General features: G+C 42.0%; 79 protein-coding genes (2 of these 79 only partly in view). 34 read left to right on the forward strand and 45 right to left on the reverse strand.

Annotated features, from left to right (window positions below; genetic code table 11):
- Nucleotides 1–657, reverse strand: partial view of an alpha/beta hydrolase gene (locus tag L0657_RS08360; RefSeq protein ID WP_235150129.1) — the 5' portion only. The gene continues 339 nt to the left of window position 1, outside the view; the window shows 657 of its 996 coding nt (coding positions 1–657); its start codon is at nt 655–657; the stop codon falls past the left edge of the window.
- A gap of 550 nt (nt 658–1,207) precedes the next feature.
- On the opposite strand from L0657_RS08360, the gene L0657_RS08365 reads away from it, so the two are divergent.
- From L0657_RS08365 to L0657_RS08375, 3 genes are all read left to right on the forward strand, one after another.
- Nucleotides 1,208–2,068 (forward strand): AraC family transcriptional regulator, encoded by an 861-nt coding sequence (locus tag L0657_RS08365; protein WP_235150130.1) that lies wholly within the window; start codon nt 1,208–1,210, stop codon nt 2,066–2,068.
- Between the two features lie 81 nt (nt 2,069–2,149).
- On the forward strand, nt 2,150–2,944 hold the full coding sequence (locus L0657_RS08370; RefSeq protein WP_235150131.1) for an inositol monophosphatase family protein: 795 nt from the start codon (nt 2,150–2,152) through the stop codon (nt 2,942–2,944).
- Complete coding sequence (locus L0657_RS08375) at nt 2,941–3,573, forward strand: NAD(P)-dependent oxidoreductase (protein ID WP_235150132.1); 633 nt, start codon at nt 2,941–2,943, stop codon at nt 3,571–3,573. The genes L0657_RS08370 and L0657_RS08375 overlap by 4 nt, the downstream gene beginning before the upstream one ends.
- Before the next feature lie 71 nt (nt 3,574–3,644).
- On the opposite strand, the gene L0657_RS28150 is transcribed toward L0657_RS08375, so the two are convergent.
- From L0657_RS28150 to L0657_RS08390, 4 genes are all read right to left on the reverse strand, one after another.
- Nucleotides 3,645–3,887 carry a hypothetical protein gene (locus L0657_RS28150; protein WP_409015018.1) on the reverse strand — a complete coding sequence of 81 codons (243 nt, stop codon included), beginning with the start codon at nt 3,885–3,887 and terminating at the stop codon, nt 3,645–3,647.
- Nucleotides 3,888–4,193: 306 nt separating this feature from the next.
- Nucleotides 4,194–4,826: a hypothetical protein gene (locus L0657_RS08380; RefSeq protein ID WP_235150133.1), complete on the reverse strand. Its 633-nt coding sequence runs from the start codon at nt 4,824–4,826 to the stop codon at nt 4,194–4,196.
- A 401-nt stretch (nt 4,827–5,227) separates the two neighbouring features.
- Nucleotides 5,228–5,668, reverse strand: a complete 441-nt coding sequence (locus L0657_RS08385; RefSeq protein ID WP_235150134.1) for a hypothetical protein — start codon at nt 5,666–5,668, stop codon at nt 5,228–5,230.
- An 812-nt stretch (nt 5,669–6,480) separates the two neighbouring features.
- The gene (locus tag L0657_RS08390; RefSeq protein WP_235150135.1) at nt 6,481–7,806 is read right to left on the reverse strand and encodes a Gfo/Idh/MocA family protein; all 1,326 of its coding nucleotides are present in this window, start codon (nt 7,804–7,806) and stop codon (nt 6,481–6,483) included.
- 269 nt (nt 7,807–8,075) lie between these two features.
- Here L0657_RS08390 and L0657_RS08395 point away from each other — a divergent pair, with 269 nt between their 5' ends.
- Nucleotides 8,076–9,179: a serine hydrolase gene (locus tag L0657_RS08395; RefSeq protein ID WP_235150136.1), complete on the forward strand. Its 1,104-nt coding sequence runs from the start codon at nt 8,076–8,078 to the stop codon at nt 9,177–9,179.
- 76 nt (nt 9,180–9,255) lie between these two features.
- On the opposite strand, the gene L0657_RS08400 is transcribed toward L0657_RS08395, so the two are convergent.
- Nucleotides 9,256–10,182, reverse strand: coding sequence for an AraC family transcriptional regulator (locus L0657_RS08400; protein ID WP_235150137.1), 927 nt, complete (start codon nt 10,180–10,182; stop codon nt 9,256–9,258).
- A 12-nt stretch (nt 10,183–10,194) separates the two neighbouring features.
- The gene (locus tag L0657_RS08405; protein WP_235150138.1) at nt 10,195–11,115 is read right to left on the reverse strand and encodes an SDR family oxidoreductase; all 921 of its coding nucleotides are present in this window, start codon (nt 11,113–11,115) and stop codon (nt 10,195–10,197) included.
- A gap of 422 nt (nt 11,116–11,537) precedes the next feature.
- Between L0657_RS08405 and L0657_RS08410 the strand changes: the two genes are divergently transcribed.
- The gene (locus L0657_RS08410; RefSeq protein ID WP_235150139.1) at nt 11,538–15,740 is read left to right on the forward strand and encodes a two-component regulator propeller domain-containing protein; all 4,203 of its coding nucleotides are present in this window, start codon (nt 11,538–11,540) and stop codon (nt 15,738–15,740) included.
- A 263-nt stretch (nt 15,741–16,003) separates the two neighbouring features.
- On the opposite strand, the gene L0657_RS08415 is transcribed toward L0657_RS08410, so the two are convergent.
- Entirely contained in the window at nt 16,004–16,840 is an 837-nt protein-coding gene (locus L0657_RS08415) for a carboxypeptidase-like regulatory domain-containing protein (protein WP_235150140.1), read from the reverse strand.
- A gap of 176 nt (nt 16,841–17,016) precedes the next feature.
- Complete coding sequence (locus tag L0657_RS08420) at nt 17,017–19,413, reverse strand: ABC transporter permease (RefSeq protein WP_235150141.1); 2,397 nt, start codon at nt 19,411–19,413, stop codon at nt 17,017–17,019.
- A gap of 696 nt (nt 19,414–20,109) precedes the next feature.
- Between L0657_RS08420 and L0657_RS08425 the strand changes: the two genes are divergently transcribed.
- Nucleotides 20,110–21,183: a M14 family metallopeptidase gene (locus L0657_RS08425; protein ID WP_235150142.1), complete on the forward strand. Its 1,074-nt coding sequence runs from the start codon at nt 20,110–20,112 to the stop codon at nt 21,181–21,183.
- A gap of 63 nt (nt 21,184–21,246) precedes the next feature.
- Here the strand turns inward: L0657_RS08425 and L0657_RS08430 are convergent, their stop codons facing one another.
- The 8 genes from L0657_RS08430 to L0657_RS08465 form a co-directional block, all read right to left on the reverse strand.
- A complete protein-coding gene (locus L0657_RS08430; protein ID WP_235150143.1) occupies nt 21,247–22,218 on the reverse strand; it encodes a zinc-binding alcohol dehydrogenase family protein in 972 nt (323 codons plus the stop codon).
- A gap of 144 nt (nt 22,219–22,362) precedes the next feature.
- Nucleotides 22,363–23,058 (reverse strand): hypothetical protein, encoded by a 696-nt coding sequence (locus tag L0657_RS08435; protein ID WP_235150144.1) that lies wholly within the window; start codon nt 23,056–23,058, stop codon nt 22,363–22,365.
- Nucleotides 23,059–23,069: 11 nt separating this feature from the next.
- On the reverse strand, nt 23,070–24,008 hold the full coding sequence (locus L0657_RS08440) for a Na/Pi cotransporter family protein (RefSeq protein WP_235150145.1): 939 nt from the start codon (nt 24,006–24,008) through the stop codon (nt 23,070–23,072).
- A 70-nt stretch (nt 24,009–24,078) separates the two neighbouring features.
- Nucleotides 24,079–25,245 carry a glycosyltransferase family 4 protein gene (locus L0657_RS08445; protein ID WP_235150146.1) on the reverse strand — a complete coding sequence of 389 codons (1,167 nt, stop codon included), beginning with the start codon at nt 25,243–25,245 and terminating at the stop codon, nt 24,079–24,081.
- Nucleotides 25,245–26,234: a lysylphosphatidylglycerol synthase transmembrane domain-containing protein gene (locus tag L0657_RS08450; RefSeq protein ID WP_235150147.1), complete on the reverse strand. Its 990-nt coding sequence runs from the start codon at nt 26,232–26,234 to the stop codon at nt 25,245–25,247. The genes L0657_RS08445 and L0657_RS08450 overlap by 1 nt, the downstream gene beginning before the upstream one ends.
- A 22-nt stretch (nt 26,235–26,256) precedes the next feature.
- On the reverse strand, nt 26,257–27,417 hold the full coding sequence (locus L0657_RS08455) for a glycosyltransferase family 1 protein (RefSeq protein WP_235150148.1): 1,161 nt from the start codon (nt 27,415–27,417) through the stop codon (nt 26,257–26,259).
- Nucleotides 27,418–27,630: 213 nt separating this feature from the next.
- A complete protein-coding gene (locus L0657_RS08460) occupies nt 27,631–29,400 on the reverse strand; it encodes a RagB/SusD family nutrient uptake outer membrane protein (RefSeq protein WP_235150149.1) in 1,770 nt (589 codons plus the stop codon).
- Nucleotides 29,401–29,408: 8 nt separating this feature from the next.
- Nucleotides 29,409–32,702: a TonB-dependent receptor gene (locus L0657_RS08465; protein WP_235150150.1), complete on the reverse strand. Its 3,294-nt coding sequence runs from the start codon at nt 32,700–32,702 to the stop codon at nt 29,409–29,411.
- Nucleotides 32,703–33,161: 459 nt separating this feature from the next.
- Between L0657_RS08465 and L0657_RS08470 the strand changes: the two genes are divergently transcribed.
- The 10 genes from L0657_RS08470 to L0657_RS08515 all read left to right on the forward strand — a co-directional run bounded on the left by L0657_RS08470 (nt 33,162) and on the right by L0657_RS08515 (nt 45,058).
- Complete coding sequence (locus L0657_RS08470) at nt 33,162–33,407, forward strand: hypothetical protein (protein ID WP_235150151.1); 246 nt, start codon at nt 33,162–33,164, stop codon at nt 33,405–33,407.
- 278 nt (nt 33,408–33,685) lie between these two features.
- The gene (locus tag L0657_RS08475; protein ID WP_235150152.1) at nt 33,686–34,354 is read left to right on the forward strand and encodes a response regulator transcription factor; all 669 of its coding nucleotides are present in this window, start codon (nt 33,686–33,688) and stop codon (nt 34,352–34,354) included.
- 11 nt (nt 34,355–34,365) lie between these two features.
- A complete protein-coding gene (locus tag L0657_RS08480; RefSeq protein ID WP_235150153.1) occupies nt 34,366–35,739 on the forward strand; it encodes a HAMP domain-containing sensor histidine kinase in 1,374 nt (457 codons plus the stop codon).
- A gap of 175 nt (nt 35,740–35,914) precedes the next feature.
- Complete coding sequence (locus L0657_RS08485) at nt 35,915–36,355, forward strand: Rieske 2Fe-2S domain-containing protein (RefSeq protein WP_235150154.1); 441 nt, start codon at nt 35,915–35,917, stop codon at nt 36,353–36,355.
- A 12-nt stretch (nt 36,356–36,367) separates the two neighbouring features.
- Nucleotides 36,368–37,282, forward strand: a complete 915-nt coding sequence (locus tag L0657_RS08490; RefSeq protein WP_235150155.1) for a DUF5777 family beta-barrel protein — start codon at nt 36,368–36,370, stop codon at nt 37,280–37,282.
- The gene (locus tag L0657_RS08495) at nt 37,272–37,832 is read left to right on the forward strand and encodes a YceI family protein (protein WP_235150156.1); all 561 of its coding nucleotides are present in this window, start codon (nt 37,272–37,274) and stop codon (nt 37,830–37,832) included. The genes L0657_RS08490 and L0657_RS08495 overlap by 11 nt, the downstream gene beginning before the upstream one ends.
- A 41-nt stretch (nt 37,833–37,873) precedes the next feature.
- Nucleotides 37,874–42,232 (forward strand): CusA/CzcA family heavy metal efflux RND transporter, encoded by a 4,359-nt coding sequence (locus tag L0657_RS08500; RefSeq protein ID WP_235150157.1) that lies wholly within the window; start codon nt 37,874–37,876, stop codon nt 42,230–42,232.
- A 7-nt stretch (nt 42,233–42,239) separates the two neighbouring features.
- Complete coding sequence (locus L0657_RS08505; protein WP_235150158.1) at nt 42,240–43,373, forward strand: efflux RND transporter periplasmic adaptor subunit; 1,134 nt, start codon at nt 42,240–42,242, stop codon at nt 43,371–43,373.
- A 45-nt stretch (nt 43,374–43,418) separates the two neighbouring features.
- On the forward strand, nt 43,419–44,519 hold the full coding sequence (locus L0657_RS08510) for a VIT1/CCC1 transporter family protein (protein ID WP_235150159.1): 1,101 nt from the start codon (nt 43,419–43,421) through the stop codon (nt 44,517–44,519).
- 35 nt (nt 44,520–44,554) lie between these two features.
- Nucleotides 44,555–45,058 carry a heme-binding domain-containing protein gene (locus L0657_RS08515; protein ID WP_235150160.1) on the forward strand — a complete coding sequence of 168 codons (504 nt, stop codon included), beginning with the start codon at nt 44,555–44,557 and terminating at the stop codon, nt 45,056–45,058.
- Between the two features lie 52 nt (nt 45,059–45,110).
- Here L0657_RS08515 and L0657_RS08520 read toward each other — a convergent pair whose 3' ends face one another.
- Together L0657_RS08520 and L0657_RS08525 are read right to left on the reverse strand one after the other, a co-directional pair.
- A complete protein-coding gene (locus L0657_RS08520; protein WP_235150161.1) occupies nt 45,111–45,728 on the reverse strand; it encodes a YdeI family protein in 618 nt (205 codons plus the stop codon).
- Nucleotides 45,729–45,753: 25 nt separating this feature from the next.
- On the reverse strand, nt 45,754–49,872 hold the full coding sequence (locus L0657_RS08525) for a two-component regulator propeller domain-containing protein (protein WP_235150162.1): 4,119 nt from the start codon (nt 49,870–49,872) through the stop codon (nt 45,754–45,756).
- 609 nt (nt 49,873–50,481) lie between these two features.
- On the opposite strand from L0657_RS08525, the gene L0657_RS08530 reads away from it, so the two are divergent.
- The 13 genes from L0657_RS08530 to L0657_RS08590 all read left to right on the forward strand — a co-directional run bounded on the left by L0657_RS08530 (nt 50,482) and on the right by L0657_RS08590 (nt 72,790).
- Complete coding sequence (locus L0657_RS08530) at nt 50,482–53,721, forward strand: TonB-dependent receptor (protein WP_235150163.1); 3,240 nt, start codon at nt 50,482–50,484, stop codon at nt 53,719–53,721.
- Nucleotides 53,722–53,728: 7 nt separating this feature from the next.
- On the forward strand, nt 53,729–55,543 hold the full coding sequence (locus L0657_RS08535; protein ID WP_235150164.1) for a RagB/SusD family nutrient uptake outer membrane protein: 1,815 nt from the start codon (nt 53,729–53,731) through the stop codon (nt 55,541–55,543).
- Nucleotides 55,544–55,694: 151 nt separating this feature from the next.
- Nucleotides 55,695–56,747, forward strand: a complete 1,053-nt coding sequence (locus L0657_RS08540; protein WP_235150434.1) for a glycoside hydrolase family 43 protein — start codon at nt 55,695–55,697, stop codon at nt 56,745–56,747.
- A gap of 39 nt (nt 56,748–56,786) precedes the next feature.
- Entirely contained in the window at nt 56,787–57,875 is a 1,089-nt protein-coding gene (locus L0657_RS08545; RefSeq protein WP_235150165.1) for a Gfo/Idh/MocA family protein, read from the forward strand.
- Nucleotides 57,876–57,966: 91 nt separating this feature from the next.
- On the forward strand, nt 57,967–59,631 hold the full coding sequence (locus L0657_RS08550; RefSeq protein ID WP_235150435.1) for a glycoside hydrolase family 43 protein: 1,665 nt from the start codon (nt 57,967–57,969) through the stop codon (nt 59,629–59,631).
- Between the two features lie 85 nt (nt 59,632–59,716).
- Complete coding sequence (locus L0657_RS08555) at nt 59,717–60,238, forward strand: VOC family protein (protein ID WP_235150166.1); 522 nt, start codon at nt 59,717–59,719, stop codon at nt 60,236–60,238.
- Nucleotides 60,239–60,265: 27 nt separating this feature from the next.
- Nucleotides 60,266–61,831 carry a glycoside hydrolase 43 family protein gene (locus L0657_RS08560; RefSeq protein WP_235150167.1) on the forward strand — a complete coding sequence of 522 codons (1,566 nt, stop codon included), beginning with the start codon at nt 60,266–60,268 and terminating at the stop codon, nt 61,829–61,831.
- A gap of 56 nt (nt 61,832–61,887) precedes the next feature.
- Entirely contained in the window at nt 61,888–63,813 is a 1,926-nt protein-coding gene (locus L0657_RS08565; RefSeq protein ID WP_235150168.1) for an alpha/beta hydrolase-fold protein, read from the forward strand.
- A 158-nt stretch (nt 63,814–63,971) separates the two neighbouring features.
- Nucleotides 63,972–65,063 carry an endo-1,4-beta-xylanase gene (locus L0657_RS08570; protein ID WP_235150169.1) on the forward strand — a complete coding sequence of 364 codons (1,092 nt, stop codon included), beginning with the start codon at nt 63,972–63,974 and terminating at the stop codon, nt 65,061–65,063.
- A gap of 252 nt (nt 65,064–65,315) precedes the next feature.
- A complete protein-coding gene (locus L0657_RS08575) occupies nt 65,316–67,979 on the forward strand; it encodes a sialate O-acetylesterase (protein WP_235150170.1) in 2,664 nt (887 codons plus the stop codon).
- A gap of 80 nt (nt 67,980–68,059) precedes the next feature.
- On the forward strand, nt 68,060–70,192 hold the full coding sequence (locus L0657_RS08580; protein WP_235150171.1) for an alpha-glucuronidase family glycosyl hydrolase: 2,133 nt from the start codon (nt 68,060–68,062) through the stop codon (nt 70,190–70,192).
- A gap of 212 nt (nt 70,193–70,404) precedes the next feature.
- On the forward strand, nt 70,405–71,109 hold the full coding sequence (locus L0657_RS08585; RefSeq protein WP_235150172.1) for a DUF1080 domain-containing protein: 705 nt from the start codon (nt 70,405–70,407) through the stop codon (nt 71,107–71,109).
- 64 nt (nt 71,110–71,173) lie between these two features.
- Nucleotides 71,174–72,790 carry a sodium:solute symporter family transporter gene (locus L0657_RS08590; RefSeq protein WP_235150173.1) on the forward strand — a complete coding sequence of 539 codons (1,617 nt, stop codon included), beginning with the start codon at nt 71,174–71,176 and terminating at the stop codon, nt 72,788–72,790.
- 501 nt (nt 72,791–73,291) lie between these two features.
- On the opposite strand, the gene L0657_RS08595 is transcribed toward L0657_RS08590, so the two are convergent.
- Both L0657_RS08595 and L0657_RS08600 read right to left on the reverse strand, forming a co-directional pair.
- Entirely contained in the window at nt 73,292–76,351 is a 3,060-nt protein-coding gene (locus tag L0657_RS08595) for a T9SS type A sorting domain-containing protein (protein ID WP_235150174.1), read from the reverse strand.
- Nucleotides 76,352–76,804: 453 nt separating this feature from the next.
- Complete coding sequence (locus L0657_RS08600; RefSeq protein ID WP_235150175.1) at nt 76,805–77,692, reverse strand: AraC family transcriptional regulator; 888 nt, start codon at nt 77,690–77,692, stop codon at nt 76,805–76,807.
- Nucleotides 77,693–77,902: 210 nt separating this feature from the next.
- Here L0657_RS08600 and L0657_RS08605 point away from each other — a divergent pair, with 210 nt between their 5' ends.
- On the forward strand, nt 77,903–80,068 hold the full coding sequence (locus L0657_RS08605; RefSeq protein WP_235150176.1) for an alpha-L-fucosidase: 2,166 nt from the start codon (nt 77,903–77,905) through the stop codon (nt 80,066–80,068).
- Nucleotides 80,069–80,160: 92 nt separating this feature from the next.
- Here the strand turns inward: L0657_RS08605 and L0657_RS08610 are convergent, their stop codons facing one another.
- From L0657_RS08610 to L0657_RS08710, 21 genes are all read right to left on the reverse strand, one after another.
- Nucleotides 80,161–80,598, reverse strand: a complete 438-nt coding sequence (locus L0657_RS08610) for a response regulator (RefSeq protein ID WP_235150177.1) — start codon at nt 80,596–80,598, stop codon at nt 80,161–80,163.
- A 222-nt stretch (nt 80,599–80,820) separates the two neighbouring features.
- The gene (locus tag L0657_RS08615; RefSeq protein ID WP_235150178.1) at nt 80,821–81,807 is read right to left on the reverse strand and encodes an alpha/beta fold hydrolase; all 987 of its coding nucleotides are present in this window, start codon (nt 81,805–81,807) and stop codon (nt 80,821–80,823) included.
- Nucleotides 81,808–82,396: 589 nt separating this feature from the next.
- Nucleotides 82,397–82,786, reverse strand: coding sequence for a DUF1398 domain-containing protein (locus tag L0657_RS08620; protein ID WP_235150179.1), 390 nt, complete (start codon nt 82,784–82,786; stop codon nt 82,397–82,399).
- 110 nt (nt 82,787–82,896) lie between these two features.
- Nucleotides 82,897–83,661, reverse strand: coding sequence for a helix-turn-helix domain-containing protein (locus L0657_RS08625; protein WP_235150180.1), 765 nt, complete (start codon nt 83,659–83,661; stop codon nt 82,897–82,899).
- Nucleotides 83,662–83,726: 65 nt separating this feature from the next.
- The gene (locus tag L0657_RS08630) at nt 83,727–84,644 is read right to left on the reverse strand and encodes an AraC family transcriptional regulator (protein ID WP_310588266.1); all 918 of its coding nucleotides are present in this window, start codon (nt 84,642–84,644) and stop codon (nt 83,727–83,729) included.
- A gap of 13 nt (nt 84,645–84,657) precedes the next feature.
- Nucleotides 84,658–85,395: an SDR family oxidoreductase gene (locus L0657_RS08635; protein ID WP_235150181.1), complete on the reverse strand. Its 738-nt coding sequence runs from the start codon at nt 85,393–85,395 to the stop codon at nt 84,658–84,660.
- 11 nt (nt 85,396–85,406) lie between these two features.
- A complete protein-coding gene (locus L0657_RS08640; RefSeq protein ID WP_235150182.1) occupies nt 85,407–86,309 on the reverse strand; it encodes an NAD(P)H-binding protein in 903 nt (300 codons plus the stop codon).
- Nucleotides 86,310–86,432: 123 nt separating this feature from the next.
- Nucleotides 86,433–87,146: a hypothetical protein gene (locus L0657_RS08645; protein ID WP_235150183.1), complete on the reverse strand. Its 714-nt coding sequence runs from the start codon at nt 87,144–87,146 to the stop codon at nt 86,433–86,435.
- A 258-nt stretch (nt 87,147–87,404) separates the two neighbouring features.
- Nucleotides 87,405–88,142 carry an SDR family oxidoreductase gene (locus L0657_RS08650; RefSeq protein ID WP_235150184.1) on the reverse strand — a complete coding sequence of 246 codons (738 nt, stop codon included), beginning with the start codon at nt 88,140–88,142 and terminating at the stop codon, nt 87,405–87,407.
- A gap of 78 nt (nt 88,143–88,220) precedes the next feature.
- Nucleotides 88,221–88,793 (reverse strand): Crp/Fnr family transcriptional regulator, encoded by a 573-nt coding sequence (locus L0657_RS08655; protein ID WP_235150185.1) that lies wholly within the window; start codon nt 88,791–88,793, stop codon nt 88,221–88,223.
- Nucleotides 88,794–89,003: 210 nt separating this feature from the next.
- Nucleotides 89,004–89,873, reverse strand: a complete 870-nt coding sequence (locus L0657_RS08660; RefSeq protein WP_235150186.1) for an SDR family NAD(P)-dependent oxidoreductase — start codon at nt 89,871–89,873, stop codon at nt 89,004–89,006.
- A 73-nt stretch (nt 89,874–89,946) separates the two neighbouring features.
- Complete coding sequence (locus L0657_RS08665; protein ID WP_235150187.1) at nt 89,947–90,414, reverse strand: DUF1905 domain-containing protein; 468 nt, start codon at nt 90,412–90,414, stop codon at nt 89,947–89,949.
- 124 nt (nt 90,415–90,538) lie between these two features.
- Complete coding sequence (locus tag L0657_RS08670) at nt 90,539–91,120, reverse strand: HdeD family acid-resistance protein (RefSeq protein WP_235150188.1); 582 nt, start codon at nt 91,118–91,120, stop codon at nt 90,539–90,541.
- Nucleotides 91,121–91,181: 61 nt separating this feature from the next.
- A complete protein-coding gene (locus L0657_RS08675) occupies nt 91,182–93,569 on the reverse strand; it encodes a phosphoketolase (protein ID WP_235150189.1) in 2,388 nt (795 codons plus the stop codon).
- 3 nt (nt 93,570–93,572) lie between these two features.
- Nucleotides 93,573–94,775 carry an acetate/propionate family kinase gene (locus tag L0657_RS08680; protein ID WP_235150190.1) on the reverse strand — a complete coding sequence of 401 codons (1,203 nt, stop codon included), beginning with the start codon at nt 94,773–94,775 and terminating at the stop codon, nt 93,573–93,575.
- Nucleotides 94,776–94,947: 172 nt separating this feature from the next.
- Nucleotides 94,948–97,608 (reverse strand): cation-transporting P-type ATPase, encoded by a 2,661-nt coding sequence (locus L0657_RS08685; RefSeq protein ID WP_235150191.1) that lies wholly within the window; start codon nt 97,606–97,608, stop codon nt 94,948–94,950.
- 228 nt (nt 97,609–97,836) lie between these two features.
- Nucleotides 97,837–98,850, reverse strand: coding sequence for a chemotaxis protein CheB (locus tag L0657_RS08690; protein WP_235150192.1), 1,014 nt, complete (start codon nt 98,848–98,850; stop codon nt 97,837–97,839).
- Between the two features lies 1 nt (nt 98,851).
- On the reverse strand, nt 98,852–102,028 hold the full coding sequence (locus tag L0657_RS08695; RefSeq protein ID WP_235150193.1) for a chemotaxis protein CheB: 3,177 nt from the start codon (nt 102,026–102,028) through the stop codon (nt 98,852–98,854).
- Nucleotides 102,029–102,448: 420 nt separating this feature from the next.
- Entirely contained in the window at nt 102,449–103,237 is a 789-nt protein-coding gene (locus tag L0657_RS08700) for an AraC family transcriptional regulator (protein WP_235150194.1), read from the reverse strand.
- A gap of 32 nt (nt 103,238–103,269) precedes the next feature.
- Nucleotides 103,270–104,226 carry an aldehyde reductase gene (locus L0657_RS08705; protein ID WP_235150195.1) on the reverse strand — a complete coding sequence of 319 codons (957 nt, stop codon included), beginning with the start codon at nt 104,224–104,226 and terminating at the stop codon, nt 103,270–103,272.
- Nucleotides 104,227–104,722: 496 nt separating this feature from the next.
- On the reverse strand, nt 104,723–105,160 hold the full coding sequence (locus L0657_RS08710) for a helix-turn-helix domain-containing protein (protein ID WP_310588267.1): 438 nt from the start codon (nt 105,158–105,160) through the stop codon (nt 104,723–104,725).
- 24 nt (nt 105,161–105,184) lie between these two features.
- Between L0657_RS08710 and L0657_RS08715 the strand changes: the two genes are divergently transcribed.
- Nucleotides 105,185–105,940, forward strand: coding sequence for an SDR family NAD(P)-dependent oxidoreductase (locus L0657_RS08715; protein ID WP_235150196.1), 756 nt, complete (start codon nt 105,185–105,187; stop codon nt 105,938–105,940).
- Nucleotides 105,941–106,158: 218 nt separating this feature from the next.
- Here L0657_RS08715 and L0657_RS08720 read toward each other — a convergent pair whose 3' ends face one another.
- Nucleotides 106,159–107,910 (reverse strand): alkaline phosphatase, encoded by a 1,752-nt coding sequence (locus L0657_RS08720; RefSeq protein ID WP_235150197.1) that lies wholly within the window; start codon nt 107,908–107,910, stop codon nt 106,159–106,161.
- 309 nt (nt 107,911–108,219) lie between these two features.
- Between L0657_RS08720 and L0657_RS08725 the strand changes: the two genes are divergently transcribed.
- Together L0657_RS08725 and L0657_RS08730 are read left to right on the forward strand one after the other, a co-directional pair.
- Nucleotides 108,220–109,614, forward strand: a complete 1,395-nt coding sequence (locus L0657_RS08725) for a metallophosphoesterase family protein (RefSeq protein WP_235150198.1) — start codon at nt 108,220–108,222, stop codon at nt 109,612–109,614.
- Nucleotides 109,615–109,629: 15 nt separating this feature from the next.
- Nucleotides 109,630–109,983 carry a hypothetical protein gene (locus L0657_RS08730; RefSeq protein ID WP_235150199.1) on the forward strand — a complete coding sequence of 118 codons (354 nt, stop codon included), beginning with the start codon at nt 109,630–109,632 and terminating at the stop codon, nt 109,981–109,983.
- A gap of 62 nt (nt 109,984–110,045) precedes the next feature.
- Here the strand turns inward: L0657_RS08730 and L0657_RS08735 are convergent, their stop codons facing one another.
- Nucleotides 110,046–110,855: an alpha/beta fold hydrolase gene (locus tag L0657_RS08735; RefSeq protein ID WP_235150200.1), complete on the reverse strand. Its 810-nt coding sequence runs from the start codon at nt 110,853–110,855 to the stop codon at nt 110,046–110,048.
- Nucleotides 110,856–111,037: 182 nt separating this feature from the next.
- A complete protein-coding gene (locus L0657_RS08740; RefSeq protein WP_235150201.1) occupies nt 111,038–111,796 on the reverse strand; it encodes an NrtR DNA-binding winged helix domain-containing protein in 759 nt (252 codons plus the stop codon).
- 245 nt (nt 111,797–112,041) lie between these two features.
- Between L0657_RS08740 and L0657_RS08745 the strand changes: the two genes are divergently transcribed.
- A protein-coding gene (locus L0657_RS08745; RefSeq protein WP_409015028.1) for a ThuA domain-containing protein crosses the window boundary here: on the forward strand, nt 112,042–115,343 show its 5' portion. 124 nt of this gene lie beyond the right edge of the window; only the first 3,302 of its 3,426 coding nucleotides appear in the window; the start codon lies at nt 112,042–112,044; its stop codon lies off the right edge, out of view.

Below are 115,343 nucleotides of genomic sequence, written 5' to 3' on the forward strand. Positions count from 1 at the left end.
TTGCGCACCGTAAAGTGCGTAAGACTCGTAATCAAAACCAGCGTCGGTAACAGGCCACATCAGCACTTGCAGACTGATTTTCGGTCCGCCTTTTTCTTTTGCCATCAGGCTGGTTACAGTGCTCATATTCCCGCCCACACTGTTGCCAACAATAGCCAGACGGCTTCCATCTACACCAATCTCGCTTCCGTTTTCAGCCACCCATTTGGTTGCGGCGTAGATCTGGTTGATTGCTACCGGGTAATGCGCTTCCGGTGATGGTGTGTAATTGACAAATACCGCCACTGCACCTGATTCAACCACCAGGTCGCGGACCAGTCTTTTGTGCGTAGGGAAATCGCCCAGTATCCAGCCACCGCCATGCACGAAGATGAAAACCGGCAAAATTCCACTTACGCTGGTGGGACGGACAATGTTCAGGCTCACTTCCAGTCCTTCCGATACAATTGTTTTTTCAGAAACTTCGATACCGGAAAGGTCAACGTCCACAGATGCCTGCGCACCGATCAGCACCTGCCGTGCATCTTCTTTCGACAAGCTTTCCACAGGTGCTCCTCCGGAATTAAGCGATTTCAAAAAGTCTTTTACCTGACGGTCCAAATGCGTGTCTACGGCGTAATCAACAACTGCGTTTTCAAAAATGGTTGGGTTTTCCATGATGTTTTAGATTAGGTATGCTTAGTTATAGTTCTGTTATTTTTGATGTTGTGAAGTTATCACGCGGGGAAGTTTGTTGGTGGCAACATTCGTTGAACAGGCAGATTTGGTCGTTGGAGAGTTGGGCAGCGGTATTGACCGCTTATTCGGATTATGAAAATGGGAGAAATAGGTTTGCTGTTTAAATCCCTGTTTTGTCCTCTTTCAATATGTTTTTCCTTAAAAATAAATGGTGTGGTCAGAATACTATAAAATGGTTTTTAAAGATTTGATCATTTCAAGGATATTCTGATAAATTCTATCTTCTTCTTGTATGCCGGCAACCAGCTAACTGATGTATTGGCGCTTCCGTCAAATGACATTTAATTTCAAATTACCAAAAAATCAGTTTGTCGCAATCTGGTTTTTTGTATGGAAGACGAATAGTATTATTTGGCTTATACCTTTAACTTTGTTTTGCGACCTTCAACGATCCGTTTTATTTGTAAAGCCTTTGAAGTTAGCATCAATGGTATCAAGCTACCCTTAAAACTTAGTTCAAGGATTTCTTTTGAAAAACGAACAAAAAAATATTTCACACTTCAACATTTCACCGCTTGCCAATGCCGGTGTTCATGTTGTGAATATGCAAAATGAAATCAGGGAAGAACACAATATTTCAAAACCGCATAGAGATAACCACTTTTTAATAATGCTGGCTAACGGTGGAAATTTTAAACTCAGCATAGATTTTAAAGAAGTTTCATTTTCTGAATTGACCTTACTTTGTGTATTTCCGGAGCAGATACATCACATTATTGAAGTTCAAAAGCCTAACGGCTGGATTATTAGTTTTGACCCGGCAGTAGTTGACATAGAAGTTAAAGAGCTATTTGAACTCAGATTCCATAGCCCGATGTTCTTAGAGCCACAATCAGATTTTTATCTGCACTTAACCACCTTGCTTAATCTTATTGAAAAATCACAAGCAACGATCGTAAATAAATACAGCTCCAAATCTATTCACTCTTTACTTACAGCATTTTTATATTCGATTGCATGTAATCTTATTTTTACTTCGGCCACGGATAACACGAATCAGAACCGCAGTACAATAATCAAAGATACTTTTAACCAGTTACTGAAACAGCATTATAAAACATGGAAACAACCAGCTCAATATGCTTCTGAACTGGCGATATCGGTTTCACATTTGAACGATACCGTAAAAGCACTAACTGGTAGTTCTGTTTCGATTCATATTCAACAAGCATCTATTCTTGAAGCAAAACGCCAATTATATTATACAAGCAAAAGCGTAAAAGAGATTAGTTACGAAGTAGGCTATGACGAACCCGTTTACTTTGGGAAATTATTCAAAAAAATAACAAATCTTACTCCTCTTGAATTTCGGCAACAATTCCGTGATTAGGACTGTCATTCCCATCTCTGAGCCTATTCAAAGCTACAATTACGCTCTAATTTTGATCCATCAATAATTTAATAAACTAAGATGGAATTAAATAACAGCATCCCCATCATACTCGAAGCTATAAGAAAGGTTGGAACTGGTTTTCTCAAAGATTACAAACAAAAAGCAATTCCAGAAAACATTGAAGAACTCACTGCATCTTTGGCCGCCATCGACACAATTTGTTTGTCATCACTGAAAGCAGATTTAGCCAAAAATTTTCCAAATGCACCCTGGCAAATTGGCGATGAGTTTGATACAGAATCTCAGCGCAATCCGGTCATTGGTAGTGACTACTGGTTGTGTGATGCCATGGATGGAGCGATTCAATATTTGCAGCACATTGCAGGATGGACTATAAACCTGGTGCTGGTACGCGACGGGCAGCCATGTTTTTCTGTGATTTTTGACCCGTTGGCAAACGAAATGTTCTGGGCACAAGCAGGTGTAGGAGCATTTATGAATAACAAACCTTTAATGCCAGCCAAAAAAACAGACCTTTCTGTGATGTTAGCTGTTTTCGAATATGGACATGAGGATAAATCAACCAATAATTTAAATGACATCATTGGCGAATCGGTGACGGAATTAATCAAGACTTTTGGTATTGTCAGGAATTACGGCCCGCATGGCCTGCAACTGGCTTATGTTGGAGCCGGGAGAATTGATTTCTTTATTCAGCACGACTTGGATACTTACAACTGGATAGCGGGAATATTGATTGCGAAGGAAGCAGGTGCTGAAATATTGACCACCGCCGGAAATCCCTGGCAATGGGGAAGCGACAGCCTTCTGGTAACCACAAAGTCAACTGCTATTAAATTTCTAAATAAATGAAAATGAACTTAGCAATTATAGGTGCAGGTGCAGGTGTAGGATTATTGGCCGTAACACAAGCATTGGAAAACGGGCATCAGGTGACAGCTCTTTCAACCAATACGTCCGCAATTCCTCACCATTTCGCACTTATTAAAATAAATGGCAGTGCAACGTCAGTTGATGATGTCAAAAAAGCAATTCAGAACGCTGATGCAGTATTGATTACCATTGGAACTAAGAAAAAGAAAGGAACTACTCTTTTCTCAGACATGGCAAAAGCGGTCATAACAGCTATGACTGAACTGGACAGCAAATCACCTGTATTGGTAATATCAGGTTTTGGTGTGGGAGAAGGTATAAAACACACTGGTTTAATGATGAAAGTCGTGATAAATCTTTTTCTTAAAGACCAGTATAAAGACAAAGGATTAATGGAAAGTCTTTTTGCGAAAAGTAATGTGAGCTGGGAAATGGTACAACCTGGTATGCTTACTGATGGTATACTGACAAAAAATTATGGAGTGTTTCCTGCATTTACAAAAGGCAAAAAAGTCGGAAAAATTTCAAGAGCAGACCTTGCCCATTACCTAATAACCGAAGCGGAAAGTCCACGAAATATAAACCGGTATGTGGCCTTAACCTATTAAAGGCATTTGAAATGAATTCTTTCTCAAAGACTAAAAAAGGATTGTTTGTTTCGTTGGGTTTTAAAGAAATTTTATCGATAACGGAAGCGTATTTTACAAAAAAGCTTTTTTAGTGCTGTGTTGTTGAAAAACAGCATTGTACTACGATAGTTGTTGTTAATGGGAAGTTTTTCGGTTATCAAACAATTTCCAGAAGAAAGTACCGCAAATTGGTCGTCTGTAATTGTCGTTTTGTTATCAGCGTAATACACAACTTTTTTGCCTTGTTCCAAAAATGAAACAAGATTTTGTGGAGGAAAGATTTTGTTTCTCAATGCTTATCAGTCCGAACCGTAATCGGATATGACGAATGGGGCCATTTTTAGATTCTATCCGTGAGTTGATGTTGTGTTCGATCGTTTAATTATTGCACATCACGAACAAGGCTTTCGGCAGGTGGGGCTTTGAAACTCGCGCGTCCCTAAGTAATTTGATGCAAATTGTTGATTTTCAATTTCTTATAAATTATCAAAATGCTGCCGTCCGCCGAAACAACAGCACAATTAGATTTCTAGTGCTCAATTTATCACCTCAGTCCTCACTTGCCACTAACCTATGTTGAGAGCAGTTTTTCTTGTCCGTCAGTATGGGCTTTTCATTGTTTTCGAGTTCGAAGGTAACGTAAAAAATGAATTGTCAAGTTTCATCTCTGTTATACTTGTTGCAGTACTTTCTAATGAAAATTGTGCGTTCTCAATTACTGATTTCAGAGGTAACGAATTTGATTTAGAAACAAAGTCATACCAATTTCCGAATTTATGATTTACAAAAGCTTTGCTGTCTACTGAGAACTTGGAATTGAAATAGTATTTTTGAACTCCATTCTTACAAGTCAACACCAATTCGTCGCACTTGTATCCAAGTATGTCAATGATGCCTTTGTTAAGTTCATATTTTATAACTTCATCTGGGTTTGTCGATCCGTCATTCCACAAAAATGCTTCAGCGTTCGCCATTTTTGTGTAAAGTTTATTTTCGCTGTTTATATAATATTGTGACTGAAATAACGTCCCATTTGCTACTGATTTGTAGTTGCCATTTTTTATAAAATATTCTTGTGTCGCGCCCATCATTGAAGTAAATTGATCGTCTGCAATATTTGGTATTTTACTTTTATAAGAGTTTGTGTAGATTACTTTGCCTTCAAATGTCTGCGCGAATGAAGTAATAGATGTTAAAAATGTTGTAACAAAAATCAATAATGTTTTTTTCATTTTTTTCATTGTTATTTTGTTAATATTCGATTTGAGTTTCTTGGTCCTGTTATATTTCGAAGAATAATGAAGTCTCTTTTTTATTATTAAACGTTTCAATTTTTACTCATCAGTCAGGCGGATAATAGCCGATTACTCATTTTTTTGTTTAAATTATATTGAGCATCTTTTATGTCCGATGTTTTTATTACAAAATTTGTACTGCTTATTTCAGTCAGACTGCCATTTAAAAAATCTACATTTTCAATCTTCTGTAAATAACTGTTTTTAGATAAGAATATGGATTTGTCAATTCGCTTTTAATTGGCGTAGTGGCGGATTACGGACTATAAACCTGTCAATTCAATATAAATGTTGGTGCGTGGTAGAATGTTTAGTTAACCACGAAAACCACCTTTGACCTAAACGCCTGCTGGCGCAAGTGGTTCGATTGATTCGCTTTCGCTGTTAATTTGTTGTATTAAAAAATGTTGTCCAAATGTAAGCTTTTTTGCCAGTGCGCTATTCGGTTCTATTGCTCTCCAAAAAGGTGTAATTTCGTCTAAACTTTTTCCTTGCTGCAATTTTTCATAATTTGCTTCTGCTACGATTCGTAAGAATAATCCTGTTGTTACGGGGCACGTGTAGTCTGCATTATGTTCCAATGCGAGGTCTTTCCGTAAATTTTTTATTTCAATACGTTTTCCAAAACCAATTTCTCGAATATACTGATCGATTAGTTGCGGTGTTGCGATAAACATATTACTTCCTGCCGGTATATCAGCAAAATCATATTCAGTTCGTTTTATTTTTGGATCTTTTTTATCATTCAATTTATCAAGCCAGCTTTTTTTCTTTGCCATTTTATCCTTCTGATTTGGTGTTTAAATTGGTCCTAAAAATATTCATTGTTTTGTCAAGGTCAATGAAAATTAAATTCAAAACCCTCAATATGGATTGTCAATAGTAACTACTTCTTTGAATTCTTGGTGGTGTTAGTTGAAGTCCTTCAAGAGAACTATCTCAAGATTATTCTCAATGAAATATTTTGCTCTTTTCAAACTTTCAAAATATGTCTTTTTCGTTTCCTTCATTTTGTCTGTCGGGTGTGTTTTTTAATCACTACTGCCAACGTTGCATTTACGAAAGATATGGCGAACTTTTTGAATACGTCTGCGTTAAGTATTGATATTATCTGACAGCATTTATGTGAATACAGGCTTTGAAAATGTTTTGTAGCATGGAATTTGCTTAAAGTTATTTTTTACAAACTGCTGATGCAACTCGGTTCTTCTTTATGCTGTCTCTCAAAAAGTCAGTCGGCAGATTTTTTAGATCGTTTTATAGAACACGGAGCGTGAGGATTCGGATGTTGTCTTTGTTCATCAAAGATGTAGTATAAAATTCCTTCGCCGTCCAATTTAATTGTTGCTGATCAGAGTCTGATTTGTTTAAAATAGGATAGATCGGTATTTTCGCCTTCGCAGATAAATTAAACATTACCTTAAATTCACATCTTTTATTTTCGGTTTGACTGCCTGATTTAAACCACACCCCCAAACCAAAAAAATCCCCCACAAGCCAAAGCCCGCAGGAGATTTTCAAAACTTAAAAACCAGAATTGGAAACCAAAAATGAAAAATAGCAACTCAAAATCCTTATTTATTCCAACAGCCTAGAACTTCCGATAAACCCCACCCAAATATTGGTTAGCATCTTCCTCTGCAAACTGCGCCTTTTTAGCATCCCAGTGTAATGTTTTATTTGGGAAACGGCCGGCGATTACGCCCAGCAAAATAGTTTCCGTAAGGCGGGAAGCGTAAGAGAAAGGCGCGCTGCATGTCGCTTTGCCCAAACAAGCATCCACAAATTCATGGTAATGTTTGTGTACCTCCGAGCTATACTCACGGACAGGTTCGCTCAATTTGAATGGCGTGATATCGATTTCCTTATAGGCACCGTCAACGATCAGTTTCGGCATTACCTGGAAATGCGGCAGATACAATCTCCCTTTTTCTCCAATGAACATCGCTCCCTGGTCGTGCAGATCAGCACCGTCCGGAAGCATCAGATCTTCGCGTTGCTTGTCTGCGCCCACGCCATCATACCAGACCCATTTCAGGGTATCCGCAGTATATTTTGTGCCCGGAAATTCATATGTAACCATGTTTTTTTCAGGGTATCCAAATCCGTTCGGTTTTCTGCAATTGTTGGTGATCGTTCTTGGCACATCCAGTTGCAAAGCGTTATACGGTGTGTCAAAAATATGCACACCCATATCACCCAACGTAGCACAGCCATAATCAACAAGCTTGCGCCAGTTGCCAGGATGGTAGAAACCGTCTTTATAAGGTCTTTCTGCGGAAGTACCTTGCCACAAATTCCAGTCCAGGTTGGCTGGTACTGGATCGCTGGTTTCCGGAACGGGGCCATTGTAACCCCAGTTTTTGGGCGACCAGGCTCTTACAGTATGTACTTTCCCGACAATTCCGGATTGGATCAGCAAAGTGGCCAGTTTGTAGTCATAAAAAGAATGCACCTGAATACCCATCTGGGTTACCAGTTTTTTGTCTTTGGCCATTTTATCCATCGCCCTTGCTTCTTTTACGTAATGCGTCAGCGGCTTTTGGCAATAAACAGGTTTATTCATTTCCATGGCCATGATCGATGCCGGCGCGTGGGTGTGATCCGGCGTAGACACAATCACAGCATCGATATCCTTGCTCATTTCTTTAAGCATCACGCGGTAATCCTTGTACGTTTTTGCATTCGGAAATTTGGTTTTTACCTCCGCCAAAACATTGGCATCAACATCACAAAGTGCAACCACATCCACGTTGCTATGAGTAGATATGGACGCCAGATCCGCCTGGCCCATTCCACCTAAACCGATATGCGCAGTTCTCAGACGTTTGTCGGCAGAAAATGCCCATGATTCAGCAGGTATCATGGCAAGGGAAGATAAGGCGGCTGCATTTTTTAGGAACTCTCTTTTATTCATGAATTGAAAGGTTAAATTATTTTGGGGTTAGAAATAAGGTATATAAAGTGCATATAAAAACTTATCGGTTTGATAAATATATAAGTTTAACCAACACAGTTTCGAAAAACCTTAAAATTGAGCTGTTTTTGGGTGAATTCCAAAGACGTAAATAAATATTGTCTGGCTAACCATTAAACATCCTGATCTTACCACTCATGTAAATGGTTATGCAAGGTACTTGGTAATATAAATATCTTCAATAATTCAAAACATTATCCTTATCAAACATGCGTAAAATACATCTTCTCCTTTTATCTCTTACTTTGTTTTTTTGCCAGGTAAACGCTCAAACTTCGGATGCGCTCATAAGCAGACTAGGGGAGGAGTATATCAAATCGCCTGAGGCTATTGGACTTTCTATTGCCGTATATCATCTTGATAAGGCCAATTATTACAATTTTGGAACAACTGAAAAAGGTAAAGACCAACCAGCCACAGCTGCCACGGTATATGAGATCGGTTCAATAACTAAGACCTTTGTCAGCACCTTATTGGCTTTTGCAGTTACAGAGGGCAAAGTAAAGTTGGATGACGATATTCGCAATTATCTTCCGGGGGATTATTTAAATTTAGCCTATCAGGGTGAAGCAGTCAAGCTGGTCCATTTGGCAAACCTGACCTCTGAACTACCCAACTGGCTACCCGATAAACCGGAAGTGTTTCAGGGAATCGCCTCGGATTCAATTCCTTACGTGCTATTAGATTTGCATAAAAATTACACGCAACAAGACTTTTATCGTGACTTGAAGTCTGTTCAATTGAAGTCTGCTCCCGGAAAGAATATTCGGCACTCGAACGTAGCTGCTCAGTTGTTAGGATTCATTCTGGAACACGTGTATCAAAAGCCGCTTGAACTCCTTGTTAAGCAATATATTACGCAACCGCTCGGGATGAATCAAACGAACTTCGTCATTTCTCAAACAAAGCCAATGGCAAAAGGATACGATGCCAAGGGGAACACGATGCCCTACGTCACGATGAAGGATAGTCAGGGGGCAGGCGGCCTGACCTCAACTGCCGAGGACATGATAAAATATATCAGATTTCAACTCAATGAAACCAATAGCGCAGTGATGTTAAGTCATCAAAAAACAGTTGAAGGTCCTAAGAACTTCGTGGGCTTGAACTGGCAATTAGGCAACACGGATACAGGCAACCGGAAAATCTGGCACACGGGTGGCACCTTTGGTTTTAGCAGTTACGTTGTAATTTATCCTGAAAGTAAATTAGGTATCGTGGTATTGGCTAACGAGTCTGACGGAATGACTCAAAATAAACTGGTCAATATTGCCAGCCAGATTGGTGATAGTCTGACAAATGCAACGAAATGATGTTACTTTTGAAAAGTACACATAAGCTGAGACGAGGTTGATCCATGACCGCTATACGAGAGAAATAGCCATCATTCTAGTTAAACGCTTCCCTGAATGCCAATGGCGATTGGTTGGTTTTCGACTTGAACAATTTGCTAAATGATTGGGGATGTTCAAAGCCTAATTTGTATGCGATTTCACTCACAGACAAATTGGTTGTTGAAAGCTGTTGTTTGGCTTTTTCAATCAGCTTTTCATGTATATGCTGTTGGGTTGTAAGGCCGGTAAGGGTTTTAAGTAACCCGCTGAGATAATCAGAGGATACGTGCAGCTGCCCGGCAAGGTAGCTGACGGACGGTAAACCTTTTTCCGTAATATCCACATCATCAAAATAGCTGACCAGTTCCTGATTGAGGCGGTCAAGTATCTGATGATTTGTGATACGCCGTGTCAGGAATTGGCGTTCGTAGAAACGTTCAGAATAGTTGAGCAAAGATTCGAGCTGTGTAATAATGATATCGTGAGTAAACTTATCAAGATTATTATGATACTCCTGGCTGATGTTTCCGATGATTTGCATCAGTGTAGCTTCTTCTTTGTCCGACAGAAACAAGGCTTCATTGACAGAATAATCAAAAAACGGATATTGTTTGATCTTGTTGGTCAAAGCAGTATTCCACATAAAATCGGGATGGATCAGCAGCATCCAGCCTGATTGATCGGGAGAGCTATACTTTTGAGGAGCAAACCCTGTAATCTGGCCTGGCGACATAAAGCTGAGCACGCCTTCATCAAAATCGTATACCTGCTGCCCATATTTAACTTTTACCGGCGATTTAAAGTTTTTTTTCAGTGATATATTATAAAAACCATACAAAACACTTCCCGCAAATCCTGCCGGAATTTCTTCGAACGGTCCAATTTCGATGACACTGATTAATGGATGTTCAGGGCTTGGCAGGCCCAGCAATTTGTGAAACTCGCTGATGGTTTCAATCTGGTGTGGTTGATTCTTTTCCATTATACAAATATGCTATTTTTTCCGATATACCATGAATGCCTGCTCCACAGCCTGATTGTAGGAAATCGGCTGGCGCGGCAGCAGTTTTCTTATTGCAGCAGGATCTCCAATCAAATCTTCTCCCAGGCCATCCAATGCACCTTTTATGGAACCTTTCGGTGCTTTGGAAAGGCGTTCGATCAGCGGTGCTGCGAAACGTAAAGCTGCCAACGGAATGTGAATCTTCCGGGGATGACGATGACCAATTACATCAGCGGCAGCGTCAATGAATTGATCACTAGTCAGGACGTCGTCACTGCCCACCTCGTAGCACTTACGGTATGCGTCCTGTTTATTTAATACGCCGATAAGAATATACACCAGATCATCGATTGCGATGCAGCGAAGCTTGTTGCGCCCGTTGCCAACTACAAACGCTGTATTTTTCTGCGCATTTGCGAGCACCATATTAAATCCCAATCCACCGATACCGACGATCATCCCTGGTTGTATCACCGTAACATCGAGACTAGTGTTCAAAAGATATTGTTGTATTTTCGACCGCCCCTGCGTCCATGCATCTTTGGAATCTTCCGAAATTCCCAATGATGTAACGTAGATCACGCGACGAACGTTTTGCATTTGACAAGCCTTAACAATATTTTGAATACCATTCATTTCAATGTCCATAAAACCCTGATCGGCAGTGCCGGCGTGTTGCGGTGCCAGCGTATGTATGGAAATGTAAACGGCGTCCATGGATTCAAGCGCTCCCTGAATGGATGAAAAATCGGTGATATCACCTTTAACAATCTCACAGCCGCTGTCAGCGAGTTCTTTTACTTTATCAGGGTTGCGAACGAGGCAACGTACCAAATATCCATCTGCCAATAATTGACGAACTAAATAACCACCTACAAAACCCGACGCACCAATAACCAATATCCTTTTCATATCTTATGTTTTTTATTTATACAAAGCTCCTTAAAATGCCATGGAACGGTTGTAGTCAAATCCGGTTTAATTGTAGCCGAAAACAGTATTGCCATTTAAATACTTAGAACGATTTGGCTGGTTTGTAATCAAGGAGTAGGGCCAATGCTGTTTGTTCTGTAACATTTAATCAAATTCCGATCTTCCGAATTCTGTCCACTTTCAAATACTCTTTGCAAATTGATTCAACGTTTATTCTGTCGCGGTGAATACTTAAAGCCTTTGAACACGACAGCGAAGGTGTTGAGAAAAAACCTGTTTCCATTTGAATATTCCAAAGTATATTTGTAATATTTATTCGTAAGGTGATCGAAAATATGTAATATTACATCGACATGTTAAAACATGATTTGTTTGGACAGGTATCGAAATCTCGAAATAATTTGAAAGTTCTCTATAATTTTCTTCTTCCGTTTTTACTACTGCTCTGGCCAGTGTTGTCGGTAGGGCAAGGCCTGGGATTTCGGCAGTTGACTACAAGCCGCGGATTGTCACAAAGCCATGTGGGATCCATTTTAATGGATAAAAAAGGCTTCATGTGGTTCGGTACTGATGACGGGCTAAATCGCTATGACGGATACACTTTCAAACATTACAAGCATGAGCCGAGTGATACCAGCAGCATCGACGATAGCTATATCAATCATATTCTTGAAGATCGTGGCGGCCAGTTGTGGGTGGCAACTTCTGGCGGGCTGAACTTATTTGACCGGGGAGGAGAAAAATTTAAAAATTTCAAAAGTATACTGGGAAGGCGCGCAGTTAACAAAATATTTCAGGATCGCAGCGGCAGGTTGTGGCTGGGAACTGATAATGGCCTTGTTCTATTTGATGCTAACAAAGGTAGCGCAAGGTCATTTTTGCGTAGTAACGGTGCGAACGGAAACTATAAAAAACCACTGAACATATCAGGCATTGCTGAAGACGACGATGGGCAATTGTGGATTGGTTCGGATATTGGTCTCTACAAGTTTGATCCCAAATCATTAAAATACAGGGCTTATTTTTCAGGAAACGATAGTGGCGCGCTCAAATCAAGCTGGATAAAAGTATTATACAAAGATACAGACCATAACATCTGGGTCGGCACACGTGGCGGCGGACTTTCGGTAATGAAAGCGGGTTCCAATTCTTTCAAAACCTATCAATATAACCCGTCAGATAGCCAAAGCATATCCCATAATGATATTCTTTCCCTGATGCAGAACCAGGACGGCAAGTTATGGGTCGGCACAGAAAATGGCGGCATCAGTATTTACAATCCATTAACTGATAACTTTGACAGAATAACGCATATTGAAGGTGATAATACCGCCCTGAGTGATAATTCCGTGTATTGCATTTACAGGGACCGGCTGCAAAATGTATGGGTAGGCACATTTTCAGGCGGGGTAAATTTTTTATCTCATTTTAGAAAGAAATTTTCGACATTCCGGAAAACCAATTCTTATAATAATGCGCTGAGCAATAATCTGGTTCTGTCGATTTGCGGCGATAACGATCCCGATAAAATCTGGATAGGCACCGATGGGGGAGGGCTGAATTCCTTTGACAGAAAAACCAAGCAATTTAAGGCTTACCGGCATGATCCGGCCAATAAGAATACGCCAAGTAACGATTATGTTATATCCATTGTTAAAGTCTCGGAGAGCGTTCTTGGACTGGCTTACCATATGGGCGGGTTTGACCTGTTTAATACAGTTACCGGCGTTTTTGAGCATCATATGCCAGTTGCCGGAGATCCTGGCAGCCTGATCACGTCGGATATTAATAATATTTTTAAAGATCGAAGCGGTGGCATTTGGCTTGGGACCTGGAAGGGAGGGCTTGAATTTTACGATACCCAGACGGGTAGGATTACTCACTATCAGCATGATCCGGAAGACAGCAGAAGCATCAGCGGGAATATTGTCACCAAAGTTTTTGAAGACCAAAGCGGCAAGTTATGGGTTGGCACCTATGAAGGGCTGAATCTTTTTGACCGGCAGTCAAAACGGTTTACGCGGTACCAGGCCAAAACAAGCGATTTAAATTCCTTATCCAGCGATAAAATTCAGACCATTCAGCAATCCCGCGATGGCAACCTTTGGGTAGGGACCCTGGGCGGCGGGCTTAACCATTTTGACCCTATAAAAAACAAGTTTACCGTCTTTACAGAAAAACAGGGACTGGCAAGCAATGTGATATACGGGATCATGGAAGATAAAAAAGGTCACCTATGGCTAAGTACAAATAACGGGATCAGTGATTTTGATCCGAAGAATAAAAGTTTTAAGAATTATGGTCTTGCCGACGGCTTACAGGGCAATGAATTCAAAAGCAACTCTTTTTTTCAAAGTCAGGATGGCGAAATGTTTTTTGGCGGGGTAAGGGGATTTACAGCTTTTTTTCCGGATAAGTTGACCGACAATACGCAGGTACCTCCTGTTTACATCACTAGTTTTTCAGTATTTAATAAGCCGGTTGCAATAGGTGAAGATTCCCCGCTCGTCACCAGTGCCAGTGAGACCAGGCAGATTAATCTCACTTACGAGCAGTCTGTATTTTCTTTTGAATTTTCTGCATTAAACTTCACAATGCCAGAGAAAAACCAATATGCTTATCAGTTAAAAGGTTTTGACAAGGACTGGACATTTAGTGGTACATCCAGGAAGGCCACTTACACCAATCTGGATCCGGGGAACTATATATTTTGTGTGAAGGCGGCTAACAATGATGGCCTGTGGAACAATCAGGGGACGCAGGTACGTGTCCATGTCGAAGCGGCTTTCTGGCAAACGCTTTGGTTTAAACTTGCGATGGCAGCTTTATTTGCCGGATTGATGCTTGGTTTATACCTGCTTCGCATGCGTATCCTTAAAGAGCAAAAAGCTGTACTGATTAATCAGGTTGAAGAAAGGACAAAAGAAATCAGCAGGCAAAAACAGGAAATTCTTGCTCAGTCTGATCGTTTGCGCCAATTGAACAGTGAGCTACAAACCCAGTATCATCAGGAGCATCTGGCGCGTCAGGATGCTGAAAAGGCAAACCAGGCTAAGAGCATTTTTTTAGCGACAATGAGCCATGAAATCCGAACGCCAATGAACGGCGTAATGGGTATGGCTATGCTGCTTTCGCATACTGCACAAACATCGGAACAGGCAGAATATACAAATACGATCGTCAAAAGTGGCGAAAGCTTGTTGACAGTAATTAACGACATTCTTGATTTTTCAAAAATTGAGTCTGGAAACATTGAACTGGAATCGATTGATTTTGACCTTCGCGAGTGTATAGAAAGCGTACTGGATTTGTTTGCATCCAAAGCCGCGGAGGTTGGCTTGGATTTGGTGTATGAAGTAGAAGCTGGTGTTCCGGCGCAGATTAACGCCGATAGTCACAGAATACGGCAGGTGTTGATCAATTTGGTCGGCAATGCCATCAAATTCACTACGGAGGGGGAGATACTGATCGGTGTTAAACTTCTCAAACAGCTGGATGACAAACAGGTGGAATTGGAATTTACCGTCCGTGACACGGGCATTGGCATACCCGAAGACAAGCTTGATAAGCTTTTTGTGGCTTTTTCACAGGTAGATTCTTCGCATACCCGAAAATATGGAGGGACCGGCCTTGGGCTGATTATTTCTCAGCGCCTTGTTGGTTTGATGGGCGGTGGTATACGGGTGGAGAGTGTTCCGCAAAAGGGCTCTTGTTTTTATTTTACGATCCTTGTCCAGGTTGCAACACAGTCCACCAGGCAGTACGTTTTTCTGAGTTCCCAAATTAATGAGGGCAAATCTGTCCTGATTGTTGACGACAACAAGACGAACCTGCGAATTTTACAACTCCAAATGCAGCAATGGAAGTTAGACGCGACACTGGCTTCTTCGGCGCAGCAGGCACTTTTGCATTTAGGAAGTGGGACATCTTTTGACCTGGTCATAACAGACCAACAGATGCCTGATATGGATGGGATCGAGCTAGCAACGAAAATCAGGAATGGACATCCGGAATTGCCAATTATTCTGTTAAGCTCTGTCGGAGATGACTCAGCAAGAAACGAAAAAGTCCTTTTCTCAGCGGTCTTAACCAAACCAGTGAAGCACAGTCTCCTTGCTAAAACGGTGCAGATGGTTTTGAAATCTAACGGTGTGACACTACCTGTTCTAACACAGAGCGTTTCTTCCAGTCTTTCACCTGAGTTTGGTCAGCATTATCCCTTACATATCTTATTGGCAGAAGACAATGTGGTTAACGAAAAACTTTTCGTAAATATTCTCAAAAAATTGGGCTACCAACCAATCGTTACCCGCGACGGTCAGCAGGCTTACGAGCAAGTGAGCAGCCAACAGTTCGACGTGGTTTTTATGGATGTGCAAATGCCTATACTGGATGGATTGGAGGCAACCAGAAAAATCAGAAACACGGATATGGAACAGCCTTTTATTATTGCTATGACAGCAAATGCCATGCAGGAAGACCGGGAAGCTTGCATACAGGCAGGAATGGACCATTATTTATCGAAACCAGTACGGATCGAAGAAATCAAAATTGCATTGGAAAGAGGTCATTCACGGTTAAAGCTATCAAAAGCAAAATCCTGACCAGATTTGAAAATGTTATCGCAAATGCGAAAAAGTGCGGCAAATTAAAAGCTTTTATCGTGCCGTTTTTCATTTGAAACAAGAATAAAAATCCCTGCCGCAAGGCAAACATGAAAAGACGTCACAGATCAAAAACGGCTCAATTACCAGCAGCTAAGTACGCAAGGATCTGTGAGAGAAAGCGGTGATCAGCGCCTGAGAGCCATTTCCTTTATTATATCTTTATTGCCAATTTTGACATGCTACGGGCCGTCGGACAATAGCTATTGAGCACTGTTAGTATTATGAGGTGGTTTATACGTTTCAAAAAACATCGTTGGTGTTGCGTTCGATTTTGTTACTGAAAATGGTTCTTCCGGTGTTTTTCTTGTATACAAAAAACCTGCTTCCCTTGATGTTGAAATTGTTAGAAGATAACTTTCATTTCTTATTTCGTTTTTTACCCAGGCATCGACCCACTCAACGGCGACAATAATATTTTGATCAATCACAAGATTATAACGAGATAGATCTACTGTCACCCATTTTTGGTCGTTAACAACATTAAAAAAAACATTTTCTTTAATTATTTCTTCCTTCAAATTACCTGAATAATTCTCCCCGATCGGCAAAAAGTGGAGCCTAAAACGCACGCTGTCAAATTCGCATGCGTCAAGATGCATTTTAAATTTGGATAGTTGCAGTGGGGTCTCTTTTGTTTCAATTGCCACGCCCCGTAAACGACCTCTGGAACTGACATAATCACCCCAACCTGTGTACCGGGAACTCGGATTTTTGTTACCGATAACAATTATTTCTCTTTTCCCACGCGTCACCACTTCGTGAAGCAAGAGGGGATTTGAAATCAGCTTAATGTCGTATTTGGATTCTGATAAGCTGCTCTTTACGAATGTTTTGTTGGCATATCCAAGATAACTTACGACGATCGTATCTGTTAAAACTGCATTCGAGATATTGATATGGAAATGCCCTTTTGAGTCAGCTATTCCTCCAATACTTTTTCCTTTAACGCCAATATTTGCATATGGGAGAGGCGTTCCGTTTTGGCTATCCACAATTATTCCTGAAAATGTTTGACCAAATAAGCTTGATGAAAACATTAAAAAAAGGCTTAACAATTTTATTTTCACGTCTAACAAGGATATCTGGGTTTAGGGGTATCTTTCAAAGGATTAAACCATAAGATTATACTAGCCGGAAGAACGCTTTATTGATAGAGCGATACATTCTCCGGGAGGGTTATTGAGCGGAAGACAATTCAAAGCTCTTTATCTGCTTAATTAACTTTAAGTGAGGACGTTGTATTTTCAAAAGCCGCTTTCAACGAATGATAACCAACCGTCGTCAAAGTAATTATTATCAGAAGTAATCCGGCAATGATAAAGACATCCAAGCTGACTGGCACATGATATGCAAAGTTTTGTAACCACCAATCGATGAACCAATATGCTAGTGGGAAACCAATGCCAATCGCAATGGAAATGAGTATCATTAAATCTTTTGTGAGCAAAATAATTACACTACTGAGGTTAGCTCCGAGTACTTTCCTGATACCGATTTCCTTCTTTCTGCGCTCTGTTGTAAATGCTGTCAAGCCTAAAAGCCCGAGGCAAGAAATAATCATGGTCAGGATTGTCAGATATCCCGCCAGCTCACTGGTAAGCTTTTCGGAAGTATACTGCACCTGGTAGTCGTGGTCAAGAAATTGGTGATTAAAGAGATAGCCAGGATTGAATTTTTTATATAAAGCACGTATTTGGCTGATGGCTTGTTTTTCTTTTCCAGCCTCAATCTTAGCCATTACAATCGTTGTCTCTGCGGGTGAAAAATAGAATATAAATGGTTTAATCGGCTCGTGCATCGAGTTAAAATGAAAATCGTTTGTGATGCCAATGATTTGGTGTGTATTGCCACCGATTTTGATGGTTTTGCCAACAGGATCACGGATACCCATGGCTTTAACAGCAGTTTCATTGAGAATAATTTTAGATTCTTCTGTGCCAAAACTTTTTGAAAAGCTCCGACCTTCCTTTATTTTTATTCCAATTGTTTCAAGAAGATCATAGTTGACGGGCATTTTAAAAAACCGGATTTCATCGTTGTCGTTTTTCCCTTCCCAACGTACGCCCGTACCCAGACCTTGCGTGACGTCCGGGAGAATGATTTTCTGCTGGCTGCTGGAAGCATTAACTACCCCCGGTATTGCTTTTAGTTGTGCAATGAACGGTTCAGGTTGCAACGCCAACAGACCATCCATTTCAAAATAGATGATATTGTCCTTGTTATAACCCAGATCTTTTTCCTGTAAATAGCGGATTTGACGGTAAACGACCAATACGGAAACAACAAGGGAAATCGTAATTGAGAATTGGAAAACTACTAAACCTTTTCTTATCAATAATTCACCGAAAGAATTGACCAAGGACCCTTTAAGCGTAACTGAGGGGCTGAAACGGGAAAGGTAAAATGCTGGATAACTTCCTGCGATTAATCCGGTAACGGTTGAAATAGCAGTGATATATGAAATTGATCTGATGTTAAATTGTAGCGATAAATTCTTGTTAGTAATAAAATTGAATTGTGGAAGAAGAAGCCAGGTCAAGAAAATAGCGAGCAGTAAGGCAGCGAAACTCAGCATTAAAGATTCGCTCAAAAATTGAACAATCAGTATTGACCTGCTCGCTCCTAATGCTTTTTTAACGCCTACTTCTTTTGCCCGTCTCGATGCTTTTGCGGTAGACAGGTTCATGAAATTTATGCACGCTATTGTCAGGATAATTATCCCAATAATAGAAAATAATCGGACATACAAGATCCTGCCACCTGTTTGGGTACCATTTTCATATTTGTCGTGTAAATAGCTGTCTGAATATTTTCGGATAAATAAACTGGATGTCGAGTCGTCAAAGCTGATTTTAGAAAAAGCTGCGATTTTCTTATTTACTATTTCGGCATCCGAGGCTTCTTTTAAAACAATGAAGTTGTTAAAAGGTCCGCTGCTGGATAGTTGGTCACTTCTGGGCACTATCTGATTCCAGGCGTCCATAGATAAAATAAAATCAAATTTTTGGGAAGAACTGGTGGGGAAGTTTTCAAAAACGCCGGATACCAAACATTTTTCTGAAAACGATTGCCATTTCCATTCCAGGACTTTACCCATGGCCTGCTCGGGAGAATCAAACAGTTTCCGGGCAAGTTCTTCCGAGATAGCGATTGTCTTTTTGCCTTTGAGCACTTCGTTTTTATTACCGATTGATAATGGGAAGGAAAATGCTTTAAAATAGTCGCTGCTTATAAAATTTCCTTTGGCACCAATAGTTTTGGTATCCGTGGAAAGACTGAAATTTTGAAACCAGGAAACAGGTGTGGATGTCACGGCCAATGCTATTTCAGGGAATTCTTTACGAAGAATGTCACCAATTCTTTCACCTGTTCCATTGCTGGTAACAACTCCATTGCTGCTTTTTTGATGAATCATTACCTGGTAGAGATGTTTATCATTTTCATGAAATTTATCAATACTAAGCTCATCAGCAACCCAAAGAGAAATAAGAAAAACACAGGTCATGGCGGTAGATAACCCTACAAGGTTAAAAACAGTAGACAGTCTATCTTTTACCAGATGACTTACAGACGTCTTCATGTGATTCCTAAGCAAGTCGAAATGTAACATACAGGATTTTGTTTGGATCAATACTAACCTCTAATATTGACAAATAAATCTTATATATACAATATTCTTATATATTATGGATAACTATTTTCTTGACTGAAGATGATAATTGTAGGTTTTTTCAAACACAGAATTCAATGTAACAATTTCCGCCTTAAAGTTCTCCCGACTTTTTTCGTAGGTAAAGTAAGAAAATAAAAAAGGAACCGCAGACGAACCAAGCCATACCATCTATCAATATTTTTCTTTTGTCAGCAACGGCTTCTCCGAATATTAGTCGCGACAAAAAATATGTAGAAGGGTGGTCAACAATTGACAAAGGATTGGTTTTTAATACTTCGACAAAACATTTGATCGCCCTCTGGTAACATGTGCCAGCCAAAAAAAATAGTATCATCGCTAATATTATTTGAGTATTGCAAATTCCATAACCAAACCACGAGCACTAACGCCTACACAAAGTAAACAAAGTTTTAATAAACGATAATAAGAATGCATGTTAACGTTTTGCTACAATTTTAGTGCTTAGGTGTTTTATTTTAAAGCGAAGAAAAAGAATTGGTTTGGTGCCATGAACTGACATTGATTAAGTCAATAAAGTCTCTATATTTGCAACATTGTTGCAATAAAAATCATTAATCTTACTGTTATCCTTAGAATTTTATTAACAGGCTTTTAAAAAATTTATACTAAAAAATGAAGAATAAAATTATACTATTTTTTTGTGCGATGTTTATGTCGGGCTTTGCAATAGCGCAGTCTTCATATTTTTTTCAAAACGAAGAAGTCAAGGCGGGTACTAAAAAACATTTTCTGGTACCGATCGTAACTGGAAAAGATTCAACATTTATTCCTGTTTCTGTTTTTAACGGTGTTAGGAATGGAGAAACTTTGGGAATCACCGCGGGAGTTCACGGATATGAATATGCGCCGATTATGGGTGCACAAAAATTGATTCGTTCAATCAACCCTCAGAAATTAATGGGCGTTGTCATCCTTGTTCAGCTTGCCGGGTTGGATAGCTTTTTGGGAAGGTCGCCTTACGTGAGTCCTGTTGATAAAAAGAATTTGAACAGATCTTTTCCAGGTAGTAAAAATGGATCAAATACGGACAAGGTCGCCAACTTTATAACAGAGCAGATTATTTCTAAGTCCAATTATTTCCTGGATATGCATTCAGGAGACGCGCCGGAGGATCTGATGCGTTATGGCGCCTATTATAGTAACAGCAGCTTGCCTGAGATTTCTGCTAAGGGAAAAGAAATGGCTTATGCACTGGGATTTGATCATGTGGTGGTTTTTAATACCGACGGTAAAGCCTATATGAAAAAGGCTGAATCAAGTCTATACTGTACCGCCGAGGCTTTTAAGAGAGGAATTCCATCCGTCGATATCGAATGTGGACGACTGGGGATTGTAGAGCAGGCGGCGGTAGATAAGGTGGAAACGAGCGTATTAAATTTGCTGGATTATTTAAAGTTCCTTCCACTATCTCAGCCAAAAACTCAAACGGTCAAGCCAAGCTTAATTTCCAACAGAATTTACACCTCCTCAAAATTTGATGGAATATTTTATCCAGCCAAAAAAGCAGGAGATCAGGTTACTAAGGGAATGAAACTGGGACACATAACTGATTATTTTGGTAACATTCTGCAAACTATATACGCAGAAGCGGATGGTTTGTTGTTATTGATAATCACCACACCTCCAATAAACAAAGGAGAGGATGTGACGGTAATCGCTAAAATTGACCAGGATTTATCGAAGTGACTTCCTTAATTCAAAATTGGTCTGGCCTGCTAAATAATGAGGTATATAGCAGGCCAGACTGATTCATATGACGACAACCAAACGCTTACCATCGGGAATTGCCGTGTCCCAGTGTTGTTCAATACTTTCAATGCCGATAGCGACGGTTTCGACTTTTAGTTTTCCTTCTGCCGCCATGGCAAACATTTCCGGAAGTATCTCTGTCATCAGCAGGTGAACCTGTGGCTTGGACCACGAGCCGAGGCCAGAGCCGGATAATTGGAGGTCGACACTTCTAAGTATCATAGCTGACAATTGGATCGAATCTCCCGCCAAACTGCCAACGGATACGTATTTCGTTTTAGTTGTAAAAGCGCCTTTCCCTTTCAAACTGTCCAAAATGATTTCAGCCGAACGCCCCCATAAGTAATCAACGATTACGTTAAAGGGCGTTTCGGAATGGATGGCTTTGAGCTGCTCAGAAAGTTCTTCCTCAGTTTGTAAAAGTGAGATAATTTTGTCCGCACCCAGGGATAACAAATCTTGTAAAGACTGGGCACTCCGACCAGTCACTATCACCGTTTTCGCTCCATAATATTTAGCCAGCTGAACTGCTACGCGGCCCGTAAAACCCGTTGCGCCATTGATGAGAACTACATCTCCTTTTTGTATATCTGCCTTGAAGCGTAAACCCATGGCAGCACCAATGACTGCGTTTGGAAGCGCTGCTGCGGTCACATCATCAACATTATCAGGTATTTTAACCATACGTTTTTTATCGATGATCGCTTTTTCCGCCATTGACCCGCTTACACTGGTTGCGTATACCCGCGTTCCGTCATCCAGAACAAATACCCCGTCGCCACCAACAACGGTCGCTTCGGTAGCACTGATATCACTCGAATAGTGTGCACCGGTAGCGCGTGCTTTTTCATATTGGGTTACGGCGACCGCTTTCACTGAAACTAGTAATTGGTCGTCAGCCTGAACTTTCGGTTCCTGGAAATCCGCGCAACGAGGCTGTTTTTCGTTTTTATATATTACTACTGCTTTCATTTTATAACAATTAAAGTAAGGCACAAAACTACCCACAAGGGCGTGCGCAGACGATAACATATGTTACTAAATGAAAGCCGTGCAATTATGATTAAACAAGAAAGGCACTATTTCAAACATCGCTTCAATAAACATTAAATCGAACTATATCTTCTTCTTTTTCAAATGGCTTATTAAGTTTTGAGCTTGTTCAATATAAAGTTTTGTCGTAGCAGACTGAATAAATATTGCGAGCTTTTTAATTGTGATGTCTTTATCTTCTGTGTCAGCGTACGCATGGATTTTTGTTAATGTTATTCCTTCCTCGCGCATCTTGAAGGCAATTTGTTGTAAACCTTTTACCGGATTATCGCGGTCGATTGATATTGGAATATTTATCCCGCCTTCGATATGTATTATGGACGCTTTTATTTTTTCAAAATAATCAGCGCTGGTGGGCAGGTAAAGTGGTAAGACATGCACCAATACTGTGGGATGAAAAGTTTTTAAAATTTGGTCTGGCTGGGATAAAAATGCATCTTCAACAAACTTGCTGGCAACTTCAAAGCGCTCCAGGTCCGCCAGAATCTGAATTATACAAAGGCTCACTGATGCATAATTGCGGTGGTCGGTTGAATATTGGTTCCAGAGAGTCATGTACAAATCCAGCGATCGTTGCAGCTCCCCATTTTTCCAATAGCTAACTGCTTGATGCAGTGTTATCTTTCGTATTAGTTCAATATCTTTCGCCGCCTCAGGATATTCCCGGTAAAACGCATCAATCAGCGCATCTGTGCTTTGAAAGTCAGATTTGTGAATGTTAAGAACCAGCTGGTGGAATCTTTCGTTTATTTCATCCATGCATATTAAATTTACACCGATTTTTTCTCCGGCAGGAAACGATTCAGCAATTTCTCGAACAGCGGTATAAGTGGAAGAAAGAGCAGGACACCGGCAATATTGAAGATCATGTGCGCATTTGCAATTTTCTGCTGAATTCCGGCCCCGCCCGAAATCCATTCGATAAACTGGTTGAATAGCGGGAATATTGCAAGCCCAGCTGCAATGCAGATTATATTAAACATCAAATGAAATAAGCCGGTTTTTACAGCCTGCCGATCTGAACGGATTGTTGCCAGCAGCGTGTCGGAACAGGTTCCGAGCTCGGCACCGAGCATCACGGCAATAGCGCCAGGAAGATTGATCAATTCTTTTTTTGCCAGGGTAATGACCATACCCACAGTAGCCGAAGAAGACTGAATAACCAGCGTTACCAGCGCGCCAATAAATGTTCCGCGTATCGGGCTGTCCAGTTTTGCCATCCAGTCAACAAATTTTTCATGGTCTCTCAGTGGTTCAACTGCTCGTTCCATCGTATACAAGCCAAAAAACAGAATCCCAAAATAAAGAATGACACGCCCCGTGCTCGAAACTTTTTCACTTTTTGCAAAGAAGCTAAAAACCAGGCCCAGGAAGATGGGGATAGGAGAGTACTGGCCAATATCCAGCGCAATTAGCTGGCTCGAAAAGGTCGTACCGATATTGGCACCCATAACCACTCCCAGAGATTGTCGGAAAGTTAGCGCGCCTGTATTGACAAGCACAATGGTCATGATGATTACGGCCGAGGAAGAATCCAGGATAACAGTTGCGACAGTTCCTGTCAGGACGGCTGAGAAAATATTTTGGGTAAACAAATTCAGCCATTTATTGGTCTTGTTACCAATAATTTCCTTCAAAGTATCCGAAAGATTGTTGACCGCAAAAAGGAAAAGCCCGAGCCCTCCCAGTACCATTAGAAATATATCCATCAGAAGCGTTTACGGCAAGTTATCATCTGAATATTAACTCAGTGTTACTGCTGAATGAATTTATTAATGATTATTCTTTTTCTTGCAATGCACAGAAATGTTCGTAATACTGCCGGACCATTTTATCCCAACCGAAGTTTTGGGCTGTGTAGTCAGGAGCCTGAACCGAGTTGAATATGTCCGGGTTTTCAATAAAGTCATTCAATGCCTGCGTCCATGCCTGGGAATCAAGCGTAGGAAGCAAGGTGCCGTTTTTTTCATTATGTACTGCGCTGGTTATCCCTTCAATATTAGAAGCAAACACCCAATTCCCGGCCAGAGAAGCCTCCAGACAAACCAGCCCGAAACCTTCCATATCGCCTTCAACTGGTATATTCGGCATTATAAATCCGTCAGAATGATGCAGGATCATTTCTAAATCAGCCTGCGGGAGTTTTCCAAGATGTAGAACTTTGTTTTTAAGCTCATGTTTGTGCAACTGATGTCTCAGGTTGTTTTCGTCAGAAGGATATCCGAACATCAGCTGTAATTTGTTTTTGATATTCTCCGGGCAAAATTCCCAAAGTATATCTTTCCATGGCCTCTTGAAGTCGAATGGTCCGACAAATAAGACGATAAAATTTCCATGAACTCCTGGCATAACGTTTTCCAAAAACCAGGAAAACCCTTTTCGTTTGACAGGTCTTCCAATGGCCAGCAGTATCGTTTTGCCAATGAGGTTGAGTCCATATTTTTCTCGAAAATAACTCAGAAACAAATCCTGACTGCCCGTTATGGCAAGTTTATGATCTACTCCGTTGCAGATCGTGACCACCTTTTTTTTATCTATTCCACGGTCTACGCAAGCCTTTGCAGTTGCGTCGCTTACGGCGATGATCAGATCGAAACGATTAAATTTTGGAAGGATTAGTTTCTGATATCTTGTGCTTGGGAAAACAATGTCCAGTCCGTGCACAGTAACCACCCTTTTGATATGGTTATAACGCTTATGCCGGAGGGAAACCGTTGCAATTAACGCATCATTAAAATGGATGATCGAAATGGAAGGGAAACTTTCCAAAATTCTCATGATACGTTTCTCGAGGGATATAAAGAAACCAAGACGGCTGCCTTTTCCCTCATAAACAAGTGCATGGACTTTGGCTATTTTACCCATTCCGGTGATCAGCTCCAGACTTTGTTTTTCCATCCCACCGACAGCCGGCGGATATTTATGACTGACAAATAAAATCTCCATTAAGTGGTGCCGGGTATAGCTTTTATTTTTTTGTAATACAACAGGTAGATCGCCAGTCCAAATAGAATCCAGAATAGTTGGCGGCATCGCCTTAAAACAGAAAGTGTAAACCAGATATCCATATCGGAAACGCCAATCAGATCTAGCATAACCTTGTTGCCAAACTCTTCCACACCAATTTGCCCAGGGACAAACGCACCTGCTGATTTAAAAATAATGATACCCATATCAACGAACAGGACAGACGTTATGCTGGTGTTCACTCCCAGAACTTTCAGAATAAAATATATCTCCATGGATCCTGCTATCCAGTGAAGTGTAAAAAACAATGCGGAGAAAAATACGGCTTTTTTGTCTTTCTGAAAGAATAACTTAAACTCGGAGATGATGTGCCTGATATTTAATTTTTTATCGAGAAAGGCAAGTGTTTTGTTTTGTCTTAGTTTTTGTTTCGGTCGTTTTGAAAAAATGAAGTATAACAGAATCATCGAAAATGATATCAGCAAAAGCATCACTTTCCAGTCTGGACGCTGTAACGTGGAAGGGTTAATGAAGAATTTATTTCCGGGAATGCCAACGATGAAAAGTGTAACAAAAAACAGAAGTAGCTGTGTAACAGCCATTAACACTCTGCTCACCAAAACAGAAGCAATGATCTTTGCGTTTTCAAGACCTTTTTGTTGAAGAAGATAAACTTTAAAGGCTTCTCCGCCGATGACGCTGGCTGGGTTAATGATACTTAACATTTCACCCAGATGCCGGATTATAAAAAGGTCGGTAAGCTTCACTTTTTTACCATCCTCGCCTAGGCAAAATTTCCATCCAATGGTTGCCAGTAAATAAGCAAAGCCGGAGATAAGTATAAGATACAAAAATCGATAACCGAAGTTGTGAAGCGAGCGGGCCGCCAGTTGCCAATCTGTGGCCTGCACGAAAAATGCAAGGCACAGCAAAACAACAACCAACATGATAACTTTGAAAATTTTCATTCGTAATCCTGATCAAAGTCTGTTATGAGTGAAGAACTCCGGCAAGATTTTGCAGGTCATCGAAATAAATAGAAGCCAGATTATTCCAGTCAAGTCCCAGACTGAAATTTCTTCCCATTTGTGACATGTGATCCTTTAGCCCGGAATTTTCCAGAAGAATCTGAATTTTCTGAACATATTCAGTCTCATTTTCAGGATCACATTTGAACCCGTTTTCGCCCTGAATGACCAAATCTGCAGAGCCGCCTCCGTCTGCTATAACGCAAGGCAATCCGGATGCCATTGCTTCCAAAACAACGTTTCCATAAGTCTCAGAAATGGATGTGAAAACAAAAATGTCGCTCGAAGCATACAGGTTTGCCAGCTGATCGTGCGGTAAACTTCCTGTAAAAAATGCATTTTTCATCCGGCGCTGACAAGCTTCTTTTGCTGTGCCGTCGCCGGCAACGATAAAATTATATTGCAATTTATTGACCTGGCAATGGTTATAGATGCGGATAAGTGTTTCAAGATTCTTTTCCCATACCAGACGGCTGGCAAAAAGAATAGTCGGCAAATTGTTGCCGGTAATGGACTGCGCAAAACCGGACTCTTTTTTTGTCGGGCAAAATAACGAGGTATCAATCCCTCGTTTCCAAAGTTTGATTCTGTCTTGCTCGATACCTTGTTGCGTAAGCTCCGATGCCATCGTCTTCGACGGAACATAGACAATCTCACACCGGTTATAAAAACTGTTTTGTGAAGCGGCCACTTTGTTTTTGGCAAGTCCGATCAGGAAAGGAACCTTGCTTAAATAATAATCCAGATAGGCAATGAAATGAGTGTGGTAAATAGTCAGTACAGATATGTTTCGATCCTTCGCATAGTCCAGCGCAAAATGGCCAAGCGGTGAAGGTGTGGCAATATGAATTACATCCGGACCGAATGCTTTAAGCTCTTCGTTAAGGCTTGTTTCGGTCAGATAGGGTAACGCCATTGTATAATTCTTATTGAATGGCAGGGTGACACTGGGAATAACAACGCATTTGAAACCATTGATTTGCGCTGGCCCTTTTCCGCAAAAGAACTGAAATTCGAATTCATCTGAGGGAATTCGCCTGATCAGTTGGAACATAGTACGTGAAGCCCCGTCGAAATCTTCAATAAGAATTTCAGCAAAAAACGCGATCTTGATTTTTTTCATTATGCAATTACAACTTTTTAATCAACATCATAAAGGTAAACTTGGGTATAGGCTATTGAATAATAGAAATGAAATCTTTACAATTCCTTAACATGTGGGAAATCAGCATGCGCTTAATCAGATAAAACAACTGTCAAATATATTTTAGCAAAAAAACGAGGCTGCCGTTTCCGATAGCCTCGCTTATCAAATTCTTCAAATTCGAAAAAATTACTACCAACCTGGATTCTGCCCTAATGCGGGGTTTCGGGTACGATCTGCTTCGGGAATTGGGTAGAGATATTTTTTATCTGCCCATTCGCGTTGGCCTGGATTCCATATCAATTCACCTGATGTTCCTTTTGATAACTGGATACGCCCAACAGCTGTTGAAGGCGAAACATCAACAAACGCAATTCCTGCGGTTGAAGAAGTTGGTTTTGTTCCCTGGTAAAAATATACATCATTTTTACCATCAGCGTTGAGGTCGTATTCTCCTAATCCTGGTACATACATACCATTCAGAGGTGCATTTTGGAATAGATTTCCCAGCTTCCATCTTCTCAGGTCATCCGGACGTAGGCCTTCAAAAATCATTTCTGTACCGCGTTCCCTAAGCACTTCGAGCAAAACAGGATTGCTGAACTTATTAGCGAAGAAAGATACCATATAAGGATCAGCAGTCGTTGGGACGGTAGTCAAAGTAGCACCTGTGATGCCAGCTCTCTTGCGAAGCGCGCCGATTGTGTTGGTCCATTCGGTAGCCGTCATTCTGTCTAGCTCAGCCAATGCTTCTGCTTTATTCAGAAGGACTTCTCCCCATCGCATTACGATGTGCGCGTTGTCGTTGCGGCTTTCATCATCAAAAGGAAAACGCTCGTCGTAACTCCATTTAATTGGCTGATAACCTGTGTAGGTTTGACTAAAATTCGGTGGCGCAATAACAGGTGTTCCATTTTCAGTACGCGTATAGTCGCCGGTGCGGATGGTTTGTTTCAAACGCAGATCACGGTTTTTTACTTCCTCTACAAAAGGTGTTGTTTCATATCCAGCCTTGCTGGTAAATGGCGTTCCGTCCAGATTCAGATAAGTGTTGACGAAACGGCGCGTCAGGCTTGGGCGGTTACCATAAGTCGGGCTGATAAAGCGGCGGTTGGCCGAGCTGTAAACCTGCAAGCTCGCATTTAAGGCAACTGAAAGAATCGTTTCGTCAGTATAGGCCGTCTTTGTGATGAACATTTCACGATAAGCACGATCAGGCACGCTGGTATGGAGTGTATATCCGGTGATCGCATTTGCTTCTTTTATTACCTCTTCATACCAGACGTTAGCAGTCGACTGCTTATTATCCTCCGTATGATATTTTCGCCACGACGCCTCAAATAGCGCAATACGCGTTTTGTAAGCACGTGCAACGTTTTTTGTAATCCGGGTTACCGAAGCGTCGGATGTCAAAGAAATATTTTCGATCGCGTAGTTGAGGTCCGCAAGAACTTTTTCCATCACTTCGTAACGGCTCATACGAGTACCATACAATGTTGCTTCGTCTTTAACGTCGATTGTCTTATCGATCCAGGGCACATCGCCGAATCTTTTTACTTTGTCGAAATAAAACAAAGCCCGGAAGAAGCGCGCAGTACCCAGATAATGATTCTTGGTTGGTATCGTACTTTTTTCTGCGTTTTCAATAAAATAATTGATGTTGCGTAGTTGCACCCAGTTCCAGCCGGTGCTGGTAATCGGGCTAAGCGCATTTACGGCCAGATAGTCGTCCACGCCATTACGGGCAACAAGGTCAGAGTTGTCGTCGATCTGGAATACACCCACATCGGTATCAGGCAATAGGTTGTAAAACGAGCCAACATAAAGTTCCAAACCACTTTCTGAGCCAAAAACAGCTTCGTTGGTAGCGGTATCCACCGGCACCTCAGTGAGGTCGCATGAGCTGGCCGTGGCAAGAAGCATAACGGCCAAGGTATAACTGATTATTTTTTTAGTCTTCATAAATTCCATTAAAAATTAAGTGACAAGCCGATTGACACAGATTTTAACATTGGATAATTGTATCCGTCGCCGCTTCCGCCTGTGCCAAGATCGCGGTCAGATCCGTAAATACTTGTTACGTCTGTATCACGTGTCCATTTGTATAGTGGTGACCAAGTCCATAGGTTTTCGCCAGAGATATACACTTTAAGGTCGCGTGCATGAATTTTCGAGGTTAGGCGTTCCGGTATTGTATACCCAACTTGCAGGTTCTTCAATCGGATATAACCAACGTTCTGCATGAAACGGTCGTTGTTCACCTGCAAGGTGCGGCCTGTGCCTTGCGCTATATAACCGACAAGACGTGGGAGGTAAGCATCGAAATTTCCAAGCTCCTCGCGATACATATTATCCTGCTGCCAGCGCGGATAGGCGTTATAAGGACGGTTATATTGTCCCCAAAAACGCGCTTCAGCCGAAGGGTACCAGTTTTGTTTAATTACGCCCTGGAAGAAACTACCTACGAAGAAGCCATTCCAATCACCTGACAGGTTAACACCGTAAGTATAACGAGGTTCAGAGTTACCAACAATGGTTTTGTCACCTGAATTTCCAACACGGTTCAAGCCTTGATAAATGATATTATCGCCATCAAGATTTTCGAATTTGATGTCACCAGGGAAGTTTTTCCGCGTGTTCGTATTCGGTATGTTGCTCTGCGAAGGAGAATTGGCGATCTCATCTTGCGACCTGAACAAACCTGCAACTTTGTATCCCCAGATTTCACCCACACGCTGGCCTTCATAATAGTCAGTCAGGTTTTTGTCAGGGTTATTATATTTCGTAATTGTCGCTTTATAATCTGCCAACGTTAAACGCACATTGTAGTGGAAAGGCTTGGATGCCATATTGAACTGGTCATCCCAATTGATCGAAAGTTCCCATCCGTTGGTTTTCAAGTCAGCATAATTGCCAAAGGGAACGGCCGTGCCGTAAATGGCTGGAACAGTTGGTCCAACCGTGAACATATCCGTGGTTTTGCGCTGATAAATATCTCCTGAAAATTGAAGACGGCTGTTCAGAGCATAAAAGTCAAGACCTAGGTTGGCAGTAGTGGAAGTTTCCCAGCTCAAACCGTCAGGCACCACACCGGGCTGGCTGGTCGTTTGCGGACGGATACCATTGATCACGCGGCCCGACTGCAAAATGTTGAACTTCTCGTTGAATGCGTAAGGATCAATGTTACCGTTACCCAATGAGCCATAAGAAGCACGAACCTTCAAATTCGAGATCACTTTCGGGTCAACTTTCCAGAATGGCTCCTCGGATACGCGCCATCCGGCTGATACGGACGGGAAGAATGCCCATTGCTGATCGGTTGGGAATTTTGAAGAACCGTCATAACGTCCGTTCACTTCAAGCAGGTAACGCTCGCGGAAGTTATAGTTCAAACGGAAAAAACCACCTGCGACGGCCCATTTTTTGTAACCACCTGTTGTTGTAATACTTTGTCCCAGTGCGAGGTTAATATCGTCGGCGCCACTATAAACAATCCCGTTCCGCTGAGCAGCCAGATTGGTAGTAAGTGACCGCTCATAGTTAAAACCGCCTAATAAAGTGAAGTTATGCGTGTTGTTGAACGACTTTACATAATCCGCGTAAAAGTTGGTCGCCAGATAGTTGATCGTATTTCTTGCATCTGATATGTCATTTGTATTTGTACCAGTGTAACCAATAATACCCTTGGTGCGGCTATACGGAACCTGAACACGATTTTGCTGAGTAGCCAGGTCTGTACTCTGGAACGTCATGTTGGCTCTGATGGTCAGGGCCTTTTCGAAGAACTGCGCCTTCAACGCCGTCTGGTTTTTCATAAAACGCTGCGTCTGGTCTATCGCATTACGTCCATAGTAGTAGTCTCCCACTGTGTAAGCCGCAGAGAATGAAAGTGATCCATCCGGGTTTAGCAATGGAGCAAGCGGGTGACCTTCGTCGGCGATATTTCGATAGATACCACTTCCTTCCCCAACGTTGATCGGCTGATGGTACTTCATTTGCGAATACTCAGTGTTATTGTCAACGCGCAACCACGGGGTTATTTGAAGTCCACCCTTACCGCGGAAGTTGTACATGCTGTATTTATCCGTGTTGTAACGGAACAAACCATCCTGATTGTTGAAACGACCGCTTATTAAATAAGTAGCCTTATCGGTACCTCCTGCGATTGAAAGGGCGTGATCCTGAGCGCTAAGTCGTTTTTTGTACAATTCTTTATACCAGTCGGTGCTGTAATAATATTGGTACTCACCGGTCGTAGGATTTACTTCCACTTTTGGCAATGACGGATCCTCGTATCTTCTCTTTATCTCGGCCAGGTAGGCAGGGGAGAAACTGATGGTTTTATTAATCGCAGTCGGCGTGCTTCCGTTGTCGTTCCAACGTGACCATGCGTCGCTAAAACCTTGTGCCCATGGATAAGAATCTGTGATATTATCAGGTACTTCGGTAGGCGCTTTTACTGAGTAGTTGGCCGAATATGAAACCCTCATTTTTCCTTCCGGAGCTGGCTTTGTCGTGATGAGTACCACACCGAAAACGGCACGTGCTCCATAAATTGAAGCGGAAGCAGCATCTTTTAATACCGAAATACTTTCAATATCCTGCGGGTTTAGCATACGCGGATCGCCTTCAACTCCATCGATCAGGACGAGGGCACTTCCCTGCTGACCGATCGAGGTTGTACCGCGAACGTTGAACTTCGGCGATTGTGTAGGCTTGCCGTCGAACATCCGAATGTTCAGGTTAGGTACTACGCCCACCAGGCCTTGTGCGAGGTTAGGAATCGGACGATTTTGCAAAACTTCCTGTCCAACCTGGTCCACAGCGCCGGTCAGGTTTACTTTCTTTTGCGTACCATAACCCACAACCACCACTTCATTCAATGATTTGCTGTCGGCTTTTAATGCTACATCGATTGTGCCGCGTGTGCCTGTGGCAATTTCCTGGCTTAGGTAGCCTACGTAAGAAAATACCAAAATGGCACCGCCTTCCGGGATTTCGACGGAATAGTTACCACTCGCATCGGTAACGGTACCGATTTGGCTTCCTTTGATTACTACGTTCACGCCGGGGATTCCTTCTGGTGTGTCGCCGTCGGTCACCTTTCCTTTGACTTGTCTTTCAGCATTGGCAATCTTCACAGATTTGGCTGCGGTTTTAAGGTCCGTTTCAAAAGGTGTTTTTGCCCAGCCTGTGCCGCTGACCATTGCGATCAACGCCAACCGGGCAATCGATTTGGACAAGGGGCCCGTGAATGCGGACATCCTTTTGTTACATCGATACATAGGAGTAAATTTTTGGTATGGAAAATAATTAATGGGTTTGAGGCGGCGAAATTAGATAATCCGGCTATTCCGAACTTTCCGCCGCAGCTTATTTAACAATATGATAATTTCCGAAAGCTAGGAATGGAATATCCAGGTTGCCGAGAAGCACAGACGAGACAAGGCTTTGTTAATGAATTATTTATGGAATAAATTGTAATAAAAATACCAAAGGTTAGATTTAGATTTTTCTAAGTTTTTGAGATAGAAGTCTGAGGTTTTGGAGGTTAGCGTCTTTGCTTTGGAGAAAGCCTTATGAATACAAACTATTGTTGTATATGCTGCGATAAATCTGGTACTGTTTAAATGTGGAGCCTGTTAATTAATCGTTAATTTGACCTGAAATCATAAACAATTTTTGATATTGCGAGCTGTACAATCTTTCAACATTTTATCCTGATGGAAAATATCTTTCAAAAATTAACAAGCACAAACCAGAAAATTCTGGTTATTTCTTTGTCGATCGCTCTGGTTTTTCTTAGCCTGAGTATTTTCATTTTAACAGTGAGCAAATCCTTTGCTTCTTCACAGCCAAACCCGGACAAAAGACCAAAAATAGGTTTAGGAGTTCATGGGTCATATGTTTATTATTTTGGAGAAGATGAAAAGCTGTATCGTATGCCGGTCAACAGGGCTATTGATTAGTTGTAAAAAACTTCTGTCAGTTGGTTTCGATATCAAAGTGAATCTGTAATTTATCCACAGAGGCCAATCCTGATGAAAATTCAAGATTTTTATTCTCGATTACGGAGATTATTAAGGTTATATCTGGGAACAGCTATCTTGTTTCAAACACATATTTTAAGACGATCTTAAGAATTATTTAAGATCGATTATAGGCTCGTACCTTTTATTTTGCAGCGACAGTTGGTATCAAACTGTTAGATTTACATTTGTCGCGAAAAATTTTAAAAGTAAACTTTATGAGAATCCTGATCATAGAAGATGAAATCGGAATACTGAATTTTCTAAAACAGGGTTTGGAAGAGGAATCTTATGCCGTGGATACGGCGTCGGAAGGAAGAATAGGGCTGGATATGGCGCTAACAGGCGAGTATGATCTTTTATTGATAGACTGGATGCTGCCTGGTAAAAGCGGCGTGGAGATTTGCCGTGAATTCAGAAAACATTTTGCAAAAACGCCTGTCATATTTCTTACTGCCCGCGATACTGTGCAGGATACTATTTTTGGATTACAATCCGGCGCGAACGATTATATTAAAAAGCCATTCAGCTTCGAGGAGCTTTTAGAAAGAATTAAGGTACAACTGCGCCCCGCAACCGGGGAACAAGCCGAGTTTACCTTAGGCCCTATCCGTATTGATACCCAGTCGCATCAGGTTTTCAGGGAAAATGAAGAAATAAAACTAACGCAAAAAGAGTTCGGACTTTTGGAGTTTTTGCTGAGAAACAAGGGAAAAGTTTGCCGCCGGACAAGAATTATTGAAAGTGTCTGGGACATACATTTTGAGTACAACACCGGCGTTATTGACGTATATATCAATTCACTCAGAAAGAAACTCAAACTTGCCAAAGAAGAAGACTACATTCAGACCATTCGGGGTATAGGCTATATTGCAAAAGAAATCTGAACCCTAAAAAGATGACTACTTCTTTCAAAAATAAGATTGCCTTCAACTTCACGTTAAGTACAGCGCTTTTGGTAACGTTGATATTTTTTGTGATTTATCATATTGTAAGTCTTACCGTTTTTCGAGGTTTGGAAAAGGATATCACATTCCAGGCTGACAAGCATTTTTATGAGGTGGGTGTGAAAAACGGCGTTCCTTTCATTGCTGACAAGGAAGAGTGGTTTGAAAGGGAACATCGTGAGCTGGAAGTTAATCCGGTATTCGTAGAGATAACGGATAAATCCGGAGCGGTTATTGAGAAATCACCAAACCTGAAACAGGATTTTTTAACGGCTGATTTATCTCAAAAAAATAAGGAAATTTTTCAGACAAAACTGAAAGGACGCGCCATTGCCCAGATTCAGGTCGAATTGCAAGAAAATGAAAAATTGGCGGGATATCTTATCGTTGCGATCCCGATCAATGAATCTGAAAAAGTTTTGGATAATCTTAGAGTTGTGTTGCTGACTGCCTTTCCGATCGTTTTATTGGTGCTCTTTTTTGTAACAAGATTGATTGCAGGTAAAAGTATACAACCGGTACTGAGCGTGATCAATACAGCAAGTAAAATTACCAATGAAAATCTGAGCGCGCGTGTTCCAATTCCATCAGGAAAAGATGAACTGAACAGGCTCGTTGTTACCATTAATGATCTGATGGACCGGATCGAAAGTGCTGTTGAACGCGAGAAACAGTTTACTTCCGATGCATCGCATGAACTACGAACGCCGCTGGCAGTCATCAAAGGAACATTGGAAGTTTTAATCCGTAAGCCAAGGTCCGCAGAAGAATATATCGACAAAGTTGCTTTGGCGATCAGGGAAATTGACAGGATAAGTTATCTGGTGGATCAGTTGTTGCTGTTAGCCCGTTTTGAAAGCCAGAAAAAAGCCATGGATCATCAGCAGGTTGATCTTTCTGAGTTGACTGAATCTATTTTGCAGAGACAAGAGCAGCAGATTATTGAAAAAGCACTTTCCATAAATCTTGAAAGTGATAAGCAAACTAACGTATATACTGATCCGTATATGATTGATATTGTCATAGAGAACCTGATTTCGAACGCCGTTAAATACTCTTTAAAAAACGAAAATATTACTATCTTAATCAGAAAAAACGAGAACCGGGTATCCTACATAATTATTGACAAGGGCATAGGAATTTCACCGGAGGAGATAGAGAAAATCCAGGAACCGTTCTACCGATCTAATCCTTTACAGCACCCTGAAATTAAAGGAAATGGACTGGGACTTTCTATTGTAAAGAGAATGTGCCAGCTGCTGGAAATAGAATTTAATATAACCAGTCAGCCAGGACAGGGCACCTCGGCAGAGTTGATCTTTTAAGATGATAGTGCTTCTAAAATCAATTATAAGAAAGTATCAGTAACTACTATTGCCGATAATTTGATTCCGTTTCATAAAATCTTAAGCCAACCTTAAGATAATCTTCAGGAAACGCTAAGGCAGCCAGGTCTACATTTGAGATGTCATTCAGACTATCATTTAATTATGTAAGATTATGGACCACACAAAGAATGCCGAAAATATTAATCGCCACGAATTTTTAAGAAAATTAGGTTTTGCCGGGTCGGCTTTGGCTGCGGTATATTTTGCGGGAAATCTTCAATCCTGTACCAATGAACGCGTCAGTCCTGTGCCTACAAACCTGACGGTGGACTTAACTGCATCTGAAAATGCTGCATTGAAAAATAATGGCGGTTATGTAGTCAAAGAGGGTGTTGTGATTGCTAAAAGTAATACCACCGAATACATTGCCGCCACGCTTACATGCAGCCACGAAGGAAAAAACCAGATCATGTACCAAACAGATCATTTTTACTGCCCTGCTCACGGAGCAAAATACGATAACACCGGAAAAGGGCTGAATAGTGAAGGAAAAAAGGGGATTCGGGTATATACAACAAGTCTGACCGGAAATATTCTAACCATCACAGCCTGACATAACATGAGAATGAAAATACGTTTAGCCATTGCAATGGTCATGATGAGTTCATGGGCTTATGCGCAGGAGGATTTGTTAAAACAGCTGGATCAGGTTCAGGATTCGGCGACGGTGTATAGCGCGGCAACTTTCAAAGGAACGCGGATTATCAACGGACATTCGGTAGAGACGGTCGGCAAAAATAACATGGATTTTATCATTTCTCACCGTTTCGGCGCGGTTAATTCCGGAGCCAATAATTTCTTCGGTCTTGACGAATCGCAGATAAGGCTGGCTTTGGAATATGGGCTTAGCGATCGTCTGATGATCGGAATCGGCAGAAGCAGTTACCAGAAAACCATTGACGTTTTCGCCAAATATCGTTTGCTCAGACAGTCATCGGGCTTTAAAAACATGCCTGTTTCGATTACACTTTTTGCCAGCGACGCCCATAATGCTAGTACCTCTTCAACTGAACTTCCATTTTATACTATTGTTCAGCGGCAGACTTACACTTTTAAGGCTCTAATTGCCAGGAAGTTCAGCGAGAAACTGTCACTCCAGTTAACACCGACGATTGTACACAGAAATTTAGCAGAAAATCAGATCGATGCAAATAATCTGTATGCGCTGGGCTTGGGCGGACGCTATAAACTGACGAAACGGACGTCATTCAATGTTGAGTACTGGTACACGCCGAAAAACTTTGCCGGGACAGTTCAACGGGACCCGCGCTTCACCAATACGCTATCACTAGGTTTTGATATAGAAACGGGTGGCCACGTGTTCCAGCTTCACCTGACAAATTCAAGAGGAATGATTGAAAAACAGTTCATTGGACAAACAACGGGAAAATGGAACAACGGCGATATTTTCTACGGCTTTAACGTGGCCAGGACTTTCAGTTTTGACAAAAGTAAAAAACGCAAATCCAGTGGATACTAAAACATTTAAAGTGATGCTGGTGCTGATGATCAGCCAGCTTATTGCCATTACCTGTTATGGACAACTGTATATGACCAAAACGGGCGAGACCAGTTTTTTCTCCGAAACGCCGCTCGAAAATATTGCTGCGGTTAATAAGCAGGTCTTGGTTATACTCAATTCTGCGAACGGAGAAATTGCGATTAAAATGCAGCAGCGCAGTTTTCATTTTCCGAATAAACTCATGGAAGAACACTTCAATGAAAATTATATGGAAACCGAAAAATATCCGGCGGCAGTGTTTACCGGAAAAATCAAGGAACCGGTAGATTATAGTAAAGACGGAAATTACGCTGTTCATGCGGACGGGATTATGGACATGCATGGTGTAAAACAGAACCAAAGTATCAAAGGGCAGATGGTTATCAGTGGCGGACAAATCACGTTGACTTCTGATTTTGATGTAAAACTGGCGGACCATAAAATCGAGGTGCCAACCCTGGTGATCGCCAAGATCTCTGAATCAATTGCTGTTAAAAATAAGTTTGTGTTGGTTCCTAAAAAGAGCTGATATGATCACAATATTCCGGCTCAGCGTCAAATCATATCGTTATGCTAAATAAAATTATTGGGTTTGCAGTAAATAACAAGCTTATCATCGGACTGCTCGTCGTGGCCCTGATCGGTTATGGAAGTTATGAGCTCACACGTCTCCCGATAGATGCCGTGCCCGATATTACCAATAACCAGGTGCAGGTCATTACGATTGCACCTTCTTTCGGCGCAACGGATATCGAAAGATTGGTTACTTTTCCAATTGAACAGGCCAATAATAATATTTCGGGTTTGAAAGAAATCCGGAGTTTTTCAAGGTTCGGATTATCACTGGTAACCATCGTTTTTGACGACGATGTCGATGTATACTGGGCCAGACAGCAGGTTTCCGAGCGGCTTTTGAAAGTGCAGAATGAAATTCCAAAGGGAATCGGCACGCCTGAGCTGGGGCCTATCAGTACCGGACTGGGTGAAATTTATCAGTATGTGGTTCGTCCCAAAGAAGGTTACGAACACCGATACAACGCCACAGATCTGCGCACGATTCAGGACTGGATTGTCCGCCGTCAGCTGCTTGGCGTAAAAGGCGTTGCAGAAGTCAGCAGTTTTGGCGGAAAGTTGAAGCAATATTCTATCGAAATCGACCCTCAGAAACTTCTGTCATACGGCATCACCATCAATGATGTTTTCACCGCATTAGAAATTAACAACCAGAATACGGGTGGAGCTTACATTGAAAAAGGCCCGACGGTGCTATACATCCGGAGCGAAGGTTTGGTAGAAAATCTGGAAGACATCAAAAATATCGCTGTTAAATCCCTGGCCGATGGTCAGCCTTTGTTTATCCGCGACGTTGCCGATGTAAAAACGAGTTTCGCTACCCGATATGGCGCCATGACCTACAACGACAAAGGGGAAGTTTCGGGTGCCGTGGTGATGATGCTCAAAGGCGCAAACAGCAGTGAGGTGATCAAAAACGTCAAAGAACGTGTGGCCCAGATCCAAAAAACGCTGCCAGAAGGTGTAGTGATCGAACCTTTTCTGGATCGGACGAAAATGGTCAACAATGCCATTGGAACAGTTGGAAAAAATTTGCTGGAAGGCGCGCTTATCGTGGTTTTTGTGCTCGTGCTGTTTCTGGGAAATTTTAGGGCAGGGTTGCTGGTGGCGTCGGTAATTCCGCTCGCGATGCTTTTTGCGGTCATTATGATGAATACTTTTGGCGTGAGCGGTAACCTGATGAGCCTCGGCGCGCTTGATTTTGGATTGATCGTGGATGGCGCAGTGATCATTGTCGAGGCGGTCATGCACCAGATCACACACAATAAAAAGTTTGCCGGCCTCACGCGCCTGACCCAGCAGCAGATGGATGGAGAGGTGAATGAGTCCGCCGACCGGATGATGAACAGTGCCGATTTCGGCCAGGTCATCATCCTGATCGTGTATCTGCCCATTTTCACTTTACAGGGTATTGAAGGAAAGATGTTTAAACCAATGGCACAAACCGTTGCGTTTGCTTTGTTGGGCGCATTCATATTGTCGCTGACCTACATACCGATGATGAGTGCTGTGTTTCTGAGCAAAAAGATCAAGACAAAACCCGGCTTTTCGGACCGGATTATGGACAAGCTGGCAAAGAAATACCGCCATGCGCTTGAACGGGTAATCCGTTATCCCAAAATGATCCTGACATCCGTGCTGATCCTTTTCGCATCTGCTGTATACCTGCTTACCACGCTGGGTGGAGAATTTATTCCGGCTTTGGAAGAAGGCGATTTTGCTGTAGACACCCGCGTGCTGACTGGAAGCAGCCTGACCACCACAATAGAAAATACGACGAAAGCGGCGCATATTCTTAAAACCCAATTTCCGGAGGTTTTAAAAGTGGTTACCAAAATAGGCAGCGGTGAAGTCCCGACGGATCCGATGCCAATGGAAGCCAGTGATATGATGGTCATTTTAAAAGACAAAAAAGACTGGACGTCGGCGAAAACTTTTCCTGAACTTTCTGAAAAAATGGGTGAGGCGTTAAAAGAAGTACCGGGTATCACAGCCGGGTTTCAGTTTCCCGTGCAGATGCGTTTTAATGAGCTGATGACTGGCGCACGTCAGGATGTGGTATGTAAGATTTTTGGTGAAAACCTGGATACACTGGCGCTTTATGCCAGGAAACTTGGCGTTATGGTGAATCAGGTCGAGGGTACGAAAAATTTATATGTCGAGGCTGTTGCCGGTATGCCACAAATCACGATCCGTTACAACCGCAACGCACTGGCGCAATACGGACTGGATATTTCTGCTGTCAATAAAACGGTAAACACCGCGCTGGCTGGACAAAGTACCGGTATGGTTTTCGAAGGCGAAAAGCGGTTTGAACTCGTGGTCCGGCTTAGCGGCGAACGCAAGAAAAACCTGGAAGATATCCGCAACCTGCTGGTAGCCGCGCCGAACGGGACACAGATTCCACTCTATCAACTTGCGGAGGTAATCATTCAGGATGGACCGAACCAGATCCAACGCGAGGATGCTAAAAGAAGAATCGTTATCGGATTTAATATTGGCGGAAGGGATGTGCAAACCATTGTAAATGAGCTGCAAACGAAGGTAAACCAAAACCTGAAACTTCCGGCGGGGTACTACGTAACTTACGGAGGTTCTTTCGAAAACCTGAATGCTGCCAAACAGCGGCTGATGATTGCCGTGCCGGTTTCGTTGCTGCTTATTTTCGTCCTTTTGTTTTTTGCTTTCAATTCGGTGAAAGACGGGCTGCTGATTTACTCAGCCATTCCGCTTTCTGCCATTGGCGGGATATTTTTTCTGGCACTGCGTGGTATGCCGTTCAGTATCAGTGCCGGAATTGGTTTTATCGCGCTTTTTGGTGTGGCCGTTTTAAACGGAATTGTGCTGGTAGCCGAATTTAACCGGATCAGAAAAGAAAAACAGAAGGACATCAGGGAGGCCGTTCTGGAAGGGACCCAACACCGGCTCAGGCCTGTGCTGATGACGGCTTTTGTGGCGTCGCTTGGGTTTTTCCCGATGGCGATCAGTTCCGGCGCAGGTGCCGAAGTGCAGCGGCCATTGGCTACGGTGGTCATCGGCGGACTTTTGGTCGCAACCTTTCTCACGCTTTTTGTCCTTCCGGTACTGTACTTGTTTTTTGAAAATGGATTTAAGTTTAAAATGAATGGTAAAGCGAAAATCGTTTCCTTATTAATTCCGGCTATTATTTTTTCTAATAATTCAACTGGTTTTTCTCAGAATAAAATGGATCTGAAAACAGCTCAGGAGATGGCGTTGGCGAATAATCGAAATCTCAAAACGGAAAAACTCAGGACAGAATACCAGAAAGCACTTGTAAAAACGGCAGTTGTTTTACCGCAAACGGGTTTCCAGATCGAAGCCGGGCAGATCAACAGTTTTTACACCGACACGCGTCTTAACATTTCGCAATCATTCAGTTTACCTGTTGTTTACGCAAAACAAAAAACACTTCTGCAACGTGAACTTTCGGGAAGTGTTTTAAATGTAGCGGTGAGAGAAAATGAACTGCGCAGAAATGTTGCGCAGGTTTATTATATGTTTTTATACCAAAAGAAAAAGGAAGCATTGCTGATCTCACTAGACAGTCTGTATACCGGATTTTACCGAAGGGCTCAGGAGCGGTTTGATAAGGGCGAAAGTGATGTTCTCGAAAAAACAACCATCGAAACCCAGCTGGCAGATATCAACATGCAAAGGCAGCAGCTGGAATCCGATTTGAATTTGTCCAGATTACAATTTCAATTGTTATTAAATTCATCGGATAATCCCGAGCCGCATCCGGCTGGAAACCGTTATAATTCAGTATCAGTTTTTGATTCGGTAAATCTTGACAACCACCCCCAAATGCGATTGCTCATGCAACAGCAACAGATCGCAGTTGCCGGTATTGATGTGGAAAAATCTAAACTTTTGCCGCAGCTGAATATTGGCTACAACAACATGAGCATGCGTGGCACGGGTGCGGACGACAAGAATTATGGTAGCGCTCAACGATTTCAGTCCGCACAAATTGGATTGGGAATTCCGATTTTTGCAGGTGCGCAAAAGGCAAGGGTCAATGCTGCCCGGATCAATGAAGGAATCAGCCGTCAGACTTATCAGGCGGGGGCACAAGCGTTGAGATTACAATATTTGTCGGCCTTGGCAGAATACCGTAAATTTCTGACAGCAGTCCAATATTATGAAACGACCGGACTAAATAACGCCGCATTGATCACCACGACGGCCAATCAGCAACTGTCGGGCGGTAGCATCAATTACCTGCAATGGGTACAGCTGATCAACCATGCCAGTGCAATACGAAGCCTGTACCTGGACGCCCTGATGAACCTGAACAGCAAAGCCATTGATCTTGATTATTACCTCCAAAATTAAACCTGCCATGACCAAATATTTGATATATAGCCTACTTTTTTGCCTGTTTTTGGCTTGTTCGAAAAAGGCAGAAAATGAACCAGCAACGACCGAAAATAAGACAACGTCGAATGTGGCATCACTGAGTGAAAAGCAAATTCAGAATGCGGGGATTAAAACGGCCGTGCCGGAAAAAAGACAGGTTTCTTCGGTTTTGAAACTCAATGGGAAAATTGATGTGCCACCGCAAAACCTGGTGTCAATCAGTGTGCCGCTGGGTGGCTATTTGAAAACGACCAGACTGTTGCCGGGCACGCGGGTGAAAAAAGGGGAGGTGCTGGCGGTGATGGAAGACCAGCAATATATCCAGTTGCAGCAGGATTACCTGACGTGCAGGGCCAGGGTCGATTACCTCGAAAGTGATTATTTGCGCCAGAAAGATTTAAACAAAAGCAAATCGAGCAGTGATAAAATCTTCCAGCAGGCGGAATCCGAATTCCGCAGCCAGCAGGTGATGATGAAATCCTTGCAGGAAAAACTGAAACTGGCAGGCATCAATCCGGATAAGCTGACGAAGGAAAACATATCCAGAAGTGTCAGTATTCATTCGCCTATCAACGGTTATGTATCCAAAGTGAATGTCAATATTGGCCGGTATGTTTCTCCTACGGAAGTACTTTTTGAACTGATCAATCCTACCGACATACATCTCGCGCTTAAAGTTTTTGAAAAGGATCTGGATAAAATAAAAATTGGTCAGCAGATTCTGGCTTATACCAACAATGCGTCGGACAAAAAATACCAGTGCGAAATTATTCTGATCAGTAAGGATTTATCATCGGAACGGACCGCAGAATTGCATGCGCATTTTGAAAATTATGAGCCGGGACTGCTTGCCGGCATGTTCATGAACGCCGACATCCAACTCGACACCCGTTCGGTGCTCGTACTGCCTGATGATGCCATTGTTACTTATGAAAATAAACAGTATATTTTTATTCCAAAGAGGACGGGCAAGTTTGAAATGAAAGCAGTGCAGACAGGTACTTCGGAAAACGGATTTACAGAGATTATTTCAAAGGAAAAAATTGAAAATCAGCCATGTGTGGTCAATGGCGCGTATTCACTTTTGATGTCGTTGAAGAATAAATCGGAAGAGTAGTTTTTGTAAAAAGCCAAACCCAAACCTTCACTTAGTGAAACAACCATGGTCAGTCTAAAAAACATTCAAACGGAAATTGATGCAGGTTTTCTTTACGGAATTCTTGCCAAAAACGAGGCTGACGAAAATGTGGCGAGTGTGTTCAGGCAAATGAGTGAAATAGAACATGGCCATGCGCTGGCATTTATGGCAAAAAATGGATTGCATTTGTCGCAATTACCGGGCCCTTCTGCCAGAGCAAAAATCCTGAATACAATCGGTAAAGTTTTTGGTTACGATTATATTCTGGGGGTGCTTCTGGATACAGAAAAAAGCATAGCTTCGTCGGTAGCCAACGCAAGAAATAAGAACAGATCTGCCAGCTCTATCTCGGATACGGCACATGTGTCGATATTAAAAAACATACTGGAGAATAACCCCAAGGTCGCCGGATCGGCCCTGACCAGATTTGAAAAACGACACCGGTCGGTGGGAGGTAACGCTCTACGCGCAGCGGTACTTGGAGGAAACGACGGCCTGGTTTCGAATTTTAGTTTGGTGATGGGTATAGCGGGTGCTGCCATCGGGCAAAAGGAAATACTGCTTACCGGGATGGCAGGTCTGCTGGCAGGAGCGTTGTCCATGGCTTTGGGCGAATGGATTTCAGTGAAAAGCTCGCAGGAACTCAGTGAAAATCAGATGCAGCTGGAAATGGATGAACTGGAAACGAATCCGGAAGGAGAGGAAAGAGAAATTGCGCTCATTTATCAGGCCAAAGGAATTCCGGCGGAGCAAGCCCGGAAAATGGCCAGTGAGATCATGTTGAATAAGGACAACACAATGGCCATACTGATCAAGGAAGAACTGGGCATCAACGTGGAGGATTTGAAAGGCTCAGCTATGGAAGCGGCTATTACTTCATATTTGTTGTTCTCTGTGGGTGCCATTATTCCTGTATCTCCATTTTTCTTCCTGAGCGGAACACAGGCGATTCTGGCTAGTACCGTTTTTAGTGCATTTGGTTTATTTTTAATCGGTGCAGCCATTACCTTATTTACCGGGAAAAGTGTGTGGTATTCAGGTTTCCGGCAAGTGCTTTTTGGACTTGCAGCCGCTGCGATTACGTTTGGAATCGGCAAATTAATAGGTGTTTCAGTGGCCGGTTAACTCTTTTCAATTTTTCACCATAAAACTCCCTGATCATGTTCAAAAAAATCGCACTCGGTTTACTTATCATTTTGTTAATCATTCAGTTTATCAAACCCGAAAAAAATCTTTCAGACGACCAGTCGCATAATATGGCACTGAAATATCCGGTTTCCGGTGAAGTAAAGCAACTTTTGAGGGTGGCTTGCGATGATTGTCACAGTAACAAAACGGCGTATCCATGGTACGTTAACATTCAGCCGGTCGCCTGGTTTCTGGATAATCATGTGCAGGAGGGGAAAGGTGAATTAAACTTCTCTACGTTTACCAAACTTCCTATCGCTGTTCAAAACCACAAATTTGATGAAATCATTGAAGTTGTAGAAGAAAAGGAAATGCCGCTGGAATCGTATACTTTTTTTGGACTGCATAAAGAAGCAAATCTGACTGATCAGCAGCGGGAGGTACTGGTAACCTGGGCAAAACAGCAAATGATGACTTTGAAGAATGAATATCCGGCTGATAGTCTCAAAATGAAGAAAAGGACGACGACAAATTAGAGAATCCGGGATTTTTGAATTTTACATTTTAAGACATTCTTTTGAAACGATTTTATATACTCTTTTTCTGTCCACTAAATTGTTTCGGTTTCTGGTTTTTGTCGGCAAGTTCCACAATTTCAGATATTCGTTTTTCTCTCGTTTCCACTCTTTTGGCAAGTACCAGCCATTGCAAAATATTTCGCTTATCTGACCTGCTCAAACCTGAAAAATATTGTTTTGCATTGGGCCTTTTTTCAAGTTCTTCATCAAGGTCAGCAGGAATGATAAGTGCTTCTGCTTCGTCTAAGATCGTCCAGGAGCCGTTTTTTTTAGCTTTTTCTATTGTTTCAAAACCAGCTTTCGTCATAAGATTATCCTTTATTAGACGCTCAATTTTATTCTTATTTACTTTTGACCAAACGCTTTTTTCTTTCCTTCTGGTAAAAAACTGCATAAATCTTTCATCGTCAAGCGGTTTTGCTTTACTGTCTATCCAGCCAAAACAAAGTGCCTCGTCGACAGCTTCGCTGTATAATACGGAAGGTTGATTTGATTTTTTCTTGTAATATATAAGCCAGACAGCCTGTTTTTCATCATGGTTTTCTTGAAGCCATTCACGCCATTCCTCTCTGCTTTTCGGGCAAAAAGTTGGAGTTTCATCTTCTGTTTTACCTTTTTGTTTTTGCATCGTAACAAGGGATAAGTAACTCAGATTAGCTAACGATTTGTGGAAGGCGTCTTCGCTTTTTTAGTTTATATTCTGTTGGAAGCATATTAAACTTGGTCTTGAATGATTTCGCGAAGTAATTCGGTGCCGTAAAACCGGTCATATAAGATATTTGTGAAATACTAAGATCGCTGTTTTCCAACAAAATTGCCGCTTTTTCAAGTTTTATGGAGCGAATAAATTCAATGGGTGTTTGTCCGCTCATTTCCAGTACTTTACTATAAAGCGTCCCCCGGCTCATACCCACATGTCTGCTCAAATTTTCTACGCTAAGTTGTGCAGTGTGAAGATTGTCTTCAATGTAAGAAAGCATGTCTTTGAGCAATTTTTCCTGACTTGATTCCATTTGTACCGGCTCGTCCGAAACTTTGATCTGTCTTGAATATACACCTTTCAAAAGTCTGTTTAATAGGATCAGGTTATTGATCTTGGCATTCAAAATTTCGAAATTGAAAGGTTTTGTCAGGTAATCGTTGGCTCCTGAATTGAGTCCTTCCAGCTGCTGCTGTTCACCATTAGATGCAGTAAGCAAGATGATCGGGATATGTTTCGTCCTTTTGTCCGCCTTGATCTTCTGACTTAAAGTAATTCCGTCCATTTCCGGCATGGCAATATCACTGACGATCAGCTCAGGGTGGTGGCTCAACGTTTTTTGCCAGCCTTCTTTCCCATTATTTGCTTCGATCACATGATAAAAAGGCATCAGACTTTCTTTCAGATAGTGTCTGAACTCTTCATTGTCTTCGATAATTAATACACTTGAAGGGTCTTCCAGATTTGGTTTCTCTTTTTTACTACCCGAAATATCATGATCGGACGAAGGCGTTCCAGGTCTATCATAAGCAGAAAGTTCAACCGGCAGAATTGGTATTGAATTTAGCACAACAGGAAGCTGGACTAAAAACGAGCTTCCCAACCCCGGCTGGCTTTTTACGGTGATTGTTCCCTGATGCAACTGAACAAACTCCCGCACAATAGAAAGCCCGATTCCGCTGCCCTGATTCAGTATTGACATATCGGTATCATCCTGAAAAAACCTTTCAAAGATCTTTTCATGATTTCCCTCCGTAATACCCACGCCGGTATCTGTTATCGAAATGTTGAGCCACGACTTATCATCGGGAGAATCTTGCTGAGAAATTTCCAGTTTTACTTCTCCTCCTTTGGGTGTAAACTTGAATGCGTTTGAAAGCAGATTGAAAAGTATCCGTTCCAATTTTTCCGGGTCAAAATCCATGTATAACTGGGCAATGGCACTCTCTATTTTAAATTGAATACCTTTTCTAAACGAAAGGTCGCTGAACTGCTCACAGGTATCTTTGATAAATAGGATAGCGTCCTTCGTTTCAAGATTCAGCTTCACTTCCTGCTGCTGCATATTTTTTATATCCAAAAGCTGATCAACGAGATTGAGCAGTCGTTTGGCATTTCTTTTAATTGCCAGAACGGGTGAATTTAATTCTGTTGCCTTCGTTTTAACCAATAAATTTTCAGTAGGAGCAAGAATCAGAGAAATGGGCGTCCTCAGTTCATGACTTAAATTGGTAAGAAACTTGATTTTTTGTCGGTCCAGTTCTTTTGCCTGTTCAGCCTCCGCATGTTTTTGCTGCTCTTTAAACTCCCGTTGAAGTTTTTGAATACCCCGGCGGCGCATTGCAAATACAACAGCAATTGGCGTAAGAAGATAAAAGATATAGGCATAAATGGTCAGATAAAACGGTGGCTTTACATTGATATTTATTGAGGTAGTCTGGGGACTCCAAGTGATGCCGTCACCGCTTGCCTGGACTTCAAACATATAACTTCCCGGACTCAGATTCGTATAACTGGCAAAATTATTTAGTCCGGTTTCATTCCATTCCGATTGCATACCGACGAGCCTGTGCCTGTAATGCATCTGTCTCGGATTGGTATAGTCCAACGCGGCATAACCGAGTGAAAAATTCTGTTTGTAGTCAAGGTTGATTGTTTTGGCAACGGAGATATCCGCATCTATTAAATTTGAATCAGCCGGCGTGATGCTTCGGTTACCAATACGCAGATCTTTCAGGACGATAGGCGCTATGTTTTTGCAATCCGGCAGACTGCGTGTGTCGATGTAGTTGAATCCGGCAATTCCACCGAAAAACAGGATATTATCAGATGTCCTGATACCAGAGCCCAATACAAATGTTTTGTCCTGAATTCCGTTGTAAGAGCTGAAATTGGTAAATTTTTTATTTTTCGGATCAAAAAAACTGATTCCCTGATTGGTACTCACCCAAATGCGACCCTGATCGTCTTCTAGGATTTTGTTGATGACGTTGCTTGCCAGTCCTTCCTTTTCTCCGTAGGAGATAAATTTTTGTAACCGCTGATCAAAAAGAGCCAGCCCTTCACCAAACGTGCCAACCCAGATATTTCCTTTTTTATCTTCTATTATGGATGAGACGATATTACCCGGGAGATTACTGGATTGTTTATCCAGCAATATGGATTGTCGATTGACAGGATCAAAAACGGCCACACCAGTGCCATGTGAGGCTATCCAGATTTTTCCTTGCCTATCTTGTAAAATATCCCTGATATAACCATTGAGTGGAATAATCCGCTGAGAAGCGGGAATTGCCAGATCAAAATATCTTTCAAAACGTTTCGTTTTGGGATCAAACAAATGGACACCACCACCATTGGTCCCCACCCACAACTTGCCGGATCTGTCCTTTTCCAGACAGAAGATTTCATTATTATTCAGGCTTGACAAATCTTTCCCACGGATATATCGATTGTAAGCTCCGGTTTTTGGATTTAACTGGAACAAGCCGTCCTGAAACGTGCCTATCCAAAGTTCGTTTTCAGAAGTCAGTTCCAGTGTCAAAATGGCTAGTCCCGAAGCGGCATTCCTGTTTTGGGGATTGATATTGAATTTTTTGAAAAGATTCCTTTCCCGGTCATACAGGTTCAGACCTCCGCCGTCTGTGCCGACGAACAGGTCACCGGTTGGGGTCTCGGCAAATGAAGTGACAAATGGTGCACTAAGACCAAACGGATCATTGGTATCAGATCTTTTCAATCCGAAAATGGCTAAATTTTTGTCGTACTTATTTACTCCACCTTTATATGTACCCAGCCAGCAGATACCTTGATTATCAATCAATATGCTGCGTACCGATTTATTTGTTAAACTGAATTCCGTTCTGGCATCCGGCCCATATCGTTGAATATTTCCATTACGGGTATCAAGAATATTGAGTCCGGCGTCTGTGCCTATCCACATATTATGGTCATTTTCCAGCGTGATCGCAAAGACCATGTTGGAGCTCAGAGAATTTTTATTGCCGGATTCATACCGGATGTGCTGTAATATCTGCCCACTGGAATTAAGCTTTAATACGCCGCTATATGTACCGACCCATACATTCCCATCCCGATCTTCGATGATAGATTTTACGGTTCGGCCTCCAGTTTCGTCGGGCAACGCCTGAAGGTAATTAATGTATTCGTTGTCCTTCCGGGAAGGATCAATTTTATACAGACCGTTTTTCGAGCCAACCCATACTTTCTGCTTACTGTCTATTGTAACGCTCAGTATCAATCCTTTCGAAATCTCGTCGGGAATGTTGGGTATTGATGCAAATGTACTGATCCGGTGACTTTTTGCATCTACGTTAAGTAATCCACCAGTCGTTCCTACCCACAATTTACCTGTTGCATCGCTGCTTATGGTTGTGACACTGTGAGGAGACGGTATGCTTAAAAAGGAATCTTTTCTTCTATCATAATAATGTAGTCCGCCTTCAATAGTACCAACCCAGATACCACCTGCCCGGTCTTGGTGCAAGCTCGCAATATCACTGGATTTTAGTGAGGTCGAATCCTTTTTATAGTGGCGGTATACCGTCACATCGGTACCATCAAATTTGTTAAGACCATCATCCGTTGCAAACCACATCAGCCCGTAACTGTCTTTTAAGATTGCAGTCACGGTATTGGACGACAAGCCATCCATGGAGGTAATCGACGTGAACTTCGGTTCCGGACGCTGAGCCTGGGCTGTAAACAGAGCAGTACATATTATGATCAGCGAGCAGGCAACGCAGTATATAAAATTGAGTAATAAGCGCATCTATCAGAAAGAATTTAAAAAGCCAGCCAGTGTTGAAAAAATAATATCATGTATGCCCCATAAAAATGTAAAAAATCTTTCATTTAAAATCGGCAGAGGTATTTTTTGCTTACTGCAACATTCTACATGCGAAAAACGGCATTTTAATCCTAAAAATGCAAGTTTCTCCTTGAATACGGCATTTTTTTAGTGGATTTGAACATTTGTAGCGGTAAAATGAACAAATCTGCTCACAGTTGACATAGCTGCCATGTTACATTTGTCGATAATTAATTAAATAATATCTGGGAAAAATGATGAACCAGATTAAATATTAAAACAGGAATATCAGTATCAGTTTAATAATTACCCGTCGATGCGAAAACTTCTGTTTGGGTAATTAAAGTGCTGGAATAATGCTGCCACCAAATGATGTCAAATTGACACTATTACTTATTAAAAACCAAATGAAGGCGTTTGTGAAAACCATATCTAACCCAAATTTTATGACATGTTGCTGCACCAATTGAAACATTTACCGGAAAGTACTTTGATGCTTCAAAAACTGAATAACAACCATTCAGTATGTAAAAATCAATCAACTCGAAAACACTTAATTATTCAGAAGTTATGCAAGACTCTTTATTAAATCGTAATATGCTGGCAAGAGTCCTGGGGATCTCCGGCCTTCCTATATTACTGCTGGGCGGGTTTTCTACCGAAACCTTTGCCAGCGGGACTTTAATTAATCATGGCATCCAACCAAGATCAATGTCTGTTGCAGACGTAGAGATCAGAGGCAAGGTGACCGGTGAAGACGGTGCCGCGCTTCCAGGCGCAAGCATTTTGATCAAATCCACCACAAGGGGAACGATTACAGACACTGACGGAAATTTTAAACTTCTTATTGCCGACGATGCAAATACAATTCTGGTTGTATCGCTTGTTGGATATGTCTCCCAGGAAGTTGTTGTAGGAACACAAAAAGTTGTCAATGTTCTCTTGAAAGGAGACAATAAAGTTTTGGACGAAGTTGTAGTAGTAGGTTATGGCGTGCAGCGTAAAAGGGATGTGACCGGCTCCGTTGTATCTGTCAGTGAAGCTACGCTGAAAGAAGTGCCTGCGCCAAACCTGATCAACCAGTTGAAAGGACGTGCCGCAGGTGTTTCTATCATTAGTAACGGAAGTACGCCAGGTTCTCAGGGACAGATCAGAATCAGGGGAAACCGGACGCTTACGACAAGTTCAGGTACAGCGGACAGCCAGGATGGTCCACTTGTTGTAGTTGACGGGATTCCATTTGGCGGTTTGAATGATATTAACCCGGACGATATCCTCAGCCTGGAAGTGTTAAAAGATGCTTCTGCGACAGCGATTTATGGTTCCCGTGGATCAGGAGGGGTAATATTGGTAACAACCAAAAGAGGTAAGGTTGGTAAACCGGTATTCAGTTATGACGGATATCACGGAGAAACACGGGTGATGGGTAAATTCAATGTCATGAATGGCCCCGAATATGCTCAGTTCAAACTTGATGCTGCCAAATATAACCGCACAAGCCCGGGAACTTCCGGTTATGTTTTAACTCAAAAAGAGCAGGAAGCACTTGATAATGGCGTATCGACCGACTGGCAGGATCTGATTTACAAACCAGGTTTTATGTCTAACCACCAGTTAGGCGTACAAGGTGGTAGCGAGACTACTCAGTATTCTTTGGGTTTAGGTTATTTTAACGAAACCGGTATTATTCCAAGCCAGAATTTTCAGCGTTTCAATATCCGCGCGACCATTGATCAGCGAATAGGCAAACATGTAAAGATCGGGCTTAATACGTTAAACACACTGACTTACCAGAATACCCCTGGCGGTGGCGGCATACCTGGCGGACTTGTGCGCCTTACACCTCTGGCGTCGCCTTACAATGCGGACGGTACGGTTAATACATTTCCTTCGGAAGGTTCAATTGATGCAGCCGGCGTAAGTCCGCTTACAATTTTGACCAAAAAAGATTCCTACCTCGGACGTACACGCTCGCTGAGGACATTCAACAGTATTTATGCAGAGGTGAATATTTTACCAGGACTGAAATACCGGTTCAATGCAGGTTTGAATTTCAGCCAGTCTAATTACAATGGCTACAATGGCCCGCTGACGTATTTCAATTCTGCTACCACACAGGCATCATCCAATGCCGAGATCAGTAACACAGAATATTGGGATGTGAATTTGCAGCATTTACTTTATTTCGATAAAACATTTGCTGGCAAGCATAAACTGGGCTTTACCGCACTTTATGAGTATACCAAAAACCACTCTTTGGGCAGCCGTTTCACAGTAACGGGGGTGCCGGCGGATTATATCAAAACATCAAACTTTTCGCTTGCATCGGGTCAGCCTGTGGCCAGCTCTGATTTTGGTAACTCATTTTCTGAAACGGGATTGTTGTCTTATATGGGAAGGCTTAATTATAGCTACGCCGACAAGTATTTGCTGACCATGACTTTACGTCGGGATGGATCTTCTACATTATCTCCTGGTAATCAGTATTTTAATTATCCGGCAATTGGTCTGGGGTGGAATGTGATTGAAGAAACTTTTATGAAGTCGGCCCCATTTATTTCTAATCTTAAACTGCGCGGTGGCTGGGGTATATCAGGAAACCGAAATGTGGGTGCCTATTCAACGCTTGGCGCATTAACAGCCGGGTATTACAATTTCGGAACAGGTACTGCCGGACAGCAGCTGGCTTATACTGTGACCAGCTTACCTGCCAATGACCTGACCTGGCAGTCGACTTCTCAGCTGGATATTGGTATCGATTTCGGTATTCTGAACAATCGTATTACAGGTTCGGTGGATTGGTATCATCAAAAAACCAAAAATATCCTACTGTCAGTTCCACTTCCTGCCAGTAATGGTGCAAGTTCTACTTTGAAAAATCTTGGTAAAACTGAAGGTAAAGGCGTGGAAGTAACGACAACCTTTGAGATTGTTAGAAAACCCAAAGGATTTAACTGGAGTGTAGACGCGACTTATTTCTTCAACCGCGAGAAAATCACGCAGTTGACGACACCGGAAGAACAATCCAACATCGGCGCGGGATGGTTTGTAGGGCAACCGCTTTCGGTTATTTATGATTATAAAAAATTGGGTATATGGCAGACCGCAGATAAAGAAAACGGCACTTTGGCTCAGCAGACATCTCCTGTTCAACACCCTGGACAGATCAGAGTGGAAGACCTGAACGGTGATGGAAAAATTGATGCCAACGACCGTCAGCTGTTAGGTAATTTTCAGCCTAAATGGGAGGGAGGCCTTACTACCCGTTTCAGTTTTAGAAACTTTGATGCTTCTGTTGTTACTTATGCCCGAATGGGTATGAAAGTAATTGTGCCTTACCTTACCGGTAACTCCACAGGATCAGGTGGATTTGCCTTCTATAACCAAAGCCGTGTGAATCAGGTGAAAACGGATTACTGGACAGAAACAAATCCAACCAACGCATTTCCTGCTCCTGATGCTAGCGGCGCTGTGGCAAACTTTGGTTCAACGCTTGGCTATTACGACGGTTCGTTTATCAAATGCCGAAGCATTAACCTGGGTTACACTTTCCAGAGTAATGTTTTCAAAAAGATTGGTGCAACATCGGCCAGGATCTACGTAAACCTGACCAATCCGTTCATAATTTATTCTCCTTTGGTGAGAGATAATCTGGCTATTGACCCGGAAGGAAACAGCTATGCAAGTGGTCAGTCGACGCTAAACCCGGATGCAGCCAGCGACCGTGGTACGCCAGAACGTCAGATTTCGGTAAATCTTAATAATCCTCCGGTAAGACAATTCACTGTGGGCGTTAACCTTAAATTCTAATCCGATCATGAAATCCATAAAAATACTGATTACTGCCGGGCTGATCGCAGCATTTAGCACCGGTTGCGAAAAAGTGCTCGAAGAGCACCCCCAGTCCCAGATTGTCCCATCTTATTTTAACAGCCCAGCGGGTGTTCTCGGAGGAATAGCAGGGGTTTATAACGATATCCGCGGCCAATGGGGTACGGAAGGGTTTACGGTTGAAATGCAGGCTGGAACCGACGAATTTATTCAAGGAGTAAATGCCGGTACAGGTAATGCCTATACTTACAATGGTTTGAACAGTAGTAACTTCGGTTCTGCCTGGGGTGTCGCTTTTCAGGATATTAACACATTGAATGGCGTGCTTCAGTATGGTCAGACTATTGATCTGAACGAGGCAACGCGGAAGCAATATCTTGCCCAAGCCAAATTCTTGAGGGCATTCTGGTATTTCTATCTGGTGCAGACCTGGGGCGACGTACCGCTTCATACAGAATTCATTACTGTACCATCGCAGGCGGCTTCGCGTCAACCTGCGGCGGCAGTTTATGAGCTGATCATCAAGGATCTTACAGAAGCTGCGGCTGACTTGCCCAACCAGCCAACAGCTCCATTCCTCGGAAAAGCGGCAACCAAGCCTGTCGCGCAATTCCTGCTTGCCAAAGCATACCTGACCCGCGGATGGCTGAACAATACGGTCAGTGATTTTACGGCGGCTGCAAAACTTTGTGATGAAATTATTGCCAATAAATCGGCTTACGGCCTGGATCTGTGGCAGGATTATGGAGATGCATTTGTTCCTGCAAACGACTATGGAAAAGAAACGATGTTTGTCAGCGACCATGTGTTGGATCCTAAATATGGTTATTACACTGTCGGTGGAGCAGCCGGAGGCGGCGCGGCACAAAACCTGAGTCCATGGTTCACAAACTGGAATTATCCTAACAACAGTGGCATTAACTCTATCAAAAATGCTGCAGGTGTCTTTACCAACAGCGGAACTTCCGGGATGATCCGCGATTCGTACTACGGTCGCCCGTATGTGCGAATGCGCCCAAATTCGGATAAACAGACTACGGGTACGCGTACAGGAAAAAACTATTTCCTTGATCAGGCTTTCACAAATCGTGATGTCGATTCACGTTTCGCCAATTCGTTTTATACGGTTTACATTTCAAACACTGCGGTAACGAATACGCCAACAACCGCTAATAATACCCGTGGGATCGGTTACACGACCGTACCTGGAGTAGACACGGCCGTTTGGCTGCCTGATTATGAAGTGCCGGGCGCACCTCAGTTTGTAGGATCAAGACCATTTAAAGGTATTGTTGTGCCGCCAAGTCTTTGGAACAATGGTATTTATCCAGCGTTGAAAAAATACATGGATCCAAGCCGCGGAGCAAATTTTAATGATCCCTCTACGCGTCCTGCTGTTTTATACCGCTTTTCGGACGTTTACCTGACGGGTGCCGAGGCATATTTCAAAGCGGGTGACGCATCGAAAGCTGCAACGATGATCAATGTTTTGCGGCAGCGCGCAGCATTCCGTAAGACTAATACCACGGCTCAGAATACCGCTGCGGCAACGGCCATGAACATTACCGCCGCGGACGTAACCCTGGATTTTATCCTTGACGAACGGAGCCGTGAATTCTTCGGAGAATGGCAGCGCTGGCATGACCTTGTAAGAACACGCTCGCTTGTCCGCCGTGTGCAGGAATGGAACAAAGAGGCTGCTCCATACATCAAAGATTTTCATATGTTAAGACCAATCCCGCAGTCTCAGATTGACAGGGTAGTAGAAGGTCCAAAGTTTCCGCAAAACACGGGATACTAGTTCAAATTGTTGATTAAAAACAATAAACCTGGGACGCAGGACTGCGAAAAATGCAGTTCTGTGTCTCAGGATTAGTTTTGTCAGGATTTCAATAAAACAACATAAGTAGTAACAGTCCAACGATTTGCTTTTTGTATAAAAAACATAAATGATGATACGATTCAATAACAATCTTATAGCCACCTTCTCGATTATTGTTGCCACAGCCGGACAGGCGATCTGTCAGAAAGCACCTGAAAAGATCAAGCCGCTTATAGAAGGTTTGTACACTGCCGACCCCTCAGCCCATGTTTTCAATGGAAAAATTTATATCTATCCTTCTCATGATGTTGAAGCAGACGTGCCGCAGGATGACGAAGGCGGACATTTCCAGATGCGCGATTATCATGTCTTTTCCATGGACAAGATCGGTGGAAAAGTAACGGATCACGGCGTTGCGCTGGATGTAAAAGATGTGCCCTGGGCGGATAAACAAATGTGGGCACCGGATGCAGCTTACAAAAACGGTACATATTTTCTTTATTTTCCTGCAAAAGACAAAGAGGGGATTTTCCGGATGGGCGTAGCTACAAGTAAATCGCCAACCGGCCCTTTTAAAGCTGAGGCAAAACCTATTGAAGGAAGTTACAGCATCGACCCGGCTGTTTTTACCGATACTGACGGTAAAACTTATATGTATTTGGGAGGTATTTGGGGCGGTCAGCTTCAACGCTGGCACACGGGAACCTATAACAAATCTTTAATGACTGATCTTGGCAAAGGCCACGAAAATGAACCAGCATTGAATGCAAAGATTGCTCTAATGAAAGATGATATGCTTTCGTTTGCCGAGCCTTTGCGTGATGTTCAGATCCTTGATGAAAATGGAAAACCTCTGCTTGCCTCGGATACTAACCGACGCTTTTTTGAAGGTGCATGGATGCATAAGTTCAATGGAAAATATTATTTCTCTTATTCAACAGGTGATACGCACTTGCTTTGTTATGCAGAGGGAACTTCACCTTACGGGCCGTTTACCTACAAAGGCGTGATCATGAATCCGGTTGAAGGCTGGACAACGCATCATTCGATTGTTGAAGTGAAGGGAAAATGGTATCTGTTCTATCATGACGCTGAACTTTCCGGAAAAACGCACCTTCGCAGTGTAAAAGTCAGAGAGCTACTGAGAGATAGTAATGGAAATATTAAGACAATAACTCCTTGATAATTAATATATTATTGTTCATTCCTATCAAAAATTAATATGCAAATCGAAAGACGCGATTTTTTATCGACCCTGACTCTGGCAGGGGCCGCTGCCTTATTTTCCGGTAATCCCTTGCTGGCAGCTACCGCTCAGAAAAAAGAAAAACTAGGTATCGCCCTGGTGGGACTTGGATATTACAGCACAGATCTATTGGCTCCGGCGCTTCAAATGACTGAAAAATGTTACCTGGCGGGTATCGTTACCGGTACTCCGGCCAAAGCTGAAACCTGGAAAGCGAAATATAAGATCCCTGATAAAAATATCTACAACTATCAGAATTTCGATCAGATCGCTAATAATCCGGATATCGATATTGTATATGTGGTTTTGCCTCCATCCATGCACAGAGAATATGTCGTGCGCGCTGCCAAAGCAGGCAAACATGTATTTTGTGAAAAACCAATGGCCCCATCAGTAGCAGATTGCGAAGCGATGATCAAGGCTTGCAGCAGCAGTAAAGTTAAACTGGCGATTGGTTACCGTTGTCAGCATGATCCTAATATCCAGGCAATCATGAAGCTTGCCAAAGAGCCAAAATTTGGTAAGGTAAAAATGGTGACAAGTGCCGCTGGATATTTTGACGCACGTACTGATCACTGGAAACAGAAAAAGTCGCTCGGCGGCGGTGTAATGGGTGATATGGGTGTGTACGCCTTGCAGGGAGCTCGGCTTGCCACGGGTGAGGAACCAATCAGTGTTTTTGCACAGGCATCCACCACGCGTCCGGATATTTATAAGGAAGTTGAAGAAACGATGATGTTCATGCTTGATTTCCCAAGCGGCGCGAAAGCATCCTGCCAGACCAGTTTTGGTATCAATATGAATCACTTGCAGGTTAATTATGAAAAAGGCTGGGCGAAGCTTGAACCGCAGTCGGGCTACAATGGAAATAAAGGAAGCCTATCTGATGGAACTTTGATTCAATTTCCGATTAAAAATCAGCAGGCAAAACAAATGGATGAAGATTGCGAAGCTATACTTGGCAACAAGGATCTGATTGCACCGGGAGAGGAAGGACTTCGGGATATCAGGGTTGTGGAAGCGATTTACAAATCGGCCGCCGCAGGGAAAGTAATAAAAATATAGGCAGAAGTATCTGCGTTTTACCACCGCTTATTTAGAAAACCGAATCGTTGATCAAGATTACTAAATGAAGACAAAGCATTTTTTATATACAATGTTTTTTGCCGGCAGCATTTTTTTTAGTGAATGCGCGAGCGCTCAGACAACCACTATCGTAAACCCGATTTTAACCGGTTTTTACCCTGATCCGAGTGTTGTACAGGTAGGGACGGATTATTATCTGGTCAATTCTACCTTCTCTTATTTTCCGGGAATTCCAGTTTTTCATAGCAAGGATCTTAAAAACTGGAAACAGATAGGGAATGTCATTGACCGCCCGTCGCAGATGGACTTTATGGGTGAAAAACTGACAAGGGGGTTATTCGCACCGGCGATCAGTTTTCATAACGGGACGTATTATGTTACTTGCACGGATATCGATCACGACGGAAATTTTATCGTCACTTCCAAAAATCCTGCCGGTCCGTGGAGTGATCCGGTCCGGGTTCCCCAGGTCCGTGGTATAGATCCGTCGCTGTTTTTTGATGAAGACGATAAAGCTTACATCATCTATAACAGCGATCCGCCAGAGAGAAAGTCATTATATCCGGGTCACAGAACAATCCGTATTTATGAAATTGATCCTGCCACTTTGAAGGTGATCGGCGAAGAAAAACAGCTGGTTAACGGCGGTGTAGATCTAAGCAAAAAGCCGGTTTGGATTGAAGCACCGCATATCATGAAAAGAAATGGCTGGTATTATTTGTATGCTGCCGAGGGTGGGACTTCCGTCAATCATACAGAAGTTGTTTTTCGGAGCAAATCTGTTTGGGGACCTTTTGTTCCGTATGAGAACAACCCGATCCTGACGCAAAGAGGTTTGCCGGATGACCGGAAAGATCCGATTACTTCTGCTGGTCACGCGCAGTTTGTGGATGGCCCAGACGGTAAAACCTATGCTATTTTTCTTGCCGTTAGACCTTACGAGGGCAATTTCTACAATACCGGCCGCGAAACTTTCATTGCACCTGTGGAATGGAAAAACGACTGGCCGATCATTAATCCGGATAGCAAAGAGGTCAAATATGAGTATGCCGTAAATTATAAGGAAGTAAAACAAAAGGATGCGCTTCCGCAGGCTGGCAACTTTGCCTACACGCTGACTTTTGAAAAAACGCTTGATCCTGCGCTTCTTTTTATGCGGACTATTGATAAGAATTCATTTTCACTGTCACAGAAAAGCGGCCTGACGATGAAGTTGAAACCGGAAACGATTATGGAAATGGGTAATCCTTCCTTCATCGGAAAACGTCAGCAGCATTTGTTCTGCACAACGGAAGTTGAACTTGACTTTTCTCCCAAATCAGAAAAAGAAAAAGCAGGACTGACCATTTTTCAGGATGAATCTCATTTCTATTTTTTGAGTAAATCCGTTGAAAATGGTAAGCCCATGATCCAGCTTTATAGAAGCGTTGCCGATAAAAAAGACATGGAACTGCTGGCGCAGATGCCTGTTACCGATGTTTCAAAACCGGTTAAACTACGCATCACAGCCGAAGGCGATTCTTACAGTTTTTATTTTTCAAAAGGATCTTCCTGGCAGCTTTTAAAAGATAAGGTTGACGCTAAATTCTTGAGCACGCAGGTTGCAGGAGGGTTTATCGGCTGTTTGTTTGGCATGTACGCTACTTCATCGGGTGAGGCAACAACTAATTTTGCCTCGTTTAAGTATTTGAAATACAGCGGAAATGATCCGATGTTCCCAAAGGTATCAAAATAAGTTCAGGTGAAACTGAACCTTGTTTTATTCAATGTTCAAATTCAACTTTTATTTAATTATTAAAAATATAGTCAGATTAAATTTTATGAAAAAGTCGATTTTCAGAAACCTGTTGACCATTTCCGCAGTGCTTTTTTGCAGTCTCGTGCATGCTCAGTCAAATTTTACCAACAAGTCAATCGGCGTAGGTGTGGTGGTTGCCGACATGGAGCAATCCCTGGATTTTTATGTCAATGGAATTGGTATGGTAAAAACCGGCAATTTCACGATCAATGAAGAGTTTGGAAAAAGAGGTGGCCTGACCGGTGGAGAAGCCACCAATGTCAATATTCTGAAATTGGAAAACAGCCCCGAAGCCACCGAGTGGAAACTGATGAGTTTCGGTAAAAAAGCCGCACATCCAAAACAAAAATTCATACAGGATGATACTGGTGCCCAGTATATTACCATCCATGTAAAATCATTAAAACCAATCATAGAAAGGCTGAAAGGACAGAAAGTAGCTTTTCTGGGCAGTACGCCAACGCAGCTAAACAAAGACGCGCACTTTGTATTGGTGCAGGATCCGGACGGAACTTTTATAGAACTGATCGGGCCGATTGAATAACAAAACTGACCTAAGCGCCATTTCTCAATGAAAGAAAAATCTTTGTTTTGCCTGCTTTTTTGTGTGTTGTTTTTGAGCGATTTGTCCAAAGCGCAAAAAGCAGGCAACCCGCTTATATTTGCCGACGTGCCCGATATGGCCATGATACGCGTTGGAAACTCATATTATATGAGCAGCACCACCATGCACATGAGCCCGGGACTGCCGATCATGAAATCGAACGATCTGGTGAACTGGCAGTTGGTCAGTTATGCATATGACACGCTGGCAAATATGGATGCGCTGAATCTGACCAATGGAAAAAGTACATATGGCCGTGGCTCCTGGGCCAGCAGTTTTCGATATCACAATGGGTTATTCTACGTGACAACCTTTGCTCAGACAACTGGCAAGACCTATATTTTTACGACAAAAAACATTGAAAAAGGGCCTTGGAAAATGTCCTCATTCTCGCCTTCCTACCATGACCATTCCTTATTTTTTGATGACGATGGAAAGGTTTATTTGATTTACGGAGCGGGAAAAATCAAAATGGTTGAGCTGGAAGCGGATGCTTCGGCGGTGAAAAAAGGTGTGAATGAGCAGGTTATAATTGAAAATGCCAGTTTGCCTTCCGGTACCGGCGGAGGTCTTCCGGCAGAAGGTTCACAGCTTTTTAAGGTAAACAGTAAATATTATCTTTTCAACATCACCTGGCCCAAGGGCGGAATGCGAACTGTGGTCATTCACCGGGCTGATAAAATCACCGGACCTTATGAGGGGCGTGTTGGGTTACAGGATTCAGGTGTAGCGCAAGGTGGCCTGATCGATACGCCGGAAGGGAAATGGTATGCTTATCTTTTCCGGGATTATGGTGCCGTCGGCCGCATTCCTTATCTCGTACCGGTTACGTGGAAAGATGGATGGCCGGTTCTGGGAAATGATGGAAAAGTGCCGGAAATACTTGACTTACCTGCCAGTAAGGGTTTGATGCCAGGCATCGTTGCATCGGATGATTTTTCACGTAAAAAAGGAGAACCTTCTTTACCACTGGTTTGGCAATGGAACCACAATCCCGATAATAACCTTTGGTCGGTGACAGAACGGAAGGGATTTCTGCGGTTAAAAACCGGGAGAATTGATACCTCTTTTGTAAGTGCAAGAAATACGCTGACGCAGCGTACCATCGGCCCTGAATCCTCAGCTTCCACTTTGATTGACGTTTCAAAAATGAAAGAGGGAGATTTTGCAGGATTAGGATTATTGCAAAAAAACTATGGTTTTGCAGGGGTCAAGATGGGCAACGGCAAATCGTCAGTTGTTATGGTTCGCTCTTTAACAGGTAAGGCCGAGGAGATCGAAAGTATATCATTGGCTCAAAATAAAGTCTATTTAAAAGTTGAATGTGATTTCAAAGACAAGAAGGATACGGCCAGTTTCTATTACAGTTTGGACGGCAAATCCTGGTTGCCGATTGGTAAACCATTGAAAATGTCTTATACCATTCCGCATTTTATGGGTTATCGTTTTGGACTGTTCAACTATGCAACCAAAAACATTGGAGGATATGTGGATTTTGACTACTTCTATCTGGTCGTCAATTCATCAAAATAAAATCGCATTTGTCTGTCAATTTGATTTTAATAAACAAACAATTACCCTTTCAAACCATGAAAAGATTTATATCGATTGTCACGAGCCTGATGCTGGTTGCGCTGATAAGCAATGCCCAGGAAATCCTGAAAGAAATGCCCAAAGGGTATGATGCGTTGCAGGCCGGAATTCAGACTGGAAAAATTGATTCGGTTAAATACCAGTCGAAGACGGTTGGAACTACGCGCAAGGCGCTGATTTATACACCTCCGGGTTTCAACAAAAAGAAAAAATATCCTGTTTTGTATCTGTTGCATGGCATAGGTGGAGACGAAAAGGAGTGGTTGAAAGGAGGTAATCCGAAGCTGATCCTGGACAATCTGTATGCTGAAAAGAAAATTGAACCAATGATCGTCGTGATGCCGAATGGCAGGGCAATGAAAGATGACGCGGCTACAGGAAATATCATGGCACCCGACAAAGTTGCTGCGTTTGCGACTTTCGAACAGGATCTGTTGAAAGATCTGATCCCTTTTGTAGAAAGCAAATATCCTGTTTTAAAAGATCGTGAGCATCGCGCTATTGCAGGACTTTCGATGGGAGGCGGGCAGTCGCTTAACTTCGGTTTGGGAAATCTGGATCAGTTCGCCTGGGTGGGTGGTTTTTCATCCGCGCCGAATACCAAAATACCAACTGAGCTGATGCCCAATCCTGAGGAAGCAAAAAAGAAATTGAAATTACTTTTTATTTCCTGCGGCGACAACGACAGGCTGATCACTTTCAGCAAACGGACGCATGATTATATGTTTGAAAACCAGGTTCCGCATATCTATTACATCGAACCCGGTGTGCATGATTTCAAGGTTTGGAAAAATGGTTTATACTTGTTTTCACAATTTTTGTTCAAGCCGGTTGACAATGCTTCTTTGTCAAAATACACCATTCTGGGAACGCGGGCGGCTACCAATATTCGTACAGCGCAATACCCTCAGATTCTGCCGGATAACCGGGTCGTGTTCAGGGTAAAAGCGCCGGAAGCACAAAAGGTCCAGATCGATCTGGGCAAAAAGTATGAAATGAAAAAGGATACCGGAGGTTATTGGGCCGTAACGACAGATTCTATCAGCAAAGGTTTCCATTATTATTCGCTTTTGATTGATGGCGTCGCTTTGGCTGATCCTGCGAGTGAAACTTTTTATGGCATGGGTCGCATGGCCAGTGGTATCGAAATCCCTTACCGGAATGGTGGATATTATGCGCAGCGTGATGTTCCACATGGCGATATCCGGATCAAAAAATACCTTTCAAAAACAATGGGTAACTGGCGTGAAATGTATGTTTACGCGCCACCTGGTTATGATAAATCAACAGAAAAATACCCTGTTCTATACCTGCTTCATGGCGGCGGAGAAGATCAGCGCGGCTGGGCTACACAAGGTAAAACGGATCTGATTTTAGATAATCTGATTTCGGAAGGGAAAGCCAAACCGATGGTCATTGTTATGCTGGATGGAAATATGGGAGGCTCGGGTGGCCTTGCCGGTTTCAATGAAAATGTGTTGAAACAATTTGAAAACGAATTAAAAATGGGTGCAATTCCTTTCATTGAAAGCAATTTCCGGGTTGAGACGGACGCAAAAAACCGGGCGCTAGCAGGCCTTTCGATGGGCGGACTACAAACTTTATATGCCGGAATTAAAAATACAGAAATGTTCTCCTCGCTCGGTGTTTTCAGTTCTGGCTGGTTTGCGAATAATACTGCCCTTTCTGATCCGCAATATGCATTCATGAAAACCAATGCTGAAAAGATTAATGGCAACCTGAAAAACTTCTGGATCTCAATGGGCGGTGAGGAAGATATTGCTTTTAAAAATTGCAAGATCATGCTCGCGAAATTCGATGAACTGGGCGTGAAGTACAAGTACAGCGAATATCCCGGCGGACACAGCTGGCCGGTTTGGAGACATGATTTGTTCCAGTATTCGCAGTTATTATTTAAATAAAGCTGTCGGCCGTCGGCGGTCGGCGGTGCAGCCTAGACAATCGGCAGTTGGCGAGCACTCATAGAAAATGGTCGGGTTGTGTTGTATGCAAAAATGTGACAGCCGATAGCCGACTTCCGACAGCCGAATAATATTTCATTTTTTAATCAACCTATGTTATGGTAAAATCGCAAGGATTAAAGTTTTGGTTTCAATGTGTGGCTGTATCGGCGACGTTACTTTCTTCAAATGAGATTTTGGCTCAAAAAACGCTAAAAAGTGCTTATAAAGATTTCTTTCCAATCGGTGTCGCCGTAGCACCCAGGAGTCTTACCGGGCCTGATGCCGAATTAATCATCACACAATTCAGCAGTCTGACGCCTGAAAACGCGATGAAAATGGGGCCAATCCATCCTGAACCAAACAAATACAATTGGCAGGATCCGGACGCTATTGTTGCATTTGCCCAAAAAAATGGGATGAAAGTGAGGGGACATACGTTGTGCTGGCACAACCAGACACCGAAGTGGTTTTTTACCGATTCTACCGGCAAACAGGTAAGTCGCGAAGTGCTTCTGGCACGTTTGAAACAACATATCAATGATGTGGTTGGCCGCTATAAAGGAAAGATTTATGCCTGGGATGTGGTTAACGAGGCAGTGCCCGACACGAGCACCAGCATTTATCGCCGGTCCAAATTCTATGAAATCATAGGAGAAGATTATATTGAAAAGGCGTTTGAATATGCACACGCTGCCGATCCGGATGCGAAATTGTTTTACAACGATTATAACACCGAAAGCACAGCGAAAAGAGAGAAAATTTACCAGCTTCTTAAAAAGTTAAAGGATAAAAAAGTGCCGGTAGACGGCGTAGGTTTGCAGGGACACTGGTCTATTTATGAGCCTACCGCACAGGAGCTTGAAAAGTCTATCCAACAATTTGCAAGCCTGGGTCTGGCCGTTCAGATTACGGAACTCGACGTTTCAGTCCATCCGAAAGAACATGAACGACGCGCAAAAAAGGCAACCGATACGGGTGAATTGACTCCTGAAATGGTTGAAAAACAAGCTGCTCAGTACAAAATGTTATTCGGTGTTTTCAGAAAATATAAAGGCACGGTTACGGGAGTGACTTTTTGGAATGTGTCGGACAAGTATACCTGGCTGGATAATTTCCCGGTTCCAAACCGTAAAGATTATCCTCTGCTATTCGATCAGAATTACAAGCCGAAAAAAGCTTTTGAAGGGGTTGTTGATTTTCGGAAGTGATTAGGAAATGTCAGGTGTTGTCAAGTGTGGTCAGGATTTGTCAAGTGTAGTCAAGGATTGTCAGGTTTAGTCATTTATTGTGGTTAGGAGGTAGGGGTTTTATGATGAAATGGTGATTTGTTCTTGCCTGAACAACTACTCCTGACTGCGCTAGGTGGTTTTTATTTTAGATATACAATCATTTTTTAACATGTTGATAATTCGGTATGGCACTGGCTGCTCATACCGAAATGTCAATTATCAGGCTTATTGATGAGATTTTTTACGTGTGTAATTTTCCTGTTTTTGATTTCCTGCGATCTTTCGGCGCAGATACGTTTGCCTAAGCTGATCGGTGACAATATGGTATTGCAGCGGGATCAGCCCGTTACCATCTGGGGCTGGGCGGCTCCAAAGGAAAAGGTTACGGTGACGTTGAAAAACAAAAGTTATAACGCCGTTACGTCTGCGGATGGGGAATGGAAAATTCAGTTACCTGCACAACCCGCTGGCAGTGGTTTTGAAATGGTGTTAAAAGGTAAAAATCAGATCCTTATCAAAAATATTGCTTTTGGTGATGTTTGGCTTTGTAGCGGACAAAGTAATATGGTTATCAATATGGAACGAGTGAAAGAGCGTTTTGCAGACGATATCGCTTCGGCTAATTATCCTGACATCCGCAATTTTTTCGTTCAAACACTGACCAGTTTAAATGGCCCTGAAAAAGAATTTCCAGTTGGGGAATGGAAAACGGCCAATCCCAAAGATGTGCTTACCATGGGAGCGGTCACATATTTTTTTGCAAAAGATCTTTATGATCAGTACAAGGTGCCGATCGGAATTATCAACAGCTCCGTAGGAGGTACGCCCATACAAGCCTGGATCAGCGAGGGAGGGTATAAAGATTTTGCTGATATACAGAAGATCATTGCCAAAAATAAAGACACGGCTTATGTCAGTTCATTCAAACGCATTTTTCCAAATAACAGATCACAGCCGCAGGTAACAGATCTGGGTCAGATTGAACATTGGGAAAATACTTCCTATCAACCACAAGGATGGCGAAATTTTAACATTCCGGGTTACTGGGAAGATCAGGGCGTGAAGGATTTGAACGGTTTTGTCTGGTTTCGCCGGGAGTTTGAAATTCCTGAAAATTGGATTGGGAAGCCTGTGAAACTGTATATGGGCCGCATTGTGGATGCGGATGAAATGTATGTCAATGGCAAAAAGATTGGAAATACCACTTACCAGTATCCGCCCCGCCGTTACGAGATTCCCGCCGGTTTATTGAAAGCGGGTAAAAATACATTTGTCATAAAAGTTACCAATCAGACTGGAAAAGGTGGTTTTGTTCCTGATAAACCTTATTTCATGACGGTCGATGATCAGCAGATCGATTTAAAAGGGACCTGGCAATATAAAGTTGGAGAGGTATACCAACCTCAGAAAAAAGGAAATTCTAGTAGTCCACTCGTTCATCAAAACCAACCGACAGCATTATACAACGCCATGGTTGCACCAGTGTTACCTATGAAACTCAAAGGTTTTATCTGGTATCAGGGAGAGTCAAATGTAGATAATCCGGAGCCATATAAGAAATTGATGCCTGCTTTGATCAATGATTGGAGAGGTTTATGGAAAAATCCGGATGCACCTTTTTTGGTCGTGCAACTGCCCAATTTTCAGGACGTGAATTATACGCCGGCAGAAAGTAATATGGCCTTAATCAGGGAAGCGCAAAACCAGGCGCTTGCCTTGAAAAATACGGCTGTGACGGTTACGCTGGACCTGGGAGAATGGAATGATATTCATCCTTTGAACAAAAAAGATATCGGAAAAAGACTGGCGTTGTCAGCAAGAAACCTGGCTTACAATGAAAGGGATGTGGTTTATTCCGGGCCGACGCTAAAATCACAGACTATCGAACAAGATAAAATTATCCTGACATTTGATCATATAGCCAAGGGTATAACTTCCAAAGATTCGGAATCCTTGCGCTGGTTTTCCATCGCAGATTATGATAAAAAGTTTGTCTGGGCAGCGGCGCGGATTATTGGAAAAGATCAGATCGAATTGTCGAGCGAATTGGTGAAAACGCCAAAATATGTTCGCTATGGCTGGCAGGATAATCCGGAAGGAATTAATCTTTATAATTCCGAAGGTTTACCCGCATCTCCATTCCGGACCGATGTAGAAATGCTGGACGATTCAAAACCCTGGAAAGGGAAAAAATGCGCGGTTGTGCTGACCTATGATGATGCGCTGAATGTGCATCTGGATAATGTCATTCCTGCGCTGGATTCTCTCAGTCTGAAAGGTAGTTTTTATCTGACCGCTTCATCAGATGCCGCCAGAAACAGAATTAAAGACTGGCGCGCTGCGGCAACAAATGGTCATGAACTGGGAAATCACACGCTGTATCATCCTTGTGACGCGACGGGCCCGGGTATGAGCTGGGTGAAACCGGAGTATGATCTGAGCAAATACAGTCTGGCAAGAATACAGGATGAGATCAAAATGTGCAACGCGTATTTAAAGTCGATCGACGGCAAAACGAAAAGAACTTTTGCATTTACCTGTGGACATAAAAAAGTAGCCGAAGGTGAATTTATTCAAACGCTTTCTGATGAATTCATAGCGGCAAGGGCCGTCAGACATGAAATGCATTCACTTGATGAGCAGAATTTGATGGATATCGATTGTTACGGCATGTCTGGCGAAAGCGGTGAAAAAATGATCGAACTCGTCAAACAAGCACAGCAAAGCGGTAAACTGCTGGTTTTTCTTTTTCACGGGGTGGGAGGGGAACATGCACTGAATGTTTCCAATCAGGCGCACAGTCAGTTACTGCACTATCTGAAAGAAAATGAAAAAGATATTTATGTGGATACGATGCTGAATGTGGCAGAACATATTGACAAAATGAAAAAATAATATTGTCCAGTGTTGGACTTTGCTGCTATAAAGTGCGACCCGAATTTAAGAAATATTACAAATCTGTAACTGGAAAAAATATGACTACCAGAATATACAAACTTCTACTGTTTAGCTATATCCTGATCAGTGCTCCAACTATTTCTGCCGACACTTTATCCACTGACGGTGATGACGGCTACCGGCTCTGGCTAAAATATGAGCCCGTTACGGATCCGGCTATAAAAGCTGATTACTTAAAATACACTGTATTTATTTCAGAGTCAGGTAAGGGTGACATTATGCAAAGTGCTGCCCGGGAGCTGCAAACAGGGTTGAAGGATCTTTTGGGTAAAAATGTGTCGGTGAATAATCCGGTTGGAAATAAATCCGGTGGAATTGTTTTAAGACTGGAACCCAATGCAGACATAAAACAGGAGGAAGGTTATCGTATTCAGTTGCTGGCTGGCAATATTGTGATCAGTTCAAAATCGGAAAGTGGTATTTTGTACGGTACTTTCGCCTTGCTGAGACACATGCAAATCCAGCTTTCTATCAAAACCTTGAATCTGACAAGCAGCCCGAAAGTACGATACCGCATGCTCAATCACTGGGACAATCCGGATGGAACGGTTGAGCGCGGATATGCAGGTTCTTCACTTTGGAAATGGTACGAATTGCCGGAGCGTGTTGACCCACGTTACCAGGATTATGCCCGCGCCAATGCTTCTCTGGGAATTAACGGAACGGTGCTTAATAACGTAAACGCCAGTGCGCGGTTTATGTCGCAGGAGTATATTGTAAAAGTTGCGGCGGTTGCGAATGTGATGCGGAAATACGGGATCAAAACGTATTTGTCTGTTTACTTTGCCGCGCCAAAAACCATTGGTGGATTGCCTACTTCCGATCCGCTGGATCCGAAGGTACGCGCCTGGTGGAAAGAAAAAGTAGCGCAGATCTATAAAGAAATTCCGGATTTTGGTGGTTTTTTGGTGAAAGCAAATTCGGAAGGTGAACCCGGTCCGCAGGATTATGGGCGTACCCATGCAGACGGTGCCAACATGCTTGCCGAGGCATTTCAGCCTTATGAGGGTATTGTTATCTGGCGGGCATTTGTCTACAAAGCGGATCCAAATGCGGATCGTTTTAAAGCGGCTTATGAAGAATTTGTGCCGCTGGATGGAAAATTTGATCCGAAAGTCATTGTGCAGGTAAAAAACGGGCCGATTGATTTTCAGCCACGCGAGCCGTTTTCTCCATTGTTTGGCAATATGCCAAAAACGCCTTTGGGAGTAGAATTTCAGCTGACGCAGGAATATCTGGGTTTTGCTACCCATGCCGTTTATGAAGCACCCATTTTTAAAGAAAATCTGGATTCTGATACCTATGTAAATGGAAAAGGATCGACAGTCGCGAAAGTGGTGGATGGAAGTTTGCATGGTTATTCACGCACGCTCATGGCGGGTGTGGCCAACACGGGAAACGCGAAAAACTGGACAGGCCATCCGCTTGCCCAGGCAAACTGGTATGCATTCGGCAGACTGAGCTGGGATCATACGCTGAGTTCCGAGCAGATTGCAAAAGAATGGACAGAGCTGACTTTGACCCGAAATAAAAAAGCGCAGGAGAATATTGTCGGGCTGATGATGAAATCGCGTGAAATTTATGTGGATTACAATACGCCAATCGGACTCTCGCGGCCTTGGATGGGCGTTCACTTTGCTCCCGAACCCTGGCAAAACAAAGGTTCCCGGCCTGATTGGACCGCCGTATATTACCATCGTGCAGATTCCACTGGATTGGGATTTGACAGAACTGCTTCCGGAAGTAATGCCCTTGGTCAGTACCGTCCGGAAGTGCAGCAGCAGTGGAATAATCCTGACAAAACCCCTTTGCGGTATCTTTTGTGGTTTCATCATGTAGCCTGGGACAAAAAGATAAGCAGTGAACGAACGCTTTGGGAGGAACTTTGCACCCGTTTTTACACAGGCGCTGATTCGGTAGTCTGGATGCAGCAGCAGTGGGATCTGGCCAAACCAAATCTTGATCCGCAGGTATATACCGATGTGGCCGCGCGACTGAAAGTCCAGCACAGGGAAGCGATCTGGTGGAGAGATTCCTGGGTTTTATATCTGCAAACTTTCGCAAACCAACCAATTCCAAAAGGCTTCGAGCCACCGAAGCAGACGTTGGAAGAAGTGAAAAAATCCGTTAATATTTATTTGATGAAATAAGGATAATTAATGGACATATCGGCTGTCAAACCGTGGAATAATTGACATTCTTACCCTTCATTCGAACAAATGTGCTCACTTAAAACTGTGCGCTCGCCATACCTTTGCCTACTTATTAGGTAATCAGATCCTGAGAAAGCCGGGCTGCGTATAGTGCTTTTCGAACAATACTTTCACACCATAGTAATTTCAATAAAATAATAGCAATCACGATGAAGAAAAGTCTTTTGATATTAGCCATCACCTTATTATTTCTCTGGAAAGCTTCCGCTCAGGAAAAAGTTGAGGCGGATAATAAATTGTCCAGAAAAGAAAAGTCAGAAGGCTGGAAGTTGCTTTGGGATGGGGTAACAACCAAAGGTTGGAAAAGCGGTAATTCCGAAAGTTTTCCGACAAAGGGATGGTCGGTGGATGGCGGTGTCTTGAAGGTTTTGAAGGATGGTAAAGGTGGAGATATCATCACCGATCAGAAATACGAAAATTTTATCCTAAAAGTAGATTTTAAAATTACGGATGGAGCCAATAGCGGTATCAAATATTTTGTAAACCGTGGCGGGATCGGTTGTGAATATCAGATTCTGGACGATCAGAAACATCCGGATGCCAAGGGTGGCGTTGCCGGAAATCGTACGCTGGGATCTTTGTATGACCTCATTACCGCCTCAGCCGACAAACCATTTAACAAGGAACAGTTCAATACTGCGATGATCATTGTGAAGGGCAACCACGTTGAACACTGGCTGAACGAAGTGAAGGTCGTGGAATATGAACGAAACAACCAGATGTGGAAGGCTTTGGTCAATTACAGCAAGTATAAGGAATACGCTGATTTTGGAGCTGCTGCGCAGGGCAACATCCTGCTTCAGGAACACGGCGATGAGGTCTGGTTTAAAAATATAAAAATATTAGTGCTTTAATTCGCTGTTAACCGGGAAGTTATATTCAATTAATACATCATCGAAAAATAAATTATACTTATCAATGAAGCAGTTACAGTCGCTGGATTACATCATTTTCTTTGTTTACTTCATCATTGTTTCAGTATATGGTTACTGGATTTACCACCGTAAAAAAAGCGAAGCCGCCTCCACCAAAGATTTCTTTCTGGCCGAAGGATCGCTGACCTGGTGGGCAATCGGAGCATCTTTGATCGCTTCCAATATTTCTGCCGAACAGTTTATCGGGATGTCCGGAAATGGTTTTTCGATGGGGTTGGCCATTTCAAGTTATGAATGGATGGCGGCTGCAACACTCGTGATCGTCGCGCTCTTTTTTATGCCGATCTATCTGAAAAACAAGATTTTCACCATGCCGCAGTTTCTGAGTCAGCGCTATAATCCGACAGTTAGTCTGATCATGGCGATTTTCTGGCTGGGCTTATATATACTTGTCAATCTGACTTCGATCCTGTATCTGGGTGCGCTGGCGGTATCCGGTATCTCCGGACTGGATTTCGATCTTTGTATGTGGGGACTTGCTATTTTCTCCATCATCATTACCATCGGTGGGATGAAGGTGATCGGTTTTACAGACGTTATTCAGGTATTTTTTCTGATCATCGGCGGACTCGCGACGAGTTATATCGCCATCAATCTGGTTTCTGATAATTTTAATACGACTGGTCTTTTGAACGGTTTGAAAATGATGACACAGCATCACGACGACCATTTTCACATGATTTTCAAAGAAGGCAGCACACATTATATGGAGCTTCCCGGCCTGACCGTTTTGCTCGGCGGTATGTGGATTGTAAACCTGAACTACTGGGGATGTAACCAGTATATCACCCAGCGCGCCCTTGGAGCTGATCTCAAAACAGCGCGTAACGGACTTTTGTTTGCTGCGTTTTTAAAACTTTTGATGCCTGTTATTGTGGTTCTGCCCGGAATTGCAGCCTACACACTTTACAACCAGGGATTATTTCAACAGGAAATGACTGAAAACGGCGTCATCGTTGCTGATAAGGCATATCCTGTTTTACTGAACTTATTACCGGCGGGATTGAAAGGACTTTCTTTTGCAGCACTTACCGCAGCAATCGTGGCGTCGCTGGCGGGAAAAGCCAATAGTATCTCAACGATTTTCACCCTCGACATTTTCAAAATTTATATTGGCAAGAACAAAACAGAAGCACAGCTTGTGACCATCGGCCGGATAGTGATTGTAATCTCGATGATTTTAGCGATTCTGGTTTCTCCTTACATGGGTATAGACAAGGCGGGAGGTTTTCAGTTTATTCAACAAATGACAGGACTACTTTCGCCGGGAATTTTCGCATCCTTTATTATGGGATTTTTCTGGAAACGCAGCAATTCAGCAGGAGCACTATTTGCCATCGTCGGCGGATTTATTGTCGCACTGGCGATGCACAACAACTGGCTTCCGTTCGCAGATTGGACCCAGGTTCCCTTCCTTGACCGGATGGGTTGGGTTTTTGTGATTTGTATAATAGGAATGTTTATTCTGAGTTATATTTTGCCTGACGAGAAAAAAGGATTGGTGATTGATCCGTCCATGTTCAGAGCGCAAAAGGGTTTTGTATTTGGGGCGGTAGTTATCTTGGTTATGCTGATTGGTTTATATATTTATTTCTGGTAGATTTTTTTCAATTGAAGTTTAGAAAGTTAGCCCTGGGAGAAGTTTTCCTGGGGCCTTTTTTTTGTGTTAATTTGAAATTCTGTGTCACGATAATCAATCATCTTTTTTCCTAATCCAGCGGGCAGTACTGACCAGCAGTATTAAGTTCAGCAGTATCGCGAAATACCAAACCCAGCTTTTGCCTTCGCCTATCTTGTTAAACAGGAACCCTGACAAGAACCCGAGACAACTCAAATAGATTATCCGGGCATTCCTTGATACCAACATATTTTTAATAACCATTACCATTTTTCTGGGATCGTTTTACAAATAACAATTAAAAAAAGGGCTAAGATTTGTTCCTCATATTCAATATTAGAAGAAAATGACGAAAGCACCTGATATGAATTTTAAACTTTATTATAAACTGAAAAAACTGGTGCGCCGAACAATAGTAAGGCGCACCAGTTTTTTTATCAATTTCTACCTTAAACCTTCATTTTTTACACGCAAACAAAATATTTAATCCCTTACAAATGATCCCGTAAAGTTATCCAGTCGATATAAATACATACCGGGACTAAGAGCTGAAACATCAATGATATTCTGTCCATTTCCTTTAAGGTCAGTCTGGCGAATTTCCTGGCCAAGCATGTTCAGGATGGTCAGTTTCCCGGCAACTTTATTACCCTTAAGATCAATTGTGAGCATGTCCCTTACCGGGTTCGGATATATAACTACCGGCATTGCATAAGTATTATTTACCGATTTTACCTGAGAATACGCGTAGGTTCCGTCCAGATCCGTTTGTTTTAAGCGGTAATAACTTATGCCTGCGAGTGGGAGAGGGTCAGTTGCGGTATAGTGGTTTTCGGATGTGCTGTTAACTTTACCCTCAATGAATGCTATTTTCTCAAACCGTTTTGCATCGGTGCTTCGCTCAATGTCAAAGCCTGCATTATTCTCTTCTGAATAGGTGGTCCAGTCCAGGCGTACGCTATTTTCGATAAACTTGGCATTAAACATTCCCAAACGAACGGGTAGGGCACTTTCATCCAAAGTCAGTTCAAGGCTCGTCGCCGTAGTAGGCAGGCCCAGTGCAAGGTATGCGCCAAAGGAATTGATCGTCGGTTGGGACGCACCGGTTGCCCTTGTGAATGTGACGGTTCCGTTGTTATTGGTAAGATAATAACCATTGACTGGTGTTTTAATTGCGATAAAAACGCCACCCGTTATCCCGACCTGCATATTACGCGCCGCACTGGCCTGGATTTCGCCGTTTGCCGAACCTTGTCTCAGGTTTGCAGAAGAAGCAATAGCACCAGTTCCTTCAAATGTGAAAGCCCCCACGCCATTAACCAAAACGGGCGTATTGGCTGGAATTTTAGAGGTTGTAATAATTTTACCAACGACTTTCGGATCTGCAAATTCCAGCGTATAAGCTTTGACGCCTGTTGGAATGTTGGATTCAAAAGGTAAAACCAGCATTCTCATCCCGTTTAGCGTAACGCTATAGGTAGCAGATGTAGCGGTGAAACCCATCGGAGGGTAAAAATCTCCACCCATATCACTGAGTTCAAGTTTTTCCGCAATCGTTCCGTTTACAACGTTTGTTTTGTTATTCAAAACACTGCTTGGTGTGTAAAATACGCTGTTTTTGTTGGCCGCAGCAGCATGCCAGTCAGTTTGTGGATCAATATCGGTTGCCTCGGTAAAATCAAGAGAGGTATAACCAGGATCGTCAAGACAGTCTAAAAGGTAGCTATCCGAATCACCGTAAATGCCTGAAAATTTATAACCTTTCTCACTACCAACTGCCAGATAAACATCCTGGAATTTGAAGGTAAGCAGGGAGCTGAAATTATTATTATACATCGATATTATCCCCGTAATGCCATCTGGAAGCACATCTTCTGAAATGTCGAAAACCCAGTCGAAATTATCCCTTCTCGCAAAATTAATCGTACCATAATTATGTGAAGCTACTGCACCCGCCTTATTGACATAGTACAGCGTGGCATTACTTGACGTGTAGAGATTACTGGATGACAAACTTTCTACACGGAATACCAGTCGGTTAAATTTTCCGGTGAGCTGCAAAAATCCATTACTGGCATCTTTATTGGCACTAAAAAGTGGCATGTCAACTTTATGCCCAGCTGTTTTACCGCTCAATTGATAGGCGGTTCCAAAGGTTGGGTTGGTAACAGTCTGTGATTCTATTTTTTGGTAATTAATCAGCTGGCTGACCATTTTAGAAACTTCCCGCTCTCCGCTTTTATCAAACACAAGTGTAGTGATGCTTGATGCGCCGATGGTTACGATTGGACGGGCCGTCTCTCCTGTAAATGTGATGTTGTTTTCTACCAAACTTGTGGTTTCTGTGGTAGTTATTGCTTTTCCGGAGGTGGAAAGAAATGGCAAATCCACAGATAAATTGTAGGAATTCGCAGAAGAATTGATCACCATAACAAACACTTTGTCGCCAGCTTCCGAAAGATAGGAAGATCCGCTCAATTGGCCTGTATTATCGTTCCAAGTGTTTTGGATGCGCTGTGAACCCGTGACATATTTTGCATAATGGGAGAGAATATTTCCCCGTTTGTTTATCTCTCCTGCAACCGTTCCAAACTGTCCGTCACCCATCATGCCATAATAACGCTTGGTAGCATAATGCACCCATGCGTTTACGTTAGCGAGCATAGCATCATTGATCTTCGTGGCAAAATCGAATGCTTCGCTCTGCCAGTTGTAATTCCTGGCAGTTCCGCTCGAATTCCAGTTGATCAGAAATTCTGTCATCCACACTTCTTTCCCATGAGCCTGCACATTTAATAAGCCGGGTTGGATCGCCCCATACTGGTGGCCTCCGAAAATCTCAAAATTGGCCAAAACCGCAGGATCCAAAAAAGCGTTGGCGTAAGTATCAGTAATACCCACGCTTTCAGGAGCAATAACTTTACAATTAATTTTGGCACCCTGCTCTTTAATGAACTTGGCCATTTGAGCAGGCGTCCAGATACAACCGGCATAGTCTACCTGGTAATCAGGTTCATTTTGCAGTGAGATGGCGTACAGGTCAACGTTGTTGGTTTTGAGATAAGTTACGAAGTTATCCAGATATTGAGCATAATCTGCATAATGTTCCTCTGCAAGATAAACGGGCCTGACAGTACCAGTTTCATCCGTATAACGGGAGGCGGTTGTGTTATAGGTTTTCCATTCTGCGGGCATACTCCATGGAGATGCAAATATTTTCAGCCCGAGAGACTGCGCCAGTTGAGCAGTGCTAAGCGCTTGCGGCCAGTTTTCCTCTCCGATCGGGATGTATATACGCATGATGTTATAACCTGCTTCACTATTCTGTCCCCACATCTTTCTGATTTCGTCATCAGTCATGTGATTGTAGCCAAACTGCGGACTATTTACAAAGCCGCCGAAACCTGTAATTTTCTGATACGAAACGTCCTTGTTGAGCTTAATAGTTGCAGTTTTTGCCTGTGCAAAAACTTGGTGATGAAACATGCTCAAAAGTACCAATAAAATTGCTTTTTTGAAAAGTCTGAGTATTTTTCCCGTCATTGTTTTAAGAGATTAATGGTTAGTAGTTATGTCTTTATAAGGTTTTCGGAGGGAATTTTAATTTGAAGCTTCGGGAGGATTTATCGCAGCTGAATGCGATCAGAATTTTACCATATCTATAATTTGATTAATAAAAAATGTAATTTTATTTAGCAAATTAAGGGAGATAAGAAATGAAACTATGACACAAATCGTCAAATTTCGGGTAGGAATGTTTGACTAGGTAAAAAAATGTGGCTATTGTTCTGGTTTTTTTTATTCAAAGTGAGGCGTCCAAGAATTTTGGAGAATCCGCAGGGGTATTAAAGTATTTTCGGCGTGTAATTTTTACCGCAATCGAAAGACATATATTAAAGAAGGGTTATCTTTTATGAAAAGCTTAAAGGCAGTGAATTGTTCAATAAAATTTTTATTCCTTTCGAATTTACGTGATCGTTGCTGAAAATAAGTTGTTTAACCTAAAACAGACGAAACCGAAATACTTCTTCTGTAAATCCCAGGCGGGCGCCCGGTAAATTTTTTAAAAGTTCTGCTAAAATGGGAGAGGCTTTCAAAGCCGGTAAGTTCAGCAATTTCGGAACTGGATGCGTTGCTGGTGGCCATGATGTGTACTGCCCGTTCGATGCGCGTCTGGTATATGTAGGACAGAGGCCTGGTTCCGCAATATTTTTCAAATTGCCGGGAAAAATATTCTGTGTTTAAGTTGGCTCTTTCTGCAAGTATTTTAACACTGAGCGGTAAATGCAGATTGATATAAATGTAACGCATCGCGTCAAGAATTTTGACAGGTATGATCCTGGTATCCTCCGTCTGGAACATTTCCAGCATAGTAAACCTGGATAATAATTGAAAAAGAATACCCTGCGTTTCAAGGAAGTTTGAAAATTTCTGTTGATTATTAAGTTCCTGATATTCTTTGTAGTATATATTTTTTTCATATACTTCCGGATTGTCAGAACGGTTGATTCCTCTTCCGGGATTAATATCCACCAGTCGTTGAAAATTGATTTGGTCGATATCACCGGCCTTCACTTTATGAATATTTCTCAGATGTGAAAATAACGAAACACCATTATCTGACTCTTCAAAAAACTGAACAAAATACTGGCTGAGATAGGTGTCACAAACCAGATTACAAAGAGTATAGGAAGGAATAATATAAAGATAGCCAGCTTCCAGACGCAGCGTTTTAGAAGTATCTGAAATTTGCCCATCGCCTCCGTCAATGTAATAAATACGGTGATATGGGCTGATTACATTTTTGTAATTCCACTTCGAATCCAGCTTTAGATGGTCAGTATTGAGCAGGGAAAGCGTTTGCTTCAAAAATCGTTTATTCATTATTCATGACAAAATAGACCTGAAATTAGCAAAAGTCTGTTTAAGTCAAAAGAAAGTCTGTTTTGGTGTTATAATTGTTAAACGAGCCAAGTAGTTTTGACATTCATCAGAATGCAAAAATGAATCTTGTTCCGGAAAGATTTACGGGCAGATCCGGAAGGCTAAAATGCGCTTAATTAAAGTAAAAATAAACAGCATCAGTATCAGAATATGAAAGTATCCAGTATCAAAGAGAATACAATTAAAAGTGATTATAGCATGGGTAAAGTAATACTTTCAGCGTTGCTTGCTGTGTCTTTCACAACCGCCATATTTGGTCAGCCAATGGCACCAAAGGCTGTCGGACCAGTTCCAACCGAAAATCAACTGCGCTGGCAGAAGATGGAGTATTATGCATTTATTCACTTTTCAACCAATACCTTCACGAACCAGGAGTGGGGATACGGAGCGCCGGAAGATGCCAAACTTTTCAATCCTACCAATCTGGATTGTGAGCAGTGGGCGCGCGTTTGTAAAGAATCCGGGATGACTGGTATTATCCTGACAGCCAAGCATCATTCAGGTTTTTGCCTTTGGCCAACAGAAACGACAGCATATTCTATTAAAAACAGTCCCTGGAAAAACGGGAAAGGTGATATCGTTGGCGATCTCGCCAAAGCATGCCGGAAATACGGTCTTAAACTTGGTATTTATATTTCACCCTGGGATAGAAATAATCCAAGTTACGGACTTCTTGATGCCGATGGAAGTGCACCTTATGTAAAGAATATTTTCAGAAAACAGATTGAAGAATGTCTTACCAAATACGGAGACATATTTGAGATCTGGTTTGACGGAGCCAATGGGGGAGACGGATATTATGGCGGCATAAACGCTAACCGTATGATAGACCGTAAAACTTATTATGACTGGAAAAATACGTACAGCATGATCAGAAAGTTACAGCCAAAAATTGTTATCTGGAATGACAATGGCGACAGAGCGGATCTTCGCTGGGTAGGTACTGAATCTGGTTATGTAGGAGAAACAAACTGGAGTCTGTTGAATGCAACCGGTGATGTTCCTGAAGATATGCTGCGGTATGGTGTGGAAAATGGAAATGCCTGGGTCCCTGGTGAAGTAAACACTTCCATCCGTCCGGGTTGGTTTTATCACGAAAGTGAAGACAAACGTGTGAAAAATCTGCCTAAATTAATGGAAACCTATTACAAATCGATTGGCCGGAACGGTACGTTTTTGCTGAATTTCCCCATTGATAAAAGAGGTTTAATTCATGAAAATGATCATAAAGAAGCCGTTGGTCTGGCGAATGCGGTTAAGGAGGCATTTGCGGTAAACCTTGCTGAAAAGGCAAAAGTTTCAGCAACCAATTCACGTGGCAAGGATAAGAAATTTGCTCCTGAAAATGTGCTTGATGGCAATACGGAAAGTTATTGGTCTACGGATGATCAAACAAAATCAGCATCATTAACCCTCGATTTCGGAAAACCCACGAGTTTCAACAGGTTCACAGCGGAAGAATATATCCGTCTTGGGCAACGGGTGAAGGCTTTTAAGATTGAGGCTTTGGTCGACGGACAATGGAAAGAACTGAAAGACCAGCTGGTATCTCCCGACCGGCCTGGAACTACAACCATTGGTTACAGGCGCATCATCACTTTCCCAACAGTAAAAGCTACCCACCTTCGTTTTACAATTACAGACTCGAAGGCTTCTCCACTGATATCCGGGATTGGGGTATATAACGCGCCGCAGATTCTGGTGCCGCCTACCATTGTTCGGGATAAATCCGGGACCGTTCATATCACAGCCGGAGACAGGGAATCGGAGCTTTACTATACGATTGATGGATCACAGCCAACAACATCTTCAAAAAAATATGCTGGTCCGGTTGATACGGATGGGAACAAAGTTACAGTCCGGGCAATGGCCTATGATGTTGCCAGTAAAAAGAGCAGTGATGCGACAGAAGAGATTTACGACATAGCCAGAAAAGATTGGAAAATCGTAAGCCCCGGTAATGCGAAGTCTGTGATTATCGATGGAGATGTTAATACATCCTGGTATCGTGATAAGGATGCTCCGTCGCCGGATGATTTGGTGATCGATTTGGGGAAAATGCAATCGTTGACAGGATTCCGCTATTTCCCGGGCGACAGAAGCGGCGGGGTAATTACGCATTACGAGTTTTATGTATCCAAAGATCAGGATAACTGGACAATGGTAAGTTCCGGAGAATTTTCGAATATCATCAACAACCCTTTCTTGCAGATCAAAAATTTCGATCAGACTGAGGGACGTTATATCAAACTAAGAGCATTGAAAACTTCCGGGGGAAATACCGGTTATGCAGAGTTAGATGTTGTTACAAAATAGAAAGGAAAAAGAGAGCGTCAGGCCGGTTTTTCCCAGTCCTGTGCTCTCTTTTATAAAAGAGTTTCTTGATATTTTATTAACTTCCAAACCTACTATTGCTGAACATCTTTAATATAGTTCGGCGATTCGCAGTCCTGCCAGTATTCGACAATTTTCACCATAACCTGTTTTAGCTTGTCATAATTACTTGGCTTAACAAAAAAGCCCTGGATCGACCTTGAATAAGCATCTATGACATGTTTCTGTTCGGCAGATGTAGTAAAGAAAAGATAAGGAATGGATTTTAATCTCAGGTCTTCGTTGTTGTGAATTTTGTCCCGTAATTCCATCCCGTTTAACTTGGGCATATTAATGTCCGATAGAACAAGAAATGGCTCTACTTCTGTTTCAATTAGATAATTCAAAGCCTGAACTCCGTCGTCAAAGAATACTAGTTCGTTTTTGTAAGGAAGTTCAGCAAAAATTTCCGTCAAAATTAGCTGGTCATCGGGATCGTCTTCAATTATGACGATTGGTCCATTTTTGTTCATGATAAAGAAGTTGATTTGTGAGTAGTATCTGGGGCGTATTGTTGAATGCCGGCCGATTAGACGTGTTTATATTGATTGCGAATTACATTTTGTTCACAATAAAAACAAGATAATGCACGTGGCAGCCAAGTTATAACAAATACCATAAATCCACAAGTGTAAAATTTTCGATATCATTATCATTTTTGGTGAAATGTCCTAAGTAGGCCAAAGCTATGTTTTTTATTCTCCAGACTTAACCGACTCCAACGTTTTGATTATGGAAGTTTGAAACTTCTCCGGTTCGTCCTTATGAATTTGATGTCCGGACTTTTCAAACAAAAACAGATCTTTCTTAGGCGCTGTCAAGTTCTCAAAATAGTCTTCTGTGATTTTAGTAGATGTCTGAATATCGTTCTGTCCAACGAAGAAATAAATTGGACATTTTACTTTTTTTAGAGTTTTTGGCAGATCAACATTCATTACTTCGTTCCATACCGGCGACCAGGTTTTTGACCATTGAAGGAAACCGGTTTTGAAATCATCGCTTGTCACATATTCCTTTCCTTCCTTGTAAAAAAGCCATTTTCTCAAAAAAAACAAATCTTCGTCGGCTTTGAAAGGAATATTTACGCTCGCTAATTCATTACTGGCTATGGCGTTTTCTTTGAAGTGAACTTTCAAATATTTGAGCAATTCTTTCTCACTCTCCAACTGACTGACAACAGGATTTACGGCAAAATAAGAATGTAATATTTCAGGGTGTTTTTCGACAATATAAAAGCCTAGAACGTTTCCCCAGGAACTGCCCAATAAGTATATTTTTTTCTGGTTTAACTCATTGGTAACAAACCGAATAACTTCATAAGTATCCTTTTCCATTTGCTCAACCGAAGGTTTGGTTGGCGACGGATTTAATTTCAATGTTTTTCCGGCATCCCGTTGATCCCATTGAACAATCGTAAATTTATTTTTCAGGATATTTGAATAAGATTCTGCATTATTCATCATCGAGCTTCCTGGGCCACCTGCTAAAATAAGCAGTACAGGTCTCTTGTCATCATCGGTTTTTATCTCTATAACCTGTTTTATTCCGCCAATTTCAGGGGTTAGCAGTGTGTCAATTTTATGTGAAATGCTGTTGGTTACAAATTCTTTGATATTCTGTCCTTGGCATCCATAATATGGTAATAATATTGCCAGAATAACTGTTAGTAGGCTTTTCTTCATTCTTGCGGTTTGGTTAGAGGGAAATGATTTACTGTTGATGGATTTACGTCGGGCATAAATTTTATCACAAAATCGGACAACATCGACGCTACCAAGTTTATTTTAATTCAAAAAAATAGCTTTGAGCATCGTTGGATGAATATCGCAACGAGCTATAACAACGAAGGGTATTTTTAGTGGAAATTTTTTGTTAAGCCTGCTTTTTCGGATTCTTCACAAGAAAATAGATCGCGAACAAAAAGGTTATGATGTAGATAATGGCCAGTCCGGTGTTCTTAAATTTCAGAGTTTCGAAATCGAATTGTTTAAATAGAGTGACACCCAGAATGATTGCTATGATTGTAAATGTAAAGGTTAGTACATTTTTGCTTTCCATATTTTCTATTGTTGAAGGTTTGAAACTAAAACTAACGATTATTTAGATAATACTTAAATGTTCCCGATCCCATGAGCGATCTAATTTTTTTAGGAACTTGCATTTTTTGGAAATCGAAGAATAAGTTTAGGAGTGATTTTCGGGAATAAAAACGAAAGCGGCCAAAGTTTGCACTTCGGCCTGAATAATGAACAAGACTTATCAATTCGGTTTTTATTGCGGAATTTGTTCAATCAGAATTTCATTTCCTGCTTTGTCATAATAAGTGCAAGTCATTCTATCCATACGGATTGCCCATTTTTCAATGCCATAATTTGCACACATTGTAATGAAAGTCAGGAAATCGGTTTTGCCTTGCTGATGCGCAACGAGCTCCGATTTGAATTCTTCGCCATTGGAATGGTCAGCAATAATTAATGGGTCATATTTCGCAGGCACTTTTGCGATATGATCGTTGGCTCCATGATAGTCAATATGTCCGTCTGTTACATAGGCTTCATAATGCGTAACTCCTAAGGCTTTGATTTCTTTGACATACGACGGGAATTCTGCGCCCGACTTTACTTTGCTGTGTGCGGCTTTGATTTGTTCTGCTGTAAACATTTTTCTTTGTTTTAAATGTTAAACGATTGTTGAATTACACGCAACCATAATAAAGATTACTGTACAAAGATTGTAATGCTAAAATATCTGTCATTGTAAAAAATCGTTTTTTACAAAAATCGTTTGAAGTTTTCAGGCGTGTCGCCGGTAAATTGCTTGAAATCTTTTATGAAGTGAGCCTGATCAAAAAAGTTGTTTTCATAGCAGATTTCAGTGAGCGTTTTTGTCTCATTCAGATTTTCAAGCACTGTATTGAAACGAACAATGGAAGCAAATTTTTTGGCTGTTGTGCCAACCACTTTTCTAAATCGTTTCTCAAACGGACTTTGGCTGATGGATAATTTTTCGTTCAGTTCTTTTATACGGATTGTTCCATTCGTTTTGTAAATAAGTTTTACCGCTTCAACAATCAGTTTGTCGGTCTGGATGTCTTTGAGATGAGCTAATAGAAATTGCTCAACCAGATTAATTCGCTGTTTGTCGGTGGAAGATGTGGCCAGTTTTTCCTCGACTTCGTTGACACTTTTTCTATCAAAAACGTCATCAAGGGAAAGGCTTAAATTAAATAATTCGTTGGCAGGATTTGATGCGAAATGAGTGAAGCCAATTTCAGTGAAATAAATCAATATGGTTCCTATGTCAGCCGAGTTTTTGAAAATTTTATAACCATCAGTAAGCCCGGTAATTCCAGCGGAATTCAGCTTGTTTTCTATGCTGCTATGGATAGTTGCCAGTTGTCCTCGGTACTGAAAACCAATAACGAGCCCGGATGATGGAAAAACTTTGTATTCATTTTCCAATTCGTTCTCCGACACTACAAAATATTTGATGTAGGGTTTAAGTCTCTCTGTCGGATCATGTTTTTCAAATTTCATGGGTTTGTGCGTGTGTAATGGTTTTAACCTAAATCATACCAGTTTTTACGTAGTAAATTCATTTTTCAGTTGAATGTCTGTCTGAATTCCAGCGGAGAAAGTTTGGTTTTCGTTTTGAATAACCGGCTAAATGATTGTGGAAACTCAAAACCCAATTGATAAGCAATTTCTGACACTGATAAACTGGAAGAGGATAATTTTTCCTTTGCCGTTTCAATAAGCTTATCATGAATATGTTGCTGCGCATTTTGTCCCGTAAAAGAACGCAGCATATCACTCAGATAACTCGGGGATATATGTAATTGTTCTGAAAGATTTTGAACCGTAGGAATTCCTGACATCATCGATTTTTCGTTGCTGAAATATTCGCTCAAAATCTCTTCAAATTTTTGGATCATGTCATTATTAACCGCTTTTCTCGTTATGAATTGACGTTTGTAAAAACGATTTCCATAATTCAATAATAATTCAATTTGCGAAATAATGACATCCTGACTAAAATCGTCTATTCTGCTATTTAATTCATCGTCGAGTATCGCAAAAATTGATAAGATGGTATTTTTTTCTTTGTCTGACAAATACAATGCTTCATTTGCAGTATACGAGAAAAACCCGTATTGTTTTATTTTTTTCGCCAGAGGGTATGTCAAAAGAAAATCGGGATGAATAAGTAACAAATTGCCACTCGCCTGGTTACTGCCTGGACTTTCAAAAATTTGATTTGGGGATGTGAATACCAAACCGCCTTCTCCAAAATCGTAATAATTTTGGCCGTATTTTGCTTTGCCACAAGTATTTGTCTTGTAAGCAATTTTATAAAAATTCAATATGATTGAACCGGGCAAAACATTTTCCGGTATCTTCATATCCTTTAAGTCAACGAAACTTATCATCGGGTGCAGGGGCTTTGGCAGCCCGAACACCCGATGAAAATCTGTCAAAGATTCGAATTTGTAAAACGAATTTTCTTCTTTTTTCATCATGCAAGTTTACGATTTACCAGGGACATTCGCCTGTTTCCGGGTTATGTTCTTCGCTGATAAATTTGCCAGTCGGTCCGTCTTCGCCGATCATGACATATTTAGCAATGCGTGTGCCCGCTTCTTGAACCGTGCCTGTCCCGCGATGACCATTAAAATCAGTTGCCACGAAGCCAGGACAAACGGCATTTACCTTAAACTTAGTGTCTTTTAATTCGTAAGCCAAATTGATGGTATACATATTCATCGCGGCTTTTGATGCCGGGTAAACTGCCGCCTTGTGCGTGTAATATTTCCAGGTAGGGTCGCAGTGCAAGGTAAGCGAACAGCCACTGGAAGAAACATTGACGATGCGTGGCTGCGGCGATTTTCTTAACATTTCAATAAAAGCCTGCGTTACTCGCGCTACGCCATACACGTTGGTTTCGAATACCTGCTTAAACTGGTCAATACTTGCTTCCAGAGCAGCTTGTGGCCATCCGCCGTTGATGCCGGCATTATTGATGAGCGCATCCAGAGCTTCAGTTCTTTTTCCAATTTCAATGCGGGCCATTTTGACGGATTCATCATCGGTTACATCAAGCTGTATGGCTTCTACATTAGATAACCCTTCGGCTTTTAGCTTTCCTGCTGCTTCCAAACCATTCTCAAAATTTCTACTGCCTAAAAAAACAAAATATCCGTTTTGCAAAAGTTGCCTTGCTGTTTCATAACCGATACTCTTATTTGCTCCTGTTATTAATACGTTTTTCATTTTTTGAGTTTTTAATTGTTATAAGCCAGAGCAAACTGTTTTGCAAAATCGGTAAGTTTAGTTTTACCAAACGCAGGTTTATGGCGATAAAAGTCTTCAAATAATAAACCACTGCGCTGACTTGCCTGCATTTCCACCATGCCGCTGGCAATTTCCGGATTTACACCCATCGCCAACATCCCATCCAACATCTGTTCATCAGAAATTTCCAGCCATTTCAGATCCGGTTTTCCGATGGCTTCTCCTAAAATTTTGGCAATCTCATTTGGCGACGCTTCATCGCTGGCTATATAACGAACCGTTCTGCCCTGAAAAGGCAATTCCATTTCTTCGACAATTGCAGATGAAATATCCAGTGGCGACACCCAGGGCTCTTTTTTATCACCACCGTAAGTAGAGATAATCGCACCCTTTTCTTTAATGTTTTTCAGTGACCTGAATAAGTTGGTATAGAAACCGACGGGGCGCATAAATTTGATGGAGACGTCATCGGGAAGCTGTTTCAGGATATTTTCAACGTCATAATGAACCGAGAGTGATCCGTATCCAGTAGCGCTATGCGCGCCGACACTGCTTAAATGCACAATGTTTTTTACGCCGGAAGCTGTAACTGCTTTTTTGTAATTGTTGCCAATTTCATGAAACCCGGCTGTGAAATCAATGTCTTGGTCGAAGATGCTGCCGATGCCTTCCCACGCTTCCATCAGATAGACAATATCTGCGCCTGTAAAAGTCTTGGTAAGAAAATCAGCATCTTTCATTGATCCGATTGATGCTTTGGCTCCCAATGTTTCAATGTCTTTTAGTCTTTCGGCTTTACTGCTGATAACTGTTACAGTATGTCCTTTTTGTACCAATTCTGCTGTAAGTGGTTTTCCAATGTTCCCCAAAGAACCTGTGATTACGATGTTCATATTTCTGATTTTTTTTGTTGATGCAAAGTTCAGCAACAAGTCAAAAGCAGAAGTAACCTAATCGGGGGAATTCATAACGAAAATGAGGATGTTAGTGAAATGTTGAAGGGATAGGAGCAGGGTTCAAATTTTGTGTTTCAATAATTGTCTAATGGATGTCAGGTGTCCAAACAAAACAATGGGGACGATAAAAGTAGGCAACCAGCTAAAGGGGAAATTCAGAATCGCAATATTTGGCTGCTCGAAAGCAAATCGCTGGACCGGCGAAGGCGTTGAAAAAAGGGCGTTTAAAACAATGTTTATTAAAAGTCCGAGGCAAATAATATTCCAGATTAGAATTGTTTGACGGCTGAGCCTTAATTTTGTCAATCCAAAATAGGCAACAAATGGAGCAGAAATTCCCGCAAAAATGTCAAAGTTACGTCCTTCAAAAGTCATCAGTTCAGGAACTGCTTTGTTAAGATATAGCCAAAACAAAACCAATTCAACCGTTACTCTGACAATATGCAGATACGTTATATTTTTGAGAGGAAGACTATCAATAAATTGCCTTCCATTTGAAGTTGAAAACAAAAGTATAATAACCAGCATCGCAGGCAAAATACCGGTCAGCATTATTTTTGGAGGAAAGGATTCCGGATTTGATTTGTAGAAATTTTGCAAAGTTAAAACCGCCTGCAAAGCCAGCCAGATAAGTAAACTGATAAAGATCGGTTTAGCTTTTGTTCTGGTACTTTCCATATCTGAGTTTCTGATTGTCCAGATAAAAAGCAATAAAGTCGCAAATGTTGTCAGTCCAAAAATCAGTGGAATGTAGGTTGGCAGATTTTCTATCATTGTTTATTTCCTGGGTTTTTCGTTTCGCTGTATACTCGCAGCCATCGGTTTGAAACGGTGGAATTTACGTGTGGAATTTAATGAAAAAGCCGGATTAAATAAAGGAATTGGTATTATCTGATATAGGCTTTTTGCATTTTCATTTTGCCAAAATTATTTTCCAAAATGAGCACATACTGCTGCAAGCAGGATATTTTGAACTTTCGCCCCACTTGCAGCAGCAAATTTTTTTAAACTGTTTTTTGCGTGGTATTAAAATTACCAGGGACTTTGATTTCCTTCTTCTTTAATTTCTTTACTGAAAAATTTCCCTGTCTCACCATCAGTGTCTAATAATGCATATCTCGCTACAAACTCTGCGGCGTCTTCAACACTTCCCGTACCTCTATGTTGGTTAAAATCCGTCGCCGTGAAACCAGGATCAACAACATTAATCTTGAAAGCGGTATCTTTTAATTCATAAGCCAACGCTATGGTGTAGGCATTCAGCGCCGTTTTTGATGGACCGTAAGAAGCACCTTTGTAGGCATAAAAATTCCAGCTGGGGTCACTTTGCAAAGTCAGCGAAGCCAATCCGGAGCTTACATTGACAATTCGCGGACTATCTGATTTTCTCAGCAAATCGAGAAAAGTTTGAACGACATTAATCGTTCCAAAAAAATTGGTGTCAAACGTTTTACGGATGTCGTCAATGAGTGCATTCGAGGCATTTTGCGGTAACGCTCCGCTGATACCTGCATTGTTAATTAATACGTCCAAATGCCCGTTTTGTCTTTCAATCTTGTTTTTGGCTTCAAGAATTGAATTTAAATCTGTTATGTCAATTTGAACAACTTCCAGATTTTCGTAGCCTTCGTTTCTTAATTTCTCAACTGCCTTTTGTCCGTTTTCCATATTTCGACTTCCTAAATAAACAAAATAACCGTTTTTAGAAAGTCGTTTTGCAGTTTCGTATCCAATACTTTTGTTTGCTCCGGTGATCAATACAGTCTTCATTTTCTATTCGTTTGAATTGTGAAGTACAAAGCTCAGAATTAGATTTTAGGCTGCATTTGCCATTTGGCAAAAAACAAATCAGTTGCTTATATTTCTTCTGATTCTACTTAGCGAGGATTGTGTAATGCCCAAATAGGAAGCCATATATGATAGAGGAACCCGGTTGGCAAGCGTTGGGAATTTTTCAAGAAAAGACAGATAACGAACGGTTGCATCCTCAGCCAGCATGGGGCTGATTTTATTTACTTTTTCCACCAATGCCTTCGTCGTGATTTGATTGATGATACTGTCCCAAGCAATAATAGTCAGAGACAATTCCTTCAGTGCTTCTTTCGAAAAAATCAAAAGCCTGCAATCTGTTACGGCCTGAACGTATTCAGAAGAAGGAATATTTTGATTGTAGCTGTTGAGATCCACGACAAAATTATTTTCGTCAATAAAATATTTTGTAATTTCTTCGCCTTTGCTGTTGTAATAGCAAACTCGGAAGATACCTTCCACCAAAAATGCAACTTCTCTGGGGATTTTTCCAGCCTCGGAAAAGTAATTGTCTTTTTTAAGTTCAGTAACTTTTGCTTTGCTTTTTACCAACTCAATTTGCTGCTGGTTCAACTGTCCAAATTGCAATAAATAATTTATGAGTGTTTCCATTGCTGCAAGTTAACAAATGTCGTCTGGTCGGTATTTGTCATTTGGCAAAAAGTTAGATTGGAGGTTTTGGGATATGACAGATTTATTTTCAAAATTATTCAATGGCCTTTGTACTATCAATTTTAATGGTGTCTGGTCAAGCCAGCGGCAAATCCAGCCATATACCTTTTTTGTCTTGTGTGGTCAGTAGGGGAACTGATTTTCCAACAACTACCTGTTTAAATATGGCTGAACTATTTGCATACAATAATCCCAGATTATTTTTTCATTTTCGGCCGAGTAGTATTTTGGATTAGGTTTTGCCACTTTTTTGTTGGCAAAATATCTGCCGGTAATATTTTCAACATCTTTCGAAGTTGCTAAATAAATCGTGTTTTCTGCTCCCTGTTCTGGCGTAACCGCAAATAACATGGATAATTTGAAAAGCAGATTTATGATAAAACCTTTGTCAGCATTTTGCCCGAATTCCGTTTTTATAGTACCTGGATGTAGCGAATTCGCAGTGATATTGTTAAAACCCGTTTTCTTCAATTCCTCAGCCAAATATTGTGTCACCCAAATCAGGTATAGTTTTGATTGTCCGTATGCACTACCCAGCGAATAGTTTTTTGTTAACTGAATATCGTTCAAATTTGGTACACCACTCATAGCATGCGCTGAGGATGAAACATTGATAATGCGTGCAGCGGGACTTTTGGCTAAAATCTCTAATAGCAACTGTGTTAGAAGAAATGGTGAAAAGAGATTAAGTGCCATGGTTTTTTCAAGACCTTCTTTTGTCGTTTCTCTGTCTTTACCGAACATTGCCCCTGCATTATTGATCAGGACATCCAGGCGTTCATATTTTTTCTTGAAGTCACCCGCCATTCTTTGTACGTCTGCCAGTAAAAACAAATCAGCAACCACAAAATCGATTTTCTCATTACCTGTTTCAGACTTTATTTCTGCACATACAGTTTTAGCTTTATTAAGATTTCGTCCATGTATAATGACCGTATGTCCCTGCTTTGCCAAAGCCTTTGCAGTTACTTTTCCAATCCCATCCGTGCTTCCGGTAATTAATATTGTTTTGGATTCCATGTGCCTTATCTCCTGGAAAATTTTTTAAAATTTTTGATGTTATGATTTTGCTGATGTCACTAACCAAGTTTGCTTAACTATTATTTTTACTTAACTGGTCAACAAATTTTAGAATCATCTTTATTTGTTTGTCCTCAGATTTCTGAGACATAATTTTTGCTATAATTTGCTTTCTCTCATCTTCTGATAATTTCTTGAATGTTGCCAACACATCCGATTCTTCGAAAGTCTCTAAAATTTCCTTTTCTGTAATCTGATTTTCTAACGGTAGCAAGTGTAGTGTTACCGTTACAATGTCGCCACCACTTTTGTTAATTGCTTTTCTGATTTTCTCATTTATTGAAATTAATTTGTCTTGTCCTGTTATGGTAAACAAGTTGATGCTTTCAATTTTATAGTCGTCAATCGAGCCTGAAACCTTTAACGAACCCCATTTTCCAACTATATGTTTTGTATCAGGAATTTGAATATGGTATGTCCAGGCACCTTTGCCTGGTTCATATTTCAATTCAAGTTTTTGGCCTTTTACTAGATATTCCATTTGGTCGGGGTTGTCTTTTGGCTATCCGCTCGCAGCGAAACATACAAAAATTCTCTCGTAGGTTTTGTATTTTTTCTGTGCTGTTCAAATTAATAAGCGAATATTTCAAGCCAAAAACTTCAAATCACTTAACCTTCCGCATATCAAGCCAGCCAACCCTGTTCCGGATCAGCCAGCCAAAATGGAGGTAGAATATACCAACGGTGAACAACGCAGCCGCGGTCCATATCATCAGTCGTTCTTCTCCAAAGACAGGATTGTAGATATTGATGATCGAGAAGAAAGATCCTGTCACAGCCCAAAACAGGAGCCAGGGCCATTCGGGATGGCCGCTTTTCTTCACATGTACCGACCTTCCGATCATAACTGCACTTCGGATCAGCAGCCAGAATCCTGCCAAAAATGGTAATGAAATGGCAGCCAATATGGAATTTGTAAAAAATATTACCGCCAGGACCATATCCAGTATGGCACCAGTCAGATACCAACCCCAGCCGCTGAACCATTTACGGTTTAGGATACAAAAAGCCAGTTCCAGCAGACCTGTTGTGAAAAGCAAAGCTGCAAAAATGATACTTATCTGGTCATAGGTCAGGGTCTGGTTTACAATGACGTAAATGCTAAATGCAACCATGCCGGTTCCTGATAGCAGGAACATCCACCAGTGGTGGATGAGATGTGTTTTTTCTTCAATAATATCTGGCATTTTGGCTGACCCGGTCGGGAATTTTGTTGTAAAAATTTATTGAAAATTATTAATTTACTGGTCAACCCAAATTCCATTTCCAGTTCAGGATTTCCGGCATATCCTCGCCGTGCATATGGATGTAAGCTTTGTGATCGAGCAGCTTGTCACGCAGATATTGTTTGGTATATGCACCTTTGGCGCCCAAATCAGGGAGTCGGTCAATGACATCGCTTACAAGGTGGAATCTGTCCAGGTCATTAAGTACCACCATATCAAACGGCGTTGTCGTTGTTCCTTCACCTTTGTATCCACGCACGTGCAGATTTTTGTGATTTGTCCGGCGGTAGGTAAGGCGGTGGATAAGCAGCGGATATCCGTGAAAGGCAAAAATAATGGGTTTGTCTTTGGTGAAAAGAATGTCAAAATCCCGGTCATTTAAGCCGTGCGGGTGTTCGGTTTCTGGTTGAAGTGTCATCAGATCTACAACATTAATCACCCGGACTTTCAACTCCGGTAATTGTTCCCTGAGTATCTGTACCGCTGCGATTGTTTCCAACGTAGGTACATCTCCGGCGCAGGCCATCACCACATCTGGCTCAAAACCTTCATCATTGCTCGCCCACTTCCAGATACCCAAACCAGCGGTGCAATGTTTTATCGCTGCATCCATATCAAGCCACTGCATTTCGGGTTGTTTGCCGGCAACGATTACATTGATATAATCCCGGCTTCTCAGACAATGATCTGTCACCGAAAGCAAAGTATTAGCATCTGGCGGTAAATAAATACGGACGATATCGGCTGTTTTATTGGCCACCACATCCAGAAACCCAGGATCCTGGTGACTGTTTCCATTATGATCCTGTCGCCAGACATGCGAGGTGAGCAGGTAATTCAGCGAGGCGATCGGTTTACGCCACGGCAGATTTCTTGAAACCTGTAACCATTTTGCATGTTGATTAAACATCGAGTCCACAATGTGAATAAAGGCCTCATAACAAGAAAACAACCCGTGCCGGCCAGTCAATAAATAACCTTCCAGCCATCCCTGACAAAGATGTTCGCTCAATACTTCCATCACGCGGCCATCGGGAGAAATATGATTATCTCCGGGAATTATTTCGGCGGTAGATGTTCTTTCAGTGATCTCAAACAAATGAGAAAGTCGGTTGGAAGCCGTTTCATCCGGTCCGAAAATCCTGAAATTCCGCTCATTCCAGTTTGCTTTCATCACATCCCGAAGAAACCCGCCCATAACCGAGGTCGCTTCGGCCGTAATATTGCCGGGCGTCGGCACGTCCACCGCATGATCTTTGAAATCAGGCATTTTTAAGTTTACAAGAAGTGATCCGCCATTGGCACTTGGATTGGCACCCATTCTTCTGTTGCCTTTCGGAGCCAGTTCTGCCAGTTCCGCAGTTAGTTTTCCATTTTCGTCAAAAAGCAGTTCTGGCCTATAACTTTTCATCCAGGTTTCGAGCATTTGCACGTGCTCAGGTTTTGCGGCGAGTTCGGCCAGAGGAACCTGATGCGCGCGCCAGGTGCCTTCAATTTGCAGTCCGTCAACCACTTTTGGGCCAGTCCAGCCTTTGGGCGTCCGGAAAATAATCATCGGCCAGACCGGACGTTTTTTATATCCGTAAACCCGTGCGTCACTTTGGATCTGCCGGATTTCTTCCAACACGATATCCAGCGTTTTAGCCAGCAATTCATGCATCGAATCTGGATCATCACCTTCCACAAAATATGGATTATACCCATATCCACGGAAAAGCTGTTCCAGCTCTTCCTTTGGAATCCGGGCCAGAATAGTAGGATTGGCAATTTTATAACCGTTCAAATGCAGGATCGGAAGTACAGCACCATCATGAACAGGATTCAGGAATTTGTTGGAATGCCAGCTTGTCGCCAGTGCGCCGGTTTCCGCTTCTCCATCACCGATCACACAGGCTGCGATCAGGTATGGATTGTCAAAAACAGCACCAAATGCATGGACTAGCGAATAACCCAATTCTCCTCCTTCATTGATGGAGCCGGGTGTCTCCGGGGCCACGTGACTGGGGATCCCGCCGGGAAATGAAAACTGTTTGAAAAGTTTTTGTATTCCGATTTCGTCTTCACTGATATTAGGATAAACTTCGCAATATGTGCCTTCCAGATAAGTATTGGCCACTAATCCGGGACCACCGTGCCCTGGACCAGCAACATAAATTATGTTCAGATCGTATTGTTTGATGATACGGTTAAGGTGAACATAAATAAAATTCAGTCCCGGCGTGGTACCCCAATGACCGAGAAGTCTTGGCTTGATGTGTTCAAGCGTCAGCGGTTTTTTGAGTAACGGATTGCCATATAGGTAAATCTGGCCGACGGACAAATAATTGGCCGCTTGCCAGTAAGCATTCATTTTTCGTAACAATTCGGGCGTTAAAGTTTTTTCTTCAAGACCGGTTTCTTCATTTTCCATATTTTATCGTTTGTTGATGTGATTCAAAACCTGGCTTACCAGCCGTGCGATCATTAGTTCTTCATTTGTTGCAATCACCCGAACTACCACTTTTCCGGTATCTGTGGAAATAACCGGATCGTTTTTCTGATTATCTTTTTCATTCAGGTCAATTCCTAAAAAGCCAAGATCCTGACATATCCGGCTGCGGATTTCAGGAATGTTTTCTCCGATACCTCCTGAAAAAACAAGTGTATCAACGCCGCCCAGCACAGCCGCAAATGAGCCGATTGATTTTTTTACCTGATAACAAAACATTTCTATCGCTTCGGAAGCGCGGTGGTCAGCAGCTTCGGATTTAATCAATTCCTGCATATCTGAACTCGTTTCCGAAATACCCAAAAGTCCGGAATCGTGATTAACCAGATGGTTGAATTGTTTGGGACTTAGTTTTTCAAATTGCATCAGATACCAGGCGACACCCGGATCAAGATCGCCACTGCGGGTTCCCATCATCACGCCGGAGGCAGGAGTAAATCCCATAGTGGTATCAACACTTTTCCCTTGTTTTACAGCGGCCAGACTAACACCGTTTCCGAGATGTGCCAATATCACTTTTCCGTTGGCGGCTTTTTTGCCTGCCTTGGTTTCAAGTTCCTGCATCAGGTAAGCGTAGGAGAGGCCGTGGAAACCGTAACGTTGAATATGTTTTTCAGTAAATCTTCTTGGAATAGGAATCCGTTTTGCGACATCAGGCATTTCAGCATGAAACGAAGTGTCAAAGCAAGCGACTTGTTTTAAATCCGGATGTCTTTTGCTGAAAAGCTCAATCAGTTTGATTTCCTCAGGCAAATGTTCAGGATCGTAAGGGCTGATCTTTTTGAGGTATTCAAGCAATTCAGGTGTGATTTCCTGAGGGTCTGTGTGTTGCATGCCGTGCACAATGCGGTGGCCGATGGCAGAAACTCCGGGAAATTCACTTCGGTTTTCCAGCCAATTGGTCAGAAAGCCAGTGGCGTGTTCAAAAGTGTTTTCCTGGATTCCAACAGTTTCAGATTTTTTGGAAGTGTTGATAGTCAATACTGGTTCCGTTGTTTTACTTCCAATATTCGCAAGCTTTCCGGCAAGAACCAGTGATAATGCCTTCCCGACTTCGTAAAAGGCAAATTTGATACTCGATGAGCCTCCGTTGATGATTAGGATATAACTATTATTTTCTGTTGCCACCTCGTTTTCTTTTATTTTGGAAAATATGCATTCCACCAACTTTTATTCAGGCTTTACCTGAACGCCTGTTAGCTGCCAATTTTAACCGTCAAGAAAAGCAAACAGCAGATACAAAATGTTACAGATTTTTTGTCAAAAGTTACATCTATCACAGATCATAAAAACATCATTACTATTTTATCGGGAAAAATATGCGCGCGCACTGTATTACAAAAACAGGACCAACCCCGGCAGCTAAAATTAATTCAAGCGCCCTAGTGTCAAGTATTTGCAGTGAGAGAATTTCCCGGAAGAAAGGAATGTAGTATGTGATGAACATAACGAGGATGCATAACGCAAGTGCCATCCAGATAAATTTGTTCCTTGTAATTTCATTGTTAAAAAAACGAAGCTTACCGGAATACATATTAAATACATGCAGGAGTTGAGCAAGTGATAGCGCGAAAAAAGTAATCGTATTTCCTTCCTCCGGACTATATCCCAATTGATTGATTGCATACCAGTATACTCCCAGGACGGAAATGGTCATGACTAAGGCATAAAATACAATTCTTTTCCAATCTGCCATTTCTAAAATAGGCTGCTTGGGATCTCTCGGCGGGGATTGCATCAGTTTTTTATTATCCTTTCCAACGCCCAGTGCAAGAGCCGGAAAAACATCTGTAATGATGTTTATAAAAAGAATTTGCAGCGGAAGGAGTGGACTTCCCACATTGAGGAAACCGGCAAAAGTAACTACAAAAATCTCACTCATGTTACACGACAAAAGAAAGACGATAAACTTTCTGATATTCTCAAAAATGACGCGTCCCTGTTCAATCGCATGAACAATCGAAGCGAACGAATCATCTTTCAAAACCATATCGGCGGCTTCCGCGGCAACGGCTGTTCCGCGCAGTCCCATCGCAATGCCAATGTCTGATTTTTTTAAAGCAGGCGCGTCATTCACCCCGTCGCCGGTCATGCCGACAATATCACCTTGTTTTTGATAAAAATCGATCATATCAAGTTTTTGGGCCGGATTTACCCGCGCAAAAACATGGCAATCCATCATTTTTTTCTGATCATCGGCAGACGAAAAATCGAATGATTCGAGGTCTTTTCCGGTCAGTACCAGTTGCTCATGCTCTCCAACCAGATTAACGTCTTTCGCAATTTTCAGCGAAGTTGCAGGATGATCACCGGTAACTATAATAACCTTGATCCCAGCCTCATGACAGGCCGTTAATGATTTAATCACTTCCTTGCGCGGCGGATCAAGAAATCCGATCAGGCCGGCGTAAATAAGTTTTTCATCTTTTGTAAAATTTTCGCTCGGTTTGATATCCGTTTGCAGGTATGCAAAAGCAAGTGTCCGCAACCCGTCCGCTGCCATGAGCTCGGATACTTCGAGTTCCTTGTCCCGATCTTCCTGGCTGTTCCAATTACAAAGTGCAGAAACTTCTTCAACGGCTCCCTTTACTCCAATAAAATAATTTATTCCAACCTGATCCAAAGTGGCCATCATTCTTGTGTCAGAGCTGAAAGCCTGTTCAGCCTGGCGATTATAATCCTTATGTAATTGATGCAGATCGATCCCGGCAGCAAGTGCATAGGAAAGCAACGCGACCTCCACCGGATCTCCCAGTTCTTTCCGATCTGATTTTTTTGAAGTCAATTGTGCGTTATTGACCAATGCGCCGATCCGGGCAAGCATTTCCTGTTCGGGGGAATGAAAAAGCAACTGGTCTCCTTCTTTCACTTCCAGATTTTGAACGTCTTGCTCGTTGGTTTCCATTTTAATAATAAAATCATTTCCAGCCGCGCGAAGCGTATGTACTTCAATTTTATTCTGGGTAAGCGTTCCGGTTTTATCGGTAAAAATTACGTTTGTACCGCCCAAAGTTTCAACGGCTGACAAACGTTTTACGATCACTTTTTTCTCAGCCAGTCGAAGCATTCCATAAGCCAGCGCAACTGTTGCCACCACCGACATACCCTCCGGAATGGCCGCAATAGCCAGCGCGACTGCCGTTTCTATCAGTTGTTTAATTTCCTGTCCTCTTAACAAACCGACGATTAAAAACAGCGTCGCCATACCCAGTGTGACCCAGATCAACACTTTCCCCAAAGCATCCAGTTTTGCTTCCAAAGGAGTAGCAGTACGTTTCGCCTCGCTCACCATCGTGGCAATCTTGCCCAGCTCAGTGGCCTGCCCAATACCGGTTACGACTGCTTTTGCATTTCCATTGGTTATGGCAGTACCCTTAAATAGCCGGTCGTGCCTGTCACCCAAGGGCGCGTCTGCGGGGGATTTGTCGGTGCTTTTCTGGGAAGGAACAGATTCGCCAGTGAGGGCCGATTCATCGATGGTTAGCTGGTTTACTTCCAGGATAAGTGCGTCAGCAGGTATCAGATCTCCTGCTTCCAAAATCAGTATATCACCGATTGTTACCTGATCGGATGGAATTTCAGTAATCTTTTTATCGCGCAGCACCCTGGTAGGTGTGGTATCCAGTTTTCGCAAAGCTTCCATGGATTGCCGTGCATTGTATTCAAGCACAAAACCGGTAATTGCGTTGATCAGAATTACAGCGATCACAGCAAATCCTTCCAGATTATCGCCCAGAAAAAACGACACGATTGCTGCCGCTGCCAGGATATAGACAATAATACTATTTACCTGCCGCAAAAGGATGGACCATAAACTTTCCGGTTTTACTTGTTCCAGCTCATTCAATCCGAATTTCTTTGTGCGCCGGGTAGCTTCCTCGCTGGATAATCCGGTTTTTTGATCTGTTAAAGGGAGGTTGCCAGATTCAGGAGATTGTGCTTGGCGGGATGTTTCTGACATTCTTTATTCAGGTTATAAACTTCTTTGTTTAAATTAAGCAAATCCAGTCACATTGTAAGCTTATAAATTACTGCATTTGATAAAATGCATCAAAGAGCATTGGAGTGTCAAGTCATTGCATTTCAATAATTTAGAGAGTCTTGTCCGCGGAGTAAAAAATGTTGGAATCGGAGTTGTCTCAGATTAGAGTGTTATGATATTTCTCCCAAATTAGAACGTAAATTCAGCTCAATAAGCCATATCCGTATCATGACTTTGTAAGTCAGCGAGAATATCTTTCAGTGTATCAATGTGCCGCTGCATTTCATCTTTTTTCTCATATTGTGCATGAGACAGCGAGGTATAACCCTTCTGGGCATAGTCAACTTCAAGTTTTCGCAGCAAATGTTTGCGCTCTTCCATCATCCGGAGAGCTACCCACAAAGTTGTACTGGCAGTTTCGGCCTGCTTAACCACCAAATCCCGCTCGGTGTAGGAATGACCAATGTGACATCTGTATCGGTTTAGAATATCGCCTTGTACTGCCCACAAATTTCCACCACAATCCGGACAGGCAAAGACGCTCTTATCTGCGATTTTCTCAATATCATCGATGCCTACTGCGGTTTTTTCTGCAATTTGTGATTCCAAAATAACATCCTGCGGTGCGGGTATATCCGTTCGCCTGTCGAGACTGGTTATCTGGCTGATCAAACCTCCCATAGCGCTGAGCTCACTCACATGATCTGCCTCCATGTTATTTATCACAGAAAGCGGCATGTCGGGATATTCAGCATGGTTGGGGTCCTGTACAATACAAATTCCTCCACTTCTCTTAATCGCCCACATACCAGAGGTGCCGTCATCAAGCATCCCACTTAATATGATACCGATGGCATGTGAAGTATAGGCAACAGCGGCTGAGCGAAAAAGTACATCAATAGAAGGCCTGAAACGGTTTTCCTGGGGACCTGATCCAAGCAGTATTTTGCCATTTTTGACAAGTAAATGCTGGTTGGGCGGGGCAACGTAAATATGTCCTTTTTCAATCTCAGCGCCATTTACTGCCATACTGCAATTTAAAGTGGTTACTTTGTTTAAACGGTGGACGACGAAATCACCAATCCCTTTTCTCGACAAATGAAGAACGACGCAATAGGCGGCGTCTAGCTCCACAGGCAATGACTGGACCATTTCGGCAAGTGCGTTCAAACCACCGGCGGATGCACCTATAACTATAACAAATCTGGGGTGGCTGGACATCTTATTTATTTAAATATATTGTAAACTTACTGCCCTTACCCGGTTCACTTTCAACATCGACTCGGCCGCCGGAAGCGTTGACTATTTTACTTGTCAGGTAAAGTCCAATGCCGTTGCCGTCACCATCTATGTGTAACCGGGTATACTTATGAAAAATCGTATTGACGTGATCCTTATCAATTCCCATGCCATTGTCCTCCACTGTGAGTATGGTCTGGTTGGCTTCCTCCGTAATTGTAACCTGAATAAGGGGCTGTCTCTCAGACCGGTATTTTATACCGTTCGCGATCAGGTTATATAGAATACTTCGGAGGTTTTTCTTAGAAAAAGTGATATGTTTCACCTTAACATCCCGCTTGATCTGCGCTTTGTTGGTTTTAATTCGTTCTGTAAGGCTCCATTCGATATTGTCCAGCATCTCATTTACGTCAACAAGCTCTGTTTCAAGGGCGTTGTTTTCAATTTTAGCAACTACGGCTATTTCGCTGACCAGTGAGCGGAATTTCTTAATCGAGCCGTTGATAATCGGCAGCACTTCTTTAATCTCCGGATCGCTGGTATCAATAGCATTCATCAGTGAAATACTTCCTTCAATACTATTTAATGGATCAAGCAAATCATGAGACGCAGTATGCACGAAATTATCCAGGTCGGAATTGATCCGCAGAAGCGCCTCGTTTTTCTTATCAAGTTGATGCTGAATCGTTTTTAATTCAGTAATATCATTGAAAGTAATGATTGCACCCGAGGTTTTGTTGTTAATTTGTTTGATATAAGGCATGGTCATCACCTGAAACCATCGGCCATCTTTAGTCTCGATTTCTTTGGTGATAACGGCGTCATCAGACAATACCGACATGCTATCTTCAATAATTGTCTCAGTCTTGAAATTTGTTGAGATGTTGCCGAGAGGCCTTCCCAGATCACTTTCGAGCAGATTAATAAGCTTAACAGCACCGGGTGAAAATTTAATCAACCGCAGCTGTTCATCGATAAAAAGCTGCCCGTTAATATTGCTTCGGAAGTAATTATTGAGGTCGTCGTTGAGCTCTAAAAGTTCTTTATTTTTTAATTGATAATCCGAATTAATGGTATGCAATTCTTCATTGATCGATTGCATTTCCTCACTCGTGCTTTGCATTTCTTCATTAGCAGAAAGCAGCTCTTCATTGAAAGACTGCATATTTTCATCCAGTGAATATAACTTTTCATTTGAAGCTACAAGTTTGTCTTTTAATTCTTTAACTTCCTGTTCGAGGCTTTGGGTGTATTGATTTAAATATATTTCTTCGTTAAAAATATGCTGATCATTTGTAACTGTGTCCTGACGAGTTTCCTCACAAATGCGCACTACCAGGAAACCGTTGCTGCGGCCTTTATAAATCATCGGGCTGATCGATAACGTCACAGTTGTAACCTCCTCGCCCTGTGTTATTTTAATCCCTGAAACTGATGAGGATTCGTTGTTTTGCACAACTTTGTTAATAATTGCATTGTAAGCTATGGCCAAAGGCGGCGGAAGCAGCTCACAAAAATCAGTGGTCATAATTTTTTGAAGTAGAAATCTTGTAGTATCTCCATAAAACTTCAATATCTTTTCATTCTGGTCAATGCATATCACTAGTTGGCCGAGATCTTTCATCAAAGTCTCATTGACAGCATCACCAAGCGTCCGGTCCGGAGCCTTGTAGGCTTGGTCCTGAGGATGGGTTAAGTCTGCCCGCTTTTTGTATGAAACTTCTGGCAACGAAAATGATTCAAATCTGACAAGTTGGTTGGCTTCCTGGTTTTTATAAATTTTGAATTTTTTACTCATCACTTTCAGGCTATGCAGGATCGGTAAAGGATTTTCGCTTGAACCTAAAAATAAAAAGCCGTGTTTTTTCAGCCCAAAAAGGAGCATAAGATAAATCTTCTTTTGAAGTGCCGGTGTCATATAGATCAACACATTCCGGCAGCTAATAAAATGCATATTGCAGTACGGCGGATTTTTCACCAGATCATGCTGAGCAAAAATAACCATTTTGCGTAGTCCTGGTTTAACCTTATAATCATCACCTTCCAGTTGAAAAAACCTTTTCAGTCGCTCCTCCGAAATTTTGGATACTGTACTGGCTTTGTAGAGACCTTTGCTGGCATGAGACAAAGCATCACTGTCTATATCTGTGGCAAAAATCTTCACCACGTGCTCGCTAATTCTATCGCCTAGCTGTTCACTGATTAGCATGGCCATCGAATATGCCTCTTCACCAGTTGCGCAGCCAGTGACCCACATGCGTATTTCTTGCTGTGGTGTAAGATCTTCGATGATTGCTGGTACGACCTGACTTTCAATAAATTTAAACGATTCCGTATCACGAAAGAATCCGGTAACGCTGATCAGGAAATCCTTTGCCAAAACCTCCAATTCTCCCGGGTTGGCTTTGATAAATTCGATATAACCTCCCAGCTCACCAAAATTATTTGAAGCAGCCCTTCGTTTAATTCTCCTTAGAATAGTGGAATGTTTATAATCAGAAAAATCAAGAGGCAATTCGTGGTTGATAAGTTCGATGATTGTACCTACGTTTTCTTCATCATGTATCCCAACGGCAAGCAAGTCGAGTTCGCGTCTCACATAATCTTCAATGACAGCAGGTATCTTTTCAGGTTCTAAAATAAAATCTACCATTCCGGTAGCGATTGCGTTAGAAGGCATACTGTGGAATTCTGTCCCTTCCGGTTCCCGGACAATCACCAGTCCGCCCGCTTTTTTTATGGCCTTGATGCCATTGGTTCCATCAGATCCGAGCCCTGAAAGTATAACTCCGATAGCCTTCGGCCCATAATCTGCAGCTAATGAAGTAAAGAAAGTATTGATCGTCATGTGGGGACCGCGGTCGTCTTTCTTATCTGTTAAGTATAAGCTATGGCCACGGACGGTCATAAATTTATCATTTGGAATAATGTATACCTGGTTCCCGCGAATCAACATCCCATCTTCTGCTTCCTGCACCACAAGTTTGCTGTGCCGGGTAAGCAGTACAACCATATGACTCTTGAATTCCGCGGATAAATGCTGGACGATGACATAAGAAACGCCGTCAGAGGGAGTATGGTCAAAAAAGGTATTAAGTTCGTCAAGGCCGCCGGCGGAAGCGCCGATTGCAATAACGTGGTGCGGTTCGGATACAAACATATCTTTATGGGTAAGGTTATAATACAACAAGGTAGGACAATTTTCTGCTATATTGAATTAATATAGAAACGATGACTGAGTCCTCAGAAAGGAGTTAACCATTGAAAATTTGCGTGAACCTGTAATTGTACTATTTTCGTGCCAATCCCTGCTGTCTTGAACAATATTAAGGATGAAGTTGTACTAAATTTAAATTAATAGAACGAAAACCGTGCATATATATACGACAAGAATATTTTTAATGTGTACATCATTCGTCAGTAAAAATGATGTATGACAGCTTATATCAATAAAAAATGTGGGCTTACTGCTAAGTAAACCCTCATTGCTAATTTTGAATATTCAGCCAGTCTTACAACTTTCTGTATTGCTCAATCATTATTTTGTTCTGCCGGTAGCAGCTATTGCTTTTATGTTTTATCAAAGTTGCATAACTTCCGACGGCGTCTGGCCAAACTCTTTTTTAAATACAAATGAAAAATGCGAGAGGTCTTCGAAACCGACTTCGAGGTAAACCTCACTGGGTCTTTGTTTATGCTGACTTATCTGAAAATAGGCTTCTTCCAATCGTTTCTTTTTCAGCCAGTTTCCGGGGTTTGTCCCGAATGTTTTTTGGAAATCACGTTTGAAGGAAGATAAACTTCTGCCTGTTAAAAAAGCGAAACGCTCCAGACTGATATTAAAACGGAAATTGCGGTTCATGTAAGCTTCCAGATCGATCTTTTCCGGAATACCAAAATTAAAAAATACGTTGGCCAAATCCGTTTCAGATTTCAACAAGATCATCAACAATTCTTCCCTTTTTATATCTGCAAAAGTCTTGTCCAGCTGTAAATCTCCGGTGTAATAGGGTTCCAGTGACTGGATGTAATTTTTGATCAGTTTATTTTCCTGGACGAAAAGAAATGAGTCGTTCAGATCTGTCGGTTCAACTTCAAATGGGTGCCGTTCAAGAAATCTCCTTAAAAATGGCTCGTCCAGCGTAATGATGATCTTTTTAAATTCGTCCTTGTCTTTATACTTCGTATAACGTACAAGATGGTTTTTCCTGGCGATACAGTAATCGCCAGGAACCATCTGATAGTATTTGTGACCATCATAAGCCTTCATCGAACCTTTCAGTAGATACAGAAAAAAATGTTCTGGTATAAACTGTTCCGGCGAGATTTCCGGGCCCAAGTGGCAGGATTGAATGTCGTTGAATTTCAACTTACTGCGCTTAATTGTTCTTGCGAATTTAATCAATTATACAGACTATCAATACTCGCCAGCATGGCAGATTCTTTATTTGCCGGGTGCCAGTCAAGTAATTTCACTGCTTTCTGATTTGACATTTGTGTATAATATTTTTCATCCGTAGGCTGCATGTCCGCAATATTGGAAGCGAGTGCAGGCCGTTCTTTTTTAATCAGCTGCGCCACATCATAAAAACTGACCACGCCTTCAGAAGTGGCCAGGAAGCGCTGTCCGGCCGCCTGGGGATGCACCATTGCCTTGATATGAATGTCGGCAACATCGCGAACATCTACAACCCCAAAGGTAAACGCTGGACTTTCAGTGGTAGACCCGCTGATGATTCCTTTGACAATCGTATCCAGGGAAGCAGACGAGATGTCGCCCATCACGGGACCGAAAATACCCACCGGGTTGATTACAGCCAGCTCCATAGCACCACCTTCCGTTTCAATAAAATTCCAGGCTGCTTTTTCTGCTATGGTTTTTGATTTGACATAAGGCATAATTGGCGCCTGCTCGTCTGTCCAGTCAGCTTCGGTAAATACGTGGTTTTGCGGATCTTTGCTATATCCAATGGCAGCGAAAGAGGAGGTAAGCACAACCCTTTTTACACCGGCATCCCGGGCCGCTTTCAACACACGCAACGCTCCGTCCCTGGCAGGTATAATCAGCTCATTTTCATCTTTGGGCTGTTGCGCAGGAAACGGCGATGCGATGTGTAAAACATATTGGCAGTTAGCTACGGCTTCTTTCCAGCCGGTATCGTCTGTTAATTCAGCCTCGTAGAAAGACAAATTACTAAAATCGGTGATGCTTGCTTCTGCCAATGCGTGAAGTATTACCTCTCTTCTTGATAGAGAACGGAGTGTGGTTTTTACATTATATCCTTGTTGCAATAATTGCAAAATGCTATGGATGCCGACAAATCCGGTCCCGCCTGTTACTAATACGTTGTTGTTCATTTTTTCTAAATTTAAAATTGAAAATTGTTCCGGGTTTCTGATTAAGAATAACCCCAGAGTTGTTTAGCCAGTCATTTACTATGATGCAAAATTCGAAAAAGAATGGCTGTGCTGCTTTGTTGTGGAGTTCAAGTTTTGTTTGTTGTACGGGTCAGATTAACGGGCATGTATTCATGTGTCAGGCGATTGATTCTACACATTGGTTTTTACGGGAAATAACTAGAATTCCACTTAAACAATCCGGTGCAGATACCGGGGATGTCCGGTAGTATTAGTTGAAGTTTAAATTTTCAGAAGATCCTTAGCAATTGAAAGAATAACAAGAAAAGATACTTCCAAAGTCATCGAAATGCCTGGGCAGACTTTGGAAGTATTCCATTAATTACAGAAGATTATCAGTGCTTTTACTAAGCAATATTTTTGGAGTAGCGCCAAAAGATTCGATTGTCCTGGATATTGTGCAATTGCCTGAATTAAAAACTAAGGGTCTGGTTGTTTAACTATTTCCTATAATTTCCTTACGGTGTTCTTTTCCCCACTCAGTCAGATTGTCAATGATTGTCTTCAGTGTTTTTCCGTGTTTGGTCAGTTCATACTGGACTGTTACCGGATGCGTATCAAGAACGGTTCGTACAATCAGCTTGTTGATTTCAAGTTCCTTCAATTCCTTGCTTAGCATTTTGTTGGAGATGCCGACGACATCATTCAAAATGTCAGAAAACCTTCTTTTGTTATAATGGCAAATGGATGAAATGATGTAAATTTTCCATTTACCATTGAGGACGTCCATCGCATCGTGAACGGCCATCATATTTTTCTTACGTTCTTCCGGAAAATCATTTTTGCACTCCATAGGTGACTTGGTTACCTCGATGTTACTGTTACTTTTCGTTACAAAGTTACTAAAATAAACTTCTTCTCTATAATTTTGCATCTCAAACTTAAAATAATCTGAATCATGGAAAAATTAAAAAATAAGGTCGCGGTTGTTACTGGGGCATCAAAAGGAATAGGTGCTTCTATTGCAAAATATTTCGCGGCAGAGGGTGCGAAAGTTGTTCTAAATTATGCTTCCAGCAAGGAGGATGCAGATAAAGTCGTTGAGGAAATAACCCAGAACGGCGGTACTGCCGTTGCGATTCAGGGCGACGTTTCCAAAGAGGCAGATATCACCCGAATTTTTGATGAAACGCAAAGTGCCTTCGGAAAATTGGATATTCTGGTAAACAATGCAGGTATTTATAATTACGAAGCAATTGAAAAGATTTCCACAGAATCGTTTCATAAGCAATTTAATATCAATGTGTTGGGATCACTGCTCGCCATTCAGGCCTCTGTGAAATTGTTTGGTGAAGAAGGTGGTAATATCATCAGCATCAGTTCTGAGGCAGGCAAAACACCACTTCCGACTGGTTCGATATATTCCGCGACAAAGGCGGCTTTGGATGCTGTCACTATTGCTTTGTCCAAAGAATTTAGTGGAAGGAATATCCGTATCAATTCGATTTTGCCGGGTGTCGTAGAAACTGAGGGTTCCCGTAGTGCAGGATTTATAGGCAGCGATTTCGAGGCGAAATTAGTTGCCAATACCCCGCTGGGCCGTACTGGCCGGCCGGAAGATATTGCCAAAGTAGCCGTGTTTCTTGCCTCAGATGAGTCTGCATGGATAACAGGCGAAAAAATTTCAGTTTCGGGCGGTATTTACGGACTTTAAATTGTCATGCAGTTTGAACAAACAGCCGGACGAAAAGTAATTGAACTTTACAATTCCGGCACTTAATAATGGCAATCGCGCGAGAATGATTAACATTTGTTCTATTGCGCACCAAAAAAATGTAAATTCATCACTGGTTAACTAGTCTGTGATAAACATATCAAAAAATCAGGACTGCTTCATTTTATGAAAGCAGTCCGAATTTGTTAAACAAAAGATTACAGATTTGTAATTGTTTCCTGGTGACCTGTTGTCGTGGTGGTATTCAATGTTGTTATCGTAGAGACATACCGCCATTCCGCGATCACCTGATTGTTTGTAAATTTGGTCAGTACATATCCGCGTCTGGATGCGTCAACGTAGTTCAGGTCATCTACAAGAAGCGCAAGCGCCTGCTCGAATCCAGCCAGCGAGGTAGCATTTGTCCCAAGATATTCCTCAAAACCAGGCGAGGTCACCGAAGATGTTGCAAACTCTTTTCCTGCTTTTTCGCCCCCTGCGGTTGTAAGATCCGAATACCAACCATTGTGCGAATCGCCGGATAGTGCTACAAGTTTTTTCCCTTTTGCCATAGCATAAACCTTTTCGCGCTCAGCCGGATATCCATCCCAGGCGTCCAGATTATACGGTAAAACTGTGCTTATCCGGGCTATTTCCTGTGTTGTTAAAGAGGGGTCCTTTGCCAGGAATCTCGCTTTGATCGTCGTTAAGGCAAGCAATAACGCCTGAAATTTCTGAAATGTCGCAGGCGTTGCGGATCCCAGCGCTGTGGCTTCGCCGACAATTTGGGTGATCCCGATAAGAAGCTCAGCGGGAACATACATTTTTCCCATCAATACCTGCTGCCCCAATACCTGCCAGGAAGATTTTCCGGCATTAAGTGCTGCACCAAGCCAACCCAACTGTTCAGTCCCTAAAATTGTTCTCGTCGGATTAAGCCAATCTTTTTGAAACGCAGCTGCATCAAGTTGGCCGGCACTGTTAAAATAATCCGTGTAGGAAAGCTGTTTGTCCCGCCCAATTACTCGGGTGTCGAGCATATGTAAATCAATGATATCTCCAAAAGTAAAGGTCCGGTAGATTTTCGGGTCCGAAATTGTCCTAATCCCTATATATTCATGATATGCCTTAATTGCATTTTGCTTTCTTTCTGCAAAACTTCCTTCGCCGGAGTTATGATTCTGCGCACCATCTTTGTAGGTGTCGTTTGCTATTTCGTGATCGTCCCAGACACATATAAACGGCTTCTTCTGATGAGCTAATTGAAGCTGTGGATCGCTCCGGTATTGTTTGAAACGTGTACGATAATCTTCCAGTGTTAGAATCTCATTTTTTGGCAAATGCGTCCGTCCAAGTGTAGCAGTATCATCATTCGTTCCATACTGGCCTTCACCGTATTCATAAATGTAATCACCCAAATGTAATATCACATCTGCTTCGGAAGTGGCCATCGCGCCATAAACATTAAACAATCCGGCTGGATAACTCGAACAGGAACATACGGCAAGTTTTACCTCACTGCGTTCGCCGGGTTTAGGAAGTGTTAAAGTTTCACCGGTGGCAGATACGGTTGATGTATTGACGATGGTGAAGTTGTAATAATATTTCTGGTTAGAATCGAGTCCGCTGATATCGATGCTTACTGTAAAATCATCACCGGCTAGTGCATCGATCATTTCTGTTTTCAGAACGGAGCTGAATGAAGGATCCTTCGAAAGTTTGTATGAAAGAGTAACCTTTTGCGTGCCGGCCGACGGCGTAACCCGTGTCCATAAAATAATGCTGTTCACTGTTGGATCAAAGCTTGCTATCCCATAATCAAAACTTCCGTTTTGGTTTGGATCATTCGGGTCGGGAATGTTGTGGTCCGTGCAGCTGCCAACCAGCACAGAGGAGAGTATAAGTCCAGAAACACCAAGTGCGGATTTTCCAATAAAATCTCTTCGGTTAATTGTATTCTTACTTTTCATACAGCATGGTTTATGAATCATTTTAAACCATAAAATTAGCCGCACAGTATTTCCCGCAGATCAACATAGTTTTAATATCTTGTTAAATGAATAGGCGAAAGTTGGTACTTCCAAGTTTTTCCACAATACAGGATTAACACTGCATTGATTTCTGTAATTGTTAACGATCAGCCAGTTTTTTGCAACAAAAATGGACTTAGAATTACGGCTGCGTTAACGTCGTTGAAATTCACATTTTGTTAATCTTATTTTTGGTAGAACTAATTTGAAATCACCTAATATTGCGCTTACAAACGCTACTTCTTTAAAATGAAAGTCTATTTCAAACCCTTTCTTTTCGCATTTTTAGTAACAAGCTTATTATCCTCAACAGCCCGCGCTCAGGCAAATAAATATTATCCAGCTTCTTTGTTTCCGGACCGTGTTATTTTGGGGTTCAAGGGCAATCCGGCTTTCTCGCAAGCCGTAAACTGGCGCACCGACTCAACCGTCTTAGAAGCTGTGGCTGCCATTCATGAAGCGGACCCTTCACCGGATTTTACTAAAAACGCCAGGATAATAAAAGCAAAAACCCAGCAAATTTCGATCGATGGTAAGTCGGTCAATTATCATGAGGCTGATTTTACAGATCTGAAACCGGCAACTCAATATGTCTACCGCGTTGGTAATGGGACGCAGTGGAGTGAATGGTTTCATTTCAAAACGGCTTCGGACAAAAGTGAGCCTGTGTCTTTTCTTTATTTCGGAGATGCCCAAAATGATATTCGCTCACTTTGGTCAAGAACGATACGCGGGGCTTTTGCGACGCTTCCCAAAGCTGATCTGATTATTCATGCGGGAGATTTAATCAACCGCGCCAATGTTGATTACGAATGGGGGGAATGGTTCGAGGCAGGTGGCTGGATCAACGGGATGGTTCCTAGTTTGTCGGCGCCGGGTAACCACGAGTACTATAAGGATGCCAACCAGATTGGAGTAATTTCCAAACACTGGCGACCACAATTTGCTTTACCTGAAAACGGGCCGGAAGGTTTGGCCGAAACTTCTTATTTTATAGATTATCAAGGAGTCAGATTTATCTCACTAAACTCTCAGGAAGCGATAAACAGGCCGGAGATAATGGAGACGCAGGCCGACTGGTTTGAACAAACGTGTAAAAATAATCCGAACCGGTGGACGGTTGTTTTTCATCACCATCCGATTTATTCAACGGCAGATGGACGAGACAACAAGGCGTGGCGGGAAAAAATGGAGCCTCTTTATAAAAAATATCATGTCGATATTGTTTTGCAGGGTCATGACCATACTTATGCGCGCGGCATAAATATTCCGCTTGGACAGAGCAGAAAAAAACCTGACGGCCCGATTTATGTTGTTTCGGTCAGTGGTCCTAAAATGTATGAACTTGGACTTGAAAACTGGATGGACAGAGCGGCTTCTAACACCCAGCTTTACCAGGCTTTACATGTTGATCATAACAAATTATCCTTCAAGGCATACACCGTCAACGGAGATACCTACGACGCTTTTGATCTGTTGAAAGATTCAAAAGGACAAAATACTTTGGTTGAACTAGCGCCGTCGCTAAAAATGCAAGAGCGACTGGACCTGCCGACAGATTTACAGAAACGTTTTAAAGAAGCAGATCTGAAAGAATACAACGAGCGTTTTTTGAAATATAAGCAAAGAAAAGCGGTCAAATAATCAACAAACCATGAAATGAAAAGATTTAAAGTTTATAAACATCCGAACGGAAGATTGATTCAAGTGATCATTGAAGGGAATTTGTCGGAGGATCTAAAAAAAGTATCAATTGATATCGACGTGCTGATCAAGGATTCCCTGGATGAAGATTTTCATGCCGTGATAGGGGAAACTCATCCAAAATACTGGAAACTGAAACGGTTGGAACCAGCGCAAATTAAAGGTATGCAAATCAAATACAGCGGTATTTCAGCGAAACAAATCCGGCAGGCTGTGAAAGAGTTTGAGCAATTTTATGGTTCAGTTTCCCCGTCTCCGATACGTACCATGATGCCAGGATCACTGGTATGTGGCAATATGGTGTATTGAAAATGCAATGAAATTTGGGGATATTAATCATTATTTTGAACCGGTTTACTTCAAAGTATAAGCTAATTATACCAAAGAAATTTTTCGATCAACGGTGCGATAAATGTGTTGTCCTTATCACCGCTGACCGTGGTAATTTCACCAATGTATTCACCATGTCCGCCGGGAATAATGGCCAGATTGCAGTGAGGTATTAATCGGGACATTTTTACAACATGCTCAGACGTTGCTACATCAGCGTCACCGTTGATCAAAAGAACGGTCGCCCGAATTGATTTGATTTCGTCATCGCTAAAATCTTTGAACTGGATCATTCTGTTCGCGCATTTTTGATACATATTCACAAGTTTTGTACTGTCCGGCCTGACCGCAAGGAAGGCATCTTTGTATTGCTGCGGCATTTGCTCGAATGTTCCGTTTTCCATAAATTCCCAAAATTGCGGAAATGTGCCGTCCCGTTTTAGAAGCATAGATCCGGCAATGACTTTTCTGCATATTTCAGGATGCCTGATTGCGATCTGGAGAGCCGTATTTGCACCATTGCTAAATCCGAAAAAATCAGCCTTTTCAATTTTTAGATGGTTAAGAAGTGTGTGAACATCGTCTGCGTCCTGTTCAAAACTAAGTTCAGATTCTCTGTCACCTGTACGCCCGTGCGCCTGTAATTCCACGCAGATCAGCTTTCTGAAATTTACCAGCTTTGGTATTATGCGCCCGAAGGTTGTTTGAATGGTGGATCCGCCACCATGAATCAATACAAGCGGTAATCCCTCACCATATACCTGGTAGTACATTTTAATACCGTTAACATCGGCATAGTCACTTTCGAATTTTATAGTGTTCATAGTGGTAGCTTTTTCCGTATTCTTCATTGGTAGCAATGTTTTATTTTGGCCGGAGGATGTTAGGCTTATGGCGGTTAAAAAGACGGCAAGTATCGCTTTCATATTTTACAAAAATTAACCCAAATGTATTGGCTTGCAACTAAATCTGGCGTGGGTTATTTACGAAATCAAGCGGGGGATTTGGGACAACTTTTGCTGTTAAGTCGTTTTCACATCATTTTTGGACTTTCATCTGCTTTTGCTTTATCTTTAATTCTGTACAAAAATGGAGCTTTGTTGGCCGCACCGGTAAACTTTTTTTCCAGACGTTCCAACACGTCCATATCAAGAATTTTTTTCTGAAAGTTATTTCGGGCAAATGTTTTGTTAAAAATGGACTCATAAAGTTCCTGAGCTTCCTTCATCGTAAAGGTTTCAGAAAGAAGGTTGAACGCCAGAAGTTTTTTATCCAGATTAAGCCTCAGGCTTTCAAGTGCTTTTGAAACAATCTCATTGTGATCGATAATCAAATCCGGCAACTCATATACATTACACCATTGGATCGATTTATCCAGGTCTGTTTTCATAGGAATTACCTTTTTAATATCGACAAGCGCATAATAGCCTATGGAAACAAATCTTTTAGTAAACCAGTCGTACTGATCTTTATTTTGTTTACCATCGAAAGGCATTTGTGGATTCAGCCTGATCAATTCATCAAGAAAATTTTGATTTTTTCGGGCTGCTTTGCCAAAAACGAAAAACTGATCAAGATATATTTCGCTTATACCAGTTCGCTCCTTCAGAGTTCTGTTGGCGGCATCATCGATATCTTCATTCTGATATACAAAGCCGCCGGGCAGAGCCTGAAAATTTCCATTAAAATTGAGTGTTGAAACCAGTACTTTTAATTTCTTATCCTCATAGCCAAAGATTACGCAATCGATCGAAAGTTGTTGAATAAAATCCTGTTCACTTGGAATGTGCATTATTGATTGCTTTTGATAAAGATATAAAATTATTAAATGTTCCTGATTGTGATGCGCTGATAGACGGAAAGCTTTTTACAGAAACTATATACAAGTTAGAATTGACAATATGGTACAATGCAAATGTAAAACATTAAAATAATTATTGTCTATTTTGTAGACAATATTGAAATAAGTTATACTTTTGATTATCCATCACTTAATTCTTTTCCAAGATGCAGGTAAAATCTACACTAATCAGGCTCATGTGTTTGGGCTTATTGTTATCGACACAATTTTCTTTTGCACAAAAGGCTGCGGTCAATATTCTCGTATTTAGTAAAACAGCTTCTTTCAGACATGCCTCAATAGATGCAGGTAAAAAAGCACTGGCGAAAATGGCAACTGAGAAAGGCTTCACTGCGAGTTTCACCGAAGATGCTACACAGTTCAATGACAAGAATCTTAAAAAATACAACGCTGTATTATTTTTAAATACGACCGGCGATATCCTGAACGATGAACAGCAGGTCGCTTTTGAAAGGTTTATCCAGGCCGGGGGAGGTTATGTTGGTATCCATGCCGCTACGGATACGGAATATGGCTGGCCGTGGTACGGGAAATTGGCGGGAGCTTATTTCCTGGATCACCCAATGACGCCGAGCAATGTTCAAAACGGCAAATTTATTGTAACTGAAAAAAATCATTGGTCTACGCAAGGAATGCCTGACGAATTTGAGCGAAAAGATGAGTTTTACAGCTTTAAAGACATTTCTCCGAAAATTAATGTCGTCCTGAAAATCGATGAAAAAAGTTACGTAGGCGGAAAAAATCCTGACTTTCACCCAATTAGCTGGTATCAGGAATTTGATGGCGGTCGGTCGTTTTATACAGCGATGGGGCATACGGATGAAACATTTGCCGAACCTCTTTTTCTGAATCATCTTTCGGCAGGAATTAAATATGCTGCCGGAGGTGACGCTCCGAAACCTTTGGATTACAAAAAATCCAGACCGGAAGAAAACCGTTTCACGAAAGTGATCCTTGAAGAAAAATTGGATGAACCTATGGAATTGAGCGTTTTGAATGATAATAGGGTTTTATTTATTCAGCGCAAAGGAGAAGTGCGGTTATATAATACAAAAACGAAAGAGCTGAAAACCATTGCAAAAATTCCGGTCAGCTTGAAATATAAAAACAAACAAGGAAAGGAATCAATGGGGGAGGATGGGTTGCTAGGGCTGAACAAGGACCCGAAGTTTGCCCAGAATCACTGGATTTATCTTTACTATTCAGTACCCGAGGAGCCTAAAAATGTGCTGGCCAGGTTTGAGTTGCGAGGTGATGAACTGGTGATGGAGTCGAAAAAAGTACTTTTAGATGTAGCAACGCAACGTGAAGAGTGCTGCCATACGGGAGGGTCAATTGCCTGGGATAAATCGGGAAATTTATATCTTTCGACGGGAGATAACACAAATCCGCACGGCTCGAATGGTTTTAGTCCAAGCGACGAACAGGAGGGAAGAAGTGCCTGGGACGCGCAAAAATCTTCAGCAAATACTAACGATCTTCGTGGAAAAATTATCCGGATAAAACCGCAACCGGACGGCACTTATACCATCCCGGAAGGAAATCTTTTTCCGAAAGGTACACCGGATACCAGACCAGAAATTTATACGATGGGGCATAGAAATCCATTTCGTATTTCAATTGACCAAAAAACAGACTACGTATACTGGGGGGAGGTCGGACCGGATGCTTCCAAACCAGATTCTTCAAGAGGGCCGGCGGGTCATGATGAGGTAGGGCAGGCGCGAAAAGCCGGTAACTTTGGCTGGCCACATTTTGTCGGTGATAATAAGGCATACAATAAATTTGATTTTAAAAATAAAAAATCAATGGATCGTTGGGATGAAAACGCACCTTCCAACACTTCACCTAACAACACTGGATTGAAGGTTTTGCCTCCGGCACAAAAGGCATTTATTTGGTACCCTTATGCAGCGTCCCAGGAATTCCCGTTAGTAGGATCTGGCGGAAGAAATGCTATGGCAGGTCCCGTTTTTTATGCTGACCAATTCAAAAACGCGCCTGGTGTTTTTCCTGATTATTACAACGGCAAACTGCTCGCGTATGACTGGATGAGAGGCTGGATTATGGCCGTGACTATGGACAGCAAAGGAGATTTTGCTTCAATGGAGCGCTTCATGCCAAGTTATAAATTCTCTAATCCAATGGATATGGAATTCGCCGACAATGGCGATTTGTATATGCTCGAATATGGTACAGGCTGGTTTTCTGCAAACAATGACGCGCGGCTGGTCCGTATTGAATATAATGGCGGTAACCGTAAACCACAGATCCAAATTAGTGCGAACCAAATGGGCGGGGCCGCACCTATGACGCTCAAACTAAGTTCGAAAGGCACCACCGACGCTGACGACGACATTCTGAAATATGCCTGGAAAATTTCATCAAAAAATGGTTTTCAGAAAATTTTAAACACAGCGGACGCAAGTCTTATCCTTTCTAAAACAGGCGTTTACAAAGCCACACTTACGGTAAATGATGGAAAAGGCGGAATCAGTTCGCAATCGATGGAAGTCACAGTTGGAAACGAACCGCCGGTTTTAACGCTGGAAATGCCTGGCAGTAACAAATCTTTTTATGCAGCTAACAAGCCATTTAGTTATGACATCAAGGTTAGTGATAAAGAAGACGGGTCGTTAGGGAAAGGTATCGATCCGGAGCAGGTTGCCGTTAACATCGACTACCTGGCAGAAGGTTTTGACAAGATCGCCATAGCTCAGGGCCACCGTTCTGCTGATGCCAGTGCTTTATTTGCGAATGGGAAAAAGCTTATTGAAGCCAGCGATTGTAAAGCGTGTCACAGCGTCGACAAAAAGTCAATTGGACCTGCTTACCGGGAGGTAGCTGCCAAATATAAAGGCGATAATTCGGCCGTTGAAAAACTGACTAAAAAAATAATTTCCGGAGGTGGCGGAGTTTGGGGCGAAACTGCGATGGCTGCGCATCCGCAATTGTCTGCTACGGACGCTTCTGAGATGGTTAAATATATTCTGAACATTGGAAATGAAAAACCAAAAGAAAAGTCATTGCCGTTGAAAGGAACCTATGTCGCAAAAGTACCATCTGGTGACAAGGGGAAAGGAGTCTTTATTGTGAGAGCGGCTTATGAAGATGGCGGAGCAAGCGGGCTTCCTTCTGTCAGATCTGAGCAGTCTTTTGCGCTGAGAAATTCAAAAATTGATGTGCATGGTTTTGATGATTATGAAAACATCATGAAGGTTTCAAACAACGGGATGAATCTGGCGATTGCTTCCAAACCGGGCTCTTACATGGTATTGAAACAAATTGATCTGAATGCTATTTCAGAATTACAAATACAAGCGATAGCTCCAAAGGCACAGCTTAACGCGGCGGGAGGAAAAGTCGAATTGCGGATGGATAGTCCCACGGGAGCTCTGGTTGGAGAATCCGTTGTCCTGGAACCATCGGAGGCGATGGACTTCAAACCGACGCTACTTACTGTCCCTATAAAGAACGC

Origin of the sequence: Dyadobacter sp. CY345, assembly GCF_021502725.1 — a bacterium.
Lineage (GTDB): Bacteria > Bacteroidota > Bacteroidia > Cytophagales > Spirosomataceae > Dyadobacter.

Coding starts and splice junctions, on each gene's coding strand:
- L0657_RS08370 (WP_235150131.1), top strand. CDS start 2,150: ATGGAATTAAATAACAGCATCCCCATCATACTCGAAGCTATAAGAAAG.
- L0657_RS08375 (WP_235150132.1), top strand. CDS start 2,941: ATGAAAATGAACTTAGCAATTATAGGTGCAGGTGCAGGTGTAGGATTA.
- L0657_RS08380 (WP_235150133.1), bottom strand. CDS start 4,826: ATGAAAAAAACATTATTGATTTTTGTTACAACATTTTTAACATCTATT.
- L0657_RS08385 (WP_235150134.1), bottom strand. CDS start 5,668: ATGGCAAAGAAAAAAAGCTGGCTTGATAAATTGAATGATAAAAAAGAT.
- L0657_RS08390 (WP_235150135.1), bottom strand. CDS start 7,806: ATGAATAAAAGAGAGTTCCTAAAAAATGCAGCCGCCTTATCTTCCCTT.
- L0657_RS08395 (WP_235150136.1), top strand. CDS start 8,076: ATGCGTAAAATACATCTTCTCCTTTTATCTCTTACTTTGTTTTTTTGC.
- L0657_RS08400 (WP_235150137.1), bottom strand. CDS start 10,182: ATGGAAAAGAATCAACCACACCAGATTGAAACCATCAGCGAGTTTCAC.
- L0657_RS08405 (WP_235150138.1), bottom strand. CDS start 11,115: ATGAAAAGGATATTGGTTATTGGTGCGTCGGGTTTTGTAGGTGGTTAT.
- L0657_RS08415 (WP_235150140.1), bottom strand. CDS start 16,840: ATGTTTTCATCAAGCTTATTTGGTCAAACATTTTCAGGAATAATTGTG.
- L0657_RS08420 (WP_235150141.1), bottom strand. CDS start 19,413: ATGTTACATTTCGACTTGCTTAGGAATCACATGAAGACGTCTGTAAGT.
- L0657_RS08425 (WP_235150142.1), top strand. CDS start 20,110: ATGAAGAATAAAATTATACTATTTTTTTGTGCGATGTTTATGTCGGGC.
- L0657_RS08430 (WP_235150143.1), bottom strand. CDS start 22,218: ATGAAAGCAGTAGTAATATATAAAAACGAAAAACAGCCTCGTTGCGCG.
- L0657_RS08435 (WP_235150144.1), bottom strand. CDS start 23,058: ATGGATGAAATAAACGAAAGATTCCACCAGCTGGTTCTTAACATTCAC.
- L0657_RS08440 (WP_235150145.1), bottom strand. CDS start 24,008: ATGGATATATTTCTAATGGTACTGGGAGGGCTCGGGCTTTTCCTTTTT.
- L0657_RS08445 (WP_235150146.1), bottom strand. CDS start 25,245: ATGGAGATTTTATTTGTCAGTCATAAATATCCGCCGGCTGTCGGTGGG.
- L0657_RS08450 (WP_235150147.1), bottom strand. CDS start 26,234: ATGAAAATTTTCAAAGTTATCATGTTGGTTGTTGTTTTGCTGTGCCTT.
- L0657_RS08455 (WP_235150148.1), bottom strand. CDS start 27,417: ATGAAAAAAATCAAGATCGCGTTTTTTGCTGAAATTCTTATTGAAGAT.
- L0657_RS08460 (WP_235150149.1), bottom strand. CDS start 29,400: ATGAAGACTAAAAAAATAATCAGTTATACCTTGGCCGTTATGCTTCTT.
- L0657_RS08465 (WP_235150150.1), bottom strand. CDS start 32,702: ATGTCCGCATTCACGGGCCCCTTGTCCAAATCGATTGCCCGGTTGGCG.
- L0657_RS08470 (WP_235150151.1), top strand. CDS start 33,162: ATGGAAAATATCTTTCAAAAATTAACAAGCACAAACCAGAAAATTCTG.
- L0657_RS08475 (WP_235150152.1), top strand. CDS start 33,686: ATGAGAATCCTGATCATAGAAGATGAAATCGGAATACTGAATTTTCTA.
- L0657_RS08480 (WP_235150153.1), top strand. CDS start 34,366: ATGACTACTTCTTTCAAAAATAAGATTGCCTTCAACTTCACGTTAAGT.
- L0657_RS08485 (WP_235150154.1), top strand. CDS start 35,915: ATGGACCACACAAAGAATGCCGAAAATATTAATCGCCACGAATTTTTA.
- L0657_RS08490 (WP_235150155.1), top strand. CDS start 36,368: ATGAAAATACGTTTAGCCATTGCAATGGTCATGATGAGTTCATGGGCT.
- L0657_RS08500 (WP_235150157.1), top strand. CDS start 37,874: ATGCTAAATAAAATTATTGGGTTTGCAGTAAATAACAAGCTTATCATC.
- L0657_RS08505 (WP_235150158.1), top strand. CDS start 42,240: ATGACCAAATATTTGATATATAGCCTACTTTTTTGCCTGTTTTTGGCT.
- L0657_RS08510 (WP_235150159.1), top strand. CDS start 43,419: ATGGTCAGTCTAAAAAACATTCAAACGGAAATTGATGCAGGTTTTCTT.
- L0657_RS08515 (WP_235150160.1), top strand. CDS start 44,555: ATGTTCAAAAAAATCGCACTCGGTTTACTTATCATTTTGTTAATCATT.
- L0657_RS08520 (WP_235150161.1), bottom strand. CDS start 45,728: ATGCAAAAACAAAAAGGTAAAACAGAAGATGAAACTCCAACTTTTTGC.
- L0657_RS08525 (WP_235150162.1), bottom strand. CDS start 49,872: ATGCGCTTATTACTCAATTTTATATACTGCGTTGCCTGCTCGCTGATC.
- L0657_RS08530 (WP_235150163.1), top strand. CDS start 50,482: ATGCAAGACTCTTTATTAAATCGTAATATGCTGGCAAGAGTCCTGGGG.
- L0657_RS08535 (WP_235150164.1), top strand. CDS start 53,729: ATGAAATCCATAAAAATACTGATTACTGCCGGGCTGATCGCAGCATTT.
- L0657_RS08540 (WP_235150434.1), top strand. CDS start 55,695: ATGATACGATTCAATAACAATCTTATAGCCACCTTCTCGATTATTGTT.
- L0657_RS08545 (WP_235150165.1), top strand. CDS start 56,787: ATGCAAATCGAAAGACGCGATTTTTTATCGACCCTGACTCTGGCAGGG.
- L0657_RS08550 (WP_235150435.1), top strand. CDS start 57,967: ATGTTTTTTGCCGGCAGCATTTTTTTTAGTGAATGCGCGAGCGCTCAG.
- L0657_RS08555 (WP_235150166.1), top strand. CDS start 59,717: ATGAAAAAGTCGATTTTCAGAAACCTGTTGACCATTTCCGCAGTGCTT.
- L0657_RS08560 (WP_235150167.1), top strand. CDS start 60,266: ATGAAAGAAAAATCTTTGTTTTGCCTGCTTTTTTGTGTGTTGTTTTTG.
- L0657_RS08565 (WP_235150168.1), top strand. CDS start 61,888: ATGAAAAGATTTATATCGATTGTCACGAGCCTGATGCTGGTTGCGCTG.
- L0657_RS08570 (WP_235150169.1), top strand. CDS start 63,972: ATGGTAAAATCGCAAGGATTAAAGTTTTGGTTTCAATGTGTGGCTGTA.
- L0657_RS08575 (WP_235150170.1), top strand. CDS start 65,316: ATGAGATTTTTTACGTGTGTAATTTTCCTGTTTTTGATTTCCTGCGAT.
- L0657_RS08580 (WP_235150171.1), top strand. CDS start 68,060: ATGACTACCAGAATATACAAACTTCTACTGTTTAGCTATATCCTGATC.
- L0657_RS08585 (WP_235150172.1), top strand. CDS start 70,405: ATGAAGAAAAGTCTTTTGATATTAGCCATCACCTTATTATTTCTCTGG.
- L0657_RS08590 (WP_235150173.1), top strand. CDS start 71,174: ATGAAGCAGTTACAGTCGCTGGATTACATCATTTTCTTTGTTTACTTC.
- L0657_RS08595 (WP_235150174.1), bottom strand. CDS start 76,351: ATGACGGGAAAAATACTCAGACTTTTCAAAAAAGCAATTTTATTGGTA.
- L0657_RS08600 (WP_235150175.1), bottom strand. CDS start 77,692: ATGAATAAACGATTTTTGAAGCAAACGCTTTCCCTGCTCAATACTGAC.
- L0657_RS08605 (WP_235150176.1), top strand. CDS start 77,903: ATGAAAGTATCCAGTATCAAAGAGAATACAATTAAAAGTGATTATAGC.
- L0657_RS08610 (WP_235150177.1), bottom strand. CDS start 80,598: ATGAACAAAAATGGACCAATCGTCATAATTGAAGACGATCCCGATGAC.
- L0657_RS08615 (WP_235150178.1), bottom strand. CDS start 81,807: ATGAAGAAAAGCCTACTAACAGTTATTCTGGCAATATTATTACCATAT.
- L0657_RS08620 (WP_235150179.1), bottom strand. CDS start 82,786: ATGTTTACAGCAGAACAAATCAAAGCCGCACACAGCAAAGTAAAGTCG.
- L0657_RS08625 (WP_235150180.1), bottom strand. CDS start 83,661: ATGAAATTTGAAAAACATGATCCGACAGAGAGACTTAAACCCTACATC.
- L0657_RS08630 (WP_310588266.1), bottom strand. CDS start 84,644: ATGATGAAAAAAGAAGAAAATTCGTTTTACAAATTCGAATCTTTGACA.
- L0657_RS08635 (WP_235150181.1), bottom strand. CDS start 85,395: ATGAAAAACGTATTAATAACAGGAGCAAATAAGAGTATCGGTTATGAA.
- L0657_RS08640 (WP_235150182.1), bottom strand. CDS start 86,309: ATGAACATCGTAATCACAGGTTCTTTGGGGAACATTGGAAAACCACTT.
- L0657_RS08645 (WP_235150183.1), bottom strand. CDS start 87,146: ATGATAGAAAATCTGCCAACCTACATTCCACTGATTTTTGGACTGACA.
- L0657_RS08650 (WP_235150184.1), bottom strand. CDS start 88,142: ATGAAGACTGTATTGATCACCGGAGCAAACAAAAGTATTGGATACGAA.
- L0657_RS08655 (WP_235150185.1), bottom strand. CDS start 88,793: ATGGAAACACTCATAAATTATTTATTGCAATTTGGACAGTTGAACCAG.
- L0657_RS08660 (WP_235150186.1), bottom strand. CDS start 89,873: ATGGAATCCAAAACAATATTAATTACCGGAAGCACGGATGGGATTGGA.
- L0657_RS08665 (WP_235150187.1), bottom strand. CDS start 90,414: ATGGAATATCTAGTAAAAGGCCAAAAACTTGAATTGAAATATGAACCA.
- L0657_RS08670 (WP_235150188.1), bottom strand. CDS start 91,120: ATGCCAGATATTATTGAAGAAAAAACACATCTCATCCACCACTGGTGG.
- L0657_RS08675 (WP_235150189.1), bottom strand. CDS start 93,569: ATGGAAAATGAAGAAACCGGTCTTGAAGAAAAAACTTTAACGCCCGAA.
- L0657_RS08685 (WP_235150191.1), bottom strand. CDS start 97,608: ATGTCAGAAACATCCCGCCAAGCACAATCTCCTGAATCTGGCAACCTC.
- L0657_RS08690 (WP_235150192.1), bottom strand. CDS start 98,850: ATGTCCAGCCACCCCAGATTTGTTATAGTTATAGGTGCATCCGCCGGT.
- L0657_RS08695 (WP_235150193.1), bottom strand. CDS start 102,028: ATGTTTGTATCCGAACCGCACCACGTTATTGCAATCGGCGCTTCCGCC.
- L0657_RS08705 (WP_235150195.1), bottom strand. CDS start 104,226: ATGAACAACAACGTATTAGTAACAGGCGGGACCGGATTTGTCGGCATC.
- L0657_RS08710 (WP_310588267.1), bottom strand. CDS start 105,160: ATGCAAAATTATAGAGAAGAAGTTTATTTTAGTAACTTTGTAACGAAA.
- L0657_RS08715 (WP_235150196.1), top strand. CDS start 105,185: ATGGAAAAATTAAAAAATAAGGTCGCGGTTGTTACTGGGGCATCAAAA.
- L0657_RS08720 (WP_235150197.1), bottom strand. CDS start 107,910: ATGAAAAGTAAGAATACAATTAACCGAAGAGATTTTATTGGAAAATCC.
- L0657_RS08725 (WP_235150198.1), top strand. CDS start 108,220: ATGAAAGTCTATTTCAAACCCTTTCTTTTCGCATTTTTAGTAACAAGC.
- L0657_RS08730 (WP_235150199.1), top strand. CDS start 109,630: ATGAAAAGATTTAAAGTTTATAAACATCCGAACGGAAGATTGATTCAA.
- L0657_RS08735 (WP_235150200.1), bottom strand. CDS start 110,855: ATGAAGAATACGGAAAAAGCTACCACTATGAACACTATAAAATTCGAA.
- L0657_RS08740 (WP_235150201.1), bottom strand. CDS start 111,796: ATGCACATTCCAAGTGAACAGGATTTTATTCAACAACTTTCGATCGAT.